Genomic DNA, 115,343 nt, shown 5'->3' with positions numbered 1-115,343 from the left:
AGTTGCAATAAACGATTTAACAGATCCAGCTACGTTAAAACATTTATTAAAATATGATTCACTATATGGAAAGTACGATGGCACTTTAGAAGTTACAGAGGGTGCTATAGTGGCTGACGGTAAAGAAATTAAAATATACGCAGAAAGAGACCCTAAAAACATACCATGGGGAGAATTAGGAGTAGACATCGTAATAGAGTGTACAGGATTATTTACTGATGCAAATAAAGCTAAAGCTCACATAGAAGCAGGGGCTAAGAAAGTACTTATTTCAGCACCAGCTAAAAATGAAGATATAACTATTGTATTAGGTGTTAATGAAGAAAAATACAATTCAGCAGAACACAATATTATATCAAATGCATCATGTACAACAAACTGTTTAGCACCTTTTGCTAAGGTTTTAGATAGAGAGTTTGGAATAGTAGAAGGACTTATGACAACAATTCACTCTTACACAAACGATCAGAAGATTTTAGATGCTCCACATAAAGATTTAAGAAGAGCAAGAGCTGCAGCAGAAGCTATGATACCAACAACAACAGGAGCTGCTAAAGCGGTTGCACTAGTGCTTCCACAATTAAAAGGAAAATTAAATGGTTTAGCTATAAGGGTACCAACCCCAACTGTTTCTGTAACTGACTTAGTTTGTACATTAGAAAAAGATGCTACAACAGAAGAAATAAATGCAGCTTTCAAAAAAGCTTCAGAAACAGATATGAAGGGAATATTAGGATATAGTGAAGAGCCACTTGTATCTATAGACTATAGAGGAGATGAAAGATCTTCAATTGTAGATGGACTTTCAACTATGAGCATAGGTAAAAAGATGGTTAAAGTTATAGCTTGGTATGACAACGAGTGGGGTTACTCACAAAGATTAGCTGATTTAACTAAATACGTTGCAGATAGATTATAATAACTTATAGTTAGCATTAGCTTAGAAGGGTTTTGATTTGTAGTTGTAGCTATAGGACAAAACCCTTTTTTATGTATTATTTTTAAGAAAGGGTGATATTATGAGTTTTAATAAAAAGACTATTGAGGATATAGAATTAAAGGGCAAAAAAGCTTTGGTAAGATGTGATTTTAATGTACCTTTAAAGGACGGAAAAATAAGTGATGAAAATAGATTAGTAGGAGCTCTTCCAACAATTAAATATTTAATGGAAAAGGGTGCAAAGGTGATCTTATGCTCTCATATGGGAAAGCCAAAGGGAGAAGTAAAGCCAGAACTATCTTTAGCACCTGTAGCTAAAAGATTATCAGAACTTTTAGGAAAAGAAGTAGTATTTGCTGCAGACGATAATGTAGTAGGAGAAAATGCTAAGGCAGCAGTAGAAAAGATGAAAGAGGGAGAGGTAATCCTTCTAGAAAATACTAGATTCAGAAAAGAAGAAACTAAGAATGAAGAAAACTTTTCAAAGGAACTAGCATCTTTGGCGGATATTTTTGTAAATGATGCCTTTGGAACTGCTCATAGAGCTCATTGTTCAACGGTAGGAGTAACAACATTTTTACCTGTTTCCGTTTGCGGATATTTAATTCAAAAGGAACTAAAATTTTTAGGGGAAGCAGTTGAAAATCCACAAAGACCTTTTGTTGCAATACTTGGAGGAGCTAAGGTATCGGATAAAATAAATGTTATAAATAACTTATTAGAGAAGGTTGATACATTAATAATTGGCGGTGGTATGAGTTATACCTTCTTAAAATCACAAGGATTTAATATAGGGAATTCATTAGTTGAAGAAGATAAAATAGACTATGCAAAAGAAATGATAGAAAAAGCAAAAACTAAGGGAGTAAAATTACTTTTACCAGTAGATAATGTGGTTGCTGATAAGTTTGCCGCAGAGGCCAATCCTATTATAACTGAAGATGAAAATATTAAGGAAGGTTATATGGGATTAGACATTGGACCAAAAGCAGCAAAGATTTATGCAGATGAAGTTAAAAAAGCTAAGACTGTAATTTGGAACGGACCAATGGGAGTATTTGAGTTCGATAACTTTGCTAATGGAACAATAGAAGTAGCAAAGGCTATGGCTGAGTCACATGCAACTACAGTTATAGGCGGAGGAGATAGTGCAGCAGCAGTTAATCAATTAGGATTTGGAGATGAAATGACTCATATATCAACAGGTGGCGGAGCGTCATTAGAGTTCTTAGAAGGAATAGAACTTCCAGGAATCGCAGCACTTAGCGATAAATAGTAAAAGTAAAGGGGTGTTAATATTGCGCAAGCCAATAATCGCCGGGAATTGGAAAATGCATAATACTATTGAAGAAGCGGTAAAATTAGTAGAAGAATTAAAGCCTTTAGTAAAAGAAGCAGAATGTGAAGTAGTAGTATGTCCGACATTCATATGTTTTTCAGAAGTTAAAAAGGCAATAGAAGGTTCAAATATAAAATTAGGTGCTCAAAATATGTATTTTCAAGATAAAGGAGCATTTACGGGAGAAGTATCGCCAACTATGCTTAAAGCTTTAGAAATAGACTATGTGATCATAGGACATAGTGAGAGAAGACAATACTTTAATGAAACAGATGAAACTGTAAACAAAAAAATAAAGAAGGCTTTTGAGAATGATATTATTCCTATATTGTGTGTTGGAGAGAGCCTGTATGAAAGAGAAAATGGAATAACAGAAGAGATTATAGGAAGACAAATTAAACTAGATTTATCTGGATTAACAGCTAGTCAGGTAGAAAGTTTAGTAATCGCTTATGAACCAATTTGGGCAATAGGTACAGGAAAAACTGCAACCTCAGAACAGGCCAATGAAACAATAGGATATATTAGAAGCATAGTAGAAAAATTATACGGAAGTGAAGTTAGTGAAAAAATAAGAATACAGTACGGTGGTTCAGTTAAAGCTTCCACTATAAAAGAGCAAATGTTAATGCCCCATATTGATGGAGCACTAGTTGGAGGGGCAAGTCTTAAGGCTGAAGAATTTGGAGCCATTGTAAACTATAACAGGGGGTAAAATATGGTTAAGCCAGTAATGTTAATGATCTTGGATGGATTTGGTATAACCGATAAAGTGGATGGAAATGCTATATTAGCTGCAAATAAACCAAACTATGAAAATGTATGGAGTAAATATCCTCATACTCATCTAAAAGCTAGTGGATTAAGTGTAGGGCTACCAGAAGGACAAATGGGTAATTCGGAAGTAGGACATTTAAACATTGGCGCAGGAAGAGTTATATATCAAGAACTTACAAGGATAACAAAAGATATAGACGAAGGTAGATTTTATGATAATATTGTCATAAATGAAGCTATGGATAAGGCTTTAGAAAATAATAGCTCACTTCATTTAATGGGACTGTTATCTGATGGTGGAGTTCATTCTCATATTTACCATTTAAAAGCTCTGCTAAAATTAGCTAAGAAAAAGGGGCTAAGTAAAGTTTATGTACATGGATTTTTAGATGGAAGAGATGTACCACCTTCATCTGCTAAAGATTATATATTGGAAATAGAAAATTTTATGAAAGAAATCGGTTTAGGAGAAGTTGCTACAATATCAGGAAGATATTATGCCATGGATAGAGATAAGAGATGGGAAAGAACTAATTTGGCTTATAATGCTTTAGTTTTAGGCCAAGGAGAAGAATCAAAGTCAGCTATTGAGGCAGTAGATAAGTCCTATAAAGATAACAAAACAGATGAATTTGTTCTGCCAACTGTTATCATGAAAGATGGAAGACCTACAGCTACGATAAAAAATGAGGATTCCATAATATTCTTCAATTTTAGACCAGATAGGGCAAGGCAATTAACAAGGGCACTAAATGATAAAGTATTCGATGGTTTTAAGAGAGAAACTTTAAACTTAAATTTTGCAACAATGACTCAATACGATGAGACTATAGAAAATGTTAGGATTGCTTATGAGCCGCAAAGTTATGAAAATACTTTAGGGGAATATATTAGCAAATTAGGTTTAAAACAACTTAGAATTGCTGAAACAGAAAAATATGCCCATGTTACTTTCTTCTTTAATGGAGGAGTGGAAAAACCTAATGATGGAGAGGATAGAGCATTAATACCATCCCCCAAGGTTGCAACTTATGATTTAAAACCTGAAATGAGTGCTTATGAAGTAACAGAAGAAGTTTTAAAAAGAATTGATTCAAATCAATATAGTTTAATTATATTAAACTTTGCTAATCCAGACATGGTAGGGCATACAGGAGTATTTGAAGCGGCTAAAGTTGCAATAGAAACTGTAGACACATGTATGGGCAAAATAGTAAATAAGATATTGGAGAAGGATGGAACGATTTTCCTAACTGCAGATCATGGAAATTCAGAACAAATGATAGATTACTCAACAGGACAGCCAATGACTGCCCACACAACAAATGAAGTTCCATTTATGTATATTAGCAATCACTCTAAAGAGTTAAGAGATGGTGGAATACTTGCAGACATTGCTCCAACTATACTTAATGAAATGGGAGTGGAAGTTCCTAAGGAAATGACAGGGAAAAATCTTATTAAGAATTAAAAATAAAGGGAGGACTTTATAATGAGAAATTATATTGAAATTGTTGATGTAGTAGCTAGACAGGTGTTGGATTCAAGATGCTTTCCAACAATCGAGGTGGATGTAGTATTAGAAGATGGAACCGTAGGAAGAGCAGCAGTGCCATCAGGAGCGTCTACGGGAATATATGAAGCGGTAGAATTAAGAGATGGAGATAAATCAAAGTATAACGGAAAGGGAGTACTTAAAGCTGTTGATAATGTTAATACATTAATAGCTACAGAATTAATAGGATTAAATGTATTTGAGCAAGTTTTAATAGATAAAACTATGATAGAACTTGATGGTACAGAAAATAAGGGAAAACTAGGTGCAAACGCAATGCTTGGTGTATCTCTTGCTTGTGCAAAGGCTGCAGCAGAATACCTAGGATTAAGCCTTTATCAATACATAGGAGGAGTAAATGCAAAAGTTCTTCCTGTTCCTATGATGAATATAATAAATGGAGGTAAGCACGCAGATAACAATGTAGACCTTCAGGAATTTATGATTATGCCAGCTGGAGCATCAAGTTTCAGTGAAGCTTTGAGAATGAGTGCAGAAGTATACCATGTTCTAAAATCCACATTAAAATCTAAAGGATATGATACTGGAGTTGGTGATGAAGGAGGATTTGCTCCAAATCTAAAATCAAATGAAGAAGCTATTCAAGTTATAGTAGAGGCTATAGAAAAAGCAGGATATACTCCAGGAAAAGAAATATTTATAGCTCTAGATCCAGCTTCATCAGAAATATTTGAAGATGGAAAATATAATTTAAAGGGAGAAGGAAAAGTATTAACTCCTGCAGAAATGGTAGATTATTATGCAAATTTAGTAGAAAAATACCCAATAATATCAATAGAAGATGGTATGGCGGAAGAAGATTGGGAAGGTTGGAAGCTTATAACTGAAAGACTTGGACATAAAATTCAATTGGTTGGAGACGATTTGTTTGTTACTAATACAAATAGATTAACTATGGGAATAGAAAGAGAAGTTGCTAACTCAATTCTTATAAAATTAAATCAAATAGGTACTCTAACTGAAACTTTAAATGCAATAGAAATGGCTGAAAGAGCTGGATATACTGCAGTAGTTTCACATAGATCAGGAGAAACAGAAGATACAACAATTGCTGATTTAGTTGTAGCCGTTAATTCAGGCCAAATTAAAACAGGTGCACCTGCAAGAAGTGAAAGAGTAGCTAAGTATAATCAACTATTAAGAATAGAACAGGAATTAGGAGATGTAGCTGAATTTAGAGGATTAAAAGCTTTCTATAATATAAAAAAATAGTATGTAAAATGTTATAAAATTATGGAGAAGTGTCAATGATGTAAAAAAGACCTTTCTCCATAATTTTACTATGTGGTAGAAATAAAATATTTATGTAAAAATTTTATAGTATAATTTACAATATCGTTGTTCTATATACAAATCTATGTTAAAATATAATGTATTAAAAAATAATTTTGTGGATTATATATTGGAGGTTTTGATAATGAAAACTTTTTTGATAGCGGCGCAGATAGTACTTTCTTTTACTTTAATAGGTTCAGTACTTGCTCAACCTGCTAAATCTTCCGGATTTAGTTTAATGACAGGATCTAGCGAGACTTTCTATTCTAAAAATAAAGGAAGAACTTTTGAGTCAACAATGTCAAAGTTAACTATTGTTTCTGCAATACTATTTGCAGCAGTAACATTAACGCTTAATCTTATTTAATAACCTATGGGTAAAGTTATATATTTAAATATATAATTTATATACACTATATAATAAAATATAAAAATAGGGGGATCAATGATATGGATGCTTATTTAATTTATACTGTTTTAGCAGGTTTATTAGCACTTATATTTGCATTTATATTAAGTAGTTCAATTACAAAAGAAAGCCCTGGAGACGGAAAAATGGCCGAAATTGCAGGTCATATTCATGATGGAGCTATGGCTTTCTTAAAGACTGAATACAAATATTTAGGAATATTTGTAGTAGTAGTTGCTGCAATATTAGGATTTCTAGTAAACTGGCAGACAGCTATATGCTTCATATTTGGAGCATTGTTCTCAATTTTTGCTGGATATTTTGGAATGAACGTAGCTACAAAGGCTAACGTAAGAACAGCAGAAGCTGCAAAACATGGTCAAAGCAAAGCTTTAAAGATTGCTTTTTCAGGTGGAGCAGTTATGGGATTATCCGTTGTTGGATTGGGAATTGTTGGACTAGGTGTTGCTTACTATGTATTCGGTGGTAACATCGAATTTGTAACAGGTTTTGGACTTGGAGCCAGCTCAATAGCATTATTTGCTCGTGTTGGTGGTGGTATTTACACTAAGGCTGCTGACGTTGGAGCAGACCTTGTTGGTAAAGTAGAAGCAGGGATACCAGAAGACGACCCAAGAAACCCAGCAGTTATTGCTGACAATGTTGGAGATAATGTTGGAGACGTTGCTGGTATGGGAGCGGATCTTTTTGAGTCATATGTTGGATCAATAATATCAGCGTTAACTTTAGGTACAGCTGTTTTTGCAAATAAAGAAGGAATTATTTATCCATTATTACTTTCGGCTATAGGAATTATAGCTTCAATAATCGGAATTATGTTTGCAAGAAACAGTAAAGCTCAAAATCCACAGAAGGCTTTAAACTCTGGTACATACATCGGTGGAGTTATAGTTATCATCGCTGCTGCAGTATTAAGTAACAAGGTATTTGGAAACTTAAAAGCATTCTTTGCTATAGCAGCAGGATTAGTGGTTGGTATGATTATAGGTAAAATAACGGAAATGTATACTTCAGATGAGTATGCTTCTGTTCAAAAAATTGCTAATCAATCAGAAACAGGTCCTGCAACCACAATAATTTCAGGACTTGCAGTTGGTATGTATTCAACTTTATGGCCAATTGTTTTAATATGTGTAGGTGTATTAGTTTCTTTCTTCGTGATGGGTGGATCACAGGATGCTATGATGGGATTATACGGAATTGCTTTATCAGCAGTAGGTATGCTTTCAACTACTGGACTTACAGTTGCAGTTGATGCTTATGGACCAATAGCTGATAACGCTGGTGGTATTGCTGAAATGGCAGGACTTCCTAAAGAAGTAAGAGAGGTTACTGATAAGCTTGACTCTGTTGGTAATACAACAGCAGCTATCGGTAAAGGATTTGCTATAGGATCGGCAGCTCTTACGGCACTAGGATTATTTGCTTCCTATGCTCATGCTGTTGGTTTAACAACTATAGACTTATTAAATCCAATTACATTAGTTGGTGTATTTATAGGTGGTATGTTACCATTCTTATTTGGTGCTTTAACTATGGAATCTGTTGGTAAGGCAGCAAATGAAATGATTGAAGAAGTTAGAAGACAGTTTAAAGAAATACCAGGAATCATGGAAGGAAAGGGTAAACCTGACTATAAGAAATGTGTAGATATTTCTACAGCAGCAGCTATTAGAGAAATGGTTATTCCCGGTGTTTTAGCTATAGTAGTTCCAATTGGAGTTGGATTACTTCTTGGTAAAGAAGCTCTTGGTGGACTTATAGGTGGATCCGTTACTACTGGTGTTTTAGTTGCTATACTTATGTCAAACGCTGGTGGTGCTTGGGATAACGCTAAAAAGTACATCGAAGGCGGTGCTCATGGCGGAAAAGGAAGTTATGCTCATAAGGCAGCGGTAGTTGGTGACACTGTTGGTGATCCATTCAAGGATACATCAGGACCATCAATGAATATCCTTATAAAGCTTATGACAATAGTTTCACTTGTATTTGCACCAGTTATACTTCAATATGGTGGAATACTGTTAAAGATGTTTAAATAATATATTGTTTATATTTAGGACTCATCATTGCGATGAGTCCTATTTGGTAAATTGAATAATTTTGTTATATTTAACCTAAACTAAAAATATATAAACTAGGAGGTGTGAGATGTGAATATACAAGATAATATTATTGATTTTATGAAGGAACAGGCATATAAACCTATGAATGCATCGGAATTAGGAAAAGCTTTTAACATAAAGGGTGATGAATTTACAGAGTTTCTAAAAATATTAGATTTCATGGAAAAAGATGGGATAATAATAAAAACTCGTACTGAACATTATGGGGTGCCTGAAAGAATGGGCTTGGTAGTAGGTAAATTGCAAGGTCATCAAAAAGGGTTCGGATTTCTACTACCGGAAATTGAAAGACCAGATGTATTTATACCTATATCTAATATGAATGGAGCTATGCACGGCGATAGAGTAGTGGTAAAGATTTTGAGAGAAGAAAATAAAGGAAAAAAATCCGAAGGTGAAGTAATAAGAATATTAGATAGATCCAATAAGACTGTTATAGGAATATTTGAAGAAAGTAAAAGTTTTGGATTTGTTATTCCTGAGGAAAAGAGAATATATCAAGATGTATTTATATCTAAGGGAGATATAAAAGGAGCAAAATCTGGTCAAATAGTTATTGCAGAAATAGTAAAATGGCCAGATGGAAGAAGAAATCCTGAAGGTAAGATTATAGAGATATTAGGGAATAAAGGGGATAAAGGTCTAGATATATTGACTATCATGAAAAAATATAAATTACCTGAAGAATTCCCGACTAAAGTTGAAAGTTATGCTGATAAGATCTCAGAGGAGATTTTAGAAGAAGAATATGAGAAGAGATTAGATTTGAGAAATCTAAGAATAGTAACCATTGATGGAGAAGATGCAAAAGATCTTGATGACGCAATTTCAATAGAAAGGTTACCTAATGGAAATTATTACTTAGGAGTACATATAGCTGACGTATCACATTATGTCAAAGAAAAAAATCCATTAGACAAAGAAGCTTTAAAAAGAGGAACATCTGTATATTTAATTGATAGAGTAGTACCTATGCTCCCTAAGAAACTTTCTAATGGAATATGTAGTTTAAACCCTAAAGTAGATAGATTAACGCTCAGTTGCTTTATGCAGATAGATAATAGTGGTAAAGTTGTAGACTATGAAGTAGTAGAAAGTGTAATTAAAACAAGTGAAAGAATGACTTACACTGATGTAACAAAGATATTGAGAGATAAAGATGAAGAACTAATAAAAAAGTATGACTACCTTGTAGAGGACTTTAAACTCATGGAGGAGTTATGCAGTATTCTTCATAATAAAAGAATTGATAGAGGCGCGATAGACTTTGATTTTGAAGAGTGTAAGATAATATTAAATGAAATGGGTAAGCCAATAGATATTAAGCCTTATGAAAGGGCCATAGCAAATAGGATGATTGAGGAATTTATGCTAGTATGTAATGAAACTATAGCTGAGCATATGTTTTGGTCAAATATTCCTTTTGTATATAGAATTCACGAAGAACCAGATTTGGAGAAGCTAGATCACTTTAATGAATTTGTTCACAATTTAGGATATGTAGTTAAGATTGGAAAAGAAATTCATCCTAAAGCTCTTCAACAAATCGTAGAAAAGGCTAAAGGAAAAAAAGAAGAGACGGTAGTAAATACATTACTACTAAGATCATTGCAGCAAGCTAAATACTCACCAGAATGTGTGGGTCACTTTGGATTAGCTGCAAGATATTACTGTCACTTTACTTCACCTATAAGAAGATATCCTGATTTAATAATACATAGAATAATTAAAGAATTTATAAATGGAAAAGTTACAGAAAAAAGAATGCAAAGATTAGTGACAGAAGTAGACTATGCATCTACCCAATCCTCACAAATGGAAAGGTTAGCTGAAGAAGCAGAAAGAGAAGTAGATGACTTAAAGAAAGCTGAATACATGAGTGAAAGAATTGGAGAAGAATACAATGGAATAATATCTTCAGTAACTTCTTTTGGATTATTTATAGAACTACCTAACACTATTGAAGGGCTTGCACATATTAGTACTCTTTTAGATGATTACTATATATATGATGAAAAGCATATTTCTCTTATAGGGGAAAGAAGTAAGAAAATATATAGATTAGGTGACGAAGTAAAGATTAAGGTGGATAAAGTTGATTTAAACACCCATGAAATTTACTTTAAACTATTAGGCTCCAATGAAGAACATTTTGAGGATGAAGAAGATCAGTGGAAACCTGAATCGACAGAAGAGGGACAAATAGAAGTAGTTACTCCAATATCAACCTATAAAACAAGTGATGAATAAATTAAATTTTGCTTAAGGTATTAAAATTTAAGATATTAGTATCAATCAACTATTAGATAAATAATTAAGAACAAAAAGGTGGATAGTGTTAATAAAACTATTCACTTTTGTTTATTATTTATTTATTAAAAGCAAGAATCACTTGATTTGAATTTTATAGTATTATATGTTATAATAAAATACTACCAATTATATATTAAAGTAGGTGTTTCTATGGGGAAGGATTCTAAAAATAAAACTTTAGCTGAAAATAGAAAAGCAAGACATGACTACTTCATAGAAGAAGTTTATGAGGCTGGCATAGAATTGGTTGGAACAGAAGTAAAATCTATTAGGGCAGGTAAAGCTAACTTAAAGGATAGTTATGCAGATATAAGAAATGGGGAAGTATTTGTATGTAATATGCATGTAAGTCCTTATGAACAAGGAAATATATTTAACAAGGATCCTTTAAGAGATAGAAGATTACTTCTTCACAAAAGTGAAATATTTAAGTTAACTGGTTTTACAGCTCAACAGGGGTATACCCTAGTTCCCTTATCATTGTATCTTAAAAATGGAAGGGTAAAAGTTAGTTTAGCAGTAGCTAAAGGTAAGAAATTATACGACAAGAGAGATGACATGCTAGAAAAAGCAGCTAAACGTGACATTGAAAGACAGCTAAAGGAAAGAAGTAGGTATTAGAGATTAAGCTTAACAAGTAAACTAATAATTACTATTGATAAATATTTAAAATTGATATATTATAGTATTGTCATCAAGGCAATACAAATTTAATATAAAAGTTAACATGAAGTGCTAATTATGCGTTTAAAAACTTCATTTTTAAAATTTGAAGTTTACCTCATTAACATGGGGGCGTACATGGTTTCGACGGGGGTAAGTTGCTCCTGAGAAGCGAGTCGAGGGGTCCTGGGCCCGCGTTAAAAAACTGGGATTTAAATTAAACGCAAACGATAATTTTGCATTAGCTGCCTAGTTAGCAGCTCGTCAGCCTAAGAGTCCCACGACTTAGGGTCTGGCGTCGACAGTGGGGAAACGAGCCTAGGAAAGCTTTGACCTAGGAACGGAATTTATGAAGCTACTGAAACCAAAAACCTGTCCTTAGGTGTTTGGTATAGGGAATGTTAAAATAAGGACTGCACTCGGAGATGCTCAGGGGTTGCTACTTTCGGACAGGGGTTCGATTCAATAGAGTCGCCTTATGAAGTGATTCATAAGTGAAAATCTGGCTTTATCGGTGAAACCGTAACGTATTATGGCGACGGCAATGCCGAGTGGTATGTGAGGAAACTCAACAGCCATGTATCGACTCATAGGCTCCTAAATCTAAAGATATGGAGTACTAGGATAGAAGTAGAAGTATTGAAACTATAATATGACTTCTATAATACGCCAGGAGGCTTGATATTCAAGTCTAAGATATAGTCAGCACCATTTGGAAACAATGGAATAATGTGTCCCCTCGCCTCCACCAATGAAACCCTCGACAATACAGAAATGTGTTGTCGAGGGTTATTGTTTTATCATCAAGAATAATGAACTGTATCATAAGTAAATGGTTATTATCGTATAATAAGGATAAAAAAAGAGAAGAAATATGAGTAATAAAAAATACTTAAGATTTTTCATTGATTTAGAACTAGAGTTCGATTAATATTAAAGTAGTATAAAAAGACTAGGAGTATTTCTTATGAGTAAATTTAATGATACAATTACTGAGCTAAACAATAGAATATATAACCCGAATAATCTTGTAATCAAGAATATACATGAAGAAAAACAAAACCCAGAATATGCTGGTGGTATATTCCAATTGAACCACAGAACAATCAGATTCAGAATGTCTAAAGTTACTCCTAATAAAGTTGGACAATTTGTTTCCTTTTGGGAGAAAGATGAAAATATGCAAAATCAAGCATTTTCCTATGAATTAGCACCTGACTTATTAGTTATCACTTGTACTACGGATAATAAACTCGGGCAATTCATTTTTCCTAAAAAAATACTCTTAGAAAAAAAATACTGAGAACTTATTTACAAAAAGGCAAGATGGCAATGAGGGTTTACCCTATTTGGGATACTCCAAGCAGTAATCAAGCTATAAAGACTCAAAAGTGGCAGCTTCCATATTTTATAGATTTAAGTGATTCAGAAAAATTTCCTATAGATAAATTAACAAACCTATATTCATAGTCTTTATAAATAGATTTGAGTATATATTGCACAATTTAATTCCTAAAGGAGTATATTTAGAGATTTACAAAGAGATATAGATATTATATTTGAAACAGATACATATAAATGATATTGCAAAATATAGATGAATAGAATTTAATCTGTATAATAAGACTAGGATATGTTATAAGTATTCTGGTCTTTTGATTATATTTAAAATCTGATATTAATATCTGTTGTGAGTTTAACATTATACGCTTCACCTCCACCAAAAATAAGCCGTATGTAAGAATTTACATGCGGCTTTTACCTTATGTTCATAAATCTCTCGTAAAAATCATTCTTAGCTTTTAACATTTCCTATGAGTATCTACCATTTCTAGGAGTTACTTTTTTATATTCATTAATGATTAATTTAGCTCTTTGTATTTTTTCTTCCAAAATTAAATAAGGATATATTTGTTCTAATAATTCTATAACATCATTATATTTTAAAGTGTAAGTATAGGAGTCTTTGTGAAAATTAGGTTTATAATTCTTTTTAAGCTTTATAATTCAACAATTTAGAGTATTCTTTATCCAATTAAGTAGCTCTAAGCTTGTCGAGCTTATTGATAGGCAAGGTGATGGCAGTTGGCTACTATGAAATTTTAATAACATAATACTACCTTCACCATCAATAATTCCTGCAATATAAGCTGATTGCTCAGCAGTTAGTTTATTCATGTATATCATTCCCATAATTTTTGTTTATAGTATGTGTATGCTTATAAAAATTTATGATTATTTAAAGGAGATAAGTGATGTGGAAAGTTCCAAAGATATATTTTAAAAAGCTTCTATGAAGAAGATTGTTCTTTATAAGAGATATAGGTATATTGCATAATTATATAGTAATAGGATTGTTATATTTAATGAAGTCACTATATGATAGTTTAAAACTATTTAGTCTTAAAATTTTCTTTAACATACTCGTAATTATGAAAATGTAGTTAAAAAAATAGCGAATGAATTAGATAGGTATTCTAATATGACATTAGAATTAAAAATAGATTCTAAAATTTGGATTTTCGTGGGTTATTTTAATTTATGGAAGATGTAATGGATAAAACTAATTTTTATGATATATTTTATAAAAATACATTAATAATTGAAATATTGTAAAAAACTTATATAATATACTCCTAATATAATTAAAATCACCTTTTATTGCATAATATGCAATAAAAACGTAGTTTGATGACATTGTAAATTGATGGTAAAATATAAAACGGCAATAATTTATATAGGAGTGATAAAATGATTTTAATTATTCTAGTATTTGTAGTAGGACTTATTACAATGTTTCCCTTGAAAAAATTAGCACAAAAGATTTATAATGAAACTGGGTATAATGGAGTAAAGGGATTACCTAAATTCTTAACAGTTCTTTTTGGAATAGTAAATATATTTTTAGCATTTGTTCTTTCAGTAGCAATTGAAGAACAATATTATAGTTTAGCAATGATTGTAGTAGCAGTTTTTTTGTTGCTAATTGCAATACTTACATTAGTAAATAAGAAAGCTGGGTTAAAAGATGCTATTTTATTAGCAACGTTACAGACCATTAGTGGAGCAATTATGATAATATTATTATTTGTCCATCGTTCTTTTGGAGGGTTTTCATCTAGTGGCTTTCTCGACATTTTATCAATAGATGAAAGTATTAATAATTAATTGAGAAGATGTTCATGTTATTTGTATCATGAAATCCTCGATAATACAGAGATAAATGTGTTGTCGAGGATTTGTTTGTTATTTAAGAATTTTTTATAATGAACTGTAGATAAGCAACATAGACTTTATTAGAATTAGCATTATAGGATACGTAGTTTAGATTAATATAAAATTCATAAAGACATATAATGGGACTGTCTCAAAGTAAAAAGTGATTTTTAGAATGAGATAGTCCCATTATTTTTTGAAACGATATATAAGTGTAAATAATAAAGTAAATTGAATAAGAAGTGACCTACTTTTAATTGAAACTTTAGAAAACATATAAAGAAGATCATGTTTAATTTTATTGACCTAATATGAAAATATTGGTATGATATTACCAATGGTAATTACCATTGGTAATGAAAGGGGAGACTAAATTGAAAAATGATAAAAAACATATAAGTAAGGAAATTATTTTAGAAACTACATTAAGCTTGATTGATAAAAATGAAGGAATAAAGGATGTAACTTTAAGAGATATTGCTAAAAAAATTGGGTGTGCACACACAAATTTATATAACTATTTTAGTAGTCTGGATGAAATATTTTGGGAAGCACTTGGTGAGGTACTTCTTATAATGATGGATTATTCAAGTAATGGTTTGAGTGATGAAAAAGATGATGAAGAAAGGTTCTTCTTAGTTTTATCCAATTTAATTGATTTTTCTATGCAACATCCGGGATGGTATAGATTTATATGGTTTGAGTCTATAGGTGGAAACCCTTCTACTGAAGTTACTAAAATATTAAATAAACCAGGAGAGGGATTTTCAGAACTTATAAAAATGGTCAATAACAACATTTCCAATGAAAAAGCAAATTCTATTGGAAATATATTGCATAGTTATTTACATGGTGAATTATGTAAATGGATTAATAATCGAAATTTTATAAGCACAGGGGAGGAAACTAAAACAATAATTTTATCAAACCTAAAATACCTATATAAACTACTAATTCAATAATATAAAATGTTAGATTTTAAAAAATTAAATAAAGAAAATGATCCTAATGAATTTTAAAAATTTAAAGGAGATGTATATAAGTGGTAGGAAGGTTAATTTCAAAAATTTGTCCGATCTTTATGGTTCCTGAAAATAATCCAGTTAATGAAGAAAAGTACTTAGGTGATAAAAAGAATAATCCTTCAATTTATGAGATAGGAAAGAATAAATATATTTATCCACTAATTAAATTTAAAGATGAACAAGTGATAATTGAGAAGCTTTGCTTAATTGATTTTGAGGGAGACACTACTTATAAAGCTATAGAATTACAGCAAGTGAAACAAGAAAATTTAATATATTACATTGTACTTATGGGAAGGCAAGATGGTGAATCAGATATTTACTATACAAAGGGACTAAAAATCGATGGAGATAAATATAAGTCATTGCTAAATCAAGTAACTTTATATGAAGTTGATTCTATGAAGGTACAGTTTGATGTAACTGAAAAGGGGATAGATGCACATCTATCTTTAAGGGATATGGAAAATAGAATTATAGAGTTTAAAATAAAAGAGAATAAGAATAAAGTAGATAGTTTTGGTCTTATAGCACCTGTAGGTAGTATGAGTGATAGTCCAGATAAGTTTCCTATCATATATCTAAAAAAATTTAATATGGTGGATCAAAAACACACTGAGATATTTGTAAAAATAGATGGAAAAGCTCTAAAGCCTATTAAACTTTTTCCATTGTGTAATTTTAAAAGAGTTTATTTGGCTAGGTATTCTTATTTTAATAATATCAAAGAATTGAATAATGATTATACAGGTATCATAGAACCAATAGAAATTACTACAGATGTAGATGAAATAAAAATAGATGATTGTATTTATTCAATTAATATAAACAATACACATCCTGAAATAAAGTGTGTAAAAAAAATTGACAGCAATAGTGAAATGAAAATAACTTTTTCCCCACCTATACCAGATATTATTTCATTAAAGGATAATACAGAAATACGAGGACATTTTTCATTATCTGTTGATGAGGTTAAAGGAATTATGGGGGGGATTTATTTAGTAAAGAAAAGTAATGATTCAATTAAACTTCAAATTAGCCCTCAAAAGAGTTGGCAACCAATGCCTGGGAAGCTATGGGTGAAAACTTACTTATGGAATTGTGATATAAAAATTGTAGATGATATATTACAAGTAAAATCAAATTGGAGCCGTATCAAGTGATTCTTAGCTTCAGATGGAGTTTGCTTAAAAGGAATACTTATTCCAGCTGAAGCTTAGAAGAACTTATCCAGGGACGTAGCATCCGTTATGCACAGCATAAGAACTCTAAATCGCTGAAGCTCAAGAGTTCTAATATCTCCCACTTGTAGAAAAGCAGAGAACTAAAATCTTTGATTTTATGTGAATCGCTTTCGCAGAGTGCGATGAGAGTATTACGGATGCTAGTCATCGGATAAAATAGTTTAAAGTTCACGCATCGCCTTCACCATGCATATGAACAATCGCCTGTAAGTGACTTAAATAGCTGCTTGCAGGCGATTATGTTTTTGACAGGTTTAAGTAGTTACATAAAGAATGCGGATTTAATAAAATCAACTAAGAATTTTAGGATTATTTAGACTAAGATTGAGCTTTACTTTTGTTATTGATTATCATGGTGAAAAGCTAATTAAATTAACCTTCGTTAGGACTGCTCGATTTCTAGTTCCAGGACTATTAAGCATATGCCATGCAGTGTATTGTTCGGCATAAGGGTTATTAGCAGACATGCAGTCAACGGGAACAATAACATTGTAACCGCGGAAAGCAGCACTAGTAGCTGTGTGAAGGACTGCACCATTAGCGGCATAACCAGTAATTATAACAGTTTTAATACCTTTTTCATTTAATATTTCTTCTAAATTGGTTTTATAGAACTTATCTACGTTTGATTTTACAATAGGGTCACCTGGTAAAGGAGCTAGCTGTTTGAAAATATCTTGAGGATTTCCCATGGGTATAAGGCTATACACAACTAGCATGTCATTTTTTCGGGCTTTCATCAATAAATTATGAATATTAGGGATAGAGGCCATGCAGCGAGGGCTTTTACATATAGAGGTCTCCATATCTAATATTAATAGTGCACTGGTTTTTGGATCAACTGCTACTGATTTCAATTCAGGTGCAGGAGGGACAGGGACGGTATTCCATTCATCGATGATTGTTTGATCTGTTACTTCAGCCCTTATGTTCCTAGGAGACCAGTATTCACTATCGTTAATATCACCATCTTCAGGGTATTTAACTAATTCACCATAAATAGGACAAAAATATATCACATTAATCCTCCTAATATGTTTTTATATTATTACATATTATGTAATGAATAGGCAAAAGTGACAAGGATACATTCATAATAGTTAATTATGATAAATATATTATAAAATAAGGAGAGTTACTTTTTAAATTGGCAACAAAATGGAATACCAATTAAATCATGTATTATATTGGCGGTGGAGGCCGTTGGACATGAATTAATTACTATTGAGGGCTTGAAGGAGGAACCCATTGAAAAAGCTTTTATAGAAAAAAATGGGCTTTCAGTGTGGGCATTGTACTCCCGGTTTCATAATGAACTGCTATGGACTTATAAAAAACAACCCTCATGCAGATGATGAAACTATTGAGAAATGGCTACAATCCAATATTTGTAGATGTACTGGATATGAAGAGATCAGAGAAGCTGTGAAATCAGTATTGGCTTTGAATAAAGAATGAGTCTTGTTTTAATTAAATATTTTAACATATAATATTTGAATTGGAGGAACGAAATGTTTAAGAGACTAAAATTAATCTATAACTCCGATGAGTTTCTAGGAGACATAAGTACTATTGTATTTTTTGGCTCTCTGTGGGGTATAGTTGAGGCCACACTGGGATATTTGTTGCACAAAATAAACTTTAGTTTTGGATGGTGTATATGGTTTCCACTTGCTTTTTATTTTATGGATAAGATTTATAGAAAAACAAGAAAGGCACAGTATATGTTGTATGGAGCGTTCATTGCTTCAGCAATAAAATTAACTAATCTATTTATTGAGGTAAGAGTGGATAAGGTAATCAACCCGTCGATTTCTATAGTTTTAGAGGCAGTAGCACTATTGGCCGTCTACAAAATTTTGGAGAAAAAAAATAAGAAAGTAGGCTTAATAGGAATCGGAGTAGTAAATATATCGTGGAGAGGCTTATATGCTATCTATTTGCTATTAATGCCAAGGTCCTTTTTGATAATTTCACCCTTACGAGGGCTAGATCGATTACTAAGATTTATGTTATTAGAGTGCATAGCAACTACCCTTATAATTACATCATATATTGTGGTTAGGGAGAGGTTATCAAAGAATCTTACTGAAGAAAAGAAAAAAGGATTTAGTACAAACCCAATTATATCATTTTCAATGTTTGTATTCGCTATTTTTCTGGAGCGATTTATATGATAAATATTGTTACGGGAAAGGTCAATTCAGGAAAGACAAGCAAACTTATTGATATTTTTAATACATTGGGAAAAGGAGATGGATTTTTTAATAGAAAGATATATATTGATGGTTGTTATATTGGACAAGAAATTGTAGTAATGTCAACCGGAGAAAGCAGGGCGTGGTCCCATAGAGTAATTCCGCCGGGGAAATGGCAGCAGGACTTTTGTTACGAAACATATAGCTTTTCAAAGGATGGACTTGAATTTGCTGAAAATATAATAACTCCTCTTCTTAGTTCAGCGATAGAGCCTATTTATATTGATGAAATTGGCCCTTTAGAGCTTCAAGAAAAGGGATTTCATAAATTGTTTATGAGTTCTGTGGTATCAAAGAAAGAGCTCTATGTGGTGATTAGAGAAAGCTGCATCAAAGATGTTATTGAGAAATATAACATAGAGAATTATAAAATGATATATTCAAATTCTGAAAAATAATACAGTACTATAAAAATATACTCTTAGTTAAGTAAGAGGACTATAATATTAAAATAAAATTTAAAAATAATATTGATAACTCTAATCTTAAAAGGTTAGAGTTATTCTTTTTTATGGTTTAATATAGAATAATAAATAATTAGCATATGTAAAAACTAGTAATAGTAAATAAAAACAAATAGGCAATTTAATTGACAATATAGAGTTACTTCACCATAATATTATTATAATTAACTTTAGTAGGAGGGTTTATTAATGAGTGATATGGTAAAGGCACATGATTGCAATGTAATTCATCCAGATATACTTAATAAGGTTAAAGATAATATGCCAAATGAATCTGCAATGCGCAATTTAACTGAGTTTTTTAAAATAATGGGTGATGGTACTAGAATTCAGATATTATGTGCTTTAGTACAGAATGAAATGTGTGTTTGTGATTTAGCAGTATTAACAAATGTTACAAAGTCAGCAATATCACATCAGTTAAGATCCCTAAAGGAAGCTCATTTAGTGAAGTCAAGAAGAAGTGGAAAGAATGTATTTTATTCTCTTGATGATGAACATGTAAAAGATATTTTAGAAAAGGCATTAGAGCATATTATAGAACAATAGAAAATAATTAAGAAAATACAAAGATATATAAGACTGTTACAGAACAAATATCTTGTTTAAGTGTTGATTTTAAAGGAAAACTTAAATCAGCATATAGACAAGATATAACTGTAGCAGTTTTTTATTTAATAAATTATAAAATTATGCTTGACAGTTGAGTGGTTGTTCAACTATAATAAAAATATAAGTTGAGCCCTCATTCAACTGTTAGTGAGAGAATTATTAATAAAGCAATAAAATTTAGGAGGAATTAATTATGAAAAAGAAATTTAGATTAGAAGGATTAGATTGTGCAAATTGTGGAGCAAAGATAGAGAATGCAATTAAGAAATTGCCGGTAGTGAATGATGCAACAGTGGATTTCATGACAACAAAATTAATATTAGAAGCAGATGATGACAAAATGGAAGAAGCTATTAATGCATCTAAGGAAGTAATTAAAAAAATGGAACCAGATATTATTGTAAAGAAAATCTAAAGAGGAGGAAAATGCTATGAACAATAAAAAGCGTATTACTCGGATAGTTTTAGGAGGAGCATTATTCCTTATAGCATTATTTGCAAAATCAGAAGTTCAATTAGCATTGTATTTAATCAGCTACATTATTGTTGGTGGAGATGTTGTATTAAAAGCAATTAAGAATATTTTTAGAGGACAAGTCTTCGATGAAAATTTTTTAATGGGTATTGCAACATTAGGAGCCTTCCTTATTGGAGAATATCCAGAAGGTGTAGCGGTAATGTTATTCTATCAAGTTGGTGAAGTATTCCAAAGTTATGCTGTTGATCAATCAAGAAAATCAATTGTTAGCTTAATGGACATTAGACCTGACTATGCAAATGTAAAGTGTGGTAGCGAGTTAGTAAAGATTGATCCAGATGAAGTAAAGGTAAATGATATAATTGTAATTAAAGCAGGGGAAAGAATCCCTTTAGACGGAGTTGTTATAGATGGAAACTCTATGATTGATACATCAGCATTAACTGGTGAATCAGTTCCAAGGGAACTATCAGTAGATTCAGATGTATTAAGTGGATGTATTAATATTAATGGAGTCTTAACTGTTCGCGTTACAAAAGAATATGAAGAATCTACTGTAAGTAAGATATTAGATTTAGTAGAGAATGCAAGTAGTAAAAAGTCAAATTCAGAAAACTTTATAACAAAATTTGCAAGATACTATACACCAGCGGTTGTTATTGTGGCAGCTATATTAGCAGTCTTACCACCTCTTTTAATAGAAGGAGCTACATTTAGTGAGTGGGTTTATAGAGCATTAACATTCCTTGTTATATCATGCCCTTGTGCACTGGTTATATCTGTACCATTAAGTTTCTTTGGAGGAATAGGAGCTGCTTCTAAAAGTGGTGTTTTAGTAAAGGGAAGTAACTATTTAGAAGCATTAGCTGAAACAGAAATGGTTGTGTTTGATAAAACTGGAACATTAACAAAAGGTGTATTTACAGTACAAGAGATAAATGCAAAAGGTATTTCTAAAGATGAGTTACTTGAACTAACTGCCTATGCGGAAAATTATTCAAACCATCCAATTTCAATGTCTTTAAAGCAAGCTTACAATAAGAAAATTGATGAATCTGAAATAACAGATGTTGAAGAAATTTCTGGACATGGAGTTCGAGCGGTTGTAAAAGGTAAGACAGTACATGCAGGTAATATAAAATTAATGAAGAAGATAAATGTTCCTTATTATAAGAGAGAAATAGTAGGAACAGTAGTACACGTGGCAATCGATGATAAATATGCAGGGTATATTGTAATTGCAGATGAAGTGAAACCAGATGCAGCAAGAGCAATTCGTGAGTTAAAAGCAGCCAACATAAAGCAAACTGTTATGCTAACAGGTGATTCTAATAGTGTTGGTATGAAAGTGGCTGAAGAACTGGGACTTGATAAAGCATATACAGAATTACTTCCCGCAGGAAAAGTTGAGAAAGTAGAAGAGTTATTGAGACAAAAATCAGCAAAAGGAAAGCTAGCTTTTGTTGGAGATGGAATTAATGATGCACCAGTTTTAGCTAGAGCAGATATCGGTATTGCAATGGGTGGCCTTGGATCGGATGCAGCAATAGAAGCAGCTGATATAGTTATTATGACTGATGAGCCATCGAAAATAGCAACAGCAATGAAAATATCAAAGCGTACATTAAGAATTGTAAAGCAAAATATTGTATTTGCATTAGGGGTAAAAGCTATAGTTCTTATTATGGGAGCAGCAGGTATTGCAACAATGTGGGAAGCAGTATTTGCAGATGTAGGAGTGTCTGTTATTGCGATTTTAAATGCAATGAGAGTACTCAATATAAAAAAGATTAAATAGTATTATATGCTATAAAGAAATGGGGGGAGTGTCATATAGCCCCTCATTTTCGTTATAATCAATGCAAAAAGTTCCATGATTTTATTTACTTTAAAAGGTTAAAAATATGTTTTCTATGTTTAAAGGCTTTGTACTGGAACATACTTTAAAATAATTATGATTCAGGAAGCAAAAGTTTATTAATTTCATCGTCAAAATCTATATTGTTTATATCCTTGAGCCATTTTTCTGAAATTATAACATAACTACAGTCATTAGATTTACTTTCTAAATAAGTATAAATTATTTGAGACTCATCCAGTTCTTCCCTTCCAACTTCTATCGAATTATTTAGGGATTTATTACTAAAGTAAAATAAAATATTAGTTTTAAAGATATATTTCAATTTTCCCAAATCAAAATCTTTAAGTATATATCTTTCACTAAAAAGAATTTTATTTCCTTTAATCAGAAAAAATTTGACCATATCATCATTTAAATACTCGAGTAAAGCAATATTTTTATTCTCTTCTGTATATTCAACAACTTTAACCTTATCAATTATATACTTTATTGAAGTTAAATAATCTCTATACTTAATAGCCTTTTCAAAATCAAATTTCCCTGATGAAGAATTCATATTAAATTCTATTTCCTCAATGATACTTTTATCAGTACCATTAAACAGGTTTACTATTTTATTAAATATATCAAAATACTTTTCCTTTGAAGTTTTATCCAAACACATACCAATACACAAGCCTAAAGAATAGTTTAAACAATAGGAGTCTTTTTGTGAATTATTAGTACATAGTATTTTACAGCATTCTTTTATCCCTTGAGTGGCTCTTTCTACTGTATTTTTATTTGTATATGGTCCAAAATAAACACCATCATTGCCTTTGCTATATTCACTGGAAAGTTCAATATAAGGGTGCTTTTCATTAAATTTTATTCTTATATAACAATAAGATTTAGGGCTTTTCATTAGTCTGTTATATAAAGGTTTAATTTCCTTTATCAATTTACATTCTAGCATAAAGGCTTCAAATTCTGTATCGGTAGTTATATAGTCAAAGTCTTTTAGATTTTTAACTAATTTCACAACTTTAGGAGTATGTGACTTTGAGTTTTGAAAATATGAAGAAACCCTGTTTTTTAGATTCTTTGATTTTCCCACATAAATCACACTGTTAAGGGAATCTTTCATAAGATATACCCCTGGGCAAGAGGGGAGCCTTTTAGCTTTTTCTTTTAAGTCCAAATTATCTCCTCCTAGAAATATAATATTTAAATTTTATCACCATTAGCTCCTTACCTCAATTGGTACATATATGAAAGGATATTTTAGCTATATATTTGATTTATAATACTGCTTAGGTGATAGTTGAAATTCCTTTTTAAAGGCTCGTACAAAACTAGAGTAATCTCCAAAGCCGCAAAGGTCGCAAACCTCTCCTAGAGACATACCATTTATTATAAGATCTGAAGCTTTTAAAAGCCTCTTTTTTTGTATGTAGTTATATAAGGTGTAGCCGGTCTCTTTTTTAAATAAATGCATCAAATAATACTTATTTAGATAAACTTTTTCTGCAAGAATATCTATAGATAAATCCTTGTGTAGGTTTGAGTTTATAAAACTTAAAATAGTTTCTATTACAGGGTTACATTTGATATCATTAATGTTTTTACTAATATCAATTCCAAGAAATAATCTATTTATTTTTATCATGAATTGAAGAAATAAAGTATTTCTTAATATGGTGCTTCCAAAATCAGTATCTTTCATTGATTCTTCAAGATCAGTTAGATTTTTCTTTAATAGATTTATATCTTTGCTGCTCAGTCTAATAAGATTAAGCTTTCTTTCAGATGCTAACTGAAAACAACTTAGAAGATCGGAATTGTCCCTATTATGCTTTTCTAAAAATAATGGATTTAGCCACAATATCATTCTTTCATAAGGCATAGTGGAGCTTATTATTGGTAGATGAAGATCATTTTTGCCAACCAATAATACATCCCAAGGCTTTAGTTTATAAGATTTCCCTTCAATCATGTAGGTCACTTCTCCTGATATGAAAATAATTATCTTATTAAAATCATGGTAATGAAATTCAATCTCATTCTTTTTCTGATCTTTTAGATTAAAAAAGAGAAAATCTTCCTTAAGATAGCCTCGCTTTGTTTTTTCTATAGAAATCTTATCATCCATACAGACACCTCAGTTATCAACTAATAATCTATTATATTATAGCACTTTATGCAATAAATTGAGCATTGAATACAATAAAAATAGCAAATGTAGCGAATATAATAGTTAATAAGAATAACTCATACATAGGGAGTTGATTATATATGAAAAAATTTTTAAAGAGCTATAAAATGTCTTTGGTACTGCTTTTATCAATAGCACTGGGAGGAGGGATAGGGGTTATTTTAGGACCAAAGGCTATAGTGCTGGAGCCTTTTGGAGAAATATTTCTAAACTTGATGTTTACTATAATAGTGCCATTAGTGTTTTTCAGTGTAGCATCAGCTATAGCTAACATGAGTGGTATGAATAGATTGGGAAAAATAATGATAAATGTTGCAACGGTTTTTGTAGCTACTGCATTAATAGCTGGTATATTAGGAATTATAGGTGCAATGATTTTTAATCCAACTACAGGTTTAGAGGGGGAATCTATTAAAGCTATTTTATCTCAAGGGGGAGGGGAAATTGGAGAGAAAGTTGAAAAGATATCACTATCAAAGCAGTTAGTAAAAATAATTACGGTAGGGGATTTTTCGGAATTATTTTCAAAAAATAATATGCTTCAAATAATTGTTTTCTCTGTGCTATTTGGAACATCAACAGCATTAGCTGGTGAAAAGGCAATAATTATAAAAAAGTTTTTAAATTCAGCCACAGTTGCAATGATGAAGATGGTAGAAATAATCATGTATTATGCGCCAATTGGATTAGGATGCTATTTTGCTTCTGTGGTAGGGCAGTTGGGGGCGCAAATATTGCAAGGATACTTAAAGGTTTTTCTTTTATATTTAGGTTTGACAGCAATATATTATTTTATATTTTTTAGTATATATGCATATATATCCGCTGGGGAATTAGGTTTTAGAGGATTTTGGAGAAATGCAATTGCACCAACAGTAACAGCTTTAGCTACTTGTTCCAGTGCTGCATCAATTCCAGTTAATCTTGAAGTTGCTAAGAAAATAGGTGTACCAAAAGATATAGCAGAAACCGCAATTCCTCTAGGGGCTAACACACATAAGGATGGCTCTGTTATTGGTGGAGTGCTAAAAATAGTATTTTTATTTGGCTTGTTTGGTAAAGAAATTAACAATATTCCAGTACTTTTATCAATACTTTCAGTAAGCTTTCTAGTAGGTGCAGTTATGGGAGCAATACCAGGTGGCGGAATGATAGGAGAGATGCTAATAATAAGTGTTTATGGATTTCCACCTGAAGCACTTCCCATAATCGCTGTTATTAGTACAATTATAGATGCACCAGCTACTGTATTAAACTCAACAGGAAATATTGTTTCTTCAATGTTAGTTTCAAAGTTTGTTGATGGAAAAGAGTGGCTAAAGATTAGTTGAACTTAAAACTACTAAGTAGATGTAGTTTATTAAATTATTATTATTATGCAAAGAAAAGATATGCCTTTGATTTATAAAGGCATATCTTTATGTTCTGTATCTCTAATATTATCTAATAAATAACTTTTGGCATGTTCAAAATGACTTTTCATAAGGGAAATTGTTTTATCGAAGTCTCTATTTACAATAGATGATGCAATATTTTTATGTTCTAGAAGAACCAGTGATTGTGCAACTGCAAAATTTTGATATATAGTTGTTAATATACTAAATTGACTTCTTATATTTTTTGAAGCGTTATACAATCTTGAGTTATCAGCATATCTAAAGAAAATATCATGAAAATTATCTGAATGAAATTTAAAATCTTCTAGGTTTTCTAATTCTAATGATTTTTCTTGTAATTCAATGCAATTATTAAGTTCGCATATAATATCATCTATTTTTTCGCTTTTTAAAGCTAAATTTAATGCAGCTAAATCTAAATATAAGCAGAAGTCATAAATTTCTTCAATATCTTTCTCTTTAATATCAATTACTTTCGCCCCAATATTTGTTACGTGTTCAATTAGTCCTTCCTGGCTTAATCTATTTAAAGCTTCTCTAATTGGAGTTGAACTTGTATTGAATTTTTCTTGTAGAATCTTTAAAGTTAGCTTTTCACCACATTTAATGTTTTGATTGATAATATCTTCTCTTAAAATTGTATAAATTTGCTCTGCTAAAGTAACCTTAACTAAATTTCTCATTATTTTACCTCTTTAAATGTTAATAATATTTTATAATTGGCTTCATTTATTTTATTATAATTATCTTTATATTAAAATACAATGATAGTATTTTGCATTTTGCATTTTGCAAAATGCATATTGTCTAATACAAAACCCTGTGTTAGTATTAAATTACAGGATAAATAGTGAAAATTAGAAGAGAAAAACAAACTCAAAACCTTTATGCTTTAATAGAAGTGATAATAATTCATCCTGGTGGATGTTACGTTATGGAATGCTGTATAGAAGGTGCTATAAGGCTTCGTCATCCATTGATGAATGAAGTGCATTGGGTTGAAAAAGAGAAATTAATAAACAAACAGAATTATTAAAAGAGAGGGGTAATGGGTGTGATTCTAAAAGAAATAACACAGGCATTTGGAGTAAGTGGATATGAAAGAAAAGTAAGAGATATCATAAAAAATGATATCGTAGATTACGCAGATGACATCTTAGTTGATGCTTTAGGAAATTTAATTGTATATAAAAAAGGTTCGGGAACAAATAAAAAGAAGATAATGCTGGCAGCTCATATGGATGAAATAGGTATTCAAGTAACTAAAATTGAAGACAATGGAATGATTAAGGTAAAATCCTTAGGCTTTCTTTGGATTCCAACAACATATATGAGTAGAGTTAAATTCAGAAACGGAACGATAGGTATTGTTTCAAGCACAGTAAAAGTAGAGGATTTAAAGAATGATTTTACTAAGCTATATGTAGATATTGGAGTTAAATCAAAAGAAGAGGCTTTAAAATATGTAAAGGTGGGAGATGCAGCTTCCTATATTGGAGAATATGCGGAACTTAAAGATAATAATATTACTGCAAAAGCATTAGATAATAGAATAGGTTGCTATATTCTCATTGAGGCATTAAAGAAGATAGATACTCCTTATAATGATACTTACTTTGTATTTACAGTACAAGAAGAGGTTGGATGTAGAGGAGCTATAGTGGCAGCAGAAAGAATAAAACCAGATTTAGGAATAGCTGTTGATATTACACCAGCTCATGACTATCCTTGTGATTTAGAAGGAAGTAATAAGGTTGGGGAAGGGGCAGCAATAAAGGTATCAGATACCTCAGTAATATGTGATGAATATCTTGTAGATGAAATGGTAAAATGCTGTGAGGAATGTAATATAAAATATCAGATGGATGTGATTTATGTTGGAGGTACTGATGCAAGCTCTATTAATAGATCTAATTTTGGAGTAAAAGCAGCAGGAATATCTGTTGTGACAAGGTATCCACATGGACCAAATGCAATAGTTAATATGAAGGATGTTGAGGCTTCTATTGAGTTGCTAACTAAATATATAGACAGGGATTTTAACTTTAAATATTAGTAAATAAAAGATACGATGAAAAACTATTTTTCATATAGCAATAAATTATATAAAGTTTTGTTTTTTATGAAAAAGATACTAATGGTAAGTTAGTATCTTTTTTGATTTACAATAATGATGAAATACAAATAATGAACCTTTTGTCATTTTAAGTTAAGGTTATAGTAATTAATACCGATATTTATAGTAGACATTTGAATTAAACTTAATTTTAACTCAGAAGAGGTGCAAAAATGAAAAAGACTTGGAGTTTTAGCTTTGAAAAAATACATATGGTTAACTATATAACTATAGTTGGAATATGTTTACTTATGATTCTAACTAGTATGGCAACGGTTAACTTTAAAGTAAATATGCATGAGTTATTACCATTTATAATAGTGATTATAGTTTCAACAGTAGTATATTTTTTGCCAATAAAAGATATGGCAAAGGCAACAACCTTTAGTTCAGTTATAATACTTTCAAATTTCGGATATTTTTTATTAGGAGATTTTAATCAAGGAACTATTGCTTCTGATATATTAGTTTTTGTTGCAGGAATTATATGTGCAACATTATATTTTAGAAAAAAATTATTGGTTATAAATGCAGTGCTTTTAGATGCATGTGTTGCAATTTTATTTTTTGTTAATCCTAAGAGCATTTTAAGTGAAAATTTTTCATATTTAAACATGCTAAATCTTTTTGTAATATTAAATGGCGTTATAATTTTAATTTATTGCCTTACTAGCTGGGGCAACGCACTAATTGAGTCAGCAAATAGTAAATCTTTAGAGAGTAAAGAGCTAGTTGATAAATTAGACTCACTTTTGTTAAATATTAAGCAAAATACTAATAACTTAGATAGTAATATAGAGATTTTTTCTGAAGATCTTACACTTGTTAATGCTACTAGTGATGATATAAATAACACTATGTGCCAAATAAATATTGGAGTTCAAGAAATAGTAGAGAGTATTTTAGGTATAAATTCAAGAATAAATAAATCTAATTCTTCATTAGAGGAAGTCAGCAATATATCTAATGAAATATCTACAATATCAAATGAAATGAAGGAAAATGTTATTGATGAAGCTGAAAAAATTAACTCTATGAATAGCACTATGAAAACCATAAGAGGAGCTGTAAAAGTATCTTTAGACACAGTAAATACACTAAAAAATAGCATTGATAAGATAAATGGTGAGATTAATAGTATTTATAAAATTTCAGCTCAAACTAACTTATTATCATTAAATGCAAGTATTGAAGCTGCTAGAGCAGGTGAACATGGCAAGGGATTTTCAGTAGTTGCAGAAGAAGTTAAAAAATTAGCTGAGCAAACTACTGAAATAGTAAAAAACATTTATCAAATCATTACTGAAATTAATCTTATTACTGATGATGCAGTTATTAAGGTATCCGACGGTAATGTGGTGGCGGAAGAAGGAACTAAAGTTATTGATGATGTTTATACTTCTTTTAACAAAATTGAAAAATACTTTGAAAGAATGAATGAATCTCTATGTGAAGAATATAGACTCATTCAAAGTGTAGTAGAGAACTTTGCTCCTATAAAAATAGAGCTTGAAGGAATAGGAAGTGTTACTGAAGAACATTCAGCATCTACAGAAGAGATCGAGGGAAAAATTAAGGAGCAAGGTGGAAAGATTAATTCAATGGCTTTATCCATAGAGGAAATTAAAAAGTTAAGTAAAAATCTAAGGAAGCTTTCCTCTAATAGATAAGATTAAGTAAGTTTATCAAGTGATTCTTAGCTTCAGATGAAGTTTGCTTAAAAGGAATACTTACTCCAGCTGAAGCTTAGAAGAACTTATCCAGGGACGTAGCATCCGTTATGCACAGCATAAGAACTCTAAATCGCTTTCACAGAGTGCGATGGGAGTATTACGGATGGTAGTCATCGGATAAAAAATGGCGAGCCTTATGTAACAAATTACATAAGGCTTTTCCTTTTTACAGAAAATCCAAATACAAGCATGAAAATACATACTTTTATAAATATGTGACTTATTTATAGAAGTGTATTCCAAATATGACATAATTATTATATAATTGAATTATACAAAATTACATAAAAAATGGAGGGGTTCATTATGAAAAAAATTTGTAAATTAATGGGCACAGTTTTTCTAGGAATGGCAGCATTAATTACTATGGTAGGACCTGCATCTTTTGGTAGCATAGGTAATGAAGAAATGCCTGAATCCATGACTAAAAATCGTTAAACTTACAATTTACAAAGGATAAATTTCAAAAATACAAAAGATAAATTTCAAAAATACAAAAGATAAAATTTTAAAAATACAAAAGATAAAATTTTAAGAGTGTAAAAGATAAATTTTAAAATACAAAAGATAAACTGTTTTTCTTTATTTATTTTTATCTAAATACATAGAAGGGACAGATTTTAGTGCTATTAAAAATATGCGATATGCTGACCACAATTTGTCAATCATTTTTATTTGTATTGACATGTAATAATATAGTATCTAAAGATAATAGAATTTCAAAATTTAAGCTTGGCATTTTGATGGTAATTGTTTTTATGATATCTATGATATTTACTCATAGTGGTATTACTAGTCCATATGCAAATTTGCTAATGGTAATTGGTACTCTGTTGTTTATTATATTATTTTATAGAAAATCTATTTTAGATGCTTTTCTAGGATTTGGATTGTCTTATTCAATAGTTATATTGTCATCATATTTTATAATTACGTTTTATCAAAACATAGTAGTTAAATTTAACTTTGCAATTTCTAGTGAAATCCAAACGCTTATATTTATTTTTATGCCAGCTTGGTTTATATACATATTAGTATACAAATATAGAAAATATTTTTTTGATGCTATTATAGGAGTAAAAAGTCTAAGACCCTCCTTAATTTTTATTTTGCTTTTAAATTATGCTTTAATCTTAACAGATACTTTACGTATACACTGGCAAATAGAAGGTATGGGAGAACTATTCAAGCATAGTCTATACCTTATAAGTTTAATGGCTTTTATTTTTGCAATAATATATTTTGCAAAAATTAACGGAAAATTACAAGAGGTAGAAATGTTGAATTCTGCATTAAATGATAAAATTATTGAACTAAAAAAATTAAAACATGATTATGGAAGTGAAATAAGCAGTCTTTATGGTCTTTATCAACTTGGGAAAGTTGATAGAATTGGAGAATTATTAAAAAATATTGTTGAAAGATATCAATCTTTAAATACTACAATAAATGTAAGTGTCCAAGCAACTCCAATAGTTGCTTCAGTACTACACTCTGCCGTTTCGGCAAGCATCGATGTAATTGTTTTCGATAGTGCTGACTATGAAAATTTAAATATTACGGACAATGATTTGCTGAAAGTGTTATCTAATATTATTAATAATTCAAGAGATGCACTAAGAGATGTCCAGAGTCCGATAATTAAATTTAAAAGCTATAATGGTTATAATGGAGTTATTATTACTATAATCAATAATGGTCCAGAAATTCCAAAAGAAATTAGAAATAGAATTTTTGAATCAGGATTTAGTACAAAGGAGAATACAAGCGGTGATAGAGGGTATGGTCTTAATATTGTAAGTAATATTATCAGTCAATGTAACGGAAGAATTTCCGTTGAAAGTAATAAACAGTGGACGCAGTTTAAGATTGAAATACCATACAAAGAACCATCAAACTCCTAAGGTTTCGGTATTGGGGGTATTATATTTGAGAAAAGTAATTAAAATAATTGCAGAATATATCGCCAGAACAAATAAGTATACTAAAGAACAAGAAGAACAAATAGAATATGCCTTAAGGGTAAGTGTTTTTGAGATCATGAAGATTATTGGTACAATAATTGTATTTGCTTTAATGGGATACACTTTTGAGGCTATTATTGCCATGGCAACAATGGTTTTAACAAAGCCGTATATCGGAGGATATCATGAAGATACTCAGTTAAAATGTTTCATCTCTACATTAATAATTATTGGAAGCATTATTTACTTAAGTATTAATTTAAATGTTGATTTTATTTCTAAGATAATTTTAAATGGGACATCTTTTTATTGTATTTTCCATCAGGTGCCAATAATTAATCCTAATATGCCTTTAACGAGACCTGAGCTTGTTAAAAGGAATAGAACAGTGGGAATTATCATGACTACAATATTTATATTGATTTCTATAATTTTTTACAAAAATACTTTAATTTCTAATACAATATTATGGACAGTTGTTTTTCAAGCGTTATTGATGTTTAATAAAAGAAATATTAAATAATAGGTGACAGGACTTGTAAGAGTTTGTCGCCTATTTATATGTTTTTTGAAATATTATATTATAACTTAAAATAAATGTAATATTATTTACTTTAAATTAAAACTATGTAATAATAGAAAGTTGTAAAACCATATTTATGGTTAGTATTTATAAAAATATGAAAATGATAAAATAGTTAATAATTTCATATAGTGAGGAGTAAAAATGGAGATAGGATTTGATCATGAAAAATATTTAGAAGAACAATCAAAATATATTTTAGAAAGAGTCAATGATTATGATAAGCTTTATTTAGAATTTGGCGGAAAGCTTCTATTTGATCTTCATGCAAAAAGAGTTTTGCCAGGATTTGATGAGAATGCGAAAATTAAATTATTGCACAAGTTAAAAGAAAAAGTTGAGATAATTATCTGCGTATATGCAGGTGATATAGAAAGAAATAAGATAAGAGGGGATTTTGGAATCACCTATGATATGGATGTTTTAAGATTGATTGATGACTTAAGAGGTTACAATCTTGAGGTAAATAGCGTGGTAATCACTAGATATGAAGGGCAGCCAGCTACAACTGTTTTTATAAATAAGCTTGAACGTAGAGGAATAAAAGTATATAAACACAAAGCAACTAAAGGATATCCTACAGATGTAGATACAATTGTGAGTGATGAAGGATATGGCAAGAATCCATATATTGAAACCACAAAGCCTATTGTTGTGGTGACAGCGCCAGGACCAGGAAGTGGAAAGTTAGCAACTTGTCTTAGTCAGCTTTATCATGAATATAAGCAAGGTAGAGCAGCAGGGTATTCAAAATTTGAAACTTTCCCTGTATGGAATGTTCCGTTGAAACATCCTCTAAACATAGCTTATGAAGCTGCAACGGTAGATCTTAAAGATGTGAATATGATTGACCCATTTCATCTCGAAGCTTATAACAAAATGGCTGTAAATTATAATCGTGATGTTGAAATGTTTCCTGTACTTAAAAGAATTATAGAAAAAATAACAGGAGAGAAATCTGTATATGAATCTCCAACAGATATGGGCGTTAATAGAGTAGGCTTTGGTATAATTGACGACGAGGTTATTAAAGAAGCATCTAAACAAGAGATAATAAGAAGATATTTTAAAACAAGCTGCGAGTATAAAAAAGGTTATGTTGATAAAGAAACCTTCCAAAGAGTAAAACTTATTATGGAAGAACTTAATTTAAAAGAAGAGGACAGAAAAGTTGTTATACCTGCAAGGGAGCGTTCAGCTAAATTAAAGGAAATCTCTAATAAAAATGAGAATTGTAATAAAAATGACGCTTGTCCAGCTGTAGCGATAGAACTTCATGATGGCACAATACTTACTGGAAAAAGTTCAAATGTAATGGATGCAACGGCTGCTGTAGTGTTAAATGCTGTTAAACATTTTGCGAATATATATGATGAAATTCATCTTATCTCTCCAGTTATACTTGAACCAATTATAAATCTAAAATTGAAGACGCTAGGTAGTAAAAGCACAGCATTAAGCTGTGAAGAAGTGTTGATTGCATTAAGCATATGTGCAGCTACAAACCCAATGGCACAGGTAGCTATGGAAAAATTAGTAATGTTAAAGGGATGTCAAGCTCATTCAACTACGATTTTAAGTAGAAATGATGAACAGACTTTTGGAAAACTCGGTATAGATGTAACATGTGATCCTGAATACCCTTCAGCAAGTCTTTATTATAATAATTAATTATTACGTATTTAATGTTGTAAAAATAAAATAATAGCCGATTGTTATCAAAAAATGACAATCGGCTTTGTGTTTATTTTATAGATATTATAATAGTATGCAGAGTATTAGCGAATTTTATAGTTTAAAGACAAAATGTAAATTCGTTAAAGGGATAGCAAAAAAGAGGAAAAAATAGTATAATTAAACTCAAAGGATAGAATTGATATTTAAATAAGATTTTTAAAATAATTATTCAGAAAATTAAAACAAAGCTTGCGATAGAGAAATATTTTTAAGTTGAAGAAAAACAAGTGAGGATAATATATGTTAGAAACTATATTATTGGCGTTGATAATTGGGAAAATAAAAGGGTATAAGATAAAACCATTGTTTAAATCATGGACAATATATCCTATATTAGCATTTGAGTTAGCTTATTTATTTATACAAGCTAATATTTTTAAAGAAAATTATAATTTTATAAAATATGCCAATACATTGGAAACTTTTTATTTATGTTCATATTTAGGTTTGATCATTAAATACGAAGAATATATAAGTGCTATCTTAGGATCAGTATGCATTTTTATTGGCACGATGTTAAATAAAATAGCAATATCAGCAAACAATGCAAAAATGCCTGTTTTCCCGACGTTATCCTATTTAACAGGCTATGCAAAACCTGATGCTTTTATGAAAGTAGATGATATACATATTTTGGGAAGTTCCTCAACTAAATTAAAGTTTTTAACAGATGTAATTGATGTAGGATATAGTATTTTAAGTATTGGAGATATATTTATAAGGTTATTCGTTTTTATTATTATTTTTAACACTATAAGACATATGAATAGAACAGAATGTGTTAATGTTTAACTTTTCATATATATGTATCCATGGGAAATATTATGCCAATAGTATTTTATTTCTACAACGTTAATGCTATAATTATGGAAAGATATATGAATGTTTATACATTTGTTAGAGGGGAAATAAAATATGTTTACATTGTCAGTGGTTGAGTTTTTTGGAAGAGCTATTCCGGAAGGATTTTTATCTATTTTTTCAATTTATGTATTTTCAAAGAGTGCTATCAATAAACGAGATTATTTAATATCTAGTATATTGATGAGTATTATGAATTTTATGGTTAGATTACTTCCAATTCATTATGGTGTACATACTATACTTAATATTATGGTACTTATTCTTTTGAGTGTAAGTATAAATAAAATAGATATAGTTAAATCTATACAAACAGTTATAGTTACAATAATTCTTCAATTTATATGTGAAGGAATTAATGTTTTTATAATACAGTATATATTTAAAGCAGATATGAGTTATGTATTTGATGATGCTATGTTAAAAATATTATATGGAATTCCATCATTGTTAATTTGTGCAGGTATAATAGTCCTATATTATATTAGATTATTGAAAAGGAAAGAGCTGAACCATGTTTAATATAGAGAATGTATCTAATAATATTTCAGATAGAATAGCATCAGAATTAAATCTTGATAAGGACAAAAGAGAGGTAATAGCCTATGGAACTTTTGCCTTTTTGCAAATGATTTTCTCAATAGTTCTTGTAATTATATTTGGCTGGCTGTTCCATGTTGGAATTGAGGCCTTAGTAATATCGTTTGTGGCAAGTATACTTAGAAAATACTCAGGAGGGGCTCATGCAGGGTCTCCAAGTAGATGTGCTTTAATAGGAACTATTGTATGTATTGGACAAGCAGCATTGTTCAAGTTTGCCTTAGCTCACAAATTAAATTTTAATATGGTTTTGTTATTGGAGATGATGATTTTTGTGTGGTCGTACTATATGATTTACAAACTAGCTCCTGTAGATAGCCCTACAAAACCTATAAGGAAAAAAGAAAAAAAAATTAGGCTAAAGAAAAGTTCTATGATAATTTTAAGTGTTTATTTAGTTATTACAGTATTTATTCTTATGTTATATAAGGAAACAGGGAAACAAAATTTACTTATATATACACTATGTATATACGGCGGTGTAGTGTGGCAGATTTTTACTCTTACAGAAATTGGGCATTTAATATTAGGTAAAATAGATACTTTTTTAAAGTATCTATTTAAATATTAGAAATATTATAGGGAGGAATAGGTTATGAAAAGATTAAACAAAAAGGTATTAATGTTAATTGCAACATTAACAACTATTCTAGCATCTACAGTGGCTTCATCAGCATGTTATTGGATGATGTATCAACCTGAAGAACCAAACTGCCTAAGAGAAGAATAGAATAAAGATCGGTTTAACCGGTCTTTATTATTTGGTAAATTGGATTATGAGGTAATGGAGTATGAATAACATAGAAGATAATAAACGCAACCAAATAAATGATATAGTGTCAGCAGTAAAACTATCTTCATTATTGTTTGCAGGAATAGGAATATTTAAATGTTTTTCTAATGAGAGCAGTAAGATAGTGCAGAATATGATCCCTATGTATATGATTATTAGCGCTATTTTAGTTTTAGCTTTAATATATTTCATATGGGCATTTTCAACAATTAAGAAATTTAATTTAAAATATATTAAACGTATACAGTTAATCGAAAACTCTATTTTTATTATAATATTTTCTATTATAATACTTAGGTCAGGGGCTTACGCCAGTGAATACAAATTTTTGTTTTTATTCATAATTATAACTGCCACAATACAGTCTGGTATGAAGCAGGGGATGATAATAGCTACTATTTCTTCAGTTATTATTTTAACTATAGATATTGTATGTGCACCTAAGGCACCTATTAATCAATATTTTGAGAATGATTTAATATTAGTGGGGGTTTTCATACTTACGGCATGGCCATTAGGGTTTTATGTAAGGATAGAAAGCAGTTATATTAAAAAGCTTCAGAGTTTGGTTAATGAGGACGGATTAACAGGTGTATATAACCACAGATTTTTTCATGATGCATTAAGAGAGAAAATAATATCATGTAAAGAGGAGAATAGTCCAATTTCTATGATATTCATTGATATAGATTATTTTAAATATTATAATGACCTTTACGGACATCAGCAGGGGGATGAGGTACTTAAAACCATAGGAGCTATATTGAAAAACAATGTAGATAAAGAGGACATAGTAGCTAGATATGGTGGAGAAGAATTTGCAGTAATATTACCCAATACTACAGAAGAAGAGGCCGTTAATGTAGCGGAAAATATAAGGAGCAAAATAGAATCCACTTATTTTAAGGGAGAGGAAAATCAGCCTAATGGTAAATTAACTGTTTCAATGGGTATATCTGTTTACCCCTATAAAGCTAAAAATGATATAGAGCTTATTAAAAGCGCTGATGACGCTCTTTATAGAGCTAAATTTTTTAATAAAAACAGAGTAGAGACATATACATCTATTTTAGATGAATTAAAAAATGATATTGATGAAAAACATATAGACTTGGTCACATCAATAAAAACTTTAATAAGTGTTATTAATGCAAAGGATAAATATACATATGGTCATGTTGAGAGGGTGGTAACCTACAGCAGACTGGTGGCAGATAAGCTTGAATTAGATGAAAGAGATAAAAAAGATCTCATATATGGAGCTTATATGCATGATATTGGTAAAATTAATATTTCAAAAGAAATATTAAATAAAAAAATGCCTTTAAATGATGAGGAGTGGGAAATATTAAAGCAACATCCGCAAAATGGGGTAGAAATAATAAAGCCTGTAAAATCACTGCGAAATATCTCTCATTTGATATTACATCATCATGAAAGATACGATGGTAAAGGTTACCCTGATAACTTAAAGGGTAATGACATACCTTTTCTTGCAAGGGTGTTAACAGTAGTGGATAGTTTTGATGCCATGACTTCTAATAGACCTTACAATAAAAGAAAGACTTATGAGGAAGCTATTGAAGAATTAAGAAGATGTAGTGGTACTCAATTTGACCCAGCGATTGCGGAAGTATTTATAGAAACCATTGTGGAGAGTAAAGATAAATTTGATAGAAAATATTTTTATTAGCACAAAGAAAAATTATTTAAAAAATGCTATAAACAATATTAAATATAAGGTATAGCATGTACTAAATATGGAGATTTATCAAGGAATAGTTCTCTTTTGACCAATATCCTACTCTAAACTTTAGTAAAGCCATGTAAACTCATTTACAGCATTTGACCTAAATGGGGGTGGATGGTATTATATCTATATGTTTAAAAAAGCCTATTGTTCGACGCCAAAAGCGTGAATAATGGGGCTTTTTATTATTTTATGGAGGATTAGTACTAATGGAGGATAGTAGTATAATATTGCGTCAAGAGGTTTTTAAGTCTGACGCTTGGAAGATTGTTGACTGGATGGAAGATGATGAAGTGACACAGTATTTAAATGAAAGACAGAATGTTAGTAAAAGCATTAAGCAAATAATATATAGAATTAATATGCCTATTCTTACCCATTTATTTAATCAAGATGGAAGTTTTTTTATGTTAACAACAACTGAGGAAGAGCCTGTTGGATTTTTAAGGCTTGTTCCTAAAGGTAAAGGTGCAGAAATGGTTGTAGTCATTGGTGATAGAGAAAAGTGGGGAAAGGGATTAGGCTCTAATGCAATTTTGGAAGGTTTAAAACAAGCCTTTTTTACATGGAGGGCTGAAGAAGTAATTGCAAAAATCAATTTTAAAAATGAGCGTTCAAAAAGAGTTTTTAAAAAAGTAGGTTTCAAAAAAGATAAGGATTTACCAAAAGAAATACAATATTCTATTTCTATAGAGCAATTTTTAAAATTAGCAGCTTAATTATGAGCTGAACTCAAGGCTATATTAAGAATAAATCTTAATGTAGCCTTTTTTATTTTTTAAATAATTTTATATTTTGAATAAAAATTTATTATTTACCTAAAATAAGGTTGAATAGAAAGACTAAGAATCACTTGACTGCATGAAGCTTCTAAAAGAATTTAGAAAGGATGTTTGTTACATGATTGAGAGTTATGAAAATAAAAAAGTTAGTATCGCATTGTTTAGTGGAGAGTATGATAAGGCACTAGCTGCACTAATAATGGCAAATTCCGCAAGGGAAGTAGGTGCTGAAGTAAGAATGTTCTTTGCCTTTTGGGGTCTGTTTTTATTAAGAGATCCTAATAAACTTTCCACGGAAGATAAAACTTCATATGAGAAAATGCTTTCCATGATGACACCAAAGGGGCCTGAAGAATTGCCTCTATCTAAAATGAATTTTAGTGGATTAGGAAAGGCAATGCTCCTAAAGATGATGAAAGATGATGAAGCACCGGAACTAATAGACTTTTTAAATGGAGCAAGAAAAAAAGGCGTTAAATTCTATGGATGTAAGCTATCGGTGGATGTAATGGGATTTAAAAAGGAAGAGTTAATACCAGAATTAGAAATTGTAGATGCAAAAGAATATATAAAGTATGGATTAAATTCAGATATGCAATTATTTATATAAAAGAAAAAAGAGTATTAAATCTGATGAAAATAATTCATATTAAAATTGAATTTCATGTATAAATATAGTAATATTTTATTATATAGTTAATATAGAGTTTCGTGTAAGTTGGGAGAAATCCGGATTTACACGTTCTTAAAAAATAATAACCTAACGGAGAGGAAAAATCTAATCTGAAGGGAAATTAGATATAATAAGAAATCGAGGTATTACATATCTATTAAGTATGTACTATACCTGTGTTTTTGCTATCTAACTTTTCTCTTGAGAGAAAAGTTTTTTTATTTTTAAAGTTTAATAATAGTAATTTTATATGTTATATGAAGTATTAAGAGGAGGTAATAAAATTGAATGATACTCCACGTTCAGTAAGAGTTCATATATCCCTATTTGGAAAAAGAAATGCAGGAAAATCTAGTGTTATAAATGCAATTACTAATCAAGAAATAGCAATAGTGTCTCCGGTTAAAGGGACAACCACAGATCCGGTCTTTAAATCTATGGAAATATTACCTATAGGTCCTTGTGTTCTTATTGACACAGCAGGTATTGATGATGAGGGAGATTTAGGTCAGCTTAGAATAAAGAAAACTTTAGAGGTTTTAGATAAGACTGATGCGGCATTGCTTATTATTGATGCTAAAGTTGGATTGACTAAAGAAGATATAATGGTTGCTCAAAGGATAAAAGAGAAGAAAATTCCCTTGATTATAGCTTTAAACAAAATTGATACCGAGGATTGGTCTCAAATAGAAATAGAAAAGTTAAAAGAGGAATTAAAGTGCCCTGTAGTTAAGGTTTCTGCTTTGAAAAAAGTGGGTATTGAGGAATTGAAAAATGAGATAATTAAGGTTACTCCTAAAGATGAAGAAAGTTTAAAGATAGTGGGAGACCTTATAAATCCTGGTGATGTTGCAATATTAGTTACTCCAATAGATAAAGCTGCGCCAAAGGGTAGACTTATACTCCCTCAACAACAGACTATTAGAGATATTTTGGAAAGCAATGCTATAGCCATAGTAACTAAAGAGAGTGAATTAAAGGTAACCCTAAATAGTTTAGCTAAAAAACCTAAAATTGTTATAACAGACTCTCAAGCTTTTGATAAAGTTGCTAAGGATACTCCGGAAGACATTTTAATGACATCATTCTCAATACTTTTCGCTAGATACAAAGGAGATTTATTAGAACTTGTTAAGGGGGCAAAAGCCATTGAAAATCTTAAGGATGGAGATAAGGTTTTAATAGCGGAAGGGTGTACTCATCATAAACAGGAAGATGATATAGGAACAGTAAAAATTCCAAGATGGATAAAAGAAAAGACGGGAAAGAATATTGAATTTGGATTTACTTCAGGTGCTACCTTTACAAACGAGATTAAAAAATACGCTCTAATAGTTCATTGTGGTGGATGTATGATAAATAGGGCAGGCATGGTTAGTAGAATAGAGAGAGCGAAAAATTACAATGTACCTATTGTAAACTACGGAATATTGATTGCCTGTGTGCTAGGAATTCTTCCAAGAGCTCTTAAACCTTTCCCAGAAGTATTAAAAATTTGGGAAGAAGGTGAAGTGTGATGAAAGAATTAATAGATAAATTATATAGAAATAATAATTTAACCAAGGAAGAACTAATTTACATAATTGAAAATATAGATGAAGAATCTAAAGAATATCTAATAGAAAAAGCTAGTGAAACTGGACATAAGTATTACTCAAATAAGGTGTTTATGAGGGGGCTTATAGAGTTTACAAACTACTGTAAGAATGATTGTTACTACTGCGGAATAAGAAAAAGCAATAGTAATGTACAAAGATATAGACTTTCTCTTCAAGAAATAATGGACTGCTGTGAAATAGGCTATAACTTAGGCTATGAAACTTATGTATTACAGGGTGGAGAAGATGGTTATTATACTGATGATAAAATTGTTCAAATGATAAAAGCTATTAAAAGTAAATACCCTGATTGTGCTATAACTCTATCCATAGGAGAAAAGTCTTATGAATCCTATAAAAAGTACTATGAAGCTGGGGCAGATAGGTATTTACTTAGGCATGAGACGGCAGATGAAGATCACTATAGCAAGCTTCATCCCAAAGAATTAAGTCTTTCTAATAGAAAAAAATGTTTATACAGTTTAAAGGAAATAGGCTTTCAAGTAGGTGCTGGATTTATGGTAGGCTCCCCCTATCAAAGTTCAGAAAATCTAGCTGAAGATTTATTGTTTTTAAAAGAATTAAATCCTCATATGGTAGGTATTGGACCTTTCATACCTCAAAAGGATACTGAATTTAATGACCAAGAAGAAGGAAGTTTGGAAGCCACAATAATTATGATAGCTCTAACAAGATTACTACTTCCTAAAGCATTGATTCCTGCTACTACTGCTCTTGGTACAATCCATCCATTAGGAAGAGAGAGGGGACTTAAGGCAGGCGCTAATGTAGTTATGCCAAATCTATCTCCTACAAGTGTAAGAGACAAGTATTTACTGTATGATAATAAAATATGTACTGGTGATGAAGCGGCCGAATGTAGGGTTTGCATACAAAACAGAATTGAAAGTGCTGGTTTTAAAATAGATTTCTCAAGAGGTGATAATATTGAATGGAGGCGTTTATAGTATGTTTATTGATCATGAATATATTGAAAACTTATTAGAAGAAGGCAAGAAAGCGACGAAAGAGGACATACAGAATGTATTAGATAAAGCTAAATGTAAAAAGGGATTAGAGCATAATGATATAGCTATACTCCTACAAATAGAGGATGGGGGACAGTTAAAGGAACTTTTCCAAATTGCTGGGGAGATTAAGAAGGATATTTATGGCAATAGGGTAGTAGTATTTGCTCCTCTTTATGTATCGGATTACTGTGTAAACAAGTGTACTTATTGTGGATATAATAGATGCAATGAATTTGGAAGAAGAAAGCTTACTCGTGAAGAAATACAAAAAGAAGTAAGAATTCTAGAAAAAATGGGACATAAAAGACTTGCCCTTGAAGCAGGAGAAGATCCTGTAAATTGTCCTATAGAATATATATTAGATGCTTTAGACGCAATTTATACAACAAAAAATGAAAATGGAGCAATTAGAAGAGTAAATGTAAATATTGCGGCTACCACTGTAGAAAACTACAGAAAGCTAAAAGAAAAGGGTATAGGAACCTATATATTATTTCAGGAAACCTATCATAAACCAACCTATGAAAAAATGCACCCCGAATCTTTAAAAGGAAATTATGAATATCATTTAACTGCTTTTGATAGAGCTATGGAAGGTGGAGTAGATGATGTAGGAGGAGGAGTGTTATTTGGATTATATGATGCTAAATTTGAAGTTTTAGCATTAATGCTACACAATGAGCATTTAGAGAAAAAATTTGGTGTAGGATTCCATACAATATCTGTTCCAAGATTGAAAAAAGCTGAGGGTATGGACTTGAATATGTTCCCACATATGATAGATGATGAAATGTTTAAAAAGGTAGTAGCCATCATAAGAATTGCGGTACCTTTTACAGGAATAATATTATCTACCCGTGAAAGCGCTAATATGAGAAAAGAAGCGCTAAGATATGGAGTATCTCAGATAAGTGCAGGCTCTTGTACGGGAGTTGGGGGATACAGAGAAGGAGAAGCGGGAAAAAAGGTTAATCAGTTTCAACTTGAAGACAACAGAAGTCCATTGGAAATATTAAAAGAACTTTTAAGAGATGGATATATTCCTTCTTACTGTACAGCTTGCTATAGAAAGGGAAGAACTGGAGATAGATTTATGCAACTTGCAAAGTCTGGGCAAATTCACAATGTATGTACTCCAAATGCTTTAATGACATTGATGGAGTTTATATTAGATTATGGAGATAAAGAACTTTATGAAAGCGGCGAAAGGATTATATTACAAGAGATTGAAAAAATAGAAAGACAAGATATAAAAGATATCGCAATAAAAAATATTGAAAGATTAAAAAAAGGTAAAAGAGATCTATATTTATAATTTTGAGCGTAGCTAACCTTATCTCCCGCTTATAGAGTACGAGAGATAAGGTTAGCTACGTCATGGGATAAAAATATGCAATTGTAAAAGAAGTAGTAAAATTTTAAGGTTTTATGAAACATGAATTTATATGAAAAGAAAATAGTATATTAGCGATAAATTTGTCTATGGGGTGATTTGATTTTTTCTCGTGATAGCATGTCCTTCATTATTTCCATATATTCTTTAGATACTTCAGGACATGCTTTTAATATATTGTCTATAACATAGTCTATATTGCCGTCATCTACTTTTTTTGCACTAATACCAGAATCGGTGATTATACTATCAGTGTTTAGAGAGTCATAAATAGTATTTACGATTGGAGATTGCATTACTTCATCATTTTCTACACACTTTTCTGAAAAATATAGTACTCCCTCGACTATTACAAATTGGCCATAGTTGTATTCTTTTTGGTGTTTAGATGAGCCATTCCCTAAATTAGAAGGACAATCATACTTAGTATGTTCTACATGTTTTATATCAAGTATGTTATACTCTTCCTCTCTTGTTAAAACCGTTCTCACTTCTAAATCTAATAATCTATTTTTTATATCGTCGGAGAAATTTTCTCCTAGTTCTAAAATGAAACGTTTCATTGATATTGTTTTTTGCATTCTATAATTTTTTTTCACTTTAATTATTCTCCTTTTTAGTTTTTTGAAAGATTTTACGTACTAATATGAGAGCACTTACTCAATTGACATAATATAAATACCACCTTTACAAAGGTGGTATTTCACATGATGTCTATATATCAAATTTTTAGTGCATCATCATAAAAAATTTATAATTTTATAACATTAGCTGCTTGAAGTCCTTTAGAGCCTTGTTCTACATCGAATTGAACTTCTTGGCCTTCGTCAAGACTTTTTCTTGCCTCGTTTCCTTGTATTGCTGTGAAGTGAACAAAAATGTCTTCTTCTCCTTCAACTTCGATGAATCCAAAACCTTTTTCAGAATTAAACCATTTTACTTTTCCAGTTTTCATTAACTGACCTCCTATAGTAAACACTTAGTATTAGTGCTTTTTTCTTTATACTATTAGTATACCACAATAATTAAAAATTAACAAAAAACTTTTATTCTATCATACATTATAAAACCCATGCAATATAAATTTTAAAAGGCAATAAACTTAAAACTAATTCAGGTCATACATTAATTGAAAATAGCTACATTAGATTTGATGCCTTAGATAAGGATATAACTAAACTTAAAATAACATCCTCTGTTTAAAAGTAGAGGATGTTATTTTTGTATATGGAAGTACTAATATTAAATAACAACATATATTTATATATTGTTTATTTAGAAAATGAAGTTACATTCGTCTAATAACCCCACAAGCCAAACGTTTACCAGCATTACCAGCAGGTTTTTGTGTTCTATAATCATCAGGATTTTCATGTATCATTACTGACTTACCAATTACATCCGCTACTTTAAATCTGTTTGTAAAGAAGCACATCATAGCGCGACCGCCATTTGAAAATAATACTGGAAAATCTCCAGCATGATTACCATGAGGTTGATTATCAGGATTCCAATGTTCTCCAGCAGATTGGAAAGGATTTGCTGGATCTCCTACTTCACAATTGCCGGATTGATGTATATGGAAACCATGAGGACCAATAGGTTGAGTTGTTGCTGTAGCTGGTTTATACCTTGGAAGTCCATTAATCATAGCGCATACTCGTGTTCCACCTGGCACATCCGTAAAATATACTACTCCGTTTATATTAGGAGCAAGTGGTCCACCTTTTACATTAGCATAAGCAGTTGAGTTCATATTTCTAAAATAAGGGTTATACATTTTATACCTCTTTTATAAAGATTATTCATAGTTATAATATGATGGATTAAGGAGAAAGGTGAATTGTTTTGGTTCCTATAAAATGTCTTTAATAAATAGGTTTATTTTTAATAGGGGCCTATTTATTTTTTAACAAATTTATTTAGAGTAGTATATAAAAAATAGTAGATAAAATAACTAATTATATCAATAAATTAGTAGAAATTTATAAAAGATTAAAGGAAGTGTCATTCAATTATTAGAAAATTTGATAAAAGTTTATCAAAAAAATCCTTTTGAATTGTTAAAATTTTAATTAATTTATAATTTAATTAAAAAAACCATGTGAAAAAAGAAAAAAAGAGAGGAATATTCTAAAATATATAGAATAAATATATATGAGCAAATAATTTTAAAATTCAAATATCAGAATATTCTTTATTATTTTAGAAAAGTAGATAAGTGCAAGGGGGGATTTAAATTGTCAGTAAATGAAAAACATTGTTGTTGTGGAGATATTAGAAAAGATGAAAGAATTGAAGAAGTCAAAAAAATAATTGAAGAATTAAGAGATGTAAGAGGTAGATTAATTCCGTTACTACATGGTATTCAAGGTATATATGGATATCTTCCAGAGGAAATTTTACAATATGCTTCAGAAAGCCTAGATATACCTATGGCTGAGATATATGGTGTAGCTTCATTTTACCACTTCTTTTCTCTTGAACCAAAGGGAAAGCATGTTATAAGAGTATGCATGGGCACTGCCTGCTATGTTAAAGGAGGACAGGCAATTCTTAATAGATTATCTCAAGAGTTAAATATTAAAGCAGGAAATACAACAGAAGATAGAAAGTTTACACTAGAGGCAACAAGATGTGTAGGGGCTTGTGGGCTTGCGCCTGTTATTACTATAGATGATAAGGTTTACTCAAAAGTAACCCTAGATGATATAGGAAGAATTCTTGAGGAGTATATAGAAGAGGAGGGTTAATATGAAGACTATAGAGGAATTAAACGAAATAAGAAAAAATACTTTTGATAAGGTTAATCAAGGTAGAGATAGAAAAAAACCTAGAATAGTAGTAGGAATGGCAACATGTGGTATAGCCGCAGGGTCAAAATATGTAATGGAAGCTATAGAAGATGAGATAAGAGAACTTGGTATTGAAGATGTAGATTTAGTAAAAGCAGGATGTATTGGAATGTGTAGATTAGAGCCTATAGTAGAGGTTATAATGCCGGGACATGATAAGGTTACCTATGTAAAAATGAGTGCAATGAAGGCTAGAAGAGTTATAAGAGAACATATTAGAAATGGGAAAATTATTGAAGATTATACTATGCATGTTATTGAAGATAAAATTATGAATGATTACGTAGTGCTAAGCGACTAGTTAGAGGGGGGATATATATGAATTTATTTCGTGCTCAAGTTTTAATTTGCGGTGGAGTGGGATGTAGTAGCGAAGGTTCTATGGATATTACTAATGCATTAAAAATTGAGCTTAAGAAACATAGGATGGAAAATGAAATAGAATTAATAAGAATAGGCTGCCTAGGCCTTTGTCACTTAGGACCTATGCTCATTGTGTTTCCAGAAGGAACTTTTTATAGCAAAATAAGTATAAAGGATATACCTGAAATAGTAGAACAACACTTAGTAAGTGGCAGGAAAGTAAATAGATTAGCATATTACAAGTCTTTTTATAACTATAGTGTAAGGTCTTTGGAAGATGTAGAATTTTTCAATAAGCAGACGAGAATAGCCCTTAAAAATTGTGGGGTAATTGATCCTGAGAATATAGATGAATATCTTGCTTTTGACGGATATAAAGCACTAGAGAAAGTTTTAACGAATATGACTTCAGAAGAAGTTACAGATATATTAAAAAAATCAGGATTAAGAGGAAGAGGTGGCGGTGGCTTCCCAACAGGAGTAAAATGGGAGCTTACAGCTAAGCAAGTGAATGATCAAAAATACATGATATGTAATGCAGATGAGGGAGATCCAGGAGCTTTTATGGATCGTTCCATACTGGAAGGAGATCCTCATGCTGTATTAGAAGCTATGGCTATTGGTGGATATGCTATAGGGGCTAATGAAGGATATATATATATTAGGGCAGAATATCCATTGGCGGTTGAAAGATTAAAATTAGCTATAAAGCAAGCAGAGGAGTATGGACTTTTAGGTGAAAATATATTAGGTACAGGCTTTGATTTTAAAATAAGTATAAGACTAGGTGCTGGAGCCTTCGTATGTGGTGAAGAAACAGCATTAATAAATTCAATTGAAGGTAAAAGAGGGATGCCTAATCCTAAGCCACCATTCCCAGCACAAAGTGGTTTGTGGAGAAGGCCTACAGTAATAAATAATGTTGAGACCTATGCTAATATACCTCAAATAATATTAAATGGGGCAGAATGGTTTTCAAATATTGGTACTGAGAAAAGTAAAGGAACAAAAGTTTTCGCCCTAGGAGGTAAAATTACAAATACAGGTTTAATAGAAGTGCCTATGGGAATTACTTTAAGAGAAGTTATTTATGATATTGGTGGAGGAATACCAAACGAAAAGAAATTTAAGGCTGTTCAAACGGGAGGACCTTCAGGGGGATGTATTACCGCGGAAAATCTTGATACTCCAATTGATTATGATACACTAAGTGCATTAGGATCCATGATGGGATCAGGAGGAATGATTGTATTAGATGAAGACAATTGCATGGTAGATGTAGCAAAGTTTTATCTTGATTTTATAAAAGATGAATCCTGTGGTAAGTGTACACCTTGTAGAGTTGGAACGAAAAGAATGCTTGAAATTTTAGAGAAGATAACCAAAGGTGAAGGTACCATGGAAGATTTAGATAAGTTAGAACATCTAGCAAAGCAAATTAAGTCAATATCTCTATGTGGGCTTGGTCAAACTGCCCCTAATCCTGTATTATCAACGTTAAAGTATTTTAAGGATGAATATATTGCACATATAGTAGATAAGAAGTGTCCTTCAGGAGTTTGTCAAGAGTTAGTGCAATACGTGATAAATGGTAGTGAGTGTAAGGGATGTAGTATTTGTGCAAGGCAGTGTCCTGTTAATGCTATAAGCGGAGAGATTAGACATACATACACTATAGATATGGAAAAATGTATTAAGTGTGGAGCGTGTATAACTAAGTGTCCATTTAAGGCAATCGAGAGAAGATAATTTTCAGTGAGAGGAGTGAAGATTGTGGATTTTGTAAAACTTAAAATAGACGACAAGGAAGTTCAAGTGAAAAAGGGAACAACAGTGCTAGAAGCAGCTAGAAGTATAGGTATTAAAATACCTACATTATGTTACCTAAAAGATGTTAATCAATGTTCTTCCTGCAGAATTTGTGTTGTGGAAGTAGGAAATAAATTTATAGCATCCTGTTCTCTTCAAGCTGAGGATGGCATGGCAGTTAGGGTTAATACTTCAGCAGTAAGAGAGGCTAGAAGAATTGTGGTAGAGCTTTTATTATCTAATCATAAGAGAGAATGTACAACTTGTAATAGAAGTGAAAATTGTGAATTGCAAATGGCTGCTAGGGACTTAAATGTTAGAGACATAAAATATATTGGAGAAAAAATAAGTGAACCATTGGATACATCATCTCCTTCAGTAATAAGAGATAGAGAAAAATGTATACTATGTGGTAGATGTATAAGTACCTGCTCTAACGTGCAGACAGTTAGTGCCATAGGGTTTGCTAATAGAGGATTTAATACAAAAGTTGAAACACCATATGAAAAGCCTTTAGGAGAAACAGTATGCGTAAATTGTGGACAATGTATAATGGCATGTCCGGTGGGAGCTTTGAGTGAAAAAAGTGATATTGATAAAGTTTGGAAGGATTTGGAAAGTAAGGATAAGTATGTAGTTGTTCAAACGGCTCCATCAGTAAGAGTAGCCTTAGGAGAAGAATTTGGCATGAAAGTTGGCTCTAGAGTTACGGGGAAAATGGTATCAGCTCTTAGAAGGCTTGGTTTCCATAAAGTTTTTGATACAGATTTTGCAGCGGATCTAACCATTATGGAAGAAGGTACTGAATTATTAGGAAGGTTAGAAAAGGGACATGGTCTTCCATTGATGACTTCATGTTGTCCAGGATGGGTTAAATTTGTTGAACATTTTTATCCAGAAATGATTAATAATTTATCTACTTGTAAATCTCCACACGAAATGGAAGGGGCACTTATCAAGAGTTATTTTGCTAAGAAAATGGGTATAGATCCAAAGAAAATAGTAGTTGTATCTATAATGCCTTGTTCAGCTAAAAAGTTTGAAAGTGAAAGAGAAGAGTTGGGTAATAGTAATCTTCAGGATGTGGATTATGTTTTAACCACAAGAGAGTTAGCTCAAATGATTAAAGAAAGTGGTATGTACTTTGAAGATTTACCTGATGAAGAATTTGACAATCCAATGGGAGAATCTACTGGTGCTGGAGTAATATTTGGTGCTACAGGCGGGGTGGCAGAGGCGGCCCTAAGGACAGTATTTGAAATAGTTGGAGAAGAAGAGCTTAAGGATATAGATTTTAAAGCCATTAGAGGTATAGAAGGTGTAAAAATAGCAGACGTTGAGCTTCCAAATGGCAATACTATTACCACAGCAGTAGCTCACGGACTTGGGAATGCTAGAAAACTTATAGATATGGTGAAAAGTGGAGAAAAAGAAATTCATTTTATTGAGGTAATGGCATGCCCAGGAGGATGTGTAACTGGGGGAGGACAGCCTATTGTAAATGCCGATGTATTAGAACATTTAAACATAAAATTAGAAAGAGCAAAAGCTATTTATGAAGAAGATAAAGAAAAGCCTATAAGGAAATCTCATAAGAATCCATATATAATCAAAGCTTATGAGGAATTCTTAGGAAAGCCTAATAGTGGAATAAGTCATACCTTGCTTCATACCCACTATGAAAAGAGAAGAAAATATTAAAAGATAGTAAATGATTATAAATGTTGTACAAGAATCTTGTACAACATTTATTTTAATTTTTATTTCTAGTCCCTTGATCTGCAGCTTCTTTGCTAGAATTTCCTCTATTCATATAACCATGATTAGAGTATCTACTATCATTAGTAGCAGCTTCAGCAGCTTGATTTATAGTTTTTATAGTCTTCTTTTTTGACATGGTAAATTTCCACCCTTTCATTAATTAGTTTAAATAAGAGTAATTATTTAATGATTTAGGTCAGTTTAATCATATTAATGATATTATTATTAAACGTAGTCTATTTAATTATTCACAGATTTTTTAATTAAGAATTGATAATTCTCAACTCTAAATTTTTAATTTTCTTTTTCATGATAAGAATACAGTTCCTAAAACATTCACATAATAAAGACAAAATTACATTATGTTGGAGGGTACTGTTTATGAAAAAGTGGGGAAGATCACTTATAATAACTTGTATAATTTTTTTGATAGGTTTTAATTACTCTAATAGGATGATATTAGGTTCTAAAGATGTAAAATCAGATAGTATATTATATTCAGGGGCATATGATGATAAAAATATAATTAAACTTAAAAGTATAGATAACATAGATTTATCAGGGATTCAATATTTTATTTCTGAAAAGAACAGAGATCCGAGACTTGAGGAAGCTATAGCAAAAGCCTATAACTTAGAAAAGGGAAAGGATCAGGTCAAGTACTATTTCAATAGAGTACAACTTAATAATGATATGGAACCTGAAACTTTTGTATATCTTGTAGGACCAAAGTTTTCAGGAGAAGATGGATGTTGTGCAGCAATTTTCTCCTGCGTAAATGGAGAGTACAAATTACTTTCAAAATTTACCCTAGTAAACAATCCTATAATAATCACTAATAATTGGACTAATGGATATCGTGATATTATAATACATGTGTCAGGCGGAGGAGCTAAAGAATCTTATGCTTACATGAAATTTGATGGAGCTAAATATCCAGAAGATCCATACATGCAGCCAAAAGTAGTGCCTAATACTAAGTTAACAGGAGTAGCCATAATTGCAGATGATGTTAGTAAAAATTCAGGAATAGAATTTTAAATGAATAAAATTGCGACGCAAATTTTTTAGTTGAAAATTGCCTCGCAATTTTACTATTTTATGATAAAATTATAATATTATAATGTCGTATTTAAATTAGGAGGTTTTCATGCTTAAGATATGGGGAAAGATAATGAAAGATAATAAGATAGTGAGAGATGAAGTAGCTCAATGTGATACTTATGAAAGCTATCAAGAAAATTTAAAAGCATGTATTATAGAGTTATGTTACAAATTTGATATTTCAAAGCCTTATTGGTTGCCATCGAATTTAAATGAATACAATAGAAGGCTAAAAACAAGCTTTGACGAAAACAACTTTATAGAAGAGATAGATTTTGACCAATTTGTAATTGAAGAGTTAGGAGAGAAAAAATAATGTATACATTAATTGCAACATCAACTTTTGGACTTGAAAAGGTAGTAGCAGATGAGTTGAAAGAATTAGGCTATGATGATTTAACCATTGAAAATGGAAAGGTAACCTTTGAAGGAGACGAAATGGACATAGTCACCTGCAATATGTGGTTAAGAACAGCGGACAGGGTGCTAATAAAAATGGCAGAATTTAAGGCTGAAAGCTTTGAAGAGCTATTTCAAGGAACTCTAGCTGTTAATTGGGGAGACATCATACCTATAACAGGCTTTATGCATGTAGTAGGAAAGGCAGTTAAATCTAAACTTTATAGTGTACCTGATTGCCAATCTATAGTTAAAAAAGCTGTAGTTGAGGCTATGAAGAGAAAATATAGAAGAGATTTATTTCCTGAAGATGGAGCTACATACAAAATAGAAGTAGCAATATTAAAAGATATAGTAACATTGACTTTAGACACTACAGGACCAGGGTTACATAAAAGAGGATATAGAGAGTTGGCTGGAGAAGCTCCTATGAAGGAAACCCTAGCAGCAGCTCTTGTACTTTTAAGCAAATGGGAACCGTCAAGAATGCTTGCTGACCCATTTTGTGGTTCAGGAACTATTGCCATAGAGGCCGCGATGATCGGTAAGAACATAGCACCAGGGCTTAATAGGAGCTTTGTATCGGAGCAATGGGAAATAATATCTCAAGACTTATGGGAAGACATAAGAAAGCATGCAAGAAATTCTATAAATGATAAGGAGTTCAAAATAATGGCTTCAGATTTTAATGGAAGAGTATTAAAAACTGCCATGGAAAATGCTAAAAAAGCTGGAGTGGGAGATTGTATCGCTTTTCAAAAGATGGATATGAGGGATTTTTCTTCTAAGAAAAAGTATGGATTTATTATAACTAACCCTCCTTATGGGGAAAGAATTGGGGAGTTAAAAGAAGTTGAATGCTTATATAAAGCCATGGGAGAGGTTTTTGAAAAATTACAAGACTGGTCGTATTTTGTGATTACTTCTCATAATGAATTCGAAAAGCTATTTGGTAAAAAATCAGATAAGAATAGAAAATTATATAATGGAAGATTAAAATGTTATTATTATCAGTATTTTGGATTAGAACCAGAAAAAAAATGGAGTATTAAAGAATAATAAGAATCTTTAAAATGAGTATTTCTTACAAATAGAGATGCTCATTTTTTTATTATATAAATTGTATGTACGGATTATGAAGATTGAATGTTTCATATCGATAACTGTATGGAGAACTTGATATGATTAAGAAGATATATAGCTAAAATTTTTATTTATTCAGGAGGTTTATATGGAAAAAAATTATAATTTTCAAGTTAATTTAGATGGAATAATTTCTTTGCTTTCAGAAAATTTATATAGTAATCCGGGAGTATATATAAGAGAAGTATTACAAAATGCAATCGATGCTATTACAGCACATAAAAAAGTAAATGATGCATTAGAAGGTGTTGTCAATTTTGAATTATATAGTAATACGTTAATCATTGAAGATAATGGTATAGGATTAACATTAGAAGATATTCATACATTCTTATCCGTTATTGGACAATCATCAAAACGCAAAAATTTAGGGTTAAGCAGCAATGATTTTATAGGAAGATTTGGAATAGGGTTGCTTTCCTGCTTTATTGTTTGTGATGAAATAACACTAATAACGAAATCCATATATAATGATGAAACTTATGAATGGAAAGGAAAAAATGATGGTACATATACCATAAAGAAAATAGATGCATCTTTAGAGTCCGGAACACGAGTATATCTAAAGGCAAAAGAAGATTGCGAAGAATTTTTTGATTATGGTTACGTATATGATACTTTAAAATATTATGGTAAATTTTTACCTTATAAAATTCTATTAAATAGTGAAGGAAGAAATAAAAAAATTAATAAATATTTTGCTCCCTGGAAAAAAGATATATTAAGCAAAGAATACTGGTTTTTAGTAGGAAAAGAAGAATTTAAGGAAAATTTTATAGATTGTATACCTATAAAGTCTTCCACAGGAAATTTAAATGGGGTAGCTTATATTTTATCTAGAAGCATTAGTATCAGTTCAAAAATTAAAGGGAAAGTTTATGTAAAGGACATGTTTGTATCTGATAACTGTGAGAAACTAATGCCTTCTTGGGCATTTTTTATAAAACCACTGCTTAATGCTGAAGGTATAAGACTTACGGCATCTAGAGAAGATTTCTTTGAAGATAAGGCTTTGGAAAAAATGAGAGAGGAAATTTCAGACTGCATTAAAAATTATTTTTATAAATTAGCAGCAACAGATCGAAAAAAATTAGTTGATATTATCAATGTACATTATGATTCTCTAAAATTGATGGCAATTGAAGAGGATGAACTATATTCAATTTTAATTAATTATCTCCCATTCCAAACCTCTTTAGGAAAAAAGACTCTTTGGAGTATTTATGAAGAATTTAAATATATAAAATACACATTAACAGTAGATGAATTTAAACAAATAGAGAAAACTGCTAAAGCTCAAAATATTTGTATTATCAACGGAGGATATGTAAATGATGCAGATTTAGTAGAAAAATTTAATGAATGCATTAAGCTAGGAGTTGTAGAGAGGGTAAAGCCAGAAGATATTACAGAAGAATTCGAAGGATTAAATATTAATGAAATGAATGAGACATTTGATCTTATTGACTTTGCAGATGGAGTTTTAAGAAAAGAAAAATGTAGTTGCAGCATTAAAAAATTTGAACCCGAAGAAATCCCAGTCATATATAACATTAGCGAAGAAGCAAAATTTTTAAAGGAAATTGAGGAAACTAAAGAAGAATCATTCAGTAGCAGTATTAATCTATTTGGAGAAATAGCAAGTATATTTGAAGAAGAAATTCAAGAAGGCTTTGCTAGCTTATGCTTTAATTATAATAATTTTCTAGTACGAAGACTTATAGAATGCAAAGATAATGAAGTAAAAAAGGCTGTTATAGAAATCCTTTATGTTCAAAGTTTAATGCTTGGAAATTATCCTATTAAAAATATGGATAACGAACTTTTTGCAAATGGGGTTAATAAATTAATAAATTTAGTGTTAGAGGAGAAATAGCATAATGAACTATGAAGATGAAATAAAAGAATTAGTATTCAAGGCTTATGAATACGATGATGCAGGGAAATATTCATTGTGTATACCATTATTAGAAAAAGCAACAAGTATAGCAAAAGAGAATAATGATATATTAAGGGAAATGTATTGCAAATTTGATTTAACAAAAGCATATATATTTTCTGGACAAGGAAAAAAGGGAATAATAACTTTCTTTTGGTGCGTAGCTCAAATGGAAAAGGGATATACAAATGATGAAGTAGTGTATCAGGTTCTTTGGGAGTATAAATATATATTAAATGATATTGTTTCATACATGACTATTCCTAGTGAAAAAATAAATGAGACCTTTGAAAAAATGAAAAAGTTATATTTGGAAAATAATCTAAGCCTTAGTCCATACTATTCTCTAAAAATACAAGCTTGTAGTGCAGGGATTGATGATGGTACTAGTATAGAAGAATATTATAAAAAGTGGATTACATCATCTGTAGACGATAGATATGAAGATTGTAAAGCTTGCAATATAGATAAAAAAGTAAGTTATTATATTTCTATAGGAGATTACAAAAGAGCTCTACAAGAATCTGAAGATATTATAAATGGAAGATTTAAATGTGCAGAAGTCCCTGATATTACTTTTGCTGACTTATTGATTCCAGTTTATTCTTTAGGAGAATATGAATTAGCAGAAGAATTTCATAAAAAAGGACTTAGATTAATCAATGGAGATGAAAGTTCTATTATATACATAGCAGAACACATGATGTATTTATCAATTACTAATGTAGAAAAGGGAATTGAAGTTTTTCAAAAAAATTATCCTAATTTATTTAAATATGAAGCTGATGAGGATAAGATGTGGTTCAATGCCGCCTCCTTTGCATTATTTTTCAACTTACAGAAAAAAGATTTACAAAGAATTAAATTAAAAATTCCTAAAAAATCACCTCTATATTCACAAGATGAATATGATGTCGTTAAATTAAAAGAGTTTTTTGAAGAAGAAGTTAAAAAATTTATGGATGGATTTGATAAAAGAAATGGAAATAGCGTGATATCAGATCACGTAAAAAAATATTTAAAAGTTTGTAACTGCTAAAGTTATTTACATAATTTCTAGGGAGTTTTCTTATGGGGTTTGCTTATGTAAAATACAAACTCCATAAGAAACTAACAATTATATGACTAATATATAACTAAATAATTTTTACTTTATTGGACTTTATCTTATACAATTCTGAAAAGAGCAGAAATAGTATAGAAATTATTACAAGATATCTTACTGAATATAAACTTATAATCATATTTATATCAATACTTATAATGGGAGCTATAGCGGTTACTACAAGCTTTGACAAAATAGCTATTGGTAATATATATGAAAAAGATTCAATAGCTGATTTCATAGTATCCTCTGATGAATTTGTTATTTTAGATTTTTTTATAAAAGTTATAATACAAAATAGTGAGGCTGTTATTAAAGAGCCCAACTTAAATTGTAGTTTGAAGGAAAATAACATATCTAAGCAAAGCCACATGATTATGTAAATAATAAGTTCTTCAATAAAACCTATAGATTTTAATACAAAACTTTTTGATTCATTGTATTCATTTATTATGGAGTCACAAAACTCTTTATGATCCTTTCCTAAAAATAAGTTTATATCTTTATTTTCCATTTGTGATTGAAGCATCATATCCAATATTTGCTGAAAAACTTCTTCTTTTTCGAAAAAACTTAAAGTACTTTTTACTATATATTCTTCTATTTGTTTGAAAAGCTTATGATTTTTTCTATTTAGTTTCTTTTCTTCCCTACCCCTTATTTTTAAAAGTTTTAATTCTGAAAACATAGTCACTCCCCCAATACATTTTCTACATTTTTTTTGATTTCATTCCACGTGCTAATAAAGTTGTTTAATTCAATACTACCCTCATCACTAATATAATAATATTTTCGCATAGGTCCTAAAGGAGAGGGTTTCATAACAGAGTATATAAGTTCTTTTTTTTCTAGCCGTATAAGAATTGGATAGACACTTCCTTCTGTCACTTGCTTAAATCCAAATCTTATTAGTTTCTCACATATTTCATAACCGTAAGTTTCGTTTTCGTTTATGATTTTTAATATACATCCTTCCAGTATACCTTTTAACATTTGAGTATTTTGAGCCATTACATCACCTACTTTGTATCGCATAGTAGCCTATATAGAAATAATACTATGACTACTATGTAATGTCAAGTAGTGTAGTAAGTGATCTTATAATGTACCCATACATTTTGAAATTTATAATTTGTGTTATATCATGTAATTAAAGGAAAAATATAAAAATATATAAAGGGTAGGGGGAATTCAAATGAAGGAGAATATTGCAAGGAAAGAATTGAGCAGTTCAAAAACACTGGAGATTACTCAAATGGCCCTTATGACGGCTATAATATGTGTAGCCACTATGGTGATAAAGATACCTACGATTATGGGCATTGGGTATGATCACTTAGGGGATAGCATGGTTTTTCTAGCGGCAATTTTATTTGGAAAAAGAAAGGGTATGATAACTTCGGCACTTGGAATGAGTTTGGCAGATTTTTTATCAGGATATGCCTATTATGTACCATTCACTTTTTTAATAAAAGGAGTAATGGCATTGATAGCTTCATCAATTGCTTATAGAAAGGACTATCAAGGTAAGAATGTATTGAATAACATATTTGCATTTACGATTTCAGGATTTTGGATGGTATTTGGATATTTTATAGCCAAGATAATTTTAGTTAAATTTATATTATTTAAAGCAGATACTTATAGTGAAGCTCTAGCAATAGCCCTTGCAGGTATTCCAAATAATATCGGACAGGTAACCGTAGGAGCCATTATTGCAATTCCATTGATTAAATTATTGTATGGAAAAATAAACATTATAAGAAAATAAGTTTAAGAAATAAATCCGTACTTTTATAAGTGCGGATTTATTTCTTTTAGGTTTTTATTAACCTTATCCATTGCAGGATATATGTAATCTTTATTATATTTTGACACTCCTATTTTAGGATGCTTGCACATTTCGTAATGATAATTAGTTGATTTCATATCATTGTATATGGTTGATAGAGTATTGACTAAAACAATGATATTTTCCTTAGATAGTTTGTGTGGGATAGAATCTGTATCATTTAGATTTTTAGAATAAATTTTTAAATTCGATTGTAGAAGTCGATAACATTCATCTAAGGCTGAATTTTCTGGAAATTGTATTGATATAAGCTGTAGGTCCTTAAAAGTATTAAGTGTATATTCGCAATCATCTTTAGACCAATTGTCCATACTAGCAATATTATCTAGCTCTATGTTTAACTTACCGCGTAAATGTTGAATATTATTAAAATATATGTAGTTTAATCTACTTTGAAGATTAAGATTTGATTTATATTGACTATAACTTATAGAAGATAGAATGATAATAATTAATAATAATATATAACCATAATATTTTTTTAGGATTTTCATTAACATCACTCCTAACATTCTTCCAAGGTAAATACTATTATATCATTTTATACCAAAATATGGAACAAGATATTTTTAATTTATTTCAAGCTATCTTGCATTATATAATACCGTATATTATACTATACATTGGGAGGTGGAAATTTGGATATTCAGTTAAAAAAGGGTGTACTTGAATTGTGTGTATTAGAAATTTTATATAGAAAAGATTGTTATGGCTATGAATTAGTAGAGCAAGTTTCAAAAGTTATAGATATTTCAGAAGGAACAATATACCCACTACTTAAAAGACTGCAGAATGACAACTATTTAGAATACTATATAAAAGAGTCTTCAGTAGGACCTCCAAGGAAGTATTATAAAATAACTTCTATTGGTATTGAACATTACAAAAACCAAAAGGAAGAATGGTTTAGAATATTCAATTCAGTAACAGAGTTTTTAAAAGGAGTTGATATTAATAAATAAGGTCAGTTATTTAGAGCAGTTAGAAAAAAAACTAGAAAAATTACCTAAAAATTATAGAGATGATATATTAAAAGATTATTACAATCACTTTGAAGAAGGTATGCTAATTGGTAAGTCAGAAGAAGAAATAGCAAGCAATCTTGGTGATGTTAATGTTATTGCAAGAAATATTATATCAGAATATTATGCTGAACATTCAGAGCAGGTGCAAAATACAAAGAATAATTCTAGTAAATTATTTGCCATTGCAAATATAGTAATCGGAATATTCAATATGCTTGCAATTGTGCCATTAATTTTGAGTATAAGTCTCCTTATTATTACTTTATATATTTTGGCCTATATATTGCTCGCAATGCCTATTTTCCTTGTATTACATTGGATTTTGCCAAGTCTTCCAATAAATATAGGTTCCCAAAACTACTTATTACAGTTGGTGATTACTGCCTTATCCACAGCACTTGGTTATTATCTACATAAATTATTAAAAACATATACAGGGAAGTACTTTAAATGGGTTTCTATATATATTAATAAAAGTGTAAAGTTTCAAATATTGAGCAATGGTTGTGAGGAGTAATGTAAAATGGTATGCTAAAATAATAAGTTAGCATACCATCAAAATAAAGTATTGCATGTAGAACTATTAGAAAATTTTAGTCGTCCAATTTTCACAATTCCACACTTCTGTTACCACATCTTTATAAAATTCTGGTTCGTGGCAGATTAAAAGTACGCTTCCTTTATAGGATTTAAGTGCACGTTTAAGCTCTTCTTTAGCATCTACATCTAAGTGGTTTGTTGGTTCGTCTAGAACTAGTAGATTAGTTTCTTTATTGATCAATTTACATAATCTAACTTTGGCTTGTTCTCCACCACTTAATACAACGATTTTACTTTCTATATGTTTTGTGGTAAGTCCACATTTTGCAAGAGCTGCACGTACTTCGTATTGAGTAAAGCCTGGGAAGTCACCCCATACCTCATCTATACAAGTGTTATAATTAGCTTCTTTAATTTCCTGTTCAAAATATCCTATGTGCAGGTAGTCACCTAGAGCTGCGTAACCCGATATTGGATTAATCTCTCCTAAAATACTTTTTAATAGTGTAGTTTTTCCTAGTCCATTAGCTCCAACAAGAGCGATCTTTTGACCACGTTCCATGCGAAGATTTAAAGTTTTAGACAAAGGTTCATCATATCCGATTACTAAATCCTTCGTTTCAAAAATTAATTTTCCAGAGGTCCTGGCATCTTTGAAATTAAACTCAGGTTTTGGTTTTTCTTTTGCAAGTTCTATTACTTCCATTTTGTCTAATTTCTTTTGTCTAGACATAGCCATATTTCTTGTAGAAACTCTCGCTTTATTTCTAGAAACGAAGTCTTTCAAATCTTCAATTTCTTGTTGTTGTTTTTTATAAGCAGCCTCTAATTGTTGCTTTCTTGCTTCATAAACCTTCATAAAATCATCATAGGAGCCAACGTAGCGGTTTAATTCTTGATTTTCCATATGGTATATAAGATTAATAACACTGTTTAAGAATGGAATATCATGAGAAATTAGAATAAAGGCATTCTCATATTCTTGAAGATAACGCTTCAACCATTCTATATGCTGTTCATCTAAGTAGTTAGTAGGCTCGTCTAAAAGAAGTATATCCGGTTTTTCAAGCAATAATTTTGCTAGTAAAACTTTGGTTCGCTGACCACCACTAAGATCACTTACATCTTTATCTAAACCTATATCTACTAATCCCATACCACGGGCTACTTCGTCAACCTTTGCATCTATGATATAAAAGTCATTATGCGTTAAAATATCTTGAATTGTACTCATGTCTTCTAATAATTGTTCTAGTTCTTCAGGTGTGGCAGTTGCCATTTTATCGCATATTTCATTCATTTCAGTTTCTAAATCAAATAAATATTTAAATGCACCTTTTAAAACATCTCTAATTGTCATTCCACGCTCTAATACTGTATGTTGGTCTAAATAACCAATTCTAACACGCTTAGCCCATTCTACTTCACCTTCATCTGGTTCTAATTTGCCAGTTATGATGCTCATAAAAGAAGATTTTCCTTCACCGTTAGCACCGATAAGTCCAATATGTTCCCCTTTTAAAAGCTTAAAGGACACATTGTTTAGAATAGCTCTGTCACCAAAACCATGGCTAAGATTTTTAACTGATAGAATACTCATTTCTCAATTCCTTTCTCAATGGTTTCAAATTTTAAAATATACATAAAAGATTATATAGGATTGTAGAAATTTTTTAAAGTGAAATTATTATATTTGCTCTTTTTTTTACAATGTGTTATAAAGAAAATAAAAATAAATTTCTTTAGGAAAGGAAATAACATGAATTTGATAAGTATAGAAAATCTATGTAAAAGTTATAGTGAAAAAGAACTGTTTAAAAATATAAATTTAGGGATAAATGACGGAGATAAAATTGGAGTAATAGGTATAAATGGAACAGGCAAAACCACATTACTTAAGATAATAGCTGGAGAAGAAAGTATAGATGAAGGAAGAATAATAAAGGGTAACTCAGTAAAAATAGAATATCTTTCACAAAATCCATATTTTGAAGCTGAAGCTACAGTATTAGAACAAGTATTTAGAGGTAATTCACCAATTATGGAGGTCATAAGAGAATACGAAAAAGCCATAGAAAATCTTGATAGCTCAAGTGAATATATAATGGAGCTTACTAGTAAAATGGATGCTAGTAATGCATGGGGGATAGAGAGTGAAGCTAAAGCTATATTGATGAAATTAGGTATATCAAATTTTAATGCTAAGGTAGGGAGTTTATCTGGAGGGCAGAGAAAAAGAATAGCCTTAGCCTCAGCTCTTATCAATCCTTGCGAATTGCTTATTTTAGATGAGCCTACAAATCATTTAGATAATGAAACTATAGATTGGTTAGAAGAGTATTTGAATAAGAGAAAAGGGGCTCTTATTATGGTTACTCATGATAGATATTTTTTAGATAGAGTAGTAAATAAAATTGCTGAGATAGATAGGGGAAATATATACACATATGATGGTAACTATGAAAGCTTCCTAGAAAAGAAAATGGAAAGAGAAGAGATGGAACAATCTCTTGAAAAAAAGAGACAAAATATTTTAAGGAAAGAACTTTCTTGGATAAAAAGAGGTGCAAAAGCAAGAAGTACTAAGCAAAAGGCTAGAATAGACCGTTTTGAAAAGTTAAGCGAAGAAGGTATAGAATCCCTTGATAAAAAAGTTGAAATTTCTGTGGCAGGGAGCTATCTAGGTAAAAAAGTTATGGAATTAAAAAATATAAATAAGTCATTTCATGATAAGAAAATAATAAAGGACTTTAATTATATAGTAACTAGAAATGATAGGATAGGGATAGTTGGGCCAAATGGTTTTGGAAAATCAACTCTTATAAATATAATGTCTAATAGAATGAAGCCAGATGGTGGAGAAGTTGAAGTTGGAGAGACAGTTAAAATAGGTTTATTTTCTCAAGAAACCAATCATATGAATGAGGATTTGAGAGTTATAGAATATATAAAAGAAGGGGGAGAAATAATAACAACTGCTGATGGTGAGAAGATAAGTGCATCGCAAATGTTAGAAAGATTTTTATTTACCCCATCTATGCAATGGACACCTATATCTAAACTCTCTGGTGGAGAAAAGAGGAGATTATATTTACTGAGAACACTTATGGAAGGCCCTAATGTATTGCTTTTAGATGAGCCTACTAATGACCTAGATATTGAAACATTAACAATTTTAGAAGATTATATTGATAATTTTCAGGGGGCAGTTATTGCTGTTTCTCATGACAGGTATTTTTTAGATAGGGTAGCAGAAAAAATATTTTTATTTGAAGGTGAAGGCAATATATCTCAGAATACTGGAAATTATTCGGATTTAAAAGAAAAAATCAATAGTAAAGAGATAGAGAAAAATATAAATAATAATGAAGAAATACGCACAGCCCCTAAAGAAAAGGATTCAGAAAGAAGAAAAAATAAGCCATTAAAGTTTTCCTATAAAGAGCAGAGGGAATATGAAGAAATAGATAATATTATCTCTCAACTTGAAGATAAATTACAACAGCTTGAGAGTGACATCAATAATGCCTCTACAGAATATGATAAACTACAAAATTTATTGACAGAGAAAGAAGAGGCTGAAAATCAATTAGAAGAAAAGATGGAGAGATGGGTTTATCTTAATGAAATAGCAGAAAAAATTGCTGAAAAAAAGGCTAATGATGATATGATATAATAAGTTCCTATAAAGGCCGTATACATCAGCATGTATACGGCCTTTATAGGATAAAAAATTAATGTTAGTACAAATTACTCAATTATTACTCTTATGTATGTTTATCATATTAAAATTATAATATATTATCTACAACTTGTATCTTGATTGAAAAATACTGTAACAAATTTAATTGCATAAATATCACACATTACTGTATTCTTTGTACCGGATTCTCGTATTACTACATAGCTAATTCCAACTTCAGTAAGAGTACCTTCACGGTCAATTAGCATATTAGTTCCAATTAGGAATTCAATTTTAACATATTTCCCTATTTGAGTTGTTAACCAGCCTTGAGTATAGTTTACATCTCGTTGAACTGGTGGAGCAGGTTGAACTACTAAGCTAGGTCCTCCTGTAGTACCAGGACGTGGTGGGGGTGCTGTGGTTCCACCAGGTGGGAATTCCTGTCTTGTGTAAGAGGATGTTTCAAAGTCAATATCTGGTTCCATTTCACAGGGGTAATTCATAGATGATTCCTCCCACATTGGATAATCATAATAATTATTTGGTATTCTTGTAAACAAAAGAACGACCTCCTTATAAATTATATTATTATAGGCTAAGTCTGAGCGTAAAGTTCTGTAGGATTATAGAAACAATGGTCGCCAACCCTAACTTGAAAGCTACCGGTACCATTACGAGGAAATTCATAGGGACACGTTGGAATATAAGGATTGAAATACCATAAAGAAGCACCGGTGTTATATAATCTATTCCCAGCTAATGCCCAATCCGCGATTTCAAAGTGTATATCCTCTGGGGGAGTAGCCCAAATTGTTTGAGGATTAGCTACACCAAATAGTTCAGACCTAACACAATCGAATTGTCCCGGTTGAAAAACAATCTTTCTTAAATCACCTTGGCCTAATCTGTGATATTCACCGTAAGACACATTAACCCTATTCATAACTACTGAAGCAACTGCTTTCATGCCAGTGTCACCTTCACCGCCGGCTTCACACTTTATAATCCTAGCTAATAGCTCTCTATTATCATAAGACATTAAGTTCATCTCCTTAATAAAGCTACAGTATTAGTATATTTGTTTAGGAGGTAAAAAGTTCTTAAAAACTGTAATATTTTAACTAAATTAAATTATTTGTGTTAATATTTAAATATAAAGTAAAATGTAAGATAAAATATAAAGTGAAGTGTACAATAATTTTAAGGGGGGATTATTATGGATATTGCTGTGATTGCAGGAACTCCATTTGATACAAAATTGGGGCAAGAGTTTTTGAAGAAATATGGATATGATTCTGAGGGATATCCTATTTCAAACACGCCAGATGAGCAGTCTATTCTTCAAGTTTTATATCCTGATGAATTAAATAATATGGTTAAAGAAAAGATAAAAATTATTAAAAAGAGGGAAATAAAAAATATATTCGTATATTGTAATTCATTAAGCGCTGCTGTTGATATGGAGAAATTATCTAAAGAATTTCATGTAAATATTATAACTCCTCTTCAAGTATATGTAGATATGGGAAGAGAATTTAATATTATAGGGGTACTAGCAGCTAATAATCAAAGCGCCTTTGGTATAGAAAAGGTTATACAAAAATGGAATCCTCAAGCTCATATAATAGGAATCGGTGCATTGCCTATTGTAAACGCAATTGAAAGAAACTTGGAATCAAAAGAAATCGTGGAGAAACTTGGTTTAGATAAGGCTATGGAATTTTTTAAGCATATTAACTGTGAAGTAGTAATTTTAGGATGTACTCACTTTCCATATTTTTATGAAGAATTAAAGAAAAAGAGCTCCATACCAATTATAGATCCAGCCGTTAAAATGCTAGAAAAGCTAATAATTTAAAAGTAAAAATTAGAAATGAAGAATATTGGCAAGAATTCTATGGAAATTCTATCCTTTAGTCTTCATTTTTTTATTTTTCGCTATTAACTTCAATCCAAGTATAAATTTAGGATTGTGTTGCAAAATATAATTAAGACAATTTAGAGTTAAAGGTGGTAATAAGGTGAATGAGGCATTGGTGGTAGTAGTAAGATCCATTATCGGATATATTTCTCTTTTTATTTTTACTAGAGTTTTAGGAAAACAACAAATAAGTCAATTAACATTTTTTGACTACGTATTAGGGATAACAATTGGTTCATTGGCTGGTACATTGACTACAGATTTATCTAGTAGAGCATGGCCTCACTGGGTTGGACTTTTTACATGGTCGGTATTAAGTTACTTAATGCAATTAATAACTATGAAATGGATGTATGCAGCTAAATATATAAATGGAGACCCTAATATAGTAATAATCAATGGTAAAATAATGGAAGAAGCATTAAAAAAAATGAAGTATAGAATAGATGATATTTTACAACTTTTAAGAGACAAGGACATTTTTGACTTAAGTGAAGTTGAATTTGCAATACTAGAACCTAATGGTAAGATTTCTGTGCTCAAAAAAGCGGAGAATAATCCGGTAACAGCTAAAGATATGAAAATATCTGTTTCTCCATCCAAACTTAGTACAGGATTAATTTATGATGGAATGATTATTGAGGAGAATTTAGCTAAAATTAAAAAGGATAAAAAATGGCTTATGAAAGAGTTGAAGAAACAAAAGATAAAAGATGTATCAGAGGTAGTTTTAGCTACATTAGAGTCTACAGGGAATCTTTACATTGATAAATATGAGGATGGTATAAAAAATAAAGATAATATAAAAAATAAGTAAGGAGAATATGACATGAAGAAATTTTTGGAGAGGGCCATTCCAATTGGTATATTGATAGTCTTTATAGTAATTATGTTGAGTGGTAGCTATTTGAAGAAACCCTTAGGTAAAGATGATAATCTTCCATTAATTATTGAAAGAACTATAGAAGAGGTCAATAATGAGAATTGGAATCAAGTTGATGAAAGTATAGATTTATTGGATAATACGTGGAAGAAGATAGTGAAAAGGGTACAATATAGCTCAGAAAGAGATGAAATAAGTTCATTAAACACTAGTTTGGCTCGCTTACGTGGAGCCGTTATGGCTAAAGATAAGGCATCAGCTTTGATGGAATTAAATGAAGCTTATGAGCATTGGCGAAATTTAGGGAAATAAATAAAATTTAGTTGACATCTAGAACTGTTTTTATTTTGTTGTATAATATATTTTATACGATATTTATTTTGATATTTTTAATTATAGGTTTAACATAAATATATTAGGAGGATTTTATGAATATCATCATAATTGGAGCGGGTAAAGTAGGGTATAACTTAGCAGAGAATTTAGAAAAAGAAAACCATAATATAGTTATAATTGATAAAAACCCTCAAGCTTTAAGAAAGGCAGAAGAGAACTTAGATGTAATGTGTATTAAGGGTAGTGGTACTAGCACTAGTGTCCTGTTAGAAGCGGGAATAACTGAAGCAAATTTACTCATGGCTGTTACTGGAAGTGATGAAATAAATATGGTAGCTTGCTTAACTGGAAAGAAATTAGGTGCAGTGAACACTATTGCGAGAATTAGAGATCCAGAGTATGCCAAAGAACTTTTTTTATTAAAAGAGGAGTTAGAACTAGAAATGGTTATTAATCCAGAATTAGCTGCAGCAGATGAAATAGCTCAATCTTTGAATTTCTCACCAGCTATGAATGTAGAAAGTTTTGCAAAAGGTAGAGTAAAAATGATTCAATTAAAGCTAACAGAGGGCATGCCCATTGTTGGGAAAAGTTTAAAAAACATCTTTTATGATACCAAAATCTCAGCTTTAGTTGGTGCCATTATAAGGGATGAAAAGGTAATCGTTCCTAATGGAAATATTAAGTTTGAGGAAAATGACAATATTTATGTTGTAGGGAAGTCTTCTAGTTTGTATAATTTCTGTAAATCAGCAGGACTAATACCATTTAAATTTAAGAATGTTATGATCCTAGGAGGAGGAAGGATTGCTTATTATTTAACTAATATGTTATCTGACATGGGAATGAAAGTTAAAATTATTGAAATAAATAAAAAGCGCTGCGTGGAGCTTTCAGAACTTCTTCCTAAAGCTCTTATTATTAATGCAGATGGTACTGATGAAGATGTATTGTTATCAGAAAATTTACAGGACATGGATGTATTTATCGCTGTGACAGGAATTGATGAAGAGAATTTATTATCATCTCTTTTAGCGAAACAAAACGGGGTGAAAAAAGTTATAGCAAAAAATAGTAGAACTAATTATATGAATATATTGAATAACTTGGGTATTGACCATATTATAAGTCCTAAGGAGATTACTACAAATCAAATATTAAAGTATGTTAGAGGAAATAAAGTTGAATCTTTATATCGTATTTTAGAAGGAAAGGCTGAAATATTAGAATTTATAGCAAATGATAAAAGTAATTACATAAATAAGCCATTAAGAAATATAGAATTTAAAGAGGATTCTATTATTGCAACTATAGTTAGAAAAAATGATATTATAATTCCCAATGGTAATGACTCCATTATTCAAGGAGATCGTGTTATTGTGATTACAAAGTGTAAAAATGTTAATAGCATTGATGATTTAATTATAGGTGCAATTGGAGGATTAGAAAATGAATTCTGGAATGGTCTTAAAAAATTTGGGGATTTTATTAATATGTGAAGCTTTAATAATGGTACCATCCCTTTTTGTATCCATTATAAATAGGGGTTACGATATAAAAGCTTTTGTGATTACTATAGTTATACTATTAATAGTAGGATTTTTAGCAGCAGCAGTAAAGCCTAAAAATAAAAACATCTATGCTAGAGATGGTTTTGCTATCGTTGCTATTGGATGGATATTAATTTCTTTTTTTGGATCACTACCTTTTGTTATTAGTGGAGTAACCCCTTCTTTTATAGATGGATTTTTTGAAGCAAGCTCAGGGTTTACTACAACAGGTGCAAGTATTTTAAGAGAGATTGAGGGATTACCTAAAGGCATTTTGTTTTGGAGAAGCTTTACCCATTGGGCGGGAGGAATGGGAGTGCTAGTAATGACCTTAGCCATACTACCTTCTGTTGGAAAGGGAAGTCTTCAAATAATGAAGGCGGAAAGTCCTGGTCCAACACCAGGAAAGATTGTTCCAAGATTAGGACATACAGCTAAAATATTATACAAAATATACTTCTGTATAACTATTATTCAAGTGGTACTACTTATTTTAGCAGGAATGCCCCTATATGACTCTTTAGTACATACCTTTGGAACGGTAGGCACGGGAGGATTTTCTATTAAAAATTTGAGTATAGGAGCATACAATAATATTTATATAGAGATTATAATTACAATTTTTATGTTAGCCTGTGGAGTAAACTTTTCTTTATATTACCAAGTGTTGAAGGGAAATGTTAAAGCAATTTTTAAAGATGAAGAATTTAGGCTTTATATGGGTATAGTTGCCACATCAATAGTTTTAATAACAATAAATATTCATGGTAATATATTTAAAAATCTAGGACAAGCATTAAGACACTCTTCATTTCAAGTGGCGTCAGTTATAACTACTACAGGATATGCTACTACAGATTTTAATCAATGGCCATCTTTTAGTAAGATAATATTAGTATTGTTAATGTTTGTAGGGGGATCAGCTGGCTCTACCGGAGGAGGAATAAAAAATATTAGAATACTTCTACTTTTCAAAGCTATGAAAAGAGAAATATTAAAAATAATACATCCTAGAGCGGTTTATACAGTTAAATTTGGTGGTAAATCTATTGAAGAGGAGACTTTAACAGAAATTCTTGCTTTTTTCTTTATGTATATTTTTATATTTATTATAGCTCTTTTGATAATATCCTTAGAAGGAAAAGATTTATTAACTTCTTTTACATCTGTGGCTGCTACTTTGGGAAACATAGGGCCGGGACTTGGAATGGTAGGACCGATGGGAAACTTTTCACAGTTTTCAAACCTATCAAAGATAGTATTATCCTTATGTATGATTATAGGCAGACTTGAAATATATCCAATGTTATTATTGATATTTCCGACCTTTTGGAAAAAGGTAAATGTATAAGATGATATTCTAGCAAGTTAATATAATTAAAATAAGGTTAAAAAACCATATTGCAAAAGAAGCAGTATGGTTTTTTTGCCTGATAACGACTTTTTGTGCTAAAATATTACTTGTTGCAAATTTAGAATATTATTTAAGAGGTAAAAATATGGAGAAAAAATTAGATTTAACTGAAGGGAATATACTAAAGACACTAGTGAAATTAGCCATGCCAATTATAGGGACATCCTTTATTCAAATGGCATACAACCTTACGGATATGTTGTATCTAGGAAGGTTGAGCAGTAAGGCTGTAGCAGCGGTAGGTACTGCTGGTTTCTTTACTTGGTTTGCTAATTCAATTATTTTTTTGTCGAAAGCAGGAGCGGAAATTGGAGTAGCCCAGTCCATTGGTAGAGGAGATACTAAAAGGGCTAAAAAATATATAAAGAATACAGTAAAGCTAAATATTATAATGGGATTTGTTTATGCATTAATTTTAATTATATTTAGAAAAAGTTTAATAGGATTTTTTAATTTAGGAGAAAACTCTATTGTAAAAATGGCAGAAGACTATCTTTTAATTGTTGCATTAGGATTAAATTTCTTTTTCATAAATCCTATTTGTACATCAATATTTAATGGATATGGAGATAGTAAGACACCTTTTAAAACCAACATTATAGGATTATTAGTTAATATAGTTTTAAATCCTTTATTGATTTTTGGTTTTGGACCTATTCCTAAGCTTGGGGTAGCAGGGGCGGCTATAGCTACAGTTTTTGCGCAATTTGTAGTTTCATTTTATTTTATATATACAATAGTTAAGAAGACGGATCTATTAAAAGATGTGAATCTATTAGAGAAATTTGATATTGATTGTGTAAAATCAGTATTTAGATATGGGATGCCTGTAGCATTGCAAAATGGACTATTTTGCATATTCGCTATGATTATAGCTAGAATAGTTTCAGACTTCGGAGATGCTTCAATTGCGGTTCAAAAGGTAGGTTCTCAAATAGAAGCAATTTCTTGGATGACTGCTGGAGGATTTTCTACAGCTCTAAGCGCCTATGTAGGACAAAACTATGGAGCAAAAAAATGGGATAGAATTTATGAAGGATATTATAAGGCCTTATTAGCAGCTGGTATTTTAGGAATAGGTACAACCCTTTTGCTTTATTTTGGAGCCAAGCCTTTATTTGCTTTATTTATTCCAGAAAAGCATGTTATACCATTAGGTGTAGATTATCTTAAAATATTAGCTTATTCTCAATTTTTTATGTGTATCGAAATTACAACTGCAGGGGCTTTCAATGGTTTAGGTAAAACTGTACCACCTTCATTAGTAGGAATAATTTTTACAGCACTTAGAATACCAGCAGCATTAATATTATCTTCTGAAAAATTATTAGGACTTAACGGAGTATGGTGGAGCATAAGTTTAACTAGTGTGTTTAAGGGAATAATTCTAACAGCATGGTTTGTAATATACTTAAGTAAGAAATATAAAAAAGTTAGAATAAAAGAAAGTTTACCCGCACCAAATGGATATTAGTTTCAAGGATAAATTTTATTAGTGGTCTAGAAAAGATTAATTAGGTATAATTACATTAAAACTTTTTATACAAAATTTTAAGTCTTAATTCTTATGTAAAAATTGTATAAGCAATTTTTAAAAAGGAGGTTCTTATGTTTAATTTAGATGATTGTATTGGAATTATAACCAGCAGAGGCACAAAAGAAATCGTGGATGCTTTTAATCATAAATTAGCTCTTCATGATATAACAAGGGTTCAATGGATTGCTCTTTATTATATAGGAGAATATGAAGGAATAACTCAAAAAGATTTATCAGATAAGATGAATATTAAAGAATCTACTGTTGCGAGATTGATTGATAGGATGGAGAAGGAAGGTACCGTAGAAAGAATAAAAAATAGTGAAGATAGAAGAGTAACAAAGCTTCATTTGACCGAGAAGGGTAAGGAAAAAAGGGAGGCAGTTATACCTATAGGAGAAGAGTTTTCTAGAGATGGAATTGATGGTATTAGCCAAGAACATCTGAAAATATTTAAAGAAGTATTGCGAAAAATTATAATAAATGTAAATGAAAGAAATATTTAGTAGAAATGATATTGAATTTTTTTTAACAATCTGCTATTGATAATACCATTCAAGGGTGGTATTATTATTTATAAGGATACTTGCTATGCTAAGCATTAGTATGTAAATAATTAGTATAGCAAGTTAAACGAAAAGGAGTGGAGAGGTATTATGAAGAAAGATCCAAGAGAAATGTTAAATGCTTTTTTAGGTGGATTACAAGATTTAGGAGCTACTAATGGTGAACATGTAGAAGCTTTTATGAACTTACTAGGAACTACATATGCTCCAGGAAAATTAGATGTTAAAACAAAAGAACTTATAAGTGTAGCGGTTGCAGCATATAACCGTTGTGAATATTGCATAGTATTCCATGTATTCAAAGCATTAGAAGCAGGTGCAACTAGAGATGAAATAATGGAAGCAGCTATGGTAGCAGTTGCCTTTGGTGGCGGTCCAGCAATGGCATACTCAGTAACTCTTCTTAAAGATTCAATTGATGAGTTTGAAAAAGATTTTAAATAATTTCAAGTAATTTCAAATAATTTTAAATATATACCTGTGCATGAATTTGCACAGGTATAGTTATATTCTTTTTAGGAGGGAAAATAATGGTTGAATTGAAGATAGAAAAATTAGCAGGCCATAGCAAAAAGGGAAAAGTAGGTAAAATAAACGCTAAAGTAGGGAGCGATTTAAAAGAAGGTGACCTTATTTTACAAGTTGAATGCGATAAAGGAAATGCGTCAATAAAATCTAATTGTTCCGGTTTATTAAAGGAATTAAAGGTAGAAGAAGGTGACGAAGTAAATATAGGAGATATTGTTGCCCTCATAGAAGGAACAGTAAAAACTGAGCAAAAGCCTAAAGGAATGGACTATTTTGCTTCTATGCTAAAACCAACAAAAAGAGAAATAGAATGTGATTTAACTGTTATAGGGGCTGGCCCGGGAGGATATGTAGCTGCTATTTATGCTGCAAAAAAAGGACTGAAAACTGTATTGGTTGAAAAAGATAGATTAGGTGGCACGTGTTTAAATGTGGGATGTATACCAACAAAGGCCTTAGTGAGATCTTCAGAAGTATTTAATGATATAAAGCATAGTGAAGATTTTGGTATAAAGGTTTCAGAAGCGTCAGTAGATATGGGAAAAGTTATAGATAGAAAAAACGGAATAGTAGACAAGTTAGTAGGTGGCATAGATTTTTTAATAGGGAAAAATTCCATAGAAAAAATCACTGGTGCTGGTGAGATAATAGATAAAAATAAAGTATTTGTAAAAGGCAAAAGAGAAGAAGTAACTATAAATACAAAAAACATTATTATTGCTACAGGTTCAAAGATTTCTAGAATCAATATAGAAGGTTTTGATGGTGATAAGGTATTAAATAGTACTACAGCATTAGATGTAAGAGAACTCCCAAGTAAGATGGTAGTAATTGGTGGCGGAGTTATTGGAATGGAATTTGCATTTATATATGCTAATTTCGGCGTAGATGTGACTGTGGTAGAATATATGCCAAAGGTGCTTTGTACAATGGACGATGATGTAATCGATGAAATAGTCTCTATAGGAAGAGAGAAGGGAATAAAATTCTACACATCATCTAAAGTAACCAGCGTTAAAAATAGCGAAGATGGAAAGGCTATTGTTGCTTTTGAAATGAATGGAGAGGAAAAATTAGTGACTTGCGACAAGGTTATAGTAGCTATTGGAAGAGAGCCTAATTTAGAAGGCTTAGGTATTGAAAAGGTTGGAATAGAATTGAATGATAACAAAAAAGGAATAAAGGTTGATGACAGATTAAGAACCAATGTAGAAAACATTTATGCAATAGGAGATGTAAATAATAAGATAGGACTTGCCCATATAGCATCTCATGGTGGCATGATAGCAGTAGATAATATTTTAGGAGAAGAAAAAGAGATAGATTATTCAGCGGTTCCAGGGGTAGTATATACAATACCTGAGGTTGCAACTGTAGGAATAACAGAAAAATGCGCTCTAGAAAAAGGGATGAATATAAAGGTTGGTAAGTTCCCATTTATGGCTAACGGAAAAGCACTAACCTATGGTGAAGAAAAGGGATTTGTTAAGATAATAAAGGATATGGATCTAAATACTCTGGTTGGCGCTTCTGTGGTTGGACCACATGCTTCGGATTTAATTGGGGTATTGACTTTAGCAATTAAGAATAATCTTACAGAAGAAGAAATTAAAGAAACAATATTTGCCCATCCTACTACTGGAGAAGCCATACATGAGGCAGCGTTAGAGTTAACAGGTGGTGCTATACATTTTGATATCTAAAAGGAGAGTAATAATATCAAATAGCTTTAATCCGCATTTTAATCTTTCTTTAGAGGAACATCTATTAAATAATATAGAGGAAGATGAAATGATATTATACCTTTGGAGAAATGAAAATACGGTAGTTATAGGTAGAAATCAAAATCCTTGGAAAGAGTGTAATTTAGAAAGGCTCTCTCTAATGAAAGGTAAGATAGCTAGAAGACTTTCAGGGGGAGGAGCTGTGTATCATGATTTGGGCAATCTAAATTTTACCTTTTTAACTGAGGAGAAAAACGAGGATTTATCTAAGCAATTATCAGTAATAATAGATGCTTTAAAAAAGCAGGGGATTGAAAGTAGTTTTTCTGGAAGAAATGATATTTTAGTAGATGGTAAAAAAATATCAGGAAATGCTTTCTATTGGGATGATAAAAAATATTATCATCATGGGACTTTGCTTTATAAAGTAGATGTGGAAAAGCTTACGGGAATATTAACTCCATCAACTCATAAGCTAACCTCAAAAGGAATAGATTCTGTAAAAAGCAGAGTTGCCAACTTAAAAGAATATAAAGGGGATTTAACAATAGAATCCCTTATGAAATCTTTAATAGAGGCTTTTCAAGGTGAATATGGAGAAATAAAGGATATAAAATATTTGGATGAACAAACTTTAAATCTTCATGAACTCATGAATAAATACTCAAGTCCTCAATGGATATACGGAGATAGTCCTGATTTTCATATTTCTATGGATAAAGTAACCGGTGAGGGTAAAATAGAAATTAATATTTCTACAGAAGATAGTGAAATTAAAAAATGTAAGATATATACGGATTCTCTCTACACAAAAGAATTTGAGATAATAGAAAAAATATTTCAAGGCTGTGTATTTAGCAAAGACGATATCATTGAAGCTTTAGACAAAAATAGTAAGCTGTTTTCCTTTAAAGGAAAGATTATTTTAGATTTAGTTAAAGAAATGATTGAAGAAAATGTTCCAAAATTAATATGAATAATAAAAGTAAGAAATAGACTTTTTAATTGATAATTGATAATTATAATAAGTGAAGAGTTAAAAGTTAAGAATGAAGAGTATTGGATGAAATTCCTATGGAATTCCAACCTTTATTCTTCATTCTTCACTCTTAATTTTTAATTATAAAAATGTTTCGTATTTTTAAATATACAAAATATATCTAACCATTAACCAATAGTGACAAAAGCTTCCCGCAAGTGTGAAAAGATGGAACACTTCATGAAAGCCAAAATGTTTGAAATTAATATTCGGCCATTTTGTTCCATATATAACGCCTCCAATAGTATAAGCTATTCCTCCTATTACTAACCACAACATTCCGCCGCTTGGCATAACTTTTGACAAAGGATAGATAGCTATGATTACTAACCAGCCCATTAGAAGATAAAATGAGGTGGAAAGCCATCTAGGAGCATTAAACCAAAAGTTTTTAACAACTATTCCAATAATGGCAAGGGTCCAAATAGTAGCGAATATGCTCCAACCCCAAACTCCTTTTAAGGCAATGAGGCAAATTGGTGTGTAACTTCCGGCAATAAGCACATAAATCATAGAATGATCTATTCTTCTTAAGAATTTTATTAATTTTTCAGGACCGGGAATAAGGTGATAAATAGAACTAGCAGTATATAAAAGTATTAAACTAGCGCCGAAAACGGAGAAAGCTATTACATGCCAACTCGTTTCATTAATGGACAGCATTATCAGTATTATTAAACCTACTACTGAAGCAAGTGCGCCTAATAAATGGGTTAATCCACTAACTGGATCTCTAAGTTTTTTGAACATATACACCAATCCTCTCTTTATATGTAGTTAATGCTACACTATGTAGTATTTAAAACTATGTTGTGTTATATTAATATATTACAATAATTTATATAATATTTCAATAGGTATAATTAATATATTTTATACTATTATTTTATTATGAACTAATATTTTGAATTTATCCGATAACTATGAGTTGTTATTTACAGAAATATTGAATAGTATTAATATATAGATTGGTAGTATCAAATACTATATAATTATACTATGAGGTGATAGATATGGCATTTATAGAAGAAGATATATATGAAATAATCAATGAAGTTACTTCCTTTCAAGATATTAATCTTTCTGATATTCCAGATATTGATTTATATATGGATCAAGTTATTACTTTATTTGAAATGAAACTTAATAATTTAAAAAGAAATAAAGATGAAAAAGTAATGACAAAAACTATGATAAATAATTATGCTAAAGCTAAGATTCTTCCACCAGTAAAGGGGAAAAAGTATAATAAGGAGCAAATAATACTATTAAATTTAATATATAATTTGAAGCAAAATTTATCTCTAGCCGATATTAGCGCTGTATTTAATCATATTTCAAAGATTTCACAAAAAGAAGAAGATAAGCTTTCAGCAGTTGAAAACTTATATCAAAGTTTTTTAGAAATTAAAGAAAGTCAAGAAAAGGTAGCTCAAGAACAATTAAATGAATTAGTACATATTATCAAAGAAAAGGGGAATAACCTTAAGGAAGATGAGGGATATAGTGAGCTAATATTATTAGTGCTTACCCTTATAAATAGAGCTAATATAGAAAAAAGATTAGCAGAAAAAATTATTGATAAATTTTTCTAAAAAGGCGAAAAACATATTGACTAAAAAGTAGTTGTATGTTATGATGTAAAAGTTAGAAGAAATCTAACACATTATTGAAAAAGATTTAAGTGATGAACAACATTCCCATTTTGAGGAAAGTAGGTTAGTCATGTTTTAAATCTTGAATCAAAAGGGAGGAATGTTGAAATGGCAGATAAAACATTAATATGCAAAGACTGCGGAAAAGAATTCATATTCACTGAAGGAGAACAAGAGTTCTACAAAGAAAAAGGATTCGAAAACGAACCACAAAGATGTGCTGATTGCAGAAGAGCAAGAAAGCAACAAAACAACAACAGAGGATTCAGAAGATAGTTTTTTGAATGCTATACCCCTGTAAGGATAACCTTACGGGGGTTTTTGTTTTTTGTCTGTGTTTCGCTGAAAATATTTATGAGTATTCAGTATATATGATAAAAATACCTCTTCTCTGAGAAAATATTACAATGAAGTTGACATAGATATTATAAAATTTACATAAACCGCATAAAAAAGCAAGTACCTAAAATAAATGGACTACTTGCTTTTTTGGTATTATTGAGAAGTTATTGGTTTATAAATTAAAAATATAATTATAAATCAGGAAAGAAGTGTTAATGGGTTTATATCTACATTTTCCAAGTAGGAAGAACCTACAGCATTTGAAATCCATTTACAAATAATGTTAATATTGTTTTTAAGTGCTATAATAGTATAAAAGATAAATTTTTCCTACTAATGTTTGGAGGGAATGTTTTGAGAAATAAGGATAAAATATTACAGACTGTTTCGGTATTGCAGAAAAAAGTACCAGAAGGTGTATCAGCTATTGATATTAGTAAAGCTTTAAATCTTGATAGAGCAAATGTCAGCAGATGTCTTAATGAGCTTTATTCAGAAGAAAAACTTGAAAAAATTCAAGGGCGCCCTGTACTATATAAAATCATAGAAGAAGATGTGGTTAAAATTGAAGAGGTTAAGAATAGTAGTCTGGATAGTCTTATAGGTGCTCAAGATAGTTTGCAAGTAGCTATTCAGCAGGCAAAAGCAGCTATACTTTATCCTCCAAGAGGATTACATACTCTTATACTTGGAGAAACGGGAGTTGGAAAATCTCTTTTTGCGGAACTTATGTATAAATTTTCTGTGGAAACAGGAATGCTTTTTTCTGGAGCACCATTTGTACATTTTAATTGTGCAGACTACGCAGATAATCCTCAGCTTTTGATAGCTTATATTTTTGGAGTAAAAAAGGGTGCTTATACGGGTGCAGATAAAGATAGAGAAGGATTACTAAAAAAAGCTGATGGTGGAATTATATTTCTTGATGAGGTACACAGATTACCTCCTCATGGGCAAGAAATTCTTTTTACATTTATAGATAAAGGATATTTTAGAGCTTTAGGGGAAACAGAAAAAAAAGAACAAATATCAGTTCAAATAATAGCAGCCACTACAGAAAATCCTCAATCTTATCTTTTAAGTACATTTACTAGAAGAATTCCAATGATAATAACCTTACCAACCTTGATGAATAGATCTATGAAAGAAAGGTATAGGCTTATTGAATTGTTTATAAAAGATGAGTCAAAAAGATTGGCTAAAAGTATATATATAAATCGAAACTCTTTAGAATCTTTGTTATTATATGATTGTCCCAATAATATAGGACAATTGAAAAGTGATATACAATTAGCTTGTGCAAAGGCCTTTTTGAATTATAAAGCTCAAAAAAAGAATTATATAGTAATCACTCAAGAAGATTTGCCTAGCTATGTGAAAAGAGGAATTTTAAAGATAAAAAACAATAGAGAAGAAATAAATAATATTTTAAAAAGTAGTGGAGAAGTTCTTAAATTTTACTATAAGGAAAAAGAATATAAAAACTTAGGACAGAGTCATAAAGGACAAGGTGATTTTTATGATGATATAGAAAGAAAACTTCAATGTTTAAAGGCATCCGGTATTCAAGACAATGAAATTAATCAAATTCTTAATATTGATATAGAAAGTCATTTTAAAAAACATATTGAAGATATGACATTGAAGGTTAATAGAGATGAAATAATAAATATAATTGGAGAAAAGATAGTTAATACTGTGGATTATATATTAAATTATGCACAGAACAAATTATATAGAGAATATGATGAAAATCTATATTTTGCTTTTGCGTTACATTTAAATGGAAGTGTAAAAAGAATTGAAAATGGAAATAAGATATATAACCCAAAGTTAAATTTTATAAGAGCAAAATATAATGAAGAATTTTTAATAGCTATGGAGATGGCGAAAGTTATTGATAATAATTTTCATATTGAAACACCTCTTGATGAAATAGGTTATATTGCCATGTTTTTAGCAGCAAGTTCTTTTGAATTAGAAAGTGAAGATAAGGATAAAGTTGGAGTACTTGTGATGTTTCATGGAAATAGTACAGCTAGCAGTATGCTTCAAGTGGCTAATGAATTGATTGGGATAAATTACGGAGCTGCTTTGGACATGCCTTTAAATATGAATGTAGAAGAGGCGTATAAACGAGCAAAAGAAAAGGTTGAAGCGATAAATAAAGGCAAGGGGGTGTTACTTTTAGTAGATATGGGATCCTTAGTAAACTTTGGAGATATGATATATGAAGAAACAGGAATAGTTGTTAAAACTGTAGATGGAGTAAGCACACCTATAGTAATTGAAGCCTTAAGAAAAGCAGTTTTAGGCAGAGATTTAATTGAGATATATGAAAGTTGTAGAGAAAACAATTATTCTACAAGAAGAATAATTAGAAAAACCAATATAAAAAAGAAAAACATTATAATAACTGCTTGCTTTACTGGAGATGGGGCAGCAGAAAGATTAAAGAGAGTTATTTACGAAAAGTTATCAAATCTTGAAAATATAGAGATAATTCCAATGAATATTATAAATAGAAGAGAATTTTTAAGTTCAATAGATTACTATAAAGAAAATTATAATATTTTAGCTATAGTTGGAACAGTAAAAATTCATATAGATGACATACAATTTATATCTGCTAAAGATTTATTAATAGATAGTGGAATAAATACTCTAAAAGAGATAATTGAAACTAATAATAACTATACTAAAATCAGTTCATCACTTAAAGAACATTTAAACTTTGAGGGCTCTGAGAGAATTGTTGAAGATGTAAAACAAGCAATTGAAGATATAAAAATCCAATTTAAAAAATCTATTAGTGATGAAGTGGAAATAGGAATAATAATTCACATGTGCTTTTTAATAGATAAACTTAAAAATGGCGGCGGAGAATTGACATTCAAAGGTTTAGAAGAATTTATGAATGAATACAGCAGAGAAATTGTGCAAATAAGACAAAGCTTAAGAAATCTTGAAGAGCAATATGATTTAAAAATTGGAGATAATGAATTGGCTTATATTTGTCGCATGTTTATGTATAATGAATCAGACTAGTGTTTTCAGTGTAATCTGTGTAGCATATAAAAATAGTGTGTAATTGAATATACACACTATTTTTATACATAAATATATTTTAATCCTTTAAATAAAATTAGTACTTAGTTAATTTTATTTCATAGCTAAAGTCAGAATATTTACACTTTAAGCCCTTTAAAGAGGCTATTTATTATTGATAAAGAAGAAAATTTAAAGCTGTTATATATAAACAAAAGTTTTGGCACGGTATTTGCTTTAATTATTAGTGTAAAGGAGGCAAGCTATGAAAAGATTAAATGTAACGGTAAAAAGTAAATCAGGGCTTCATGCACGGCCAGCAGCTGCATTGGTTAATTTGACACAACGATTTAAATCTAACATTATCATTGAAAAAGATGGAAGATCAGTAAATGCAAAAAGCATAATAGGAGTTTTAAGTATTGGGGCAGAAAGGGAGGACATTATATCTGTTTTAATAGATGGAGAAGATGAGGCAAGAGCATTCAATGAACTAGAAGAATTATTCAATAAAACTTTACTTAATGTATAATAATTAATGTCCCATTACAAGAAGGAGGATTATATGGGTTATTATATTGGAATTGATGGAGGCGGCACCAAAACTATTTGCCTTTTAGGAAACTGCAATAATGAAGTTATAGACAGTTTTAAATCTGGTCCTACAAATTATCACAGTATAGGCGTAAAGCAAACAGAAGAAGTATTCAGCTCTATGTTTACTTATTTTTATAATAAACACAATATTGATAAAGATGATATTATTGCAATATGTTTAGGTGGAGCTGGAGTTGATTGTGAGGAGGATGAAAACCTTTTAAGCAATATTTTTAGGGCATTAGGTTATAAAAATAAATTATTAATATTTAATGATTCTATAACCACTTTGGTTGGGGCAAATGGTGATATGAAAGGTGCCATTTTAATTAGTGGTACTGGCTCCATATCCTATGGTATTGATATTCATGGGAATGCGGTTAGAGTGGGAGGCTGGGGACATATAATTGATGATGATGGAAGTGGATTTGCTATTGGAAGAGATGCTTTAAAGAAGATAATGGAAAGCTATGATGGAAGAAGTGAAGGAACTATACTATGGGAAAAGATAAGTAAAACTCTTGAAATTTCAAACTATGGAGAACTTATACCATTTATTTATAATTCAAAAAAACAACATATTGCGGACCTTGCACCTCTCGTATTAGAAAGTTATTATTCCGATAAAATTTCTAGGGATATTGTAGATAAAGCAGTGGAGGATTTATTTAAAATAGTTAAAACTCTTTCATTTAAAATTAAAATTCAGAATTTTCAACTAAGCTTTGGAGGCAGCGTACTTTTAAAATCATCTCTTATGAATAATTTATTAAAGAAAAAAATAAATGATGAGTTTCCTAAAATAATAATTCATACTCCTTATGAGGACTCAGCCCATGGTGCATTAAATTTAGCCTTAAAAAGTAATGGATATTAAAAAGGAGAGGAAATTATGAAAAAAATAATGTTGGTTTGCTGTGCAGGAATGTCTACTAGTTTACTAGTAAAAAAGATGGAGGATGCTGCAACTAAGGAAAACTTAAAAGTTGAAATATTTGCAGTAGGAGAAGCAGATGTGAAAAATCATGAAGATGTAGATGTGGTTTTACTTGGGCCTCAAGTTAGATATTTACTTAAAAAGATGGAGAAATTAATGGTGCCAAAAGGAATACCAGTAAAAGTCATTGATAGTATCTTATATGGAACTATGAATGGAGAGGCAGTATTAAAGCAAGCTGTTGATATGATTAAGTAAATGAAATTTCTTTTATAAATATTGGGGGGGTAAAAAATGAAAAAATTTATTAGTTTTATGGAAGAACATTTTGTCCCTGTAGCAGGGAGAATAGGTGCTCAAAGACATCTTGTAGCAATAAGAGATGGATTCGTAACTTTAATGCCGCTAATTATAGCGGGTTCATTAGCTACATTAATCAATGCATTACCAATACCAGCATATCAAAATTTTATGATTAATGTTTTTGGTGAGTCGTGGAAAAATTTTGGAGGAAATATTTGGTCAGGATCTTTTGCTATAATGTCATTTCTTGCAGTATTTACTATAGCTTATAATCTTGCAAAGTCCTATGAATCTGATGGACTTACAGCAGGTGTCGTAGCTTTTGCAGCACTATTATCTATAACAAAACCTACAGCAGATGGTTCTGGAATACCTTATAGTGCAGCTGGAGGAGTAGGATTATTCTTAGCAATAATTGTAGCACTTATCTCTACAGAGATATTCGTAAGACTAAGAAGAACTAAATCACTTATCATTAAAATGCCGGACAATGTTCCGCCAGCAGTTTCCAAATCTTTTGCTGCACTGTTACCGGTTATGATAACAATAGCTATATTTTCAGTAATTAAAATTTTATTTGCTGTAATTGGAGTAGATGATATTCATAAATTGATTTATGATGCACTACAAGCATCTTTAGAAGCTGTAGCAAATACACTTTGGTCAGCAATATTAATTGCACTTTTAAATCATTTATTCTGGTTCTTTGGATTACATGGTTCAAATATATTAGAGCCTGTTATGCAAGCAGTTTATCTTCCAGCACTTGAGAAGAATATGGCAGCTGCTGTAGCTGGAACGGCTATACCAAATATCGTTACAAAACCATTCTTTGATGCTTTTGTATATATGGGAGGTTCAGGTACAACAATTTGTTTGATAATTGCTATTTATATAGCTTCAAAACGTAAGCATCATAGAAATATGGCTAACCTTTCATTGGGACCAGGATTGTTTAATATAAATGAATCTATGATATACGGTATGCCTATTGTATTAAATCCAGCATTTATAATACCATTTATTTTAACACCAGTGCTATTAACAATAATAAGCTATATTGCTATTGCTACAGGATTAGTTCCTCGTACTATTGCTATGGTACCATGGACAACACCACCTATATTTAGTGGATGGATTGCAACCGGATCAATTAGGGGTTCCATATTGCAAATAGTAAACCTTGTTATCGGTGTGATTATATATATTCCTTTCATTGTTTTAGCAGAAAGAATTGATGATAAAAAATCTGAAACTATTGTGAAAGAAACAGATAATAGTATAAAAGGTTAAGGTTTAAAACTATGCATGGAATCTACAATATTCATTGTAAATTCCATGCATAATTCAAGAAAAAGGATTCTTGCATTTAAAGGAGATTGTTACATAATTTTACGATTGGAGGGGAAAGCATGGAAGGTATTAAAATTGCTGTAATTGGCGGAGGTAGTAGCTATACTCCGGAACTTATTCATGGAATAATACAAAGAATTCAGGAATTCCCTGTAAGAGAAATAGCATTAGTAGATGTAGAAGAGGGAAAATGGAAACTTGATATAATTAGCAAACTTTCTTTAAGGATGTTAAATAAACATAATATAAAAACAAAAATAACTTCAACTTTAAATAGAAAAGAAGCTATAAAAGATGCAGATTTTGTTGTTACTCAATTTAGGGTAGGAGGACTAAAATCAAGGTTAAAGGATGAGACAATACCATTAAAGTATAATCTCATTGGTCAAGAAACTACTGGAGTAGGAGGATTTATTAAAGCACTCAGAACAATACCAGTGATACTTGATATATGTAAAGATATTAGTGATTTAGCTCCAGATGCATTCTTAATTAATTTCACAAATCCGGCAGGAATTATTACTGAAACTGTTTTAAATCATACACAAGTTAAGGCTATTGGAGTATGTAATGTTCCAATAACAATGAGAAATAATATTGGAACATTACTTGGGGTAGATGGAAATAGAATAAGAATAGATTTTATAGGTCTTAATCATATGGTTTATGGAAAATCTGTTTATCTTGATAACAGAGATATAACAAGAGAGATAATTGAAAGGATTTCTAATGGTGCTTCTATAAATATGAATAATATCCCTGATTTAAAATGGGATGAAGAATTTTTAAAATGTTTAAATATGATTCCTTGTCCTTATCATAGATATTTTTATATGAAAAATGAGGTTTTAAAGGAAGAATTAGAAGAGATAAAAAATGGACATGGTACAAGAGCAAAACAAGTAATGGAGATAGAAAATAAATTGTTTAAAATATATGATGACGAGAACCTTGATGAGAAACCATCAGAGCTAGATAAAAGAGGAGGTGCATATTATTCAGAAGCAGCAGTTTCTCTTATGAGTGCTATATACAATGATAAAAATGAAATTCATACTGTAAATGTAAAAAACAATGGAGCTATATTAGATTTACCTAATAATTCTGTTATAGAAACAAATGCCATTGTAAATAAAACTGGAGCAGTGCCTATATCATCAGGAACTTTGCCAAATTCTATAAAGGGTCTTATACAGCAGATAAAGCTCTACGAAATTCTTACAATAGATGCAGCAGTAAACGGAGATTATAATCAAGCTTTTTTAGCATTAATCAATAATCCACTAGGCGGTTCAATAAATATTACTAAAAAATTATTAAAAGATATATTAGATGAAAATAAAGAATATTTACCTCAATTTAAGTAGGGAGGAATTAAAATGGAGAATATAATATTTAAATTAATATCTTATAGCGGAGAGGCTAGAAGTCTTTCTATGGAGTCTATAGTTCATGCAAAAGCAGGTGATTTTAAAGAAGCTGAAAGATGTATTGAATTAGCAGATAAAAGTCTAGAAGAAGCGCACAAAGAACAAACAAAGCTTATTCAATCAGAGGCAAGAGATGAAAAAGTTAAGATTACATTGCTTATGATTCATGCGCAGGATCATTTAATGAATGCCATAACAGTAAAAGATTTAGCAATAGAGTTTATGGATATGTATAAAAAAATCTTAAATAATAATTAAATTTTAAAGTAAAAATGGAGGGAGTTAAATGGGTAAGTTAGGAGTATCAGTATATCCTCCACAAGGGGAAATAAAAAAATATAAGGATTATTTAAAAATGGCTGCAAAATATGGATTTACTAGAGTGTTTACTTGTCTTATATCCTTAGGAGAAAATATAGATAATAATTTAAATCAATTTAAAGAAATAACCAATACTGCAAAAGAATTAGGAATGGAAGTTATTGCAGATGTAGAACCTTCAATTTTTAAAAAGCTAAACTTAAGTTATAAAGATCTTCAATTTTTCTCTAAACTAAGTTTAAGTGGAATAAGATTAGATTTGGGATTCTCAGGAATGGAAGAAAGTATAATGAGTGTAAATCCTCATGGTCTCAAAATTGAAATAAATATGAGTAATGGAACAAAATATCTTGATAATATTTTAAGTTATTGTCCTAATAAAGATAACATAATAGGATGTCATAATTTTTATCCACATAGATATACAGGACTGTCAAGAGAACATTTCTTAAATACGTCAAGGGAGTTTAAAGAAAAGGGTATAAGAACTGCTGCTTTTATTAGTTCATCCAGCGGAACTTTTGGACCATGGCCAACCTACCATGGACTCTGTACTTTGGAAGAACATAGATTTTTATCTATTGATGTTCAAGCAAAGGATTTATTTAATACAGGATTGATAGATGATGTTATAATAGCAAATTGTTTTGCATCAGAAGAAGAACTTTATGCACTTGGTGTGCTAAATAAAGATATTATAGAATTTAAGGTTAAACTATTAGAAGATTTATCAGAAATAGAGAAAAGGATAGTTTTAGAAGAAAGTCATTTTAATAGAGGAGATATATCTGAATACATGATTAGATCAACGGAAAGCCGTGTAAAATATAAAGATCATAAATTTGAGTTATTTAATTCAAAGCCTATAAAGAGAGGAGATGTATTGATTGAAAGTTCTCTTTATGAAAGATATAGCGGAGAACTTCAAATAGCATTAAAAGATATGGAGAATAGCGGTAAAACCAATGTGGTAGGCAGAATTGATGAGGATGAAATTTATTTATTAGATTATATTAAACCATGGCAAAAATTTAAGTTTAAATCATAGATTTTAAAATATGGTAAAAAGCTAATATTTTTATGAAAATGTACAAGTTATTAGTCAATTACGGAATGTGGAAATAAGTTAGGAAAAATATAAAGGTAGGTAAATATATGACCGTAAAATGTATCAAAAATGGTAAGATAATTTTAAAAGATAAAATTTTACAGGGAAAATCAATTATATATGATGAAAAAATAATTAAAATTGTAGAAGATAAATATTTGAATGAAGATATAGAAACTATCGATGTGGAAGGAAATTATATATCCCCTGGATTTATAGATATACATGTCCATGGATCTAAAGGTTCTGATGTTATGGATAGTAATATTGAAAATATGGAGACTATTAGTAAAAGTCTTTGTAGTCATGGAGTTGCGGCATTCCTTCCTACAACTATGACAATGCCAATGGAATATATTAACAAAGCTTTAGATGTAATAAAAATTTCTATGGGCAAAAATTTCCGTGGTTCCAAAATTCTTGGAGCTCATTTAGAAGGCCCTTTTATCAGTCAAAAATATAAAGGAGCACAAAATGAAAAATATATTTTAACACCATCAACGGAGACCATAAAATCTTATGTTGACATAATTAAGGTAATTACTATTGCTCCCGAAATGGATGAAAATCACACTTTTATTAAATCTATGAATAGAAATAAAAACATATTATTATCAATAGGACATACAAATTCTACTTATGAAGAAGCTATGAGTGCTATAGAAGATGGTATAAAAAGTGCAACTCATTGTTTTAATGCTATGACTCCACTTCACCATAGAAACCCTGGCACAGTTGGAGCAATTTTAAACAGCGATATTTACTGTGAACTTATTGCAGACACAATTCATGTACATCCTGCATTATTTAATATTTTAGAAAAAGTTAAAGGCGATGATAGGATAATTTTAATAAGTGACGCTATGAGAGCAGCTTGCATGAAATCTAGTAGTTATGATTTAGGAGGACAAAAGGTATATGTGTCTAAGGATAGAGCGGTTCTTGAAGATGGTACATTGGCTGGAAGTCTTTTAACTTTAGATAGGGCAGTAAAGAACATGAGAATCAACACAAAATTAGAACTTGAAAAGATAATTAAGATGGTTACAATAAATCCTGCCAGTGCCATTGGTATAGATAATATGAGAGGAAGCATAGAACTAGGGAAGTATGCTGATTTTGCAGTATTTAATGAAAACATAGATATTTTATATACAATCGTAGAAGGAAACTTATGCTTTAGAAAGGAATCTTAAATTATGAAAATTATCAAAGTAAAAGATTATAAAGAACTAAGTAGAAAGGCATCAAATATATTAGCCAGTCAGCTTATATTAAAACCTAAAAGTGTTTTAGGGCTTGCAACAGGATCTACACCTATAGGTACGTATGAAGAATTAATTCATTTATATAATGAAGGAGTTATAAGCTTTTCAAATGTAATTACTTTTAATTTAGATGAATATTGTGGATTGAAATCTAATGATATAAATAGTTATTGCAATTTTATGAAAACTAAATTGTTTAATCATGTAGATATAAGAGAAGAAAATATCCATATTCCAAATGGAGTAACGAAAGATATTCAAAAAGAATGTGAAGATTATGAGAAAGAAATTAAAAAATTTGGTGGCATAGATATACAGTTACTTGGGATAGGAAAGAACGGACATATTGGTTTTAATGAACCAAATCTTAAATTTCAATCAAAAACGTTTTTGGTAAATTTAGATGAGGATACAATTAAGGCTAATTCAAGGTTTTTTAATAGTATTGAAGATGTACCAAGACAAGCAATAAGTATGGGGATAAAAACTATTATGAATTCTAAGAAAATTCTTTTACTTGCTAATGGTGAGGAAAAAGGAGAAATATTATATAGAGCTATTTATGGAGATATAATTCCACAGGTACCTGCATCAATACTACAATTACATCCAGATGTAACCATAATTGTAGATGAAAAGGCAGGTAGTTGTTTAAAATAGTTATTTTCTAAAAGTTTGCAATTAAAACTACGAAGAGGTGCTAAGGGGGCTGTTATATGAAAGGAATAGGCGCATCTGCAGGTATTACTATTGGTAACATATTGGTTAAGAGTAATAAAATTGAAGTTAAAAAATATAAAATTGAAGATTATGATAAGGAGATAGAAAGACTTAGAAAAGCATTAGATACATCAGTTAGCCAAGTAAGAGACCTCATTGTATTTACAGAAGATACATTGAGAAAGGAAGAAGGAAGAGTTTTTGAAGCTCATATTCATATGTTAAGAGATGAAGAGTTTATTACTCTTATTGAAAGCAAAGTTAAAGAATTTAAGTTCAATGTTGAATGGGCGGTTAAAGAGGCCACAGATTTTTATGTAGACATGTTTAATTCTTTGGATAATAGTTATATGCGTGAAAGAAGCATTGATCTTATAGATGTTTCAAATAGAATAATAAATAATTTGCTAAATTTGGACACCATTGATTACAGTAAGTTAAATGAAACTGTTATATTAATAGCTCATGATTTAACACCATCTGAAACAGCCCAGCTACCTAAAAACAAGGTGCTTGGTTTTATAACAGAAGCAGGGGGACCAACATCTCATGTTGCTATTATGGCTAAAAACTTGGGGATTCCAGCTATTGTAGGTGCCGGTAAAATATTAGATTTATTTAATGAAAAATCTTTAGTAGCTATGGACGGGGGCACAGGTGAATTTTTTATTAACCCAGATAATCTTATAATAAACCAATTTAATGAGAGAAAGAACTATTTAGAAAAGGAAAAAGAACTTAATAAATATGTACTGGGTATGAAATCTATTTCAAAAGATGGTAAAACATTTGAAATAGTGTGTAATATTGGTGCACCAGAAGAACTGAATCAAGTAATAGAGAATGATGGTGAAGGAATAGGGCTTTTTAGAAGTGAATTTATATATATGGGAAGAGGAGAAGCACCTAGTGAAGAAGAACAATTAAATTGCTATAAAAAAGTGGTACAAGGTATGAATGGAAAACCTGTAATAATTAGAACTTTAGATGTAGGAGGAGATAAAGAACTTCCTTATTTAAACATTGAAAAGGAACAAAATCCTTTCCTTGGTTTTAGAGCTTCAAGATATTGTTTAAAAGAAAAAGAATTATTTAAAGTTCAATTAAGGGCAATTTTAAGATCAAGTGCTTTTGGAAATGTAAGAGTGATGTTTCCTATGATATCTAGTGTTCAAGAGGTTAGAGCGATAAAGAAACTTCTTGAAGAATGTAAAAGTGAATTAAAATCTAATGGAATAGCTTATGACCAACATATAAAAATAGGTATAATGATTGAAATACCTTCAGCCGCTATTATTTCTGATATTCTTGCAAAAGAAGTAGATTTTTTTAGCATAGGCACTAATGACCTTATACAATACACTATTGCTGTAGACAGATTAAATGAAAGTGTATCAGAATTATATACTCCATACCATCCAGCAATACTTAGACTTATTAGCACTGTAATAAAAAATGGACATAAAGAAGGTATAACAGTGGGTATTTGTGGTGAATCAGCCAGTGATATAAAACTTCTTCCTGTATTTATGGGAATGGATCTTGATGAGTTTAGCGTAAGTCCAGCTTTAGTTTTAAAACTAAGAAGACACATGAAGAAGTTTTCCACTACAGAGGCAAAGGAAATTAGCAATAGAATTCTTAAATTAGAGGATTCTGAGACCATTAATAAGCTATTGGAAGATACAATGAATTGTTATCAAAAAATTGAATAATGAAAGTAAGTTTATCAATTAGTTTTTACTGTAGAAACAGGAAGTCTAATACCAGCAAATGTAGTTGACTAATAAAGAGAGTATACTTTTTACCTATTTACAGATAATAAAGTGGTAAATTAATTGTTTGGAGGATAAAAAATGTATACTGGTATTGTAAAATGGTATGACAATAAAAAGGGATATGGATTCATCTCTGGAAATAATGGAGAAGATGTATTTGTTCATCATTCTAATATAAAAGAAAAAGGTCATGACAAAGATTTGCATGAGGGTCAGCATGTTACTTTTGACGTAGTAGAAAGAGAAAAAGGACCTCAAGCAACCAATGTTCAAAAAATGGAATAAGAGATTTAGGCTGTTGTAGATTTACAACAGCCTTTTAATATTATTGATGAAATTATAATTTTACAAAGGGTATGCTTACTATAATGTTCTTGAAAGTTTCGGTGTATTTTATGGAAAATTTAAGAAATTTTTTAAGTTGTTGTTGTTAAATTTTAACTATATTAGTGATATAATTTATATTAACAATATATATAAGGAGAACAAAATTATGGTAGGAATTTCTTCGATTGTATTTATGATTATAAGTATTATATTATCCATTGGATTACCTATAATTATGGGAATATATTTTTATAGAAAATATAAAATATCTCTATGGTCTATAGTTGTAGGTGCTTTTATATTTATTTTATTTGTAATGATTTTAGAAAGAAAAATGCATAACTATTTATTGCTTACTAATCCTAGTACTTCTAGTTTTTTAGAAAATCCTTGGGCATATGCCATATATGGCTCCTTGGCAGCAGGGATTTACGAAGAATGTGGAAGATTTTTAGCGTATATAACATTGCTTAAAAGAAAAAGAAATTGGAGTGATGGAGTAGCTTTTGGTATAGGCCATGGAGGCATAGAAGCTGTACTTATAGGTGGAATCACTGCAATACAAAACTTAATACTTTCTATAAATATAAATTCAGGAAACATAAATGCTCTAAATAAGTATAACATTACACCTAATATGATAGAGATGATTAAAAGTAATTTAATAAACACTCCTTCATATGTTTTTTTAGTATCAGGAATAGAAAGGGTGTTTGCAATTCTTATACAAATTGGGCTTTCAATCTTAGTATTGCAAGGGGTTAGAAATAAAAAATATATTTATCTTCTTTATGCCATATTGTTGCATGCCCTTATCGATTTCCCAGCAGCCTTTTTTCAGAAAGGTGTGATTACAAATATTTGGGTTATAGAAGCATGGGTAGCTATAATGAGCATTGTACTGATAGTATTTACTTTAAGAGCTAAATCCAATTTTATTGGTGAAGGGGAGGAAATAAAAGATGAAATATAGAAAAATATTATATTTAATTATAATATTATCCTTATTTGTATTTGCTGGTTGCACAGCAAAGAAAGTGGACAAGGTAGATGAAGTGAATAAAGTCGATAAAGTGAATAAATTGAATGAAGATGAGAGTGAAAAAATTAAAGTCAAAGTAGAGGCGGTAGCTGAGAATATTTTACAGGGTCTAAAAGAAAAAGACTATGAATCTTTTTCTAAGGATTTTGATGATGATATGAAAAAGACTATGACAGAAGAGCTTTTTAAGGAGTTACATAATACTATTACTCCAAGTATAGGGAAGTATCAATCGAAGGAATTTTGGATGGTAGAAGAAGATGAAGGATACTACGCAGTGTTCTATAAAGGTAAATTTGACAAAGAGCCTAAAGATGTCATAGTTAAAGTTGTTGTTTCAGATAAAGATGAAGATATTAAGGTTACAGGATTTTTCGTAGACTCTCCTAATTTAAGAAAGTAAGATATAAGCCGTATGAAATTTAATCATACGGTTTTGTTTTAATGAGAAGATGATATAATTATCAAATAGGATTAATCTTATAAGAAATCATTATCAAAGGGGGCTTTAAAATGAACATAAATATAGAAAGAGTCATGAGAGATTTAAAAAACCTATCAAAATTTAATGAAACGCCAGAAGAGGGATGCACAAGATATTCTTACACAAAAGAAGATAAAGAGGCAAGAGATTATTTGATAAATGAAATGAAGGCTTTAGGTATGAAAGTAGAAGTGGATCCTATAGGAAATATAAGGGGAAGATTAGAAAGTGAACATAACAAAAATAAGCCTTTAGTCATCAGTGGTTCTCACATAGATACTGTTTATAAAGGTGGAATTTATGATGGGATATTAGGTGTAGTAGCTTCTCTAGAAGCTGGAAGAATTTTTGTGGAAAAGGGAACAAAAATGATCTATCCTTACGAAGTAGTTATCTTCACAGAAGAAGAAGGATCTAATTTCGGGTATAATCTTGTGGGAAGTAAAGCACTAGTAGGAAAATGTACTTTAGAGGATCTAAAAAAAGTTAAAGATAGAAACAATAAGAGTATGTATGAGAGAGTAAAAGAATTTGGTTACCCTATAGATTCTTTAGAAAAATGCAAAATAAGGGAAGATATAAAAGCTTTTATAGAACTACATATTGAGCAAGGAAGTGTTCTACATACAGAAAAGAAATCTCTTGGTTTAGTTAAAGGCATTGTAGGATTAAGATGGTTTGAGATAGAGATAGAAGGAAAGGCAAATCACGCAGGGGCTACCCCTATGAACTTTAGAAGAGATCCTATGGTAAAGGCTAGTGAATTAATAAGTAAACTTCCTCATATAGTGGAAGATATTGAAGATGATAGCATGGTTGTAACTGTAGGAAGTATTAAATGTTATCCTGGCAATGTGAATGTAATCCCTGAGAAGGTAGTTTTTACAGTAGATCTTAGAGGAATAAATCCTTCGAATTTAGATAAAGTAGAAGAGATAATTAAAGAAAGATTAAAGTTTATTGAAGAGGAAGGTTTTGTTTACAATATAAAAAAACTAACAGAAGTTAGTGAAGTTAATATGGATAAAAATCTTATGGAAGTAATAAAAAACTCAATTGAGGAGGAAGACATAAGCTATAGAGAAATGTATAGTGGAGCAAATCACGACACTAGTTTAATGGCTTCTATTTCTCCTGTAGCTATGATATTTGTTCCGAGTGTAGAGGGAAGAAGTCATTGCCCAGAAGAATTTACCGAAGAGAAAGATATAGCCTTCGGTGTAGAGATGTTATATGAAACATTACATAAATTAATAACTGAATAGACTTTTCAAAACAAGCATCAAAGAAATAATGTTCGTAAATTATTTCTTTGATGCTTGTTTTTTTAGTTTTAAGCTATGATTATCAGCAAAAACACGAACGTTATGATATAAAATAGCGTTTAATGTTGACAAATGTCTAAATAGCTATTACAATGGTCATATCAATATAGAGAGAAAGATTTCGGGAGGTAATTTATGTTAGAAAGTCTATTTAAACTAAAAGAACGTAATACAAATGCAAAAACGGAAATAGCAGCAGGAATAACAACTTTCATGACCATGGCCTACATACTCATTGTTCAGCCTTCATTTATGAAAGCAGCAGGCATGGATGTGGGAGCAGTAACCGTAGTAACAGCACTACTTTCAGCAGTATTTAGTATTTTTATGGGACTTTATACAAATCTCCCATTTGCTTTAGCACCAGCAATGGGAAGTAATGCATTTTTTGCTTTTACTTTAGTGGCTGGAGGACTTGCAACTTGGCAACAAGGATTAGGAATGACATTTATATCAGGAATTATATTTATATTATTAACTATATTTGGTCTAAGAGAAGTTATTGTAAAGGTCATACCTAAAAATGTAAAAATTGCTATAGGAGCAGCAATTGGTTTTTATATTGCACAATTGGGATTTAAAAATGGACATTTAATGTTAATAGCTGATGGTTCAATAAAGATGGGAAATTTACATGATCCTAACACTCTACTTACATTAATTGGAGTATTAATATTAGTAGCTTTAATGGCGAATAAAGTAAAGGGAGATGTGCTTATTGGTATTATTTTAACTACCTTAATTGGAATACCAATGGGGATAACAAAAATACCAAATTCCTTTATTTCAATGCCACCTTCAATATCACCAATAGCTTTTCAATTAGATATACTTGGATCCCTAAAGTGGAGCTTCTTCCCACTTATGTTTACTTTCTTTGTAGGAGATTTCTTCTCTACATTAGGAACGGTTTTAGGGGTATCTGCTAAGGCAGGTTTATTAGATGAAAATGGAGATTTACCGGGAATAAATAAGCCGTTTTTGGTAGATGCAATTGCTACAGTAGTTGGTGCAGTAATGGGTTCTACTGTTGTTACAACATATATAGAATCAGCATCAGGGGTTGAAGCTGGAGGAAGAACAGGATTAACTGCGGTATCTACAGGAATGTGTTTCTTATTTACACTATTATTTACTCCTATTGCAGCAATGATACCTGCTGAAGCTACAGCGCCAGCATTAATTTTAATAGGATTACTTATGATTTCTTGTGTTAAAGACATAGATTTCTCAGATTTTACAGAAGCTTTTCCAGCTTTTGCGACAATTATATTTACTACATTTACTTCAAGTATTTCAAATGGTATTAGTATAGGTATAATATCCTACACTCTTACTAAAATTGTATCAGGAAGAATAAAGGAGTTAAATTGGGGAATATTTATACTTTGTATTCCACTAGTGTTTTACTTTATAATTATGTAAAAGGTCTCTGTGGCTATGATTTAAAATTAATATTTTAAATCATAGCCTGTTAAATATAAAAATTAGATAAGAAGGAGAGAGATTATAATGAGAATACAGCCAAAGGATAAGAAAGCGTTAATAGAAGCAGCTTTAGGAAAAAGAGAGTGTCATTTAGTTATAGAAAACGCTAATATTTTAAATTTATTTACTGGTGAAATATATGAAGGGGATGTTGGAATTTACGACGGCTTTATAGCTCATATAGAGTGTAATCCTGACGGTAATGTAGAAAAGAAAAAAATCAAAGGTAAAGAATACTATGATGCGAAGGGCATGTATTTGATACCAGGTCTTATTGACGCTCATATACATATTGAAAGCACTATGATGACGCCAAAAAACTTTGCAAAAGCAGTTATACCACATGGAACAACTACTGCAGTTACAGATCCTCATGAAATAGCTAATGTTTTAGGTATTGAAGGAGTTAAATATATGCATGAGTGCAGTAAAGGTGTTCCTATGAGACAGTATATATTAGCTCCTTCCTGTGTGCCAGCAGTACCAGGAAAGGAAAATGCAGGAGCAGAGTTTTTAAGAAAAGAAATAGAAGAATTATTTAACCTTGATAGAATAATAGGACTTGGAGAGGTTATGGACTTTTTAGGGGTTATAAATAATGATCCTAGAATGGTAGAAATATTAGCTGCGGCGGAAGAAAAAGGATTGTTTATTCAAGGCCACGCTCCATTCTTAGATGGTAGAGCTCTATCTGCTTACCTTTGTGCTGGTCCTGTAAGTGATCACGAATCAAGATCTCAAAAGGAAGTAAGGGATAAATTGAGAGTGGGAATGTATGTAGATGCAAGAGAAAGCTCTATTTCAAAGGATATAAAGTCTTTAGTTGCAGGAGCAAAGGATTTTAGATACTTAGATAATTTAACTGTGTGTACGGATGATAGAGAACCAGAAGACATTGTAGAAGCAGGTCATGTAAATGATGTTATAAAGCAAGCTGTATTAGGAGGACTACATCCAATTGATGCAATAAGATGTGCTACTTTTAACTCTGCAAGAGAGTTAGGAATAAACAACTTAGGTGCAATAGCTCCTGGATACGTAGCAGACTTGATAATTACAGAGTCTTTAGAAGATATAAAGCCAAAAGCGGTATTCTTTGAAGGAGATTTAGTTGCAGAGGAAGGTAAACTTGCGGTAGATATGGAATCCATGGACTTTGAAGTGGAAAAAAGAAATACTGTATATGTAGAAGATTTGAATTTAGAGGACTTTAGAATAAAAGCTCCAATAAAAGAAGGAAAAGTTAAAGTAAATGTAATCAACTATACGAGCTTACTTTTCTCACCAACAAAGTTGAATACGGAAGAAATTGAAGTTAAAGATGGATATTTAGACATATCAAAAGATGAAAATCTAAAATTTGCAATAGTGGTAAATAGACATAAAGGCTTTGATACAAAAGCATATGCTATAATAAGGAATTTTGGAACAAAAGAAGGGGCAGTAGGTAGTACTGTTTCTCATGACTGTCATAACATTACCATAGTTTATGACAAACCCAAAAATGCTTTAATGGTATTTAATGATTTAAAATCTACAGGTGGAGGAATAAGCTGTGCTAAAGATGGAGAAGCGTTAAATCATCTAGCACTACCAGTTGCAGGACTTATCTCAACAAAACCTTGTGAAGAATTAGCAAAAGAATGCGGCTCAATGAAAGATACTCTTAGAGAGCTAGGGTTAAAGGAAACTCCTAATCCTCTTTTAAGAATTGCTACGCTAGCATTACCTGTAATACCAGAAGTTAAAATGTCCGACTTAGGAATAATTGAGGTTGCAACTCAAAATATAATTCCACTGTTTGCGGAATAAGCAAAAATTGTGAGGCGATTTTTTAGTTGAGAATAGATAATTAAGAATTAAGAATTATGGATAAAATTTTAGCGTTGTAACAAATTCAAAATGCTATGCAATGTTTCTGTAGCCTTCGCTTTGATAAGAACTTCTAAAATTTATTTTATAAAAATCCCTAATGCTGACAAACTCCCTTTGGTCAAACATGTGCAGCATCTTAACGGCACTTTTTTAAAATAAATTAAGAATTTCTAAATCTCGCTCACATGCATAGTGCACATTACATAGCATTTTTGAAATTTTAGACAATAAGTAAGTATTCACAATGCTTATAATAACCAATATTTGGGAATATGATTGTAAAACATAAAGGAACTAAGTATATAATGGGAGGAACGCCTTTTTCTGAAGTGACGTCATTATGTACTTAGTTCCCTTTTGGATACTAAAGTATCTTTGTAAAACTTACAAGTTGGAAACTGATTTGTCATAACCTAACTTTGAAAATATTTTTATAAAACCTAAAAGAGCTAAGTATGTAGTGAAATAGCGACTTTTTCTGGAGCGGCTTCACTACATGCTTAGCTCTCTGTTTGGTACAACGAATTATCTCTGTAGAAACTTACAAATGTAAAAACGTATAATTTCAAAAGCAATTTGATATAGCTAGTTTAATATCTCAGTTTCTTTAAATTTAGAAGTTCCCAAAGAAATTTATTCTTCATTACGATATTTATTTGGAGACACTCCCATATAGTTTTTAAAGGCCCTGCTAAAATAGTGCTGGCTGCTGTAGCCCACCATATTGGAAATATCGTTGATAGTGTAGTTATTATTTTTATCTTTTAGAAGATTTGTTGCCATGCTGATTCTCAGCCTATTAAGGTAGTCGGTAAAACTAACTCCTGTTTTTTGTTTAATCACTCTGGTGAGATAGGATTGACTTATATGAAATTGCTGCGCTACTAAGCTTAAAGATAGCTCGTTGTGGTGAAAGTTCTCTTTCATATATGCGATTGCAAGCTTACCTACATCTTTACAAGTTTCATTTTCATCCTCTGCCTTTTTTAGTTTACTCATCTCCCACATCCTTTGGGAATAGGCATTCATTGCTTTGAGAAGAGTATCTTTAAAGTCACGATAGCTGATAGGTTTAAGCATGTAGCTAAACACTCCTAGTTCCAAAGCTTTTTGCGCGTACTCAAACTGACTATATCCAGATATGATAATAATCTTAGCATCCTCGTCTGTTTCCCGAATTTTTTCAATGATTTCTAATCCGTTCATAAAGGGCATATTGATATCCATTAAAATAATTTCAGGATGGTATTTTTTAATGACCGCCATGGCTTCTTCACCGTCTTGTGCAGTGGCAATTACTGATAGATCCAATTTATAGGATTCAATCAAGCGTTTTAAGCCATTACGGATGGTTTCCTCGTCATCGGCAATTACTACTCTAAGCATTCAAATCCCTCACTTATCACAGGTATTTTTAATAATACCTTTGTTCCTATTTCAAATTTACTCTCTATCACAATGCTATATTTTTCTCCAAAGGCAAGCTTTAGTCGTTCATTGATGTTATATAATCCATAATGATCTGATTCAACTGACTGGGCAAGATTTTTGCGAAGGGTTGTCAGCTGCTCATTGTCCATACCCAAGCCATTGTCTGTAACTTGAATAAGAAGATAGCCTTCTTTAGTGGAGATATTTATATGAATTATACCCTTTTCCCTTCGAAGTTTTAACCCATGGTATATGGAGTTTTCCACCAGAGGTTGTATAATCAACTTAGGAACAAGGTATTGTTCTAATGAATCATCTACATTAATATAATAATTAATTTTGTCTTTGTAACGCATCTTTTGAATCTCTAAGTAATTTCTCACGTGTTCTGCCTCATCAGTAATTGTGATAAATTCCTTTCCATCACTGAGAGAAATTCTAAAAAAGCCTGATAAAGAATTAATCATATCAGCAACCTCAAAGGCATTGTATTCTAGAGCCTTCCACTGTACTGTGTCTAGTGTGTTGTAGAGGAAATGTGGATTGATTTGGGATTGTAGTGTCTTTAGTTCCGTAATTCGTTTCTGTGACTGGACTTGATAAACTTGATTGATTAAATTCTTAATATCACTGACCATTTGATTAAAAACTTGTCCTAATATAGAAATTTCATCATTGTGTTTTATCTCATAATAGGAATTAAGATTACCCTTGGATACTTCCACCATATTCTTCTTTAATCGCTGAATAGGCTTTACAATGGAGCCTGAAATAGCAATAGCTAACAGTGTAGCAGTTAACAGCAGAATTATTCCCATGACAACAATTAGATTAATGATATTATTGGTTTGCGCATGAATCATACTATTTTCTACCATGATGCATAAAAGCCAATCTTCTGTATATGGGACAGATGAAAAGAATACCGTGGTGTCATTGTTTGATAGATTTTTTAGTGAAACTGTACCTGAATTTTTTGTTTCTGCTTCATGAATAATTGTATTAAGCCCTTCTGAAGATATATACTGACTATTTAATTTCTCTTTAGTAATAGAGTAGGTGTCCGTGTCTTTGTTCATAATCCATGCAAATCCATCGTAAATATCAATGTCATGAGCAATTTGAGAAATTTCATCCAAATTTACAGAACCGTTAATAAATCCTATTTTTTCGTTCTTATCATTTAAAATTGGGTAGCATATAAGAAAGATTGGCATATTATCAGATTTTGAAGCAACAGGTTTGCTGATAACATACTCTACATCAGTTGATATTGCTTTCTTAAAATATTCACGACTGGAGATATCGATGGTGAGATTATCATTTATCCAACCTCTTCCGTCCAATCCTCCAACAGCAAAGGTTCCGTACTTATTTCCTAGCACGTGATTTAATTGTTTTAAGTACAACTTTAACTGAGGAAGATCTAGATTTTTACATGAGGGATGTTCATGTATAATTTTAATTTCACTGATGCGTTGATTTAACCAAGAGCCCATTTCATTACTTTTGGAATCAATTAACTGCAAGGTTTGATGCTCCAGCTGTTCCATATTGAAATTTTTTACTTTGGTTTGCATTATGTATAACAGAGGAGAAAAAGTAAGCATAATACACAACATAAAAGCTGTAATAATTTTTAAACGCAAAGACATGGTTACCCTCCTCTTTTTTGTATAGTATTTCACAATTTAAAATATTAATTTAATACACATGTTCACTATTTATTATATACAGTTCGCATATTTTTTCAAATATTGTAGCTTAAAATGCAAAAACAAGCAAATAAATGTAAATACTTTGTGAATATTAAATGTTAAAATAATATCAATATGAGTTAATAATTTAACAAAATTATAAATCACAATTAGGAGGAATAAAGTTGAAAAGATTTTTAACAATTTTACTGTCAATTTTTATGACCATAAGCCTTGTTGCCTGTGGTAATACTAATAAATCACAAAATGGCAATACAGCAATTGCCAATGGCACATATAAAGGAGAGGGAAATGGTAAGGGCGGAAAGATCTCCGTTGAAGTAACCATTAAGGATAATGCTATTACAGATGTGAAGGTTTTGGAACAAAAGGAGACTCCTGGGTATGAAACTGCTATGGATACCCTAAAAGAAAAGATTATTTCAACAAACAGTCTTGAAGTTGATACGGTTTCAGGTTGCACATTAACTTCTAAAGGATATCTTGAAGCCATTACTGCAGCTTTAAAAGCAGCAGGTGCAACCCCTGATATGTTAAAAAAACTTCAAGAAAAAGGTACAGATGTAACTAAAAAAGAAGTTAGTAAAACTCATGATATAGTTGTTATTGGTGCGGGTGGTGCAGGGCTTTCCGCTGCTATAGAAGCAAAACAGGCTGGGGCAGATGTAATTGTTTTAGAAAAAATGCCTATGGCTGGCGGTAACACACTAATTTCTGGTGCTGAGTATGCTGCTCCAAATAACTGGATACAGCAGAAGGAAGGAATTAAAGATAATCCTGATCAATTTGCAAAGGACATGATTAAAGGTGGAGATAGCAAAAATGATCCTGAATTAGTAAAAGTTGTGGCAGAAAATGCCCTTGCAGGTGCTGAATGGCTTAGAGATGAAGTTGGAGTTGTATGGCAAGATGAATTAATGTTCTTTGGTGGACATTCTGTAAAAAGAAGCTTAATTCCAGCTGGTGCAAATGGTAAAGAAATCATTAGAAAACAAGTTGCAAAGGCTGAAAGCTTAAATATTCCTATATTATATAATACCTCTGCAATGTCCGTTATTACTGATTCAAAGGGTAAAGTTATTGGTGTACAAGCAGAGAGTGAAGATACAAAATATACTTTTAACACAAATAAAGCAGTAATCATCGCATCAGGTGGATTTGGTTCAAATATCGATATGAGAGTTAAATACAACCCTGCTATGGATGAAAAAGTTCTTTCTACAAATACAGTAGGAAGTACAGGAGATGGTATTGTTATAGGAGAAAAGGTTGGAGCAGAATTAGTTGGCATGGAATATATTCAAACCTATCCAGTTTGTGATCCATTAACAGGTACATTACTTTATTTTGGTGATGCAAGAATGTATGGACATACAATAATGGTGAACAAAGAAGGGAAACGTTTTGTTGAAGAACTTGAAAGACGTGATGTAATATCTATGGCAATTAAGGAACAGACAGATAGTGTATGTTACCAGTTACTTGATCAAAAAGGTTTAGAAGCAAGTAAGTTAGAAGAACAACATGGAGCAGAAATGGAATACCTATATAAGAATAAGTTACTTGTAAAAGCAAATACAATAGAAGAAGCAGCAACTTTCTTTGGCATAGATGCAAAAGAATTAAAAGCAAGTCTTGATAGATACAATGGTTATGTTAAAGATGGTAAAGATAAAGAGTTCAACAAAAGAAGTATGCCATCTACTATAGATACAGCGCCATTTTATATATTAAAAGCAGCTCCTGCTGTTCACCATACAATGGGAGGACTTAAAATTAATACTAAAGCTCAAGTAATTAACAAAGATGGCAAAGTAATTGAAGGATTGTATGCAGCAGGTGAGGTTACTGGGGGAATCCATGGTACAAATAGATTAGGAAGTAACGCTCTTGCAGACATTACTGTATTTGGTAGAATAGCTGGTCAAAATGCAGCTAAATAAAAATAAAATTTAAAAAAGTTTTGTAACATATAAAAGAGTTAAGTATATAGTGAAATAGTGACTTTAGAGGCCACTTCATTATATGCTTAGCTCTTTATTTTTATATGTAAAATATAAAATATAAAAGGTTATGTAATGCTCTTTGTGATCTTTTGTTGCAATAACAATTTCTAAATTTCGCTCAAAGATATAGCTTCTCACTATATACCTCAAGTTTGCATTTAGGACATCTAATTATTGCAAAAAGACCCATAATTTAAATGCAAAATTTAATATAAATAAAATAAAAATACTTATTGTTACTTATTTTCTAATAATATATAATGTTTAAGAATAATCATTGTCTATTCATATCTATTATAGGTAAATCTTTGTAGAATATGAATTAAAATGGGGAATATACATATTTATCATCACCAAGTTTTTAGGTATATCTATATAAAAGATAGAAGGGGGAGGGAAAAAAAGATTTATGTATATATGGAAAAAAGGATTGAAAAGAAAAAAGTTACATTTTATTATTTTAATTTTACTTATGATGTCAATATTGCTTACCTCTTGTAACAAAGATAAAAACAAAGTAGACACAAAAAATCCTGATTTTAATGAATATAACTCCTATGTGTTAGATGAGAATATAGATGAAGAAAATATATTGGGTCTTGTTCAGTCTGCTGATAAATCTAAACTAAAAACCATTTATAAAGTTAATACAATTTCTAAATCCATAGCGCTGACTTTTGAAGGTATGGCTGATAAGGATACTATGAATAAAATACTTGATTTATTAGATAAATACAATGTAAAGTCTACTTTTTTTCTTCCAGGAATACGTGTGGCGGAAGAACCTGATATTGCTATGAGCATCATAAAAAGGGGACATGATATTGGAAACAATACACTTAACAGGAAAAGCAAATTGGATAATTTAGATATTAAAGAAATTTATAAAGAAATAGCCATATCAAATCAAATTATCGAAAAAGAAACAAAAGTAAAAACTAATCTCTTAAGGGTTAAGGGAGCAAATTATACAGATGATATCTTAAAAGCCGCTGCAGTAGATGGGTATGTTGCTGCTGTAGGTTACAATTTCAACATGCAAACTACCAGCAAAAGCAACTCAGAAATCAAGAAATATTTCAGTTCTCATATAAATCGAGGAGATATTGTGACAATAGATACAAATAAGGAAGATGCTATAGATCTTACAGAATTTGTTTTAAAAGAAGCGTTGGGACAAGGGTGCAGCATACTAAGTGTCAATGAACTGTTAAAGAAGGAATACAAAATAGATAAAAGTGTATTTTCAGCATCTGAGAATATAGGGAAAAATAAAGGTGTTTTCTCTTATGCATATACCACAAAGAAAGCGGTAGCACTCACCTTCGAAGGTATGGGTGATAAAACAATGATGAATGGCATTTTAAATGCCTTAGATGAAAATCATATAAAAGCAACATTTTTCCTGCCTGGCCTCGCGGTTTCTGACCATACTGAGCTTGCAAAAGAGATATTAAAAAGAGGGCATGAGATTGAGAGCAACTCTTTGGAAAAGAAGGATTTAACTCAACTTGATTATAATAAAGTGTCTGAACAAATTTATATTACAGATAAAATATTTAAAGACAAATTAGGAATTTCACCTAGATATTTAAGACCAACCTTTGGAAGTACTAATGATACTGTATGTAAAGCGGCAGATGCATTGGGATATACTGTAGTGACTTACAGTAAAAATTCCAAAGATAGCGATATGAAGAGTGCCAAAGAGATTGAGGAATATATGAAAAAAAAGATTACTAGGGGAGAAATCATCACCTTGAATGCTGCTGTAAATCCTGCTGTTATAGAAGCTATACCCCTAATTGCAAAACATGTAAGGTATACAGGCTATGACTTTGTAACCATAGATGAACTATATAAAAGTCAATATGAGCGCAAGCCGCTAGAACAAATTCCTGGGTTTAATGCTGCAAGTGTAAAATTAAATAATAATGGCATTGAAAAGCAGCTAATTCATGTACTTCCTAAGTCCGCCGGAAAGACCGTGTCACTAACCTTCGATGATTGGGCTAGCGATAGAACTATTACGGCAGTTTTAGATATTTTAAAAGCTAATGGAATAAAAGCTAGTTTCTTTATCCGTGGTAAGGGTGCCGAGGCGAATCCAAATCTGCTTATGGCTATAGCTAAAGACGGTCATGACATAGCAAATCATACCTACAGTCATACAACCACGGGTGAACAAAGCATAAAGGAATTACAGGAGGATATTATCAAATGTCATCAGGTATTGACCTATGCAATTCAGCGTCAGCCAGAGATGTTTTTCAGGCCACCTCAATTTGAAATTGATGAAAAGAGGGCTGCTGCGATTCAAGCCTCCGGTTATAAAAATGTGATTATGTCCGACTTAAGTCCCCATGACTGGAATACGGAAAAAAGCTCTAAGGAAGTCTTAGATGACATTTTCAACAGGGTAGAGGATGGCAGTATTATAACCTTGCATATTCTAGATGACTCCAGTGTGCTTGAAGTTTTACAGCCTACAATTGATGAACTTAGAAGGAGAGGGTATTCCTTTGCAAAAATATCAGATTATATTAAGTAGATACAATATGTGATAAGAACAAAAGGAAGGAGGGTGGAATTAAATTGAAAAAAGTTAAGAGAGAAGTTGTTAAAGAAGTATTTCCTATATCAAAACCTGATAGAAGAATGCTACCTAATGTTCCGGATGATGAAAAAATTAGAATAAAGTTAGATAGAAGAGGACCTGACGAGAAAGATGACATGCTCAATGAAAGAAAAAAATATATTAAAAATTTTTATGATGTTGGGAAACGTTATGTTACCGATTATAATGTAGAAATTAAACAGGATAAAACAACCGAGAAAATTTACAAAGAGAAGTGTAGTGCAAAGTCTCTTGATACATCTGCATCTGGTATGCTGGTGGAAATTTTAGACCCAAATAGAGAATTAAGCCTAGGAGAGGTTTGTTGGTTAAAATTTCAGATTTCTCCCGGTAGCATGCCTGAAGGATTTGAATCAAAGGTTAAAATCAAAGCAAAGGTTGTAAGGGCGGAGGATGCTGTCGATGATAGAGGACAATTGGTAGCATTTCAGTATGAAGAAACCTTGTTAGAATATTTTCAAAAACGTAGATGGAAATATTCTATCAGTTTTGCTAGCTTACTTATTTTTATTACAGTTGCTTTCATCATGTTAATGCGTGCAGAAAATATTATATATTTTAGGTATAATAAACTTTTGTATTTATATAGTATTATTGCTGCAGTATTCTTACTTTCTCGTTATTTATTTGGAGCACTTTATAGAGATATTCCTATTAATCCTAACTTTACTCCAAGTGTGTCAATCATAATTCCTTGCTTTAATGAAGAAGAATGGATTAGTAGAACCATTATGAGCTGCATGAATCAAGATTATCCTATTGATAAGATCGAGGTAATTGTTGTAGATGATTGTTCCAACGATCATTCTCTTGAAAAGATACGAGAAACTATTGATAAAGTGGCTAGTGAGGGACAACGATTTAAAACTGGGGAACGTTTAAAACTTGTAGTACAGGAAGAGAACAAGGGTAAAAGAGAAGCCCTTGCTGCTGGAGCTGAAATAGCTGAGCATGAATTAGTTGTGTTTGTTGATTCAGATAGCTTTTTAGAACCTACAGCCATTAAAAATCTTGTTCAGCCTTTCCAAGATCCTAAAATGGGGGGAGTTACTGGCCGTACGGATATTGAAAACAAGTATACAAACATGCTTACAAAGATGCAGGCAGTTAGATACTATGTAGCCTTTCGCATTATGAAGGCGGCGGAATCTTATTTTGACGCAGTAACCTGTCTTTCAGGACCTATTTCCTGCTATCGAAAGGATTTAGTTTTGAAGTATAAAGAGGAATGGCTTAATCAAAAGTTTTTAGGGCATCCAGCAACTTTTGGAGATGATAGAAGTATGACAAACTTTATTCTTAGAACTCATCGTACAAGTTATCAAGATAATGCTATTTGTTATACCATTGTACCTTCTGACCAAAAGGTGTTTTTAAAGCAGCAAATGCGTTGGAAAAGATCTTGGCTTAGAGAATCTTTCATTGCATCAAGGTTTATATGGAGAAAAGAGCCTTTCATGTCTTTGTTTTTCTATATGGGGTTGATTGTACCTATCGCAGCACCTATTGTTGTAGTCTATAATCTCATTATTATACCCATTACCCAGAGCATTTTCCCAACTACCTTTTTAACGGGACTTCTGCTAATGGCTTTACTTATGAGCTTTGTAGATCTGTTTTTTAGGAGAAGTTCTATTTGGATTTTTGGATTTATTTTCTGTCTATATTATGAATTTATTTTATTGTGGCAGATGCCTATAGCCTGGGCAACCTTCTGGAAATCTACATGGGGAACTAGAATGACGCCTCAAGATATTAATGCTATAAATAGAAAGAAAAATAGATGGAGCAAAGAAATAAAAAAAGTGGAGTGAAGGAGGTAGTAAACGGTGGGAAAGAATGAGAAATATGTTTTAGATTATAAGAAGAAAGATAGGAAAAAATCTATAAGAACGGTTTTTCAAGCATCATTTTCAGTAGTGATTTTTGGAATTTTAATAAATGCATTTTTAAATATAAAGACCTATGAACCTTTAAGCTCTTCACTTTACAATAGCAATGAAGGTTTTATTGCTATCTCCTATTTTGGTGTGGATAGAACTCAAAAGACTACCTTAATAGATAATGATATGCTTTCTAAACATCTTAGTGCTATGAAGGCTTCCGGATTTGAGACTATATCTCAGCAAGATATAATAGAATATTATAACAAAGGAAAATCTCTTCCTAAAAAAGCGATGTATATTGCCTTTGAGGATGGGCGTAAAGATTCTGCCTTATTTGTACAACCTATTATGGAAAAATTAAATTATAAGGCTACCATGTTCACCTATGCTAATAAATTTGCTATAGGTGATATGAAGTTTCTTATGCCAAAAGACTTAAAGAAAATGGAGAAAAGTACTTTTTGGGAATTAGGTTCTAATGGATATCGATTTGAATATATCAATGTATTTGATAGGTTTAATAATTTTTTAAATATATTAAATCAGGATCAGTTTAATATGGTAGCTAAATATATAGAAGAGGATTACAATCACTATCTTATGGACTTCATTCGAGATAAAAATGGAATTCCAGTTGAGAATCGCGCAGGAATGGAAAAACGTATTATGTGGGACTATGCACAGATGAGGGATATCTATTCTAAGGAAATAGGGAAAGTTCCAAGTGCTTACATGATTATGCATGCCAATGGACTATACGGAGATGCAAGTCCACTAGTTACTAATGTAAATAATGAGGAAATTAAAAAGGCTTTTAAACTTCATTTCAATAATGAGGGAGAAAGTTTCAATGGCAAGGAAGAGGATATTTATAATTTAACACGCCTACAAGTACAGCCTTATTGGTATACTAATCATGTACTTATGAGAGTTTGGCAGGAGACAGGCAAGGATGTGGCTTTTCAACAAGGTGATCCTAAACGTGCAAAGCTATGGGAAATCGTTGAAGGGGAAGGAGAATTTATAAAAAGCAAAATAGTTTTAACATCGCCTCCCCAAAAACCAGCATTTATGTATCTTAAAGATAAAAAAGAATTTAAGGACCTTAAACTATCTGTAAGTCTTGAGGGAAATGTTGTTGGAGAACAAGCTATTTACATTAACTATAATCCAGATAACAATTCATTCATACGAGTTTCCTTGAAAGATAATGAATTGTTCGTACAAGAGAAAAGATCTGATAATAGTATTCGTGAAATTTTCAATTGTAATTTAAGAGATCTTGATAAAAAACCTGCACAGTCTATTCCTGAAGTTATGTTAGAAGCTCAGATAAATGAAGGCAATCTTAATATGAAAAGAGCTAGGAATGAAGAGGAAAAAAACAAAATAAAAGAACAAGTTATGAAAAAGAAAGAGCAAACTGCGCAAAGCTTAGAGGATGGTGCAAAGGAATTTGTACCAAATTTAAAAGCTAATCAATTGGGAAAACGTATAGTTGAGATCAGAACAAAAAACAGTAGTCTAGAGATTTTAGTGGATGGAAAAGTGGCAATAAAAGATTTGAAAATTGATGAAAGCATTACAAGTGGATATTTAGCTCTTGAAGCTTGTGCAAGTGAAAAAAACACTAAAGACAAGGTATATGATGGTGTTTTTGAAAATCTAGTTGTACAAGAACTTGTAGAGGATCAGAGTGAAGAAGGAAGGATAATTTTTGATAGCCGTTTAAAGGGTTTTGAGAAGATGTACACATCAGTAAAAGAGTATTATAACCAAATATTAGACTGGTTTATAGAAACCTTTTAAAAAAAGGGGGAAGCTATGTGGTTTGGTTCAGGAAGAAGCTTATGGGAAGGTATTTTATAATACTTATTTTGGCTTTTATGATATTGGTATCAATATTTTATGCCAGTAGTATTTCTAAACCAAAGAAAATGACTAATATAGAAATACCTGCTATAGAGATACCTATTATAGAGATATCTGCCTGGGTAGCTTATTGGAATGGGGAGCAAGCCTTAGAAGAGCTGCCAATATTGATTGATAATATGAGTTCAGTACAGGCATTCGGGGCTATTTTTGATGAGGATGACAAGATAATTTTTCCATCGAAATATAGAAACATATTGCCTAAAATTAAATTGATATGTAATGAATATAATAAAAAATTATATCTAACCATTGTAAATGACAGAATCAATGCAAATGAAAACATTACACAAAAAGATAGTAAGATGCTAAAAAGGATTCTTATATCAAAAGAAAAACGTGATTCACATATAGAAGAAATTTTAGATAATGCTAAACAGGGTGGTTATAATGGAGTAGAAATTGATTATGAAAAGATAGATAAGGATACGTTAGAAAGTTTTTCTATATTCATAAAAGAGCTTTATTCTAAATTAGAGCTGGAAGGTATAGAGCTTAGAGTTATTCTTGAGCCTAATATAAAATTAGATAAAATAAATCTCCCGGAAGGTCCAGATTATTTAATTATGGCTTATAATCTCTATGGAAATCATAGTGGTCCTGGTCCTAAAGCAGATATTGAATTTATCAAAAAACTTTCTGCAAAGATGGATAATGTGACTGGTAAAAAGTGGATGGCTTTTTCTACAGGAGGTTTTGATTGGAAAGAAGGAGTTAGTCCTCGTTCTCTTACAGAGAAAGAAGCTATTGTACTCGCTAAAGACAAAAATGCTAAAATCAATCGTGATGAAGCAAGCGGAGGGGCATATTTTGAATACATGGATGAAGATGGTGCAGAACATTCTGTGTGGTATGCTGATGAGAAAACCTTGGATCTATGGATCAAAACATCCAAGGAGTGTGGGTATGAAAATATTGCGTTGTGGAAGCTTGGAGGCAATGAGGAAGGGACACTTAGATATATTAAGAAGTTTTAATAAAAAAAGTTTGTATAAATACAAAAAAACTTGTTGATATTTATACATCGTTATGATATATTCTTTTCAGTTATAATTGAGTGGTATTTTTGCGGGATTATAGCTCCTATTTAATAAAACTTCTTAATAGGCCCCATGCAGCCCATGGGACTAATAGGAGGTTTTTCTTTTTTGAGAACGATGATTATATAATAAAAGGAGTTGTTGCTAAATGGCTGCAGATGTTTTTCTTCAGTTGAAGAACATAGTAAAAACTTTCGATGATGGGGAGACATTAGTAAAAGATCTTAATCTTCACATTAGAAAGGGAGAATTCTTAACTTTGCTAGGACCTAGTGGTTGCGGAAAAACAACTACATTAAGGATGATAGCTGGTTTTGAAATGCCTTCAAGTGGCAAAATAATTATTGATGGGGAAGATGTTACAGAAAAGTCCCCAAATGAAAGATGCGTTAATACTGTGTTTCAGAATTATGCTCTTTTCCCACATATGAATATTGCTGATAATATTGCCTTTGGTTTAAAAATGAAAAAGGTACCGAAAGAACAAATTGAAGCTAAGGTACAAGAAATGCTTAAAATAGTTAAACTAGAGGGCTATGAAAATAGGATGCCATCTCAATTAAGTGGCGGTCAAATGCAGCGAGTAGCTATAGCTAGAGCTATAATAAACAACCCTAAGGTTCTTCTTTTAGATGAACCATTAAGTGCCCTTGATTTAAAACTTCGTAAACAAATGCAATTAGAACTTAAGCATCTTCAAAAAGAACTAGGAATAACTTTCGTATTTGTAACTCACGATCAAGAAGAAGCGTTAACTATGTCGGATAGAATTGTGGTTATGAATAAAGGTGATATAGAACAATTAGGAACCCCTGAGGAACTTTATGAGAAACCTAAAACTAAATTTGTAGCAGATTTCTTAGGTGAAACTAATATATTGGAAGGTGAGACTATAAAAGTAAAGGAAACAGAAGTACTTTTAAATCTTGAGGAAGAAAAAGATATAATAAGAATTCCAAACTTGAATTATCATATAGGAGATAAATTTGTTGTCTCTGTAAGACCTGAGAGAATTAGGATTAAAAATGAGGTAGGAGAAGGAGATGTATGGCTTCAATGTAAATTTAAAGAAAGAATTTACATTGGCTCAAACATAAAGACTGTTATGATTCTTAAGAATGGAAAAGAAATAATAGTCAACGAGGCTGTAGGGCAGAACTTTAAGTTTGATGATGAATCAGCTGAAGTTTTTGTAACTTGGAATCCAAACCATACAGTGGTTATAAAAGCGTAAGGGGGTAGAGAGGTGAAAGAGAGACTGTCTAATATTGGTACTAATAAATTAAATCAAAAGAGTGCGTTAGGTAGGAATACAAAAAAGAAGCTATCTAATTTATTGGGACCCTGCGTCACGGTGTTACCAATAGCTCTTTGGATGATCGGCTTTTTTATAGTACCCATAATTTTGATAGTATTGGTTAGTTTTTGTACAAGAGGAGAAGTTGGGGATATAGTCTATAACTTTACATTATCGAATTACTCTAGACTATTGAATCCCTTATATATAAATATATTTTTTAAATCCATATTAATTGCAGCTGCTACAACAGTGCTGTGTTTGATATTTGGATATCCCTTTGCTTTTATGATAGCAAAATCAGATAAAAAGATAAAACCCATATTGTTACTTTTGATAATATTACCTTTTTGGACTAACTCTTTAGTTAGAACCTACGCCATGATAATATTGCTTAGAACAGAGGGTATAATCAATACATTGCTTTTAAATTTGGGGTTAATAAAAACACCCTTACAAATGATGTATAATAACACAGCGGTAATGATAGGAATGTTATACATGATGTTTCCGTTTATGGTGCTACCACTGTATGCCTCTATTGAAAAATTGGATCTAAGATTATTGGAAGCTGCAGATGATTTAGGAGCTAGTGCTGTTAATAAGTTTTTGCAGGTTACTTTACCTCTTACTAAAGAAGGTATAATATCAGGTTGCCTTTTAGTATTTGTTCCAACATTAGGGTTATTCTTTATAACGGACTTAATGGGAGGAAGCAAAGTAGTGCTCATGAGCAACCTTATAAAAAATCAATTTTTAACTGCAAGGGACTGGCCTTTTGGCTCAGCTATATCTGTGGTTTTGATGATAGTAATGATGATATTCATTGGCTATTATGCTAAAAATGGAGGAACAAAGAATGGTGGGGGGGTGCTATAAGAAATGAAGAAGAATAAAGGAAGTATTTTAAGATCTCTTTATATGTTTTTAATATTTATGTTTTTATATATACCAATAATGGTTCTTATAGCTTTCTCATTTAATGAATCTAAGCTTAATGTAGTTTGGACAGGTTTTACTTTTAAGTGGTATGCTAGTTTAATTCATAATAAAGGAATATTGGAGGCTGTTAAAAACTCATTTCAGGTTGCTATTATTAGTACCATGATATCTGTTGTTCTAGGGACTTTAGCCTCTGTTGGATTGTATAGATATAAATTTAAAGGTAAGAGCATATTAGATTCAGTTTTAAATATACCTCTAGTTATACCGGAAATAGTTATGGGTATATCCCTACTAGCTTTCTTTGCAATAATAGATCTTCCACTAGGTAGAACTTCACTGATTATTTCTCACGTTACTTTCAGTGTAGCCTATGTAATAGCAGTAGTGAGGACAAGATTAGATGGATTTGATAGATCACTAGAAGAGGCGGCTATGGATCTTGGAGCTTCCTCATTAAATACATTTTTATATGTAACTTTGCCTATAATAATGCCTGGGGTAATTGCTGGCGCGCTTTTGGCATTTACTCTTTCTTTGGATGATGTAATCATTAGCTTTTTCGTAGGAGGGCCAGGAAGTGTAACTTTACCATTAAAGGTTTTCTCTATGGTGAAATTTGGAGTTACTCCAGAGATAAATGCACTTTCAACCATAATAATGTTATTTACAGTATTAATGATAGTGGGTGTACTTCTAATAAAAAATATTAATATAAATATGAAAAAAGGAACTGCTCTAGCTACAGCAATTTGTTTGGCTGTAGGTGGTTTTGGATATGGAGCATATGCAATTGGGAAGGGTAATAATGAGCCGCGAGAAGTTTTAAATGTATTTAACTGGTCGGAATATTTACCACAGTCAGTAATAGATAAATTTGAGGAAAGCTATAATGTAAAAGTTAATTACAGCACTTTCTCCTCTAATGAAGAAATGCTTGCTAAAATAATGGCAGGCGGAGGACAGTATGATGTTGTGGTGGCCAGTGATTTTATGGTAGAAATATTAAAAAAGCAAGGTTTAATACAGGAAATAAATAAAGATAATCTTCCTAATATAAGTAATATAGGAGAGCAATTTATGAATCTTCCCTTTGATGAAGGAAATAAGTATAGTGTTCCTTATATGTGGCTTGCAGGAATTATAGCATATGATAGCTCTAAGATACCAGAAGGAACTATAAAGGGATATAAAGACCTTTGGAAGCCAGAGCTTAAAAAGTCTTTAACACTTTTAGACGATCAAAGGGTTATTATAGGAATTACCCTTAAAAAGCTAGGATACTCACTTAACGAGACTAGCCCAGAAGCCTTAGAAAAGGTTAAGGTAGAACTTAAAAAACTTCAAGAGAATGTAAAATCCTATGATAGCGATAGTCCTAAGACAAGCCTTATAAATAAGGAATCTAAAGCAATATTTGCTTGGGGCGCTGAGGGAAACCTTGCTAAAAGGGAAAATCCTAATGTAAAATATGTAGTTCCAGAGGAAGGTCTATTCCTTCAACAAGACAATTTTGTCATTCCACAGGGTGCAAAAAACCTGAAGGCTGCGGAAGACTTTATCAATTTCATAATGGAACCAGAAATAAGTGCGGAAATATCTCGTCATTTCCCATATGGAAACCCTAATGTAGCCGCATACCCATATATAGATAAAGAAGTTATGGAAGATATGGCTGTATACCCTCCAGAAAGTGAGGTTGAAAAGGGAGAATACTTAAAAGATATAGGAGATGCAATTAAAACTTTAGATAAGATATGGTCTGAGGTTAAGCAGTAATTTTTTAGATTGAGAATTGATAGTTGATAGTTGAGAATTAGTTATAGTGAAAAGTTAAGAATTAAGAGTGAAGAGTGAAGAGTAATGGATGAAATTCCTTTAGGAATTTCTAAATTATAAGATTTAAGAATTCCCATTGAAGGGAATTCTTTTTCTGCATTCTTGACTTTTAACTTTTAAATCTTAACTGTAATAGGAGGATTTAGCTCTTTATTTGAGAAATTAAATTATCTTCTTAAAAATTTGTAATTGAGAAACCAATTCACGAGTACAACAAATAAAAATGCTATGCAATGCTTCTTATGCTGATTCGCTTCAATAAGAACTTCTAAAATTTATTTTATAAAAATCCCTAATGCTGACAAACTTCCTTTGGTCAAACATGTACAGCATCTTAACGTTATTTTTCTAAAATAAATTAAGAATTTCTAGATTTTGCTCAAATGCATAGTGCGCATAACATAGCATTTTTTAAAGTTTTATACAATGAAATTATAAGTGTAAATATTTGTAAGTCATAAAAGAGATAAATATATAGTAAAAAAGCGACTTTTTCTGGAGCGGCTTTACTATGTACTTAGCTCTTTATTTTCGTAAACTAAATTACATTTGTAGAAACTTATAAATGTAAAATCAATTTATCGCAATATATATTTGTAAAATCTTAATTATCAATTAATTAATATGGATGGTATAAAAAGGAATTATTTAAAGAGCAATAGAATACTAAAATAATAAAGAAGTATAAAAGGGGGAACGGTTATATGTTTCTATCAAACTATCAATTCATTGATACGCCTTCTTTATTAATTGACTATGATATTATGTTGGATAATGCTCGCTTTATGCAGAATAAGGCTGATGAATATGAAGTGAAATTGAGACCTCATACTAAAACTCATAGGATGCCTGAGTTAGCAAATATTCAAGTACAAGAAGGAGCTTCTGGAATTACTGTAGCCAAGGTTGGGGAAGCTGAGGTAATGGCGGAGAATGGCATAATGGATATTTTTATTGCAAATGAAATAATAGGAATATCTAAATTAGAAAGAATTAGGGAATTAAACAGAAAAATAAAAGTAAGATTAGGTGTGGACAGTGAATATGGTGTAGATCAACTAGAAGAAGTATTTAAGAATGAAGAAAAAGCAATAGAAGTATTAATTGAAATAGAAGTGGGAGAAGAAAGATCTGGGGTAATAACAGATGAACAATTGATAAATTTAGTAAACCACATAAAAAAGAAGAACAAAGTCCATCTTAAAGGAGTATTTTCACATGAGGGACACTCATATAATGTGGATAATGTTGATGAATGTAAAAAGGTTACATTGGAAGCACAAAAAAGAACTTTAGATGCAGCTAAAATAGTTAGAGACTTGGGCGTGGAAATAGACACAATAAGTATAGGTGCTACTCCTTCATTGATGCATGCACATATATTAGAAGAAATTACAGAAATTAGACCAGGAACATATATATTGATGGATGTTGGACAAAGTAATGCAATTAAAGACTTTAGTAGGTGCGCTGCAACGATTTTAACAACAGTAATAAGTATACCAACGAAAACAAGGGTAGTATTAGATGCAGGGGCAAAAGCATTAACTGCTCAAAAAAGAGTAAAAGGTATATGTTCAACACCAGGAAATGGGGCGATTAAAGGAATGGTAAACTTGCACTTAAGTGGAGTTTTTGATGAACATGGATTAATAAATGATGAGTATTTTAGAAAGAAAGTAAAAATAGGAGATAAAATTGAAATAATTCCTAACCATATATGCCCTACTTGCAATTTATATGAAAAAGCTTATCTGGTTTCAAAGGGAGAGCTTATTAAAGAGATTCCTATATTATGTAGGGGTAGATCTTACTAAATAGTCTTTCAAGCTAAAAGATTAGAAATTGATATTACAAAATATACACATGTGACGAGAGCCATTTAGATAAAAAAAGGAGGAAAATTACTTGCTTAAATTTGGTGTCCAATTACTATTTTTCACTTTTACACAAGTGATAATTGTTATTATATCCAAACAATTTTTTTCAAGGTTAGCAGGAAACTCTGTATATAGTTATAATGAACCGCTTGTTTATCTAATAATATTTATTGAACTAGCAATATCTATTTATTTTATCTATATAGGATATACAAAAGAAGAAAGAAAATAGTGTATGTAATTTTAAGTTTATATAGATTTGAATAAAGAATTATCCTTGTGAAACCAATTTAGGAGTGCAACAAATAAAAAATGCTATATAATGCTTCTTTTGCTAATTCGCTTCAATAAGAACTTCTAAAATTTATTTTATAAAAATCCCTAATGCTGACAAACTGAACTGCACCCTGTCAAGTAGACAGTGAAAATAATAAAAATTGACCTAAGCGG

At 30.9% G+C, this 115,343-nt stretch carries 105 protein-coding genes, 1 other RNA gene and 1 pseudogene (1 of these 107 running past the window's edge); 89 read left to right on the top strand and 18 right to left on the bottom strand.

Features of this window, described 5'->3' with window-relative positions; translation table 11 throughout:
- From gap to RYO54_RS08240, 11 genes and pseudogenes are all read left to right on the top strand, one after another.
- Nucleotides 1-919, top strand: the 3' portion of a protein-coding gene (gene gap, locus RYO54_RS08290; RefSeq protein WP_315117434.1) for a type I glyceraldehyde-3-phosphate dehydrogenase. 89 nt of this gene lie to the left of the window's left edge; 919 of the gene's 1,008 nt are visible here — the last part of the coding sequence; its start codon lies off the left edge, out of view; its stop codon occupies nt 917-919.
- Nucleotides 920-1,019: 100 nt separating this feature from the next.
- Nucleotides 1,020-2,216, top strand: a complete 1,197-nt coding sequence (locus RYO54_RS08285) for a phosphoglycerate kinase (protein ID WP_315117433.1) — start codon at nt 1,020-1,022, stop codon at nt 2,214-2,216.
- A 22-nt stretch (nt 2,217-2,238) separates the two neighbouring features.
- Entirely contained in the window at nt 2,239-2,994 is a 756-nt protein-coding gene (gene tpiA, locus RYO54_RS08280) for a triose-phosphate isomerase (protein WP_315117431.1), read from the top strand.
- Between the two features lie 3 nt (nt 2,995-2,997).
- Nucleotides 2,998-4,527: a 2,3-bisphosphoglycerate-independent phosphoglycerate mutase gene (gpmI, locus tag RYO54_RS08275; protein WP_315117429.1), complete on the top strand. Its 1,530-nt coding sequence runs from the start codon at nt 2,998-3,000 to the stop codon at nt 4,525-4,527.
- 21 nt (nt 4,528-4,548) lie between these two features.
- Nucleotides 4,549-5,844: a phosphopyruvate hydratase gene (gene eno / locus RYO54_RS08270; protein ID WP_315117427.1), complete on the top strand. Its 1,296-nt coding sequence runs from the start codon at nt 4,549-4,551 to the stop codon at nt 5,842-5,844.
- 205 nt (nt 5,845-6,049) lie between these two features.
- Nucleotides 6,050-6,274, top strand: coding sequence for a preprotein translocase subunit SecG (secG, locus tag RYO54_RS08265; protein WP_315117425.1), 225 nt, complete (start codon nt 6,050-6,052; stop codon nt 6,272-6,274).
- 83 nt (nt 6,275-6,357) lie between these two features.
- The gene (locus RYO54_RS08260) at nt 6,358-8,379 is read left to right on the top strand and encodes a sodium-translocating pyrophosphatase (protein ID WP_315117423.1); all 2,022 of its coding nucleotides are present in this window, start codon (nt 6,358-6,360) and stop codon (nt 8,377-8,379) included.
- A gap of 141 nt (nt 8,380-8,520) precedes the next feature.
- A complete protein-coding gene (gene rnr / locus RYO54_RS08255; RefSeq protein ID WP_399549234.1) occupies nt 8,521-10,713 on the top strand; it encodes a ribonuclease R in 2,193 nt (730 codons plus the stop codon).
- 213 nt (nt 10,714-10,926) lie between these two features.
- Nucleotides 10,927-11,397 (top strand): SsrA-binding protein SmpB, encoded by a 471-nt coding sequence (smpB, locus tag RYO54_RS08250; RefSeq protein WP_315117418.1) that lies wholly within the window; start codon nt 10,927-10,929, stop codon nt 11,395-11,397.
- Nucleotides 11,398-11,576: 179 nt separating this feature from the next.
- Nucleotides 11,577-11,904, top strand: a transfer-messenger RNA (tmRNA) gene (ssrA, locus tag RYO54_RS08245).
- 502 nt (nt 11,905-12,406) lie between these two features.
- A pseudogene (locus RYO54_RS08240) lies at nt 12,407-12,909 on the top strand (MepB family protein).
- A 537-nt stretch (nt 12,910-13,446) separates the two neighbouring features.
- On the opposite strand, the gene RYO54_RS08230 reads toward RYO54_RS08240, so the two are convergent.
- On the bottom strand, nt 13,447-13,617 hold the full coding sequence (locus tag RYO54_RS08230) for a hypothetical protein (protein WP_315117412.1): 171 nt from the start codon (nt 13,615-13,617) through the stop codon (nt 13,447-13,449).
- A gap of 573 nt (nt 13,618-14,190) precedes the next feature.
- On the opposite strand from RYO54_RS08230, the gene RYO54_RS08225 reads away from it, so the two are divergent.
- The 3 genes from RYO54_RS08225 (at nt 14,191) to RYO54_RS08215 (ending at nt 16,846) form a co-directional block, all read left to right on the top strand.
- On the top strand, nt 14,191-14,607 hold the full coding sequence (locus RYO54_RS08225; protein WP_315117410.1) for a hypothetical protein: 417 nt from the start codon (nt 14,191-14,193) through the stop codon (nt 14,605-14,607).
- Between the two features lie 422 nt (nt 14,608-15,029).
- A complete protein-coding gene (locus tag RYO54_RS08220; RefSeq protein ID WP_315117408.1) occupies nt 15,030-15,617 on the top strand; it encodes a TetR/AcrR family transcriptional regulator in 588 nt (195 codons plus the stop codon).
- A gap of 80 nt (nt 15,618-15,697) precedes the next feature.
- The gene (locus tag RYO54_RS08215; RefSeq protein ID WP_315117406.1) at nt 15,698-16,846 is read left to right on the top strand and encodes a hypothetical protein; all 1,149 of its coding nucleotides are present in this window, start codon (nt 15,698-15,700) and stop codon (nt 16,844-16,846) included.
- A gap of 431 nt (nt 16,847-17,277) precedes the next feature.
- Here the strand turns inward: RYO54_RS08215 and RYO54_RS08210 are convergent, their stop codons facing one another.
- A complete protein-coding gene (locus RYO54_RS08210; RefSeq protein ID WP_315117405.1) occupies nt 17,278-17,946 on the bottom strand; it encodes a cysteine hydrolase in 669 nt (222 codons plus the stop codon).
- Between the two features lie 253 nt (nt 17,947-18,199).
- On the opposite strand from RYO54_RS08210, the gene RYO54_RS20200 reads away from it, so the two are divergent.
- The 6 genes from RYO54_RS20200 to RYO54_RS08180 all read left to right on the top strand — a co-directional run bounded on the left by RYO54_RS20200 (nt 18,200) and on the right by RYO54_RS08180 (nt 22,537).
- Nucleotides 18,200-18,385 carry a 2Fe-2S iron-sulfur cluster-binding protein gene (locus RYO54_RS20200; RefSeq protein WP_399549225.1) on the top strand — a complete coding sequence of 62 codons (186 nt, stop codon included), beginning with the start codon at nt 18,200-18,202 and terminating at the stop codon, nt 18,383-18,385.
- Nucleotides 18,386-18,438: 53 nt separating this feature from the next.
- Nucleotides 18,439-19,104 (top strand): hypothetical protein, encoded by a 666-nt coding sequence (locus RYO54_RS08200; RefSeq protein ID WP_315117404.1) that lies wholly within the window; start codon nt 18,439-18,441, stop codon nt 19,102-19,104.
- Nucleotides 19,101-19,583, top strand: coding sequence for a nucleoside-triphosphatase (locus RYO54_RS08195; protein ID WP_315117402.1), 483 nt, complete (start codon nt 19,101-19,103; stop codon nt 19,581-19,583). Before RYO54_RS08200 ends, RYO54_RS08195 begins: the two co-directional genes overlap by 4 nt.
- 255 nt (nt 19,584-19,838) lie before the next feature.
- Nucleotides 19,839-20,198: a metalloregulator ArsR/SmtB family transcription factor gene (locus RYO54_RS08190; protein ID WP_315117400.1), complete on the top strand. Its 360-nt coding sequence runs from the start codon at nt 19,839-19,841 to the stop codon at nt 20,196-20,198.
- Nucleotides 20,199-20,454: 256 nt separating this feature from the next.
- Nucleotides 20,455-20,676, top strand: a complete 222-nt coding sequence (locus RYO54_RS08185; RefSeq protein ID WP_315117398.1) for a cation transporter — start codon at nt 20,455-20,457, stop codon at nt 20,674-20,676.
- A 16-nt stretch (nt 20,677-20,692) separates the two neighbouring features.
- Entirely contained in the window at nt 20,693-22,537 is a 1,845-nt protein-coding gene (locus tag RYO54_RS08180) for a heavy metal translocating P-type ATPase (protein WP_315117397.1), read from the top strand.
- 154 nt (nt 22,538-22,691) lie between these two features.
- On the opposite strand, the gene RYO54_RS08175 is transcribed toward RYO54_RS08180, so the two are convergent.
- Nucleotides 22,692-23,780: a GIY-YIG nuclease family protein gene (locus tag RYO54_RS08175; protein ID WP_315117396.1), complete on the bottom strand. Its 1,089-nt coding sequence runs from the start codon at nt 23,778-23,780 to the stop codon at nt 22,692-22,694.
- An 87-nt stretch (nt 23,781-23,867) separates the two neighbouring features.
- A complete protein-coding gene (locus RYO54_RS08170) occupies nt 23,868-24,731 on the bottom strand; it encodes an AraC family transcriptional regulator (protein ID WP_315117394.1) in 864 nt (287 codons plus the stop codon).
- Between the two features lie 143 nt (nt 24,732-24,874).
- Here RYO54_RS08170 and RYO54_RS08165 point away from each other — a divergent pair, with 143 nt between their 5' ends.
- Nucleotides 24,875-26,125 carry a dicarboxylate/amino acid:cation symporter gene (locus RYO54_RS08165; RefSeq protein WP_315117393.1) on the top strand — a complete coding sequence of 417 codons (1,251 nt, stop codon included), beginning with the start codon at nt 24,875-24,877 and terminating at the stop codon, nt 26,123-26,125.
- Nucleotides 26,126-26,196: 71 nt separating this feature from the next.
- Here RYO54_RS08165 and RYO54_RS08160 read toward each other — a convergent pair whose 3' ends face one another.
- Nucleotides 26,197-26,874 carry a GntR family transcriptional regulator gene (locus tag RYO54_RS08160; protein WP_315117391.1) on the bottom strand — a complete coding sequence of 226 codons (678 nt, stop codon included), beginning with the start codon at nt 26,872-26,874 and terminating at the stop codon, nt 26,197-26,199.
- Between the two features lie 167 nt (nt 26,875-27,041).
- Here RYO54_RS08160 and RYO54_RS08155 point away from each other — a divergent pair, with 167 nt between their 5' ends.
- The 17 genes from RYO54_RS08155 to hydG all read left to right on the top strand — a co-directional run bounded on the left by RYO54_RS08155 (nt 27,042) and on the right by hydG (nt 43,727).
- Nucleotides 27,042-27,227 carry a hypothetical protein gene (locus RYO54_RS08155; protein WP_315117389.1) on the top strand — a complete coding sequence of 62 codons (186 nt, stop codon included), beginning with the start codon at nt 27,042-27,044 and terminating at the stop codon, nt 27,225-27,227.
- Nucleotides 27,228-27,245: 18 nt separating this feature from the next.
- Entirely contained in the window at nt 27,246-28,247 is a 1,002-nt protein-coding gene (locus RYO54_RS08150; RefSeq protein WP_399549220.1) for a M42 family metallopeptidase, read from the top strand.
- Nucleotides 28,248-28,480: 233 nt separating this feature from the next.
- Nucleotides 28,481-29,977, top strand: a complete 1,497-nt coding sequence (locus RYO54_RS08145; protein ID WP_315117387.1) for a methyl-accepting chemotaxis protein — start codon at nt 28,481-28,483, stop codon at nt 29,975-29,977.
- A 369-nt stretch (nt 29,978-30,346) separates the two neighbouring features.
- Complete coding sequence (locus RYO54_RS08140) at nt 30,347-30,478, top strand: hypothetical protein (protein WP_315117385.1); 132 nt, start codon at nt 30,347-30,349, stop codon at nt 30,476-30,478.
- Nucleotides 30,479-30,663: 185 nt separating this feature from the next.
- Nucleotides 30,664-31,944: an ATP-binding protein gene (locus RYO54_RS08135; protein WP_315117383.1), complete on the top strand. Its 1,281-nt coding sequence runs from the start codon at nt 30,664-30,666 to the stop codon at nt 31,942-31,944.
- A 25-nt stretch (nt 31,945-31,969) separates the two neighbouring features.
- Entirely contained in the window at nt 31,970-32,527 is a 558-nt protein-coding gene (locus tag RYO54_RS08130; protein ID WP_315117381.1) for an accessory gene regulator B family protein, read from the top strand.
- A gap of 204 nt (nt 32,528-32,731) precedes the next feature.
- Entirely contained in the window at nt 32,732-34,258 is a 1,527-nt protein-coding gene (locus tag RYO54_RS08125) for a DUF1846 domain-containing protein (RefSeq protein WP_315117379.1), read from the top strand.
- 306 nt (nt 34,259-34,564) lie between these two features.
- Entirely contained in the window at nt 34,565-35,116 is a 552-nt protein-coding gene (locus RYO54_RS08120) for a DUF5317 family protein (RefSeq protein WP_315117377.1), read from the top strand.
- 123 nt (nt 35,117-35,239) lie between these two features.
- Entirely contained in the window at nt 35,240-35,707 is a 468-nt protein-coding gene (locus RYO54_RS08115) for a hypothetical protein (RefSeq protein ID WP_315117375.1), read from the top strand.
- The gene (locus RYO54_RS08110) at nt 35,700-36,356 is read left to right on the top strand and encodes an accessory gene regulator B family protein (RefSeq protein ID WP_315117373.1); all 657 of its coding nucleotides are present in this window, start codon (nt 35,700-35,702) and stop codon (nt 36,354-36,356) included. Before RYO54_RS08115 ends, RYO54_RS08110 begins: the two co-directional genes overlap by 8 nt.
- A gap of 24 nt (nt 36,357-36,380) precedes the next feature.
- Nucleotides 36,381-36,515, top strand: a complete 135-nt coding sequence (locus tag RYO54_RS08105) for a cyclic lactone autoinducer peptide (protein WP_315117371.1) — start codon at nt 36,381-36,383, stop codon at nt 36,513-36,515.
- Between the two features lie 61 nt (nt 36,516-36,576).
- Nucleotides 36,577-38,271, top strand: a complete 1,695-nt coding sequence (locus RYO54_RS08100; protein ID WP_315117369.1) for a diguanylate cyclase — start codon at nt 36,577-36,579, stop codon at nt 38,269-38,271.
- A gap of 266 nt (nt 38,272-38,537) precedes the next feature.
- Nucleotides 38,538-39,047 carry a GNAT family protein gene (locus tag RYO54_RS08095; RefSeq protein WP_315117368.1) on the top strand — a complete coding sequence of 170 codons (510 nt, stop codon included), beginning with the start codon at nt 38,538-38,540 and terminating at the stop codon, nt 39,045-39,047.
- A gap of 142 nt (nt 39,048-39,189) precedes the next feature.
- Nucleotides 39,190-39,720 carry a DsrE/DsrF/DrsH-like family protein gene (locus tag RYO54_RS08090; protein ID WP_315117366.1) on the top strand — a complete coding sequence of 177 codons (531 nt, stop codon included), beginning with the start codon at nt 39,190-39,192 and terminating at the stop codon, nt 39,718-39,720.
- Nucleotides 39,721-40,061: 341 nt separating this feature from the next.
- The gene (hydF, locus tag RYO54_RS08085) at nt 40,062-41,300 is read left to right on the top strand and encodes a [FeFe] hydrogenase H-cluster maturation GTPase HydF (protein ID WP_315117457.1); all 1,239 of its coding nucleotides are present in this window, start codon (nt 40,062-40,064) and stop codon (nt 41,298-41,300) included.
- The gene (gene hydE, locus RYO54_RS08080) at nt 41,300-42,349 is read left to right on the top strand and encodes a [FeFe] hydrogenase H-cluster radical SAM maturase HydE (protein ID WP_315117363.1); all 1,050 of its coding nucleotides are present in this window, start codon (nt 41,300-41,302) and stop codon (nt 42,347-42,349) included. Before hydF ends, hydE begins: the two co-directional genes overlap by 1 nt.
- Before the next feature lies 1 nt (nt 42,350).
- Nucleotides 42,351-43,727, top strand: coding sequence for a [FeFe] hydrogenase H-cluster radical SAM maturase HydG (gene hydG / locus RYO54_RS08075; protein WP_315117361.1), 1,377 nt, complete (start codon nt 42,351-42,353; stop codon nt 43,725-43,727).
- Between the two features lie 149 nt (nt 43,728-43,876).
- On the opposite strand, the gene RYO54_RS08070 is transcribed toward hydG, so the two are convergent.
- The 3 genes from RYO54_RS08070 to RYO54_RS08060 form a co-directional block, all read right to left on the bottom strand.
- Nucleotides 43,877-44,404, bottom strand: coding sequence for a hypothetical protein (locus RYO54_RS08070; protein ID WP_315117359.1), 528 nt, complete (start codon nt 44,402-44,404; stop codon nt 43,877-43,879).
- 152 nt (nt 44,405-44,556) lie between these two features.
- A complete protein-coding gene (locus RYO54_RS08065) occupies nt 44,557-44,760 on the bottom strand; it encodes a cold-shock protein (protein WP_315117455.1) in 204 nt (67 codons plus the stop codon).
- 333 nt (nt 44,761-45,093) lie between these two features.
- Complete coding sequence (locus tag RYO54_RS08060) at nt 45,094-45,561, bottom strand: superoxide dismutase family protein (protein WP_315117357.1); 468 nt, start codon at nt 45,559-45,561, stop codon at nt 45,094-45,096.
- A 484-nt stretch (nt 45,562-46,045) separates the two neighbouring features.
- On the opposite strand from RYO54_RS08060, the gene nuoE reads away from it, so the two are divergent.
- The 4 genes from nuoE to RYO54_RS08040 are packed head-to-tail and all read left to right on the top strand — an operon-like array spanning nt 46,046 to nt 50,533.
- Nucleotides 46,046-46,558 carry an NADH-quinone oxidoreductase subunit NuoE gene (nuoE, locus tag RYO54_RS08055; RefSeq protein WP_315117356.1) on the top strand — a complete coding sequence of 171 codons (513 nt, stop codon included), beginning with the start codon at nt 46,046-46,048 and terminating at the stop codon, nt 46,556-46,558.
- Between the two features lies 1 nt (nt 46,559).
- Nucleotides 46,560-46,961: a (2Fe-2S) ferredoxin domain-containing protein gene (locus tag RYO54_RS08050; RefSeq protein ID WP_315117354.1), complete on the top strand. Its 402-nt coding sequence runs from the start codon at nt 46,560-46,562 to the stop codon at nt 46,959-46,961.
- Between the two features lie 17 nt (nt 46,962-46,978).
- Nucleotides 46,979-48,772, top strand: coding sequence for an NADH-quinone oxidoreductase subunit NuoF (nuoF, locus tag RYO54_RS08045; protein WP_315117352.1), 1,794 nt, complete (start codon nt 46,979-46,981; stop codon nt 48,770-48,772).
- A gap of 24 nt (nt 48,773-48,796) precedes the next feature.
- Entirely contained in the window at nt 48,797-50,533 is a 1,737-nt protein-coding gene (locus tag RYO54_RS08040) for an NADH-dependent [FeFe] hydrogenase, group A6 (RefSeq protein WP_315117350.1), read from the top strand.
- A gap of 52 nt (nt 50,534-50,585) precedes the next feature.
- Here the strand turns inward: RYO54_RS08040 and RYO54_RS08035 are convergent, their stop codons facing one another.
- Nucleotides 50,586-50,729: a hypothetical protein gene (locus RYO54_RS08035; protein WP_315117349.1), complete on the bottom strand. Its 144-nt coding sequence runs from the start codon at nt 50,727-50,729 to the stop codon at nt 50,586-50,588.
- Between the two features lie 245 nt (nt 50,730-50,974).
- Here RYO54_RS08035 and RYO54_RS08030 point away from each other — a divergent pair, with 245 nt between their 5' ends.
- The 5 genes from RYO54_RS08030 to RYO54_RS08010 all read left to right on the top strand — a co-directional run bounded on the left by RYO54_RS08030 (nt 50,975) and on the right by RYO54_RS08010 (nt 56,217).
- A complete protein-coding gene (locus RYO54_RS08030; protein ID WP_315117348.1) occupies nt 50,975-51,634 on the top strand; it encodes a hypothetical protein in 660 nt (219 codons plus the stop codon).
- A gap of 109 nt (nt 51,635-51,743) precedes the next feature.
- Nucleotides 51,744-52,013, top strand: a complete 270-nt coding sequence (locus RYO54_RS08025; RefSeq protein ID WP_315117347.1) for a hypothetical protein — start codon at nt 51,744-51,746, stop codon at nt 52,011-52,013.
- Nucleotides 52,010-53,155, top strand: coding sequence for a class I SAM-dependent RNA methyltransferase (locus RYO54_RS08020; protein ID WP_315117453.1), 1,146 nt, complete (start codon nt 52,010-52,012; stop codon nt 53,153-53,155). The genes RYO54_RS08025 and RYO54_RS08020 overlap by 4 nt, the downstream gene beginning before the upstream one ends.
- A 172-nt stretch (nt 53,156-53,327) precedes the next feature.
- Nucleotides 53,328-55,115, top strand: a complete 1,788-nt coding sequence (locus RYO54_RS08015) for an HSP90 family protein (protein ID WP_315117345.1) — start codon at nt 53,328-53,330, stop codon at nt 55,113-55,115.
- Between the two features lie 4 nt (nt 55,116-55,119).
- Nucleotides 55,120-56,217: a hypothetical protein gene (locus RYO54_RS08010; RefSeq protein WP_315117343.1), complete on the top strand. Its 1,098-nt coding sequence runs from the start codon at nt 55,120-55,122 to the stop codon at nt 56,215-56,217.
- Nucleotides 56,218-56,314: 97 nt separating this feature from the next.
- On the opposite strand, the gene RYO54_RS08005 is transcribed toward RYO54_RS08010, so the two are convergent.
- Together RYO54_RS08005 and RYO54_RS08000 are read right to left on the bottom strand one after the other, a co-directional pair.
- Nucleotides 56,315-56,971, bottom strand: coding sequence for a DUF1048 domain-containing protein (locus tag RYO54_RS08005; RefSeq protein WP_315117341.1), 657 nt, complete (start codon nt 56,969-56,971; stop codon nt 56,315-56,317).
- Nucleotides 56,972-56,973: 2 nt separating this feature from the next.
- On the bottom strand, nt 56,974-57,294 hold the full coding sequence (locus tag RYO54_RS08000) for a PadR family transcriptional regulator (RefSeq protein WP_315117452.1): 321 nt from the start codon (nt 57,292-57,294) through the stop codon (nt 56,974-56,976).
- Nucleotides 57,295-57,478: 184 nt separating this feature from the next.
- Here RYO54_RS08000 and RYO54_RS07995 point away from each other — a divergent pair, with 184 nt between their 5' ends.
- Entirely contained in the window at nt 57,479-58,054 is a 576-nt protein-coding gene (locus tag RYO54_RS07995) for an ECF transporter S component (protein WP_315117339.1), read from the top strand.
- 23 nt (nt 58,055-58,077) lie between these two features.
- On the opposite strand, the gene RYO54_RS07990 is transcribed toward RYO54_RS07995, so the two are convergent.
- The gene (locus RYO54_RS07990; protein WP_315117338.1) at nt 58,078-58,629 is read right to left on the bottom strand and encodes a hypothetical protein; all 552 of its coding nucleotides are present in this window, start codon (nt 58,627-58,629) and stop codon (nt 58,078-58,080) included.
- A 144-nt stretch (nt 58,630-58,773) separates the two neighbouring features.
- Between RYO54_RS07990 and RYO54_RS07985 the strand changes: the two genes are divergently transcribed.
- Together RYO54_RS07985 and RYO54_RS07980 are read left to right on the top strand one after the other, a co-directional pair.
- Nucleotides 58,774-59,097, top strand: a complete 324-nt coding sequence (locus RYO54_RS07985) for a PadR family transcriptional regulator (RefSeq protein ID WP_315117336.1) — start codon at nt 58,774-58,776, stop codon at nt 59,095-59,097.
- On the top strand, nt 59,081-59,677 hold the full coding sequence (locus RYO54_RS07980) for an HAAS signaling domain-containing protein (protein ID WP_315117334.1): 597 nt from the start codon (nt 59,081-59,083) through the stop codon (nt 59,675-59,677). The genes RYO54_RS07985 and RYO54_RS07980 overlap by 17 nt, the downstream gene beginning before the upstream one ends.
- Before the next feature lie 66 nt (nt 59,678-59,743).
- Here the strand turns inward: RYO54_RS07980 and RYO54_RS07975 are convergent, their stop codons facing one another.
- On the bottom strand, nt 59,744-61,300 hold the full coding sequence (locus RYO54_RS07975; RefSeq protein WP_315117332.1) for an ABC-F family ATP-binding cassette domain-containing protein: 1,557 nt from the start codon (nt 61,298-61,300) through the stop codon (nt 59,744-59,746).
- Nucleotides 61,301-61,459: 159 nt separating this feature from the next.
- Between RYO54_RS07975 and RYO54_RS07970 the strand changes: the two genes are divergently transcribed.
- On the top strand, nt 61,460-63,376 hold the full coding sequence (locus RYO54_RS07970) for an ABC-F family ATP-binding cassette domain-containing protein (RefSeq protein ID WP_315117331.1): 1,917 nt from the start codon (nt 61,460-61,462) through the stop codon (nt 63,374-63,376).
- Nucleotides 63,377-63,501: 125 nt separating this feature from the next.
- Here RYO54_RS07970 and RYO54_RS07965 read toward each other — a convergent pair whose 3' ends face one another.
- Both RYO54_RS07965 and RYO54_RS07960 read right to left on the bottom strand, forming a co-directional pair.
- Nucleotides 63,502-63,945 carry a hypothetical protein gene (locus RYO54_RS07965; RefSeq protein WP_315117329.1) on the bottom strand — a complete coding sequence of 148 codons (444 nt, stop codon included), beginning with the start codon at nt 63,943-63,945 and terminating at the stop codon, nt 63,502-63,504.
- A 35-nt stretch (nt 63,946-63,980) separates the two neighbouring features.
- Nucleotides 63,981-64,424 carry a cell wall hydrolase gene (locus tag RYO54_RS07960; protein WP_315117327.1) on the bottom strand — a complete coding sequence of 148 codons (444 nt, stop codon included), beginning with the start codon at nt 64,422-64,424 and terminating at the stop codon, nt 63,981-63,983.
- A gap of 177 nt (nt 64,425-64,601) precedes the next feature.
- Here RYO54_RS07960 and RYO54_RS07955 point away from each other — a divergent pair, with 177 nt between their 5' ends.
- From RYO54_RS07955 to RYO54_RS07910, 10 genes are all read left to right on the top strand, one after another.
- On the top strand, nt 64,602-65,243 hold the full coding sequence (locus tag RYO54_RS07955; RefSeq protein ID WP_315117326.1) for an aspartate/glutamate racemase family protein: 642 nt from the start codon (nt 64,602-64,604) through the stop codon (nt 65,241-65,243).
- A gap of 163 nt (nt 65,244-65,406) precedes the next feature.
- A complete protein-coding gene (locus tag RYO54_RS07950; RefSeq protein ID WP_315117324.1) occupies nt 65,407-66,123 on the top strand; it encodes a DUF421 domain-containing protein in 717 nt (238 codons plus the stop codon).
- A 12-nt stretch (nt 66,124-66,135) separates the two neighbouring features.
- Complete coding sequence (locus tag RYO54_RS07945; RefSeq protein ID WP_315117322.1) at nt 66,136-66,501, top strand: DUF4363 family protein; 366 nt, start codon at nt 66,136-66,138, stop codon at nt 66,499-66,501.
- Between the two features lie 116 nt (nt 66,502-66,617).
- Nucleotides 66,618-68,024: a Trk system potassium transporter TrkA gene (gene trkA / locus RYO54_RS07940; RefSeq protein WP_315117320.1), complete on the top strand. Its 1,407-nt coding sequence runs from the start codon at nt 66,618-66,620 to the stop codon at nt 68,022-68,024.
- Nucleotides 67,975-69,426 (top strand): TrkH family potassium uptake protein, encoded by a 1,452-nt coding sequence (locus tag RYO54_RS07935; RefSeq protein ID WP_315117317.1) that lies wholly within the window; start codon nt 67,975-67,977, stop codon nt 69,424-69,426. Before trkA ends, RYO54_RS07935 begins: the two co-directional genes overlap by 50 nt.
- A 148-nt stretch (nt 69,427-69,574) precedes the next feature.
- Nucleotides 69,575-70,963: an MATE family efflux transporter gene (locus RYO54_RS07930; RefSeq protein WP_399549209.1), complete on the top strand. Its 1,389-nt coding sequence runs from the start codon at nt 69,575-69,577 to the stop codon at nt 70,961-70,963.
- A gap of 134 nt (nt 70,964-71,097) precedes the next feature.
- Nucleotides 71,098-71,532: a MarR family transcriptional regulator gene (locus tag RYO54_RS07925; RefSeq protein WP_315117316.1), complete on the top strand. Its 435-nt coding sequence runs from the start codon at nt 71,098-71,100 to the stop codon at nt 71,530-71,532.
- Nucleotides 71,533-71,682: 150 nt separating this feature from the next.
- On the top strand, nt 71,683-72,036 hold the full coding sequence (locus tag RYO54_RS07920) for a carboxymuconolactone decarboxylase family protein (protein ID WP_216440500.1): 354 nt from the start codon (nt 71,683-71,685) through the stop codon (nt 72,034-72,036).
- Between the two features lie 86 nt (nt 72,037-72,122).
- Nucleotides 72,123-73,823, top strand: a complete 1,701-nt coding sequence (gene lpdA, locus RYO54_RS07915; protein ID WP_315117314.1) for a dihydrolipoyl dehydrogenase — start codon at nt 72,123-72,125, stop codon at nt 73,821-73,823.
- Entirely contained in the window at nt 73,813-74,820 is a 1,008-nt protein-coding gene (locus RYO54_RS07910; RefSeq protein ID WP_315117313.1) for a lipoate--protein ligase, read from the top strand. The genes lpdA and RYO54_RS07910 overlap by 11 nt, the downstream gene beginning before the upstream one ends.
- 165 nt (nt 74,821-74,985) lie before the next feature.
- Here RYO54_RS07910 and RYO54_RS07905 read toward each other — a convergent pair whose 3' ends face one another.
- A complete protein-coding gene (locus RYO54_RS07905) occupies nt 74,986-75,633 on the bottom strand; it encodes a hemolysin III family protein (RefSeq protein ID WP_315117312.1) in 648 nt (215 codons plus the stop codon).
- Nucleotides 75,634-75,896: 263 nt separating this feature from the next.
- Here RYO54_RS07905 and RYO54_RS07900 point away from each other — a divergent pair, with 263 nt between their 5' ends.
- The 19 genes from RYO54_RS07900 to ade all read left to right on the top strand — a co-directional run bounded on the left by RYO54_RS07900 (nt 75,897) and on the right by ade (nt 96,221).
- Nucleotides 75,897-76,478, top strand: coding sequence for a DUF1836 domain-containing protein (locus RYO54_RS07900; RefSeq protein ID WP_315117310.1), 582 nt, complete (start codon nt 75,897-75,899; stop codon nt 76,476-76,478).
- Nucleotides 76,479-76,646: 168 nt separating this feature from the next.
- On the top strand, nt 76,647-76,814 hold the full coding sequence (locus tag RYO54_RS07895) for a zinc-ribbon domain-containing protein (RefSeq protein WP_315117309.1): 168 nt from the start codon (nt 76,647-76,649) through the stop codon (nt 76,812-76,814).
- A gap of 420 nt (nt 76,815-77,234) precedes the next feature.
- Complete coding sequence (locus tag RYO54_RS07890) at nt 77,235-79,928, top strand: sigma 54-interacting transcriptional regulator (RefSeq protein ID WP_315117307.1); 2,694 nt, start codon at nt 77,235-77,237, stop codon at nt 79,926-79,928.
- 265 nt (nt 79,929-80,193) lie between these two features.
- Nucleotides 80,194-80,460, top strand: coding sequence for an HPr family phosphocarrier protein (locus RYO54_RS07885; protein WP_315117305.1), 267 nt, complete (start codon nt 80,194-80,196; stop codon nt 80,458-80,460).
- Between the two features lie 33 nt (nt 80,461-80,493).
- Nucleotides 80,494-81,402, top strand: a complete 909-nt coding sequence (locus RYO54_RS07880; RefSeq protein ID WP_315117303.1) for a BadF/BadG/BcrA/BcrD ATPase family protein — start codon at nt 80,494-80,496, stop codon at nt 81,400-81,402.
- Nucleotides 81,403-81,417: 15 nt separating this feature from the next.
- Nucleotides 81,418-81,720: a PTS sugar transporter subunit IIB gene (locus RYO54_RS07875; RefSeq protein WP_315117301.1), complete on the top strand. Its 303-nt coding sequence runs from the start codon at nt 81,418-81,420 to the stop codon at nt 81,718-81,720.
- A gap of 36 nt (nt 81,721-81,756) precedes the next feature.
- Nucleotides 81,757-83,058, top strand: a complete 1,302-nt coding sequence (locus tag RYO54_RS07870) for a PTS sugar transporter subunit IIC (protein ID WP_315117300.1) — start codon at nt 81,757-81,759, stop codon at nt 83,056-83,058.
- Nucleotides 83,059-83,177: 119 nt separating this feature from the next.
- Nucleotides 83,178-84,485: a 6-phospho-beta-glucosidase gene (locus tag RYO54_RS07865; protein ID WP_315117298.1), complete on the top strand. Its 1,308-nt coding sequence runs from the start codon at nt 83,178-83,180 to the stop codon at nt 84,483-84,485.
- A gap of 12 nt (nt 84,486-84,497) precedes the next feature.
- On the top strand, nt 84,498-84,806 hold the full coding sequence (locus RYO54_RS07860) for a PTS lactose/cellobiose transporter subunit IIA (protein ID WP_315117296.1): 309 nt from the start codon (nt 84,498-84,500) through the stop codon (nt 84,804-84,806).
- A 28-nt stretch (nt 84,807-84,834) separates the two neighbouring features.
- Nucleotides 84,835-85,917, top strand: coding sequence for a MupG family TIM beta-alpha barrel fold protein (locus tag RYO54_RS07855; RefSeq protein WP_315117294.1), 1,083 nt, complete (start codon nt 84,835-84,837; stop codon nt 85,915-85,917).
- Between the two features lie 107 nt (nt 85,918-86,024).
- Entirely contained in the window at nt 86,025-87,173 is a 1,149-nt protein-coding gene (nagA, locus tag RYO54_RS07850) for an N-acetylglucosamine-6-phosphate deacetylase (protein ID WP_315117292.1), read from the top strand.
- 3 nt (nt 87,174-87,176) lie between these two features.
- Nucleotides 87,177-87,905: a glucosamine-6-phosphate deaminase gene (nagB, locus tag RYO54_RS07845; protein ID WP_315117290.1), complete on the top strand. Its 729-nt coding sequence runs from the start codon at nt 87,177-87,179 to the stop codon at nt 87,903-87,905.
- Nucleotides 87,906-87,961: 56 nt separating this feature from the next.
- Entirely contained in the window at nt 87,962-89,680 is a 1,719-nt protein-coding gene (gene ptsP, locus RYO54_RS07840; RefSeq protein ID WP_315117288.1) for a phosphoenolpyruvate--protein phosphotransferase, read from the top strand.
- A gap of 141 nt (nt 89,681-89,821) precedes the next feature.
- Nucleotides 89,822-90,028, top strand: coding sequence for a cold shock domain-containing protein (locus RYO54_RS07835; protein ID WP_315117287.1), 207 nt, complete (start codon nt 89,822-89,824; stop codon nt 90,026-90,028).
- Nucleotides 90,029-90,236: 208 nt separating this feature from the next.
- A complete protein-coding gene (locus RYO54_RS07830) occupies nt 90,237-91,043 on the top strand; it encodes a YhfC family intramembrane metalloprotease (RefSeq protein WP_315117285.1) in 807 nt (268 codons plus the stop codon).
- On the top strand, nt 91,033-91,515 hold the full coding sequence (locus tag RYO54_RS07825; RefSeq protein ID WP_315117283.1) for a DUF3887 domain-containing protein: 483 nt from the start codon (nt 91,033-91,035) through the stop codon (nt 91,513-91,515). The genes RYO54_RS07830 and RYO54_RS07825 overlap by 11 nt, the downstream gene beginning before the upstream one ends.
- A 110-nt stretch (nt 91,516-91,625) precedes the next feature.
- Nucleotides 91,626-92,861, top strand: coding sequence for a M20 family metallo-hydrolase (locus RYO54_RS07820; protein ID WP_315117282.1), 1,236 nt, complete (start codon nt 91,626-91,628; stop codon nt 92,859-92,861).
- A 195-nt stretch (nt 92,862-93,056) separates the two neighbouring features.
- Nucleotides 93,057-94,346 (top strand): NCS2 family permease, encoded by a 1,290-nt coding sequence (locus tag RYO54_RS07815; protein WP_315117280.1) that lies wholly within the window; start codon nt 93,057-93,059, stop codon nt 94,344-94,346.
- An 87-nt stretch (nt 94,347-94,433) separates the two neighbouring features.
- Nucleotides 94,434-96,221, top strand: a complete 1,788-nt coding sequence (ade, locus tag RYO54_RS07810; protein WP_315117278.1) for an adenine deaminase — start codon at nt 94,434-94,436, stop codon at nt 96,219-96,221.
- A 696-nt stretch (nt 96,222-96,917) separates the two neighbouring features.
- On the opposite strand, the gene RYO54_RS07805 is transcribed toward ade, so the two are convergent.
- Nucleotides 96,918-97,670: a response regulator gene (locus tag RYO54_RS07805; protein WP_315117276.1), complete on the bottom strand. Its 753-nt coding sequence runs from the start codon at nt 97,668-97,670 to the stop codon at nt 96,918-96,920.
- Nucleotides 97,658-99,370: a sensor histidine kinase gene (locus RYO54_RS07800; RefSeq protein WP_315117274.1), complete on the bottom strand. Its 1,713-nt coding sequence runs from the start codon at nt 99,368-99,370 to the stop codon at nt 97,658-97,660. Before RYO54_RS07800 ends, RYO54_RS07805 begins: the two co-directional genes overlap by 13 nt.
- 227 nt (nt 99,371-99,597) lie before the next feature.
- Here RYO54_RS07800 and RYO54_RS07795 point away from each other — a divergent pair, with 227 nt between their 5' ends.
- From RYO54_RS07795 to RYO54_RS07755, 9 genes are all read left to right on the top strand, one after another.
- Complete coding sequence (locus RYO54_RS07795) at nt 99,598-101,376, top strand: flavocytochrome c (RefSeq protein WP_315117272.1); 1,779 nt, start codon at nt 99,598-99,600, stop codon at nt 101,374-101,376.
- A gap of 472 nt (nt 101,377-101,848) precedes the next feature.
- A complete protein-coding gene (locus tag RYO54_RS07790; protein ID WP_315117270.1) occupies nt 101,849-103,990 on the top strand; it encodes a polysaccharide deacetylase family protein in 2,142 nt (713 codons plus the stop codon).
- A gap of 44 nt (nt 103,991-104,034) precedes the next feature.
- Complete coding sequence (locus RYO54_RS07785; protein ID WP_315117269.1) at nt 104,035-105,891, top strand: glycosyltransferase; 1,857 nt, start codon at nt 104,035-104,037, stop codon at nt 105,889-105,891.
- A 15-nt stretch (nt 105,892-105,906) separates the two neighbouring features.
- The gene (locus RYO54_RS07780; RefSeq protein WP_315117268.1) at nt 105,907-107,772 is read left to right on the top strand and encodes a polysaccharide deacetylase family protein; all 1,866 of its coding nucleotides are present in this window, start codon (nt 105,907-105,909) and stop codon (nt 107,770-107,772) included.
- Nucleotides 107,773-107,789: 17 nt separating this feature from the next.
- Entirely contained in the window at nt 107,790-108,872 is a 1,083-nt protein-coding gene (locus RYO54_RS07775) for a glycosyl hydrolase family 18 protein (RefSeq protein WP_315117267.1), read from the top strand.
- Between the two features lie 211 nt (nt 108,873-109,083).
- On the top strand, nt 109,084-110,169 hold the full coding sequence (locus RYO54_RS07770; protein ID WP_315117265.1) for an ABC transporter ATP-binding protein: 1,086 nt from the start codon (nt 109,084-109,086) through the stop codon (nt 110,167-110,169).
- A 141-nt stretch (nt 110,170-110,310) separates the two neighbouring features.
- Entirely contained in the window at nt 110,311-111,111 is an 801-nt protein-coding gene (locus RYO54_RS07765; RefSeq protein WP_315117449.1) for an ABC transporter permease subunit, read from the top strand.
- 3 nt (nt 111,112-111,114) lie between these two features.
- On the top strand, nt 111,115-112,953 hold the full coding sequence (locus tag RYO54_RS07760; protein ID WP_315117263.1) for an extracellular solute-binding protein: 1,839 nt from the start codon (nt 111,115-111,117) through the stop codon (nt 112,951-112,953).
- Between the two features lie 764 nt (nt 112,954-113,717).
- Nucleotides 113,718-114,830, top strand: coding sequence for an alanine racemase (locus RYO54_RS07755; protein WP_315117261.1), 1,113 nt, complete (start codon nt 113,718-113,720; stop codon nt 114,828-114,830).
- Nucleotides 114,831-115,343: the final 513 nt, after the last annotated feature.

The organism is uncultured Clostridium sp., assembly GCF_963515715.1.
Lineage (GTDB): Bacteria > Bacillota > Clostridia > Clostridiales > Clostridiaceae > Clostridium_AW.
The sequence above is the reverse complement of the archived record's forward strand: the minus strand, read 5'-3'. Positions and strand labels throughout refer to the sequence as shown.

Bases quoted from the DNA above. Each gene is read 5' to 3' on its own strand.
- RYO54_RS08285 (WP_315117433.1), top strand. From the start codon at position 1,020: ATGAGTTTTAATAAAAAGACTATTGAGGATATAGAATTAAAGGGCAAA.
- gpmI (WP_315117429.1), top strand. From the start codon at position 2,998: ATGGTTAAGCCAGTAATGTTAATGATCTTGGATGGATTTGGTATAACC.
- eno (WP_315117427.1), top strand. From the start codon at position 4,549: ATGAGAAATTATATTGAAATTGTTGATGTAGTAGCTAGACAGGTGTTG.
- secG (WP_315117425.1), top strand. From the start codon at position 6,050: ATGAAAACTTTTTTGATAGCGGCGCAGATAGTACTTTCTTTTACTTTA.
- RYO54_RS08260 (WP_315117423.1), top strand. From the start codon at position 6,358: ATGGATGCTTATTTAATTTATACTGTTTTAGCAGGTTTATTAGCACTT.
- rnr (WP_399549234.1), top strand. From the start codon at position 8,521: ATGAAGGAACAGGCATATAAACCTATGAATGCATCGGAATTAGGAAAA.
- smpB (WP_315117418.1), top strand. From the start codon at position 10,927: ATGGGGAAGGATTCTAAAAATAAAACTTTAGCTGAAAATAGAAAAGCA.
- RYO54_RS08230 (WP_315117412.1), bottom strand. From the start codon at position 13,617: ATGAATAAACTAACTGCTGAGCAATCAGCTTATATTGCAGGAATTATT.
- RYO54_RS08225 (WP_315117410.1), top strand. From the start codon at position 14,191: ATGATTTTAATTATTCTAGTATTTGTAGTAGGACTTATTACAATGTTT.
- RYO54_RS20200 (WP_399549225.1), top strand. From the start codon at position 18,200: ATGGGCTTTCAGTGTGGGCATTGTACTCCCGGTTTCATAATGAACTGC.
- RYO54_RS08200 (WP_315117404.1), top strand. From the start codon at position 18,439: ATGTTTAAGAGACTAAAATTAATCTATAACTCCGATGAGTTTCTAGGA.
- RYO54_RS08195 (WP_315117402.1), top strand. From the start codon at position 19,101: ATGATAAATATTGTTACGGGAAAGGTCAATTCAGGAAAGACAAGCAAA.
- RYO54_RS08190 (WP_315117400.1), top strand. From the start codon at position 19,839: ATGAGTGATATGGTAAAGGCACATGATTGCAATGTAATTCATCCAGAT.
- RYO54_RS08185 (WP_315117398.1), top strand. From the start codon at position 20,455: ATGAAAAAGAAATTTAGATTAGAAGGATTAGATTGTGCAAATTGTGGA.
- RYO54_RS08180 (WP_315117397.1), top strand. From the start codon at position 20,693: ATGAACAATAAAAAGCGTATTACTCGGATAGTTTTAGGAGGAGCATTA.
- RYO54_RS08170 (WP_315117394.1), bottom strand. From the start codon at position 24,731: ATGGATGATAAGATTTCTATAGAAAAAACAAAGCGAGGCTATCTTAAG.
- RYO54_RS08165 (WP_315117393.1), top strand. From the start codon at position 24,875: ATGAAAAAATTTTTAAAGAGCTATAAAATGTCTTTGGTACTGCTTTTA.
- RYO54_RS08160 (WP_315117391.1), bottom strand. From the start codon at position 26,874: ATGAGAAATTTAGTTAAGGTTACTTTAGCAGAGCAAATTTATACAATT.
- RYO54_RS08145 (WP_315117387.1), top strand. From the start codon at position 28,481: ATGAAAAAGACTTGGAGTTTTAGCTTTGAAAAAATACATATGGTTAAC.
- RYO54_RS08140 (WP_315117385.1), top strand. From the start codon at position 30,347: ATGAAAAAAATTTGTAAATTAATGGGCACAGTTTTTCTAGGAATGGCA.
- RYO54_RS08125 (WP_315117379.1), top strand. From the start codon at position 32,732: ATGGAGATAGGATTTGATCATGAAAAATATTTAGAAGAACAATCAAAA.
- RYO54_RS08120 (WP_315117377.1), top strand. From the start codon at position 34,565: ATGTTAGAAACTATATTATTGGCGTTGATAATTGGGAAAATAAAAGGG.
- RYO54_RS08115 (WP_315117375.1), top strand. From the start codon at position 35,240: ATGTTTACATTGTCAGTGGTTGAGTTTTTTGGAAGAGCTATTCCGGAA.
- RYO54_RS08110 (WP_315117373.1), top strand. From the start codon at position 35,700: ATGTTTAATATAGAGAATGTATCTAATAATATTTCAGATAGAATAGCA.
- RYO54_RS08105 (WP_315117371.1), top strand. From the start codon at position 36,381: ATGAAAAGATTAAACAAAAAGGTATTAATGTTAATTGCAACATTAACA.
- RYO54_RS08100 (WP_315117369.1), top strand. From the start codon at position 36,577: ATGAATAACATAGAAGATAATAAACGCAACCAAATAAATGATATAGTG.
- RYO54_RS08095 (WP_315117368.1), top strand. From the start codon at position 38,538: ATGGAGGATAGTAGTATAATATTGCGTCAAGAGGTTTTTAAGTCTGAC.
- RYO54_RS08090 (WP_315117366.1), top strand. From the start codon at position 39,190: ATGAAGCTTCTAAAAGAATTTAGAAAGGATGTTTGTTACATGATTGAG.
- hydE (WP_315117363.1), top strand. From the start codon at position 41,300: ATGAAAGAATTAATAGATAAATTATATAGAAATAATAATTTAACCAAG.
- hydG (WP_315117361.1), top strand. From the start codon at position 42,351: ATGTTTATTGATCATGAATATATTGAAAACTTATTAGAAGAAGGCAAG.
- RYO54_RS08065 (WP_315117455.1), bottom strand. From the start codon at position 44,760: ATGAAAACTGGAAAAGTAAAATGGTTTAATTCTGAAAAAGGTTTTGGA.
- RYO54_RS08060 (WP_315117357.1), bottom strand. From the start codon at position 45,561: ATGAACTCAACTGCTTATGCTAATGTAAAAGGTGGACCACTTGCTCCT.
- RYO54_RS08050 (WP_315117354.1), top strand. From the start codon at position 46,560: ATGAAGACTATAGAGGAATTAAACGAAATAAGAAAAAATACTTTTGAT.
- nuoF (WP_315117352.1), top strand. From the start codon at position 46,979: ATGAATTTATTTCGTGCTCAAGTTTTAATTTGCGGTGGAGTGGGATGT.
- RYO54_RS08035 (WP_315117349.1), bottom strand. From the start codon at position 50,729: ATGTCAAAAAAGAAGACTATAAAAACTATAAATCAAGCTGCTGAAGCT.
- RYO54_RS08030 (WP_315117348.1), top strand. From the start codon at position 50,975: ATGAAAAAGTGGGGAAGATCACTTATAATAACTTGTATAATTTTTTTG.
- RYO54_RS08025 (WP_315117347.1), top strand. From the start codon at position 51,744: ATGCTTAAGATATGGGGAAAGATAATGAAAGATAATAAGATAGTGAGA.
- RYO54_RS08015 (WP_315117345.1), top strand. From the start codon at position 53,328: ATGGAAAAAAATTATAATTTTCAAGTTAATTTAGATGGAATAATTTCT.
- RYO54_RS08010 (WP_315117343.1), top strand. From the start codon at position 55,120: ATGAACTATGAAGATGAAATAAAAGAATTAGTATTCAAGGCTTATGAA.
- RYO54_RS08005 (WP_315117341.1), bottom strand. From the start codon at position 56,971: ATGTTTTCAGAATTAAAACTTTTAAAAATAAGGGGTAGGGAAGAAAAG.
- RYO54_RS08000 (WP_315117452.1), bottom strand. From the start codon at position 57,294: ATGGCTCAAAATACTCAAATGTTAAAAGGTATACTGGAAGGATGTATA.
- RYO54_RS07995 (WP_315117339.1), top strand. From the start codon at position 57,479: ATGAAGGAGAATATTGCAAGGAAAGAATTGAGCAGTTCAAAAACACTG.
- RYO54_RS07990 (WP_315117338.1), bottom strand. From the start codon at position 58,629: ATGAAAATCCTAAAAAAATATTATGGTTATATATTATTATTAATTATT.
- RYO54_RS07975 (WP_315117332.1), bottom strand. From the start codon at position 61,300: ATGAGTATTCTATCAGTTAAAAATCTTAGCCATGGTTTTGGTGACAGA.
- RYO54_RS07970 (WP_315117331.1), top strand. From the start codon at position 61,460: ATGAATTTGATAAGTATAGAAAATCTATGTAAAAGTTATAGTGAAAAA.
- RYO54_RS07960 (WP_315117327.1), bottom strand. From the start codon at position 64,424: ATGTCTTATGATAATAGAGAGCTATTAGCTAGGATTATAAAGTGTGAA.
- RYO54_RS07955 (WP_315117326.1), top strand. From the start codon at position 64,602: ATGGATATTGCTGTGATTGCAGGAACTCCATTTGATACAAAATTGGGG.
- RYO54_RS07945 (WP_315117322.1), top strand. From the start codon at position 66,136: ATGAAGAAATTTTTGGAGAGGGCCATTCCAATTGGTATATTGATAGTC.
- trkA (WP_315117320.1), top strand. From the start codon at position 66,618: ATGAATATCATCATAATTGGAGCGGGTAAAGTAGGGTATAACTTAGCA.
- RYO54_RS07935 (WP_315117317.1), top strand. From the start codon at position 67,975: ATGAATTCTGGAATGGTCTTAAAAAATTTGGGGATTTTATTAATATGT.
- RYO54_RS07930 (WP_399549209.1), top strand. From the start codon at position 69,575: ATGGAGAAAAAATTAGATTTAACTGAAGGGAATATACTAAAGACACTA.
- RYO54_RS07925 (WP_315117316.1), top strand. From the start codon at position 71,098: ATGTTTAATTTAGATGATTGTATTGGAATTATAACCAGCAGAGGCACA.
- RYO54_RS07920 (WP_216440500.1), top strand. From the start codon at position 71,683: ATGAAGAAAGATCCAAGAGAAATGTTAAATGCTTTTTTAGGTGGATTA.
- lpdA (WP_315117314.1), top strand. From the start codon at position 72,123: ATGGTTGAATTGAAGATAGAAAAATTAGCAGGCCATAGCAAAAAGGGA.
- RYO54_RS07905 (WP_315117312.1), bottom strand. From the start codon at position 75,633: ATGTTCAAAAAACTTAGAGATCCAGTTAGTGGATTAACCCATTTATTA.
- RYO54_RS07900 (WP_315117310.1), top strand. From the start codon at position 75,897: ATGGCATTTATAGAAGAAGATATATATGAAATAATCAATGAAGTTACT.
- RYO54_RS07895 (WP_315117309.1), top strand. From the start codon at position 76,647: ATGGCAGATAAAACATTAATATGCAAAGACTGCGGAAAAGAATTCATA.
- RYO54_RS07885 (WP_315117305.1), top strand. From the start codon at position 80,194: ATGAAAAGATTAAATGTAACGGTAAAAAGTAAATCAGGGCTTCATGCA.
- RYO54_RS07880 (WP_315117303.1), top strand. From the start codon at position 80,494: ATGGGTTATTATATTGGAATTGATGGAGGCGGCACCAAAACTATTTGC.
- RYO54_RS07875 (WP_315117301.1), top strand. From the start codon at position 81,418: ATGAAAAAAATAATGTTGGTTTGCTGTGCAGGAATGTCTACTAGTTTA.
- RYO54_RS07870 (WP_315117300.1), top strand. From the start codon at position 81,757: ATGAAAAAATTTATTAGTTTTATGGAAGAACATTTTGTCCCTGTAGCA.
- RYO54_RS07865 (WP_315117298.1), top strand. From the start codon at position 83,178: ATGGAAGGTATTAAAATTGCTGTAATTGGCGGAGGTAGTAGCTATACT.
- RYO54_RS07860 (WP_315117296.1), top strand. From the start codon at position 84,498: ATGGAGAATATAATATTTAAATTAATATCTTATAGCGGAGAGGCTAGA.
- RYO54_RS07855 (WP_315117294.1), top strand. From the start codon at position 84,835: ATGGGTAAGTTAGGAGTATCAGTATATCCTCCACAAGGGGAAATAAAA.
- nagA (WP_315117292.1), top strand. From the start codon at position 86,025: ATGACCGTAAAATGTATCAAAAATGGTAAGATAATTTTAAAAGATAAA.
- nagB (WP_315117290.1), top strand. From the start codon at position 87,177: ATGAAAATTATCAAAGTAAAAGATTATAAAGAACTAAGTAGAAAGGCA.
- ptsP (WP_315117288.1), top strand. From the start codon at position 87,962: ATGAAAGGAATAGGCGCATCTGCAGGTATTACTATTGGTAACATATTG.
- RYO54_RS07835 (WP_315117287.1), top strand. From the start codon at position 89,822: ATGTATACTGGTATTGTAAAATGGTATGACAATAAAAAGGGATATGGA.
- RYO54_RS07830 (WP_315117285.1), top strand. From the start codon at position 90,237: ATGGTAGGAATTTCTTCGATTGTATTTATGATTATAAGTATTATATTA.
- RYO54_RS07825 (WP_315117283.1), top strand. From the start codon at position 91,033: ATGAAATATAGAAAAATATTATATTTAATTATAATATTATCCTTATTT.
- RYO54_RS07820 (WP_315117282.1), top strand. From the start codon at position 91,626: ATGAACATAAATATAGAAAGAGTCATGAGAGATTTAAAAAACCTATCA.
- RYO54_RS07815 (WP_315117280.1), top strand. From the start codon at position 93,057: ATGTTAGAAAGTCTATTTAAACTAAAAGAACGTAATACAAATGCAAAA.
- ade (WP_315117278.1), top strand. From the start codon at position 94,434: ATGAGAATACAGCCAAAGGATAAGAAAGCGTTAATAGAAGCAGCTTTA.
- RYO54_RS07805 (WP_315117276.1), bottom strand. From the start codon at position 97,670: ATGCTTAGAGTAGTAATTGCCGATGACGAGGAAACCATCCGTAATGGC.
- RYO54_RS07800 (WP_315117274.1), bottom strand. From the start codon at position 99,370: ATGTCTTTGCGTTTAAAAATTATTACAGCTTTTATGTTGTGTATTATG.
- RYO54_RS07790 (WP_315117270.1), top strand. From the start codon at position 101,849: ATGTATATATGGAAAAAAGGATTGAAAAGAAAAAAGTTACATTTTATT.
- RYO54_RS07770 (WP_315117265.1), top strand. From the start codon at position 109,084: ATGGCTGCAGATGTTTTTCTTCAGTTGAAGAACATAGTAAAAACTTTC.
- RYO54_RS07765 (WP_315117449.1), top strand. From the start codon at position 110,311: ATGATCGGCTTTTTTATAGTACCCATAATTTTGATAGTATTGGTTAGT.
- RYO54_RS07760 (WP_315117263.1), top strand. From the start codon at position 111,115: ATGAAGAAGAATAAAGGAAGTATTTTAAGATCTCTTTATATGTTTTTA.
- RYO54_RS07755 (WP_315117261.1), top strand. From the start codon at position 113,718: ATGTTTCTATCAAACTATCAATTCATTGATACGCCTTCTTTATTAATT.